At 58.2% G+C, this 115,343-nt stretch carries 100 protein-coding genes (2 of these 100 cut by a window edge); 43 read left to right on the forward strand and 57 right to left on the reverse strand.

Annotated features, from left to right (window positions below):
- The 20 genes from GFB49_RS03605 to GFB49_RS03700 all read left to right on the forward strand — a co-directional run.
- Window positions 1-737: the 3' portion of an ABC transporter substrate-binding protein gene (locus GFB49_RS03605; protein WP_153214400.1), read on the forward strand. It extends 622 nt beyond the left edge of the window; only the last 737 of its 1,359 coding nucleotides appear in the window; its start codon lies off the left edge, out of view; the stop codon is at window positions 735-737.
- A 60-nt stretch (window positions 738-797) separates the two neighbouring features.
- The gene (locus GFB49_RS03610) at window positions 798-1,739 is read left to right on the forward strand and encodes a carbohydrate ABC transporter permease (RefSeq protein WP_153214401.1); all 942 of its coding nucleotides are present in this window, start codon (window positions 798-800) and stop codon (window positions 1,737-1,739) included.
- On the forward strand, window positions 1,736-2,779 hold the full coding sequence (locus GFB49_RS03615; protein ID WP_153214402.1) for a carbohydrate ABC transporter permease: 1,044 nt from the start codon (window positions 1,736-1,738) through the stop codon (window positions 2,777-2,779). The genes GFB49_RS03610 and GFB49_RS03615 overlap by 4 nt, the downstream gene beginning before the upstream one ends.
- A gap of 2 nt (window positions 2,780-2,781) precedes the next feature.
- Complete coding sequence (locus GFB49_RS03620) at window positions 2,782-3,846, forward strand: ABC transporter ATP-binding protein (RefSeq protein ID WP_153214403.1); 1,065 nt, start codon at window positions 2,782-2,784, stop codon at window positions 3,844-3,846.
- A complete protein-coding gene (locus GFB49_RS03625) occupies window positions 3,839-4,870 on the forward strand; it encodes an endonuclease/exonuclease/phosphatase family protein (protein WP_153214404.1) in 1,032 nt (343 codons plus the stop codon). Before GFB49_RS03620 ends, GFB49_RS03625 begins: the two co-directional genes overlap by 8 nt.
- Window positions 4,867-5,727 carry an endonuclease/exonuclease/phosphatase family protein gene (locus GFB49_RS03630; RefSeq protein ID WP_153214405.1) on the forward strand — a complete coding sequence of 287 codons (861 nt, stop codon included), beginning with the start codon at window positions 4,867-4,869 and terminating at the stop codon, window positions 5,725-5,727. The genes GFB49_RS03625 and GFB49_RS03630 overlap by 4 nt, the downstream gene beginning before the upstream one ends.
- Before the next feature lie 253 nt (window positions 5,728-5,980).
- Window positions 5,981-7,012, forward strand: coding sequence for a LacI family DNA-binding transcriptional regulator (locus GFB49_RS03635; protein ID WP_153214406.1), 1,032 nt, complete (start codon window positions 5,981-5,983; stop codon window positions 7,010-7,012).
- A 150-nt stretch (window positions 7,013-7,162) separates the two neighbouring features.
- Complete coding sequence (locus tag GFB49_RS03640) at window positions 7,163-8,413, forward strand: ABC transporter substrate-binding protein (protein WP_246149604.1); 1,251 nt, start codon at window positions 7,163-7,165, stop codon at window positions 8,411-8,413.
- A 159-nt stretch (window positions 8,414-8,572) separates the two neighbouring features.
- On the forward strand, window positions 8,573-9,511 hold the full coding sequence (locus tag GFB49_RS03645) for a carbohydrate ABC transporter permease (RefSeq protein WP_153214408.1): 939 nt from the start codon (window positions 8,573-8,575) through the stop codon (window positions 9,509-9,511).
- Window positions 9,512-9,523: 12 nt separating this feature from the next.
- On the forward strand, window positions 9,524-10,357 hold the full coding sequence (locus tag GFB49_RS03650) for a carbohydrate ABC transporter permease (protein WP_153214409.1): 834 nt from the start codon (window positions 9,524-9,526) through the stop codon (window positions 10,355-10,357).
- A 9-nt stretch (window positions 10,358-10,366) separates the two neighbouring features.
- The gene (locus GFB49_RS03655) at window positions 10,367-11,368 is read left to right on the forward strand and encodes an ABC transporter ATP-binding protein (protein WP_153214410.1); all 1,002 of its coding nucleotides are present in this window, start codon (window positions 10,367-10,369) and stop codon (window positions 11,366-11,368) included.
- A complete protein-coding gene (locus GFB49_RS03660) occupies window positions 11,368-12,894 on the forward strand; it encodes a mannitol dehydrogenase family protein (protein ID WP_153214411.1) in 1,527 nt (508 codons plus the stop codon). The genes GFB49_RS03655 and GFB49_RS03660 overlap by 1 nt, the downstream gene beginning before the upstream one ends.
- Window positions 12,891-13,823, forward strand: coding sequence for a carbohydrate kinase family protein (locus GFB49_RS03665; protein WP_153214412.1), 933 nt, complete (start codon window positions 12,891-12,893; stop codon window positions 13,821-13,823). The genes GFB49_RS03660 and GFB49_RS03665 overlap by 4 nt, the downstream gene beginning before the upstream one ends.
- Window positions 13,824-14,209: 386 nt before the next feature.
- Window positions 14,210-15,583: an aspartate aminotransferase family protein gene (locus GFB49_RS03670; protein ID WP_153214413.1), complete on the forward strand. Its 1,374-nt coding sequence runs from the start codon at window positions 14,210-14,212 to the stop codon at window positions 15,581-15,583.
- An 11-nt stretch (window positions 15,584-15,594) separates the two neighbouring features.
- Window positions 15,595-16,779, forward strand: coding sequence for a M24 family metallopeptidase (locus GFB49_RS03675; RefSeq protein WP_153214414.1), 1,185 nt, complete (start codon window positions 15,595-15,597; stop codon window positions 16,777-16,779).
- A gap of 3 nt (window positions 16,780-16,782) precedes the next feature.
- Window positions 16,783-17,949, forward strand: a complete 1,167-nt coding sequence (gene argE / locus GFB49_RS03680; protein WP_153214415.1) for an acetylornithine deacetylase — start codon at window positions 16,783-16,785, stop codon at window positions 17,947-17,949.
- Between the two features lie 191 nt (window positions 17,950-18,140).
- On the forward strand, window positions 18,141-18,383 hold the full coding sequence (locus GFB49_RS20985) for a hypothetical protein (protein ID WP_194269249.1): 243 nt from the start codon (window positions 18,141-18,143) through the stop codon (window positions 18,381-18,383).
- Complete coding sequence (locus GFB49_RS03690; protein ID WP_153214417.1) at window positions 18,380-19,330, forward strand: glycosyltransferase family 2 protein; 951 nt, start codon at window positions 18,380-18,382, stop codon at window positions 19,328-19,330. The genes GFB49_RS20985 and GFB49_RS03690 overlap by 4 nt, the downstream gene beginning before the upstream one ends.
- Window positions 19,331-19,507: 177 nt before the next feature.
- A complete protein-coding gene (locus tag GFB49_RS03695; RefSeq protein WP_153214418.1) occupies window positions 19,508-20,896 on the forward strand; it encodes a DEAD/DEAH box helicase in 1,389 nt (462 codons plus the stop codon).
- Between the two features lie 224 nt (window positions 20,897-21,120).
- Window positions 21,121-21,300 carry an RSP_7527 family protein gene (locus GFB49_RS03700; protein ID WP_153214419.1) on the forward strand — a complete coding sequence of 60 codons (180 nt, stop codon included), beginning with the start codon at window positions 21,121-21,123 and terminating at the stop codon, window positions 21,298-21,300.
- A 205-nt stretch (window positions 21,301-21,505) separates the two neighbouring features.
- Here the strand turns inward: GFB49_RS03700 and GFB49_RS03705 are convergent, their stop codons facing one another.
- From GFB49_RS03705 to GFB49_RS03835, 27 genes are all read right to left on the reverse strand, one after another.
- Window positions 21,506-23,173 (reverse strand): ribonuclease J, encoded by a 1,668-nt coding sequence (locus GFB49_RS03705; protein WP_153214420.1) that lies wholly within the window; start codon window positions 23,171-23,173, stop codon window positions 21,506-21,508.
- A complete protein-coding gene (locus GFB49_RS03710; RefSeq protein WP_153214421.1) occupies window positions 23,170-23,952 on the reverse strand; it encodes a type III pantothenate kinase in 783 nt (260 codons plus the stop codon). The genes GFB49_RS03705 and GFB49_RS03710 overlap by 4 nt, the downstream gene beginning before the upstream one ends.
- Window positions 23,953-23,969: 17 nt before the next feature.
- Window positions 23,970-24,716 (reverse strand): biotin--[acetyl-CoA-carboxylase] ligase, encoded by a 747-nt coding sequence (locus GFB49_RS03715; protein WP_153214422.1) that lies wholly within the window; start codon window positions 24,714-24,716, stop codon window positions 23,970-23,972.
- A gap of 66 nt (window positions 24,717-24,782) precedes the next feature.
- Window positions 24,783-26,222: an NADH-quinone oxidoreductase subunit NuoN gene (gene nuoN, locus GFB49_RS03720; protein ID WP_153214423.1), complete on the reverse strand. Its 1,440-nt coding sequence runs from the start codon at window positions 26,220-26,222 to the stop codon at window positions 24,783-24,785.
- Between the two features lie 15 nt (window positions 26,223-26,237).
- Complete coding sequence (locus GFB49_RS03725; RefSeq protein WP_153214424.1) at window positions 26,238-27,788, reverse strand: NADH-quinone oxidoreductase subunit M; 1,551 nt, start codon at window positions 27,786-27,788, stop codon at window positions 26,238-26,240.
- A complete protein-coding gene (gene nuoL, locus GFB49_RS03730; RefSeq protein WP_153214425.1) occupies window positions 27,788-29,950 on the reverse strand; it encodes an NADH-quinone oxidoreductase subunit L in 2,163 nt (720 codons plus the stop codon). Before nuoL ends, GFB49_RS03725 begins: the two co-directional genes overlap by 1 nt.
- Before the next feature lie 6 nt (window positions 29,951-29,956).
- Window positions 29,957-30,262 (reverse strand): NADH-quinone oxidoreductase subunit NuoK, encoded by a 306-nt coding sequence (gene nuoK / locus GFB49_RS03735; RefSeq protein WP_005624625.1) that lies wholly within the window; start codon window positions 30,260-30,262, stop codon window positions 29,957-29,959.
- Window positions 30,259-30,861 carry an NADH-quinone oxidoreductase subunit J gene (locus GFB49_RS03740; protein ID WP_153214426.1) on the reverse strand — a complete coding sequence of 201 codons (603 nt, stop codon included), beginning with the start codon at window positions 30,859-30,861 and terminating at the stop codon, window positions 30,259-30,261. Before GFB49_RS03740 ends, nuoK begins: the two co-directional genes overlap by 4 nt.
- Entirely contained in the window at window positions 30,858-31,277 is a 420-nt protein-coding gene (locus tag GFB49_RS03745) for a carboxymuconolactone decarboxylase family protein (protein ID WP_153214427.1), read from the reverse strand. The genes GFB49_RS03740 and GFB49_RS03745 overlap by 4 nt, the downstream gene beginning before the upstream one ends.
- Window positions 31,274-31,768, reverse strand: a complete 495-nt coding sequence (gene nuoI, locus GFB49_RS03750) for an NADH-quinone oxidoreductase subunit NuoI (RefSeq protein WP_153214428.1) — start codon at window positions 31,766-31,768, stop codon at window positions 31,274-31,276. The genes GFB49_RS03745 and nuoI overlap by 4 nt, the downstream gene beginning before the upstream one ends.
- Before the next feature lies 1 nt (window position 31,769).
- Window positions 31,770-32,807: an NADH-quinone oxidoreductase subunit NuoH gene (nuoH, locus tag GFB49_RS03755; RefSeq protein ID WP_153214429.1), complete on the reverse strand. Its 1,038-nt coding sequence runs from the start codon at window positions 32,805-32,807 to the stop codon at window positions 31,770-31,772.
- Between the two features lie 6 nt (window positions 32,808-32,813).
- The gene (locus tag GFB49_RS03760; protein WP_343032458.1) at window positions 32,814-33,194 is read right to left on the reverse strand and encodes a hypothetical protein; all 381 of its coding nucleotides are present in this window, start codon (window positions 33,192-33,194) and stop codon (window positions 32,814-32,816) included.
- Window positions 33,191-35,221, reverse strand: coding sequence for an NADH-quinone oxidoreductase subunit NuoG (nuoG, locus tag GFB49_RS03765; protein ID WP_153214430.1), 2,031 nt, complete (start codon window positions 35,219-35,221; stop codon window positions 33,191-33,193). The genes GFB49_RS03760 and nuoG overlap by 4 nt, the downstream gene beginning before the upstream one ends.
- Before the next feature lie 3 nt (window positions 35,222-35,224).
- Complete coding sequence (locus GFB49_RS03770; RefSeq protein WP_153214431.1) at window positions 35,225-35,632, reverse strand: DUF5333 domain-containing protein; 408 nt, start codon at window positions 35,630-35,632, stop codon at window positions 35,225-35,227.
- Window positions 35,633-35,730: 98 nt separating this feature from the next.
- A complete protein-coding gene (locus GFB49_RS03775) occupies window positions 35,731-36,090 on the reverse strand; it encodes a hypothetical protein (RefSeq protein WP_153214432.1) in 360 nt (119 codons plus the stop codon).
- Between the two features lie 59 nt (window positions 36,091-36,149).
- Entirely contained in the window at window positions 36,150-37,448 is a 1,299-nt protein-coding gene (gene nuoF / locus GFB49_RS03780) for an NADH-quinone oxidoreductase subunit NuoF (protein ID WP_153214433.1), read from the reverse strand.
- Between the two features lie 25 nt (window positions 37,449-37,473).
- Entirely contained in the window at window positions 37,474-37,695 is a 222-nt protein-coding gene (locus GFB49_RS03785; RefSeq protein WP_153214434.1) for a DUF5337 domain-containing protein, read from the reverse strand.
- 55 nt (window positions 37,696-37,750) lie between these two features.
- Complete coding sequence (nuoE, locus tag GFB49_RS03790; protein ID WP_153214435.1) at window positions 37,751-38,887, reverse strand: NADH-quinone oxidoreductase subunit NuoE; 1,137 nt, start codon at window positions 38,885-38,887, stop codon at window positions 37,751-37,753.
- Window positions 38,887-40,110, reverse strand: a complete 1,224-nt coding sequence (locus GFB49_RS03795; protein WP_194269257.1) for an NADH-quinone oxidoreductase subunit D — start codon at window positions 40,108-40,110, stop codon at window positions 38,887-38,889. Before GFB49_RS03795 ends, nuoE begins: the two co-directional genes overlap by 1 nt.
- Window positions 40,110-40,718 carry an NADH-quinone oxidoreductase subunit C gene (locus tag GFB49_RS03800; protein WP_153214437.1) on the reverse strand — a complete coding sequence of 203 codons (609 nt, stop codon included), beginning with the start codon at window positions 40,716-40,718 and terminating at the stop codon, window positions 40,110-40,112. The genes GFB49_RS03795 and GFB49_RS03800 overlap by 1 nt, the downstream gene beginning before the upstream one ends.
- Window positions 40,719-40,742: 24 nt before the next feature.
- Complete coding sequence (locus tag GFB49_RS03805) at window positions 40,743-41,276, reverse strand: NuoB/complex I 20 kDa subunit family protein (protein ID WP_153214438.1); 534 nt, start codon at window positions 41,274-41,276, stop codon at window positions 40,743-40,745.
- Window positions 41,267-41,632: an NADH-quinone oxidoreductase subunit A gene (locus GFB49_RS03810; RefSeq protein WP_215267483.1), complete on the reverse strand. Its 366-nt coding sequence runs from the start codon at window positions 41,630-41,632 to the stop codon at window positions 41,267-41,269. The genes GFB49_RS03805 and GFB49_RS03810 overlap by 10 nt, the downstream gene beginning before the upstream one ends.
- 237 nt (window positions 41,633-41,869) lie before the next feature.
- Complete coding sequence (locus GFB49_RS03815; RefSeq protein ID WP_153214439.1) at window positions 41,870-42,652, reverse strand: crotonase/enoyl-CoA hydratase family protein; 783 nt, start codon at window positions 42,650-42,652, stop codon at window positions 41,870-41,872.
- 1 nt (window position 42,653) lies between these two features.
- Window positions 42,654-43,511 (reverse strand): hydroxymethylglutaryl-CoA lyase, encoded by an 858-nt coding sequence (locus tag GFB49_RS03820; protein ID WP_153214440.1) that lies wholly within the window; start codon window positions 43,509-43,511, stop codon window positions 42,654-42,656.
- Between the two features lie 9 nt (window positions 43,512-43,520).
- Window positions 43,521-45,464: an acetyl/propionyl/methylcrotonyl-CoA carboxylase subunit alpha gene (locus tag GFB49_RS03825; protein ID WP_153214441.1), complete on the reverse strand. Its 1,944-nt coding sequence runs from the start codon at window positions 45,462-45,464 to the stop codon at window positions 43,521-43,523.
- 87 nt (window positions 45,465-45,551) lie between these two features.
- A complete protein-coding gene (locus GFB49_RS03830; protein ID WP_153214442.1) occupies window positions 45,552-47,156 on the reverse strand; it encodes a carboxyl transferase domain-containing protein in 1,605 nt (534 codons plus the stop codon).
- Window positions 47,153-48,679, reverse strand: coding sequence for an AMP-binding protein (locus tag GFB49_RS03835; RefSeq protein WP_246149583.1), 1,527 nt, complete (start codon window positions 48,677-48,679; stop codon window positions 47,153-47,155). The genes GFB49_RS03830 and GFB49_RS03835 overlap by 4 nt, the downstream gene beginning before the upstream one ends.
- 175 nt (window positions 48,680-48,854) lie before the next feature.
- On the opposite strand from GFB49_RS03835, the gene GFB49_RS03840 reads away from it, so the two are divergent.
- Complete coding sequence (locus GFB49_RS03840) at window positions 48,855-49,460, forward strand: OmpW/AlkL family protein (protein WP_153214444.1); 606 nt, start codon at window positions 48,855-48,857, stop codon at window positions 49,458-49,460.
- A 62-nt stretch (window positions 49,461-49,522) separates the two neighbouring features.
- Here GFB49_RS03840 and GFB49_RS03845 read toward each other — a convergent pair whose 3' ends face one another.
- The 3 genes from GFB49_RS03845 to GFB49_RS03855 all read right to left on the reverse strand — a co-directional run bounded on the left by GFB49_RS03845 (window position 49,523) and on the right by GFB49_RS03855 (window position 52,886).
- Window positions 49,523-50,683: an isovaleryl-CoA dehydrogenase gene (locus GFB49_RS03845; RefSeq protein WP_153214570.1), complete on the reverse strand. Its 1,161-nt coding sequence runs from the start codon at window positions 50,681-50,683 to the stop codon at window positions 49,523-49,525.
- A 317-nt stretch (window positions 50,684-51,000) separates the two neighbouring features.
- Window positions 51,001-52,194, reverse strand: coding sequence for a DegT/DnrJ/EryC1/StrS family aminotransferase (locus GFB49_RS03850; protein WP_153214445.1), 1,194 nt, complete (start codon window positions 52,192-52,194; stop codon window positions 51,001-51,003).
- 14 nt (window positions 52,195-52,208) lie between these two features.
- A complete protein-coding gene (locus GFB49_RS03855; protein ID WP_153214446.1) occupies window positions 52,209-52,886 on the reverse strand; it encodes an HAD-IA family hydrolase in 678 nt (225 codons plus the stop codon).
- 130 nt (window positions 52,887-53,016) lie between these two features.
- On the opposite strand from GFB49_RS03855, the gene glmU reads away from it, so the two are divergent.
- The 4 genes from glmU to GFB49_RS03875 are packed head-to-tail and all read left to right on the forward strand — an operon-like array spanning window position 53,017 to window position 57,428.
- Window positions 53,017-54,369 carry a bifunctional UDP-N-acetylglucosamine diphosphorylase/glucosamine-1-phosphate N-acetyltransferase GlmU gene (glmU, locus tag GFB49_RS03860; RefSeq protein ID WP_153214447.1) on the forward strand — a complete coding sequence of 451 codons (1,353 nt, stop codon included), beginning with the start codon at window positions 53,017-53,019 and terminating at the stop codon, window positions 54,367-54,369.
- Between the two features lie 18 nt (window positions 54,370-54,387).
- On the forward strand, window positions 54,388-56,196 hold the full coding sequence (glmS, locus tag GFB49_RS03865; protein WP_153214448.1) for a glutamine--fructose-6-phosphate transaminase (isomerizing): 1,809 nt from the start codon (window positions 54,388-54,390) through the stop codon (window positions 56,194-56,196).
- 3 nt (window positions 56,197-56,199) lie between these two features.
- Window positions 56,200-56,745, forward strand: coding sequence for a pyridoxamine 5'-phosphate oxidase family protein (locus GFB49_RS03870; protein ID WP_153214449.1), 546 nt, complete (start codon window positions 56,200-56,202; stop codon window positions 56,743-56,745).
- A complete protein-coding gene (locus tag GFB49_RS03875) occupies window positions 56,742-57,428 on the forward strand; it encodes a DNA alkylation repair protein (protein WP_153214450.1) in 687 nt (228 codons plus the stop codon). The genes GFB49_RS03870 and GFB49_RS03875 overlap by 4 nt, the downstream gene beginning before the upstream one ends.
- Before the next feature lie 2 nt (window positions 57,429-57,430).
- On the opposite strand, the gene GFB49_RS03880 is transcribed toward GFB49_RS03875, so the two are convergent.
- The gene (locus GFB49_RS03880) at window positions 57,431-57,907 is read right to left on the reverse strand and encodes a hypothetical protein (RefSeq protein ID WP_153214451.1); all 477 of its coding nucleotides are present in this window, start codon (window positions 57,905-57,907) and stop codon (window positions 57,431-57,433) included.
- A 94-nt stretch (window positions 57,908-58,001) separates the two neighbouring features.
- Here GFB49_RS03880 and moaA point away from each other — a divergent pair, with 94 nt between their 5' ends.
- The 3 genes from moaA to GFB49_RS03895 are packed head-to-tail and all read left to right on the forward strand — an operon-like array spanning window position 58,002 to window position 61,420.
- A complete protein-coding gene (moaA, locus tag GFB49_RS03885; protein ID WP_153214452.1) occupies window positions 58,002-59,009 on the forward strand; it encodes a GTP 3',8-cyclase MoaA in 1,008 nt (335 codons plus the stop codon).
- 3 nt (window positions 59,010-59,012) lie between these two features.
- Window positions 59,013-60,317, forward strand: a complete 1,305-nt coding sequence (locus GFB49_RS03890; protein WP_153214453.1) for a 3-deoxy-D-manno-octulosonic acid transferase — start codon at window positions 59,013-59,015, stop codon at window positions 60,315-60,317.
- Between the two features lie 44 nt (window positions 60,318-60,361).
- Window positions 60,362-61,420, forward strand: coding sequence for a glycosyltransferase family 4 protein (locus GFB49_RS03895; protein ID WP_153214454.1), 1,059 nt, complete (start codon window positions 60,362-60,364; stop codon window positions 61,418-61,420).
- 114 nt (window positions 61,421-61,534) lie between these two features.
- On the opposite strand, the gene GFB49_RS03900 is transcribed toward GFB49_RS03895, so the two are convergent.
- From GFB49_RS03900 to GFB49_RS03910, 3 genes are all read right to left on the reverse strand, one after another.
- On the reverse strand, window positions 61,535-62,698 hold the full coding sequence (locus GFB49_RS03900; protein WP_153214455.1) for a M20 aminoacylase family protein: 1,164 nt from the start codon (window positions 62,696-62,698) through the stop codon (window positions 61,535-61,537).
- 27 nt (window positions 62,699-62,725) lie between these two features.
- Window positions 62,726-63,892 carry a M20 aminoacylase family protein gene (locus tag GFB49_RS03905; RefSeq protein WP_153214456.1) on the reverse strand — a complete coding sequence of 389 codons (1,167 nt, stop codon included), beginning with the start codon at window positions 63,890-63,892 and terminating at the stop codon, window positions 62,726-62,728.
- Window positions 63,893-64,136: 244 nt separating this feature from the next.
- Window positions 64,137-65,957: an ABC transporter ATP-binding protein gene (locus GFB49_RS03910; protein ID WP_343032459.1), complete on the reverse strand. Its 1,821-nt coding sequence runs from the start codon at window positions 65,955-65,957 to the stop codon at window positions 64,137-64,139.
- A gap of 332 nt (window positions 65,958-66,289) precedes the next feature.
- Between GFB49_RS03910 and GFB49_RS03915 the strand changes: the two genes are divergently transcribed.
- From GFB49_RS03915 to GFB49_RS03925, 3 genes are all read left to right on the forward strand, one after another.
- Window positions 66,290-67,987, forward strand: coding sequence for a peptide ABC transporter substrate-binding protein (locus tag GFB49_RS03915; RefSeq protein ID WP_153214458.1), 1,698 nt, complete (start codon window positions 66,290-66,292; stop codon window positions 67,985-67,987).
- Between the two features lie 146 nt (window positions 67,988-68,133).
- Window positions 68,134-69,141, forward strand: coding sequence for an ABC transporter permease (locus GFB49_RS03920; RefSeq protein ID WP_153214459.1), 1,008 nt, complete (start codon window positions 68,134-68,136; stop codon window positions 69,139-69,141).
- Window positions 69,134-70,096 carry an ABC transporter permease gene (locus GFB49_RS03925; RefSeq protein ID WP_153214460.1) on the forward strand — a complete coding sequence of 321 codons (963 nt, stop codon included), beginning with the start codon at window positions 69,134-69,136 and terminating at the stop codon, window positions 70,094-70,096. Before GFB49_RS03920 ends, GFB49_RS03925 begins: the two co-directional genes overlap by 8 nt.
- 32 nt (window positions 70,097-70,128) lie before the next feature.
- Here GFB49_RS03925 and GFB49_RS03930 read toward each other — a convergent pair whose 3' ends face one another.
- The 3 genes from GFB49_RS03930 to GFB49_RS03940 all read right to left on the reverse strand — a co-directional run bounded on the left by GFB49_RS03930 (window position 70,129) and on the right by GFB49_RS03940 (window position 72,595).
- The gene (locus GFB49_RS03930) at window positions 70,129-70,431 is read right to left on the reverse strand and encodes a helix-turn-helix transcriptional regulator (protein WP_153214461.1); all 303 of its coding nucleotides are present in this window, start codon (window positions 70,429-70,431) and stop codon (window positions 70,129-70,131) included.
- A gap of 94 nt (window positions 70,432-70,525) precedes the next feature.
- Window positions 70,526-71,806, reverse strand: coding sequence for a DUF3422 family protein (locus GFB49_RS03935; protein WP_153214462.1), 1,281 nt, complete (start codon window positions 71,804-71,806; stop codon window positions 70,526-70,528).
- 228 nt (window positions 71,807-72,034) lie between these two features.
- Window positions 72,035-72,595, reverse strand: coding sequence for a flavodoxin family protein (locus GFB49_RS03940; protein WP_153214463.1), 561 nt, complete (start codon window positions 72,593-72,595; stop codon window positions 72,035-72,037).
- 87 nt (window positions 72,596-72,682) lie between these two features.
- Here GFB49_RS03940 and GFB49_RS03945 point away from each other — a divergent pair, with 87 nt between their 5' ends.
- A complete protein-coding gene (locus GFB49_RS03945; protein WP_153214464.1) occupies window positions 72,683-73,063 on the forward strand; it encodes a winged helix-turn-helix transcriptional regulator in 381 nt (126 codons plus the stop codon).
- Window positions 73,064-73,123: 60 nt separating this feature from the next.
- Here GFB49_RS03945 and GFB49_RS03950 read toward each other — a convergent pair whose 3' ends face one another.
- From GFB49_RS03950 to GFB49_RS03975, 6 genes are all read right to left on the reverse strand, one after another.
- Window positions 73,124-74,557 carry an NAD(P)(+) transhydrogenase (Re/Si-specific) subunit beta gene (locus GFB49_RS03950; protein WP_153214465.1) on the reverse strand — a complete coding sequence of 478 codons (1,434 nt, stop codon included), beginning with the start codon at window positions 74,555-74,557 and terminating at the stop codon, window positions 73,124-73,126.
- Window positions 74,558-74,570: 13 nt separating this feature from the next.
- Window positions 74,571-76,142 (reverse strand): Re/Si-specific NAD(P)(+) transhydrogenase subunit alpha, encoded by a 1,572-nt coding sequence (locus GFB49_RS03955; RefSeq protein ID WP_343032460.1) that lies wholly within the window; start codon window positions 76,140-76,142, stop codon window positions 74,571-74,573.
- A 132-nt stretch (window positions 76,143-76,274) separates the two neighbouring features.
- Window positions 76,275-76,742 (reverse strand): methyltransferase, encoded by a 468-nt coding sequence (locus GFB49_RS21170; protein ID WP_194269251.1) that lies wholly within the window; start codon window positions 76,740-76,742, stop codon window positions 76,275-76,277.
- A gap of 403 nt (window positions 76,743-77,145) precedes the next feature.
- Complete coding sequence (locus GFB49_RS03965; RefSeq protein WP_153214467.1) at window positions 77,146-77,895, reverse strand: gamma-glutamyl-gamma-aminobutyrate hydrolase family protein; 750 nt, start codon at window positions 77,893-77,895, stop codon at window positions 77,146-77,148.
- Between the two features lie 223 nt (window positions 77,896-78,118).
- On the reverse strand, window positions 78,119-78,544 hold the full coding sequence (locus tag GFB49_RS03970; protein ID WP_153214468.1) for a GlcG/HbpS family heme-binding protein: 426 nt from the start codon (window positions 78,542-78,544) through the stop codon (window positions 78,119-78,121).
- 63 nt (window positions 78,545-78,607) lie between these two features.
- Window positions 78,608-80,710 (reverse strand): malate synthase G, encoded by a 2,103-nt coding sequence (locus GFB49_RS03975; protein ID WP_153214469.1) that lies wholly within the window; start codon window positions 80,708-80,710, stop codon window positions 78,608-78,610.
- Window positions 80,711-80,972: 262 nt separating this feature from the next.
- On the opposite strand from GFB49_RS03975, the gene pepN reads away from it, so the two are divergent.
- Together pepN and GFB49_RS03985 are read left to right on the forward strand one after the other, a co-directional pair.
- Entirely contained in the window at window positions 80,973-83,537 is a 2,565-nt protein-coding gene (gene pepN, locus GFB49_RS03980) for an aminopeptidase N (RefSeq protein ID WP_153214470.1), read from the forward strand.
- A 197-nt stretch (window positions 83,538-83,734) separates the two neighbouring features.
- On the forward strand, window positions 83,735-85,039 hold the full coding sequence (locus GFB49_RS03985) for a hypothetical protein (protein ID WP_153214471.1): 1,305 nt from the start codon (window positions 83,735-83,737) through the stop codon (window positions 85,037-85,039).
- A gap of 45 nt (window positions 85,040-85,084) precedes the next feature.
- Here the strand turns inward: GFB49_RS03985 and GFB49_RS03990 are convergent, their stop codons facing one another.
- Entirely contained in the window at window positions 85,085-87,424 is a 2,340-nt protein-coding gene (locus GFB49_RS03990; RefSeq protein WP_343032461.1) for a Tex family protein, read from the reverse strand.
- A gap of 309 nt (window positions 87,425-87,733) precedes the next feature.
- On the opposite strand from GFB49_RS03990, the gene GFB49_RS03995 reads away from it, so the two are divergent.
- Together GFB49_RS03995 and gatB are read left to right on the forward strand one after the other, a co-directional pair.
- Window positions 87,734-88,459 carry a substrate-binding periplasmic protein gene (locus GFB49_RS03995; RefSeq protein WP_153214472.1) on the forward strand — a complete coding sequence of 242 codons (726 nt, stop codon included), beginning with the start codon at window positions 87,734-87,736 and terminating at the stop codon, window positions 88,457-88,459.
- Between the two features lie 281 nt (window positions 88,460-88,740).
- Window positions 88,741-90,255, forward strand: coding sequence for an Asp-tRNA(Asn)/Glu-tRNA(Gln) amidotransferase subunit GatB (gene gatB / locus GFB49_RS04000; protein ID WP_153214473.1), 1,515 nt, complete (start codon window positions 88,741-88,743; stop codon window positions 90,253-90,255).
- Between the two features lie 98 nt (window positions 90,256-90,353).
- Here the strand turns inward: gatB and GFB49_RS04005 are convergent, their stop codons facing one another.
- The gene (locus tag GFB49_RS04005) at window positions 90,354-92,690 is read right to left on the reverse strand and encodes a methyl-accepting chemotaxis protein (protein ID WP_153214474.1); all 2,337 of its coding nucleotides are present in this window, start codon (window positions 92,688-92,690) and stop codon (window positions 90,354-90,356) included.
- Window positions 92,691-92,928: 238 nt separating this feature from the next.
- Between GFB49_RS04005 and GFB49_RS04010 the strand changes: the two genes are divergently transcribed.
- Complete coding sequence (locus GFB49_RS04010) at window positions 92,929-93,483, forward strand: DUF4177 domain-containing protein (protein ID WP_153214475.1); 555 nt, start codon at window positions 92,929-92,931, stop codon at window positions 93,481-93,483.
- Between the two features lie 12 nt (window positions 93,484-93,495).
- Here GFB49_RS04010 and GFB49_RS04015 read toward each other — a convergent pair whose 3' ends face one another.
- The gene (locus GFB49_RS04015) at window positions 93,496-93,750 is read right to left on the reverse strand and encodes a BolA family protein (RefSeq protein ID WP_153214476.1); all 255 of its coding nucleotides are present in this window, start codon (window positions 93,748-93,750) and stop codon (window positions 93,496-93,498) included.
- Between the two features lie 107 nt (window positions 93,751-93,857).
- On the opposite strand from GFB49_RS04015, the gene GFB49_RS04020 reads away from it, so the two are divergent.
- The 6 genes from GFB49_RS04020 (at window position 93,858) to GFB49_RS04045 (ending at window position 101,115) form a co-directional block, all read left to right on the forward strand.
- Window positions 93,858-94,484 carry a DnaJ domain-containing protein gene (locus GFB49_RS04020; RefSeq protein WP_153214477.1) on the forward strand — a complete coding sequence of 209 codons (627 nt, stop codon included), beginning with the start codon at window positions 93,858-93,860 and terminating at the stop codon, window positions 94,482-94,484.
- A gap of 229 nt (window positions 94,485-94,713) precedes the next feature.
- Window positions 94,714-95,325, forward strand: coding sequence for a methyltransferase family protein (locus tag GFB49_RS04025; protein ID WP_153214478.1), 612 nt, complete (start codon window positions 94,714-94,716; stop codon window positions 95,323-95,325).
- A 211-nt stretch (window positions 95,326-95,536) separates the two neighbouring features.
- Window positions 95,537-96,523: a cobaltochelatase subunit CobS gene (cobS, locus tag GFB49_RS04030; RefSeq protein ID WP_153214479.1), complete on the forward strand. Its 987-nt coding sequence runs from the start codon at window positions 95,537-95,539 to the stop codon at window positions 96,521-96,523.
- A gap of 162 nt (window positions 96,524-96,685) precedes the next feature.
- Window positions 96,686-98,566 carry a cobaltochelatase subunit CobT gene (cobT, locus tag GFB49_RS04035; protein ID WP_153214480.1) on the forward strand — a complete coding sequence of 627 codons (1,881 nt, stop codon included), beginning with the start codon at window positions 96,686-96,688 and terminating at the stop codon, window positions 98,564-98,566.
- Between the two features lie 352 nt (window positions 98,567-98,918).
- Window positions 98,919-100,709: an aminopeptidase P family protein gene (locus GFB49_RS04040; protein ID WP_153214481.1), complete on the forward strand. Its 1,791-nt coding sequence runs from the start codon at window positions 98,919-98,921 to the stop codon at window positions 100,707-100,709.
- 64 nt (window positions 100,710-100,773) lie between these two features.
- Complete coding sequence (locus GFB49_RS04045; RefSeq protein ID WP_153214482.1) at window positions 100,774-101,115, forward strand: DUF427 domain-containing protein; 342 nt, start codon at window positions 100,774-100,776, stop codon at window positions 101,113-101,115.
- 508 nt (window positions 101,116-101,623) lie between these two features.
- Here the strand turns inward: GFB49_RS04045 and GFB49_RS04050 are convergent.
- The 11 genes from GFB49_RS04050 to GFB49_RS04105 form a co-directional block, all read right to left on the reverse strand.
- Window positions 101,624-103,303 carry a chloride channel protein gene (locus GFB49_RS04050; protein WP_153214483.1) on the reverse strand — a complete coding sequence of 560 codons (1,680 nt, stop codon included), beginning with the start codon at window positions 103,301-103,303 and terminating at the stop codon, window positions 101,624-101,626.
- Window positions 103,304-103,412: 109 nt separating this feature from the next.
- Window positions 103,413-105,065: a DNA repair protein RecN gene (gene recN, locus GFB49_RS04055; RefSeq protein ID WP_153214484.1), complete on the reverse strand. Its 1,653-nt coding sequence runs from the start codon at window positions 105,063-105,065 to the stop codon at window positions 103,413-103,415.
- Window positions 105,066-105,092: 27 nt separating this feature from the next.
- Window positions 105,093-105,944: an outer membrane protein assembly factor BamD gene (locus GFB49_RS04060; RefSeq protein ID WP_153214485.1), complete on the reverse strand. Its 852-nt coding sequence runs from the start codon at window positions 105,942-105,944 to the stop codon at window positions 105,093-105,095.
- Window positions 105,945-106,182: 238 nt separating this feature from the next.
- Entirely contained in the window at window positions 106,183-107,118 is a 936-nt protein-coding gene (gene lpxC / locus GFB49_RS04065) for a UDP-3-O-acyl-N-acetylglucosamine deacetylase (RefSeq protein WP_343032462.1), read from the reverse strand.
- Window positions 107,119-107,326: 208 nt separating this feature from the next.
- Entirely contained in the window at window positions 107,327-108,991 is a 1,665-nt protein-coding gene (gene ftsZ / locus GFB49_RS04070; protein ID WP_153214487.1) for a cell division protein FtsZ, read from the reverse strand.
- 335 nt (window positions 108,992-109,326) lie between these two features.
- A complete protein-coding gene (gene ftsA / locus GFB49_RS04080; RefSeq protein ID WP_153214489.1) occupies window positions 109,327-110,661 on the reverse strand; it encodes a cell division protein FtsA in 1,335 nt (444 codons plus the stop codon).
- Window position 110,662: 1 nt separating this feature from the next.
- Window positions 110,663-111,556: a cell division protein FtsQ/DivIB gene (locus GFB49_RS04085; RefSeq protein WP_246149586.1), complete on the reverse strand. Its 894-nt coding sequence runs from the start codon at window positions 111,554-111,556 to the stop codon at window positions 110,663-110,665.
- Window positions 111,544-112,422 (reverse strand): D-alanine--D-alanine ligase, encoded by an 879-nt coding sequence (locus tag GFB49_RS04090; RefSeq protein ID WP_246149587.1) that lies wholly within the window; start codon window positions 112,420-112,422, stop codon window positions 111,544-111,546. The genes GFB49_RS04085 and GFB49_RS04090 overlap by 13 nt, the downstream gene beginning before the upstream one ends.
- Window positions 112,423-112,699: 277 nt before the next feature.
- A complete protein-coding gene (gene murB / locus GFB49_RS04095; protein ID WP_153214491.1) occupies window positions 112,700-113,620 on the reverse strand; it encodes a UDP-N-acetylmuramate dehydrogenase in 921 nt (306 codons plus the stop codon).
- Between the two features lie 265 nt (window positions 113,621-113,885).
- Window positions 113,886-115,058, reverse strand: coding sequence for a hypothetical protein (locus GFB49_RS04100; protein WP_153214492.1), 1,173 nt, complete (start codon window positions 115,056-115,058; stop codon window positions 113,886-113,888).
- A gap of 86 nt (window positions 115,059-115,144) precedes the next feature.
- Window positions 115,145-115,343 carry the 3' portion of a DUF2484 family protein gene (locus GFB49_RS04105; protein WP_153214573.1) on the reverse strand. The gene runs 41 nt beyond the window's last position, so 199 of the gene's 240 nt are visible here — the last part of the coding sequence; the start codon falls outside the window, past its right edge — the gene reads right to left on this strand; its stop codon occupies window positions 115,145-115,147.

Raw genomic sequence — 115,343 nt, forward strand, 5'->3', positions numbered from 1 at the left:
AGTATGGCTGGGTTCACCGTCCCAATGTTGGCCCTGATTTCCAGATGGCAATGGCAAGCTTTGGCATCGATATCTACAATGAAGACGAGGCCAAGCTGCAGATCACCAAGTCGGGTCTGGAGAACTACTATGACTGGCTCGGCTATTGCGTGAACAACGGCTCGCTGCCGGCAGACATGACCACCTGGACGTGGGATTCGACCCACGCGGCCTTCCGCGGCGGTGAATCGATGGGCAAGTTCCACGGCATCTGGAATGTGGGCAAACAGTTGGATGCCTTCGGCCTGGACGGCAAAGAGGCCTATTTTGACAAGCTGACCTGGATCCATGCCCCTGCGGGTGAAAAGGGTGGCCAGCCGAAGAACCTGAGCCACCCGATCGTCTACGTCGTTGGCGACACCGAGAATAAAGAGCTGGCCGCTTTGCTGGTCGCCATGGCCAGCCAGCACGTGCCGAACACGGCCCATGCGGTTGGCACCAATCACACTCCGATCAACTATGGCCAGATCGCGATGCCTGAGTTTCAGGAAAAAGGTTGGGCGCTGATCGCTGGTACACCGATGTTGAAATACGCTGAGTTCATGCCGAACCACGCCAAGATCGGTCAGTACAACGCCATCACCTATACCGGTGTTCAAGCGGTTGAAACTGGCGAAATGACCCCGGCTGAAGCCACTGAAATGGTGATCGAAGAGCTGGAAATCGAATTGGGCGATGACGTGATCATCCTTGACTAATCCCTGCGCGGCGGCGGGTCATTCGGCCCGCCGCTTTTCCTCTTGTTAGACAGGACCGAAATGTCGAGTTCAAAATTCCGCCAAGCCTCCAACGCTCTGCTTTTCCTTGGGCCAGCGTCACTGTTTCTGATCGGCCTTCTGCTGGTGCCGATCATTGTCGATCTGGTGGTGTCCTTCACCGATATGAACCAGACGATCAAGGTGGATGAATTCACCACCAAACAGTTCCGCAAGCTGGTCAAACCGTCGGAGGAAGCCTGGTTCGGGTTTGAATTGCGGTCTTCCTTCTACCGGGCGCTGATGTTGTCAGCGATTTATGTGTTTTTCACTCTGACCATTTTCAATATCGGCTTTGCACTGGTGCTGGCACTGACCACCACCGCGCTGCCTGGGCGTTTGGGTGGGCTGTTCCGGGCCATCTGGCTGTTGCCCCGCATGAGCCCTTCTGTGGTCTATGCCCTGCTCTGGCTGTGGGTGGTGGACCCGACCGACCGGGGCTTGCTGAACCAGATCCTGAGCATAACAGGCCTTGGGCCGATTAATCCCAAGCTGGATGCCCCGATCATGGTGATTGTCTGTGCCAACGGTTTTATCGGGGCTTCGATGGGAATGCTGATCCTGACATCGGCGATCCGGTCGATCCCGGAGCATCTGTTTCATGCGGCGCGCGCGGATGGGGCTGGCGGGTTGTCAGTGATCCGCCACATTGTGCTGCCTGCGCTGCGCTGGCCACTGTCCTATATCACCGTGTTCCAGTTCCTGGCGTTGCTGGTCAGCTTTGAATACATCTTTCTGATCATGGGACCGGCCCGCTCCACCATGACCATGTCGATGCTCTCCTACACCAAGACGCTGGCACCTGACACCGGATCTGGCCAATACGCCTATGGAGCCGCCATTACCTTGATCCTGATCGTGATCGGTATGGCTGTCGCCCTGTTGCTTTGGCGTCTGACCAATATGAAGCAACTGCTTACTCAGCCAAGGATTGAAGTACAATGACCGCGATTGATTGGACTGCGCTTGCCCGCCGGTCCCGCCGCCGCCGCAGCTGGTCGACCGGAGTGTTGGTTGGCTTTCTCAGCCTGGTTTCGATCCCCGTGCTGCTGCCGTTTTTCTGGATGCTGGTGATCTCGTTCTCTGCCCGCACCGGCGGGGTTGACAGCGCGGTTTTGTGGCGCGCCTGTGCGGTATTGGTGCCTGTAACCGCCGCCTATGTCGCGCTGCATGCGTTCCGGCCATGGCCTCGCAGCTATTCCGCGGTGGCTTGTCTGCTTGCCGCAGGGCTGGGGCTGTGGGGGATGGTGGGGGATGACCTACATCTCTATAACTATCGTTTCCTTGTCACCCCCAACCTGATCGAGGAGCTACACGGCGCAGCAACTGCTGGCGGGCAGTTTCCCTGGGTTTGGACTGCGCTTGGCAACTCGTTACTGGTGGCTTCGGCTTCCACCCTTCTGAAGGTCACTGTCGCGACTTTGGCCGGTTACTATATCAGCCGCTATCAGTTCCGCGGCCGGGCGGGTTTCCTGCAGGGACTGTTGATCCTGGAAGTGTTCCACCCTTGGATGCTGGCGATCCCGATTTTTCTGGTGATCTATTGGGTGGGGCTGCTCAACACCTTGTCGGGACCGATCCTGGTGCTGACTGCCATCGACCTGCCGTTTTTCATTTTCATCATGAAAGGGTTCTTTGACGGGGTGCCTTGGGACATCGAAATGTCCGCAATGACGGACGGAGCGACCCGGCGGCAAGCCTTTTATCGCGTGGTGCTACCGCAGGCCCGTGCTGGGATTATCGCGATCACGGTGCTTGGTTTTATCAAGGGCTGGGAAGAATACGTCTTTGTCACCGGGCTCAGAACTGGCAACTCCTATTGGGTGATGTCCACCTATCTTTACTATGTGGCCGAAGATGTGATGGGCGTCGATTACGGCGTCGTCGCCGCTGTGGCGGTGATCTATATTCTCCCGTCGCTCATCCTCTATCTCTTTACTCAAAAATACCTGACCCAAATGACGATGGGCGGGGTGAAAGGCTGATCATGGCACGCGTTGAACTTCGAAACCTCAGCAAAGTCTGGGACAGCTCAGTTGCTGTCAACGGCATTGATCTGTCGATTGCGGACCGTGAGTTTGTTGCCATTCTCGGCCCCTCAGGCTGCGGAAAATCCACCACGCTCTTTATGTTGGCGGGCGTCTACATGCCCACCGGCGGCGAAATCCGTTTTGATGATGCGGTGGTCAATGACGTTGAGGCCCGCGACCGCAATGTCGGCATCGTGTTTCAGAGCTATGCGTTGTACCCCAATATGAGCGTGCTGCAGAACATCATGTTCCCGCTGCGCTTTCAGAAGGTTGACAACCCCGAAGCAAAGGCCCGCGACATGGCGGATCTGGTGCAGGTGGGTGAATTGCTCGACCGCAGACCCAGCCAGCTGTCTGGTGGGCAGCAACAGCGGGTCGCCCTGGCACGGGCTTTGGTTAAACGCCCCAACCTTTTGTTGCTGGACGAACCGTTGTCGAACCTCGACGCCACTCTGCGCCTGACCATGCGGTCCGAGATCCGCCGGATTACCCGCGAATTGGGGGTGACCACCGTCCTGGTGACCCATGATCAGCTGGAAGCCACCACCATGGCAGATCGGGTGATTTGCATGCGGGCTGGTCAGATCGAACAAGTGGGCAGTGCAGAGGATCTGTATCTGCGGCCCGAAACTTTGTTTGTTGCCAGTTTTATTGGATCACCGCCGATCAATCTGATTGCGGGCGAAGGCCGCAATGGCCGGGTTGAGGCCGGAGATCAGCGGATCGAAACCGGCCAGGACGGGCAGCTGACCATCGGCATTCGCCCGGAGATGATCACGGTGGCCGAGACCGGCCTGCCCGGAACGATCCGGGTAGTCGAAGCCATGGGGCGCGAGATCCTTTATGCCGCAGAAACCAACTTTGGCCTGATCCGTTTCCTTGAAGCCACGTCACAGCCGCGCTGGCGGGATGGGGATCAGGTGGCATTGGCTTTTCAGCCGGAACAAACGCTGCTGTTTGGTGCAGAGGGCAAGCGGATTGCTGATCACTATGCCAAGCTGGGAGTGACAACCGATGCGTGACCCGATCCGAACCGTTACCGAAACCATGATCTGCCCCAGCATTGAGGCGCGGGCAGAAGCCGCAACGCAAGGTGGCGATCAAGCCGCACATAACCAGTTCCAAGCCACCTGGCCCTGCCTGACCAACATCGAAGCGCGGCGGCCGAAGGTCGATCTGCCAGTACCGAGCGACCTAACCATTGCGGCCTGGAACATCGAACGCTGCAAGCGGGTCGAGGACAGCGCCGCGCTGATCCGTGCCAGCGGTGCTGATATCGTGCTAGCGACTGAAATGGATCTGGGCATGGCCCGCTCTGGTCAAAGGCACACGACCCGTGACCTCGCCGATCTGCTGGGTTTTGGCTATGTCTTCGGCACAGAGTTTGTCGAATTGGGCACCGGGGATTCCTATGAAACCCCTCTGTTTGCGGATCTGGCAAATCAGGGCGGGCTGCATGGCAATGCGATCCTGTCGCGCTACCCGCTGCGGTCGCCTGCATTGATCCCCATCGCGGATGAGGGCATGTGGTTTGTCGGCCAGCCCAAGAATGATGGGCAGCTTCGCATTGGTGGTCGCATGGCTATGGCCGCGCAGATTGAAGCGCCAAATGGTCCCCTTACTCTGGCTTCGGTGCATTTCGAAAGCGAAAGCGACGCTGAGGGGCGTGCGGCGCAGAGCGAGCGGCTGATCGCCAGCCTAGACGCGCTTTATGGCCGCGCCCGTTGTGTTATTGGCGGCGACCTCAATACAAAGGCGCTGTCTGATCAGGAACTGACGGCGCAACAATGCCTCTTTGCGCCGGAAGATGCGGAGCCCAGTTTCGCCCGATTTGCGGCAGCAGGTTATGACTGGCGGTTAACCAATACCGGCGCTCCGACCACCCGCGCGGCACCGGGCAAACCGGTGAGCTATCCGCTGAGTGTGTTGGACTGGCTGTTCACCCGTAATGTGGCCGCGGCTCAACCAAAGGTCATCCCGGCCCTGTCTAGTCATGGGCATTACTTGTCCGACCACGAAATGATCACGACGAGGATCACGCTATGAAATGTGTAAGCTACAATATTCAATATGGGTTGGGGATTGACGGTGTGTATGATCTGGCGCGGATCGCAAGCGAGGTCGCAGAGGCGGACATCATCGCCTTGCAAGAGGTTGACCGGTTCTGGCAGCGCAGCGGTATGGTGGACAGCCCGTCGGTTCTCGCTGAACTGCTGCCCCAACATTATTATGTCTATGGTGCCAACCTGGATATTGCTGCGGACATCCAGACGCCGAACGGCATCGTGCACCGCCGCAAGCAATTCGGCACCATGATCCTCAGCCGATGGCCGATTTTATCGAGCCGAAATTTCCCGCTGCCGAAATGGGGCGACCGCAATAACCACTCGATCCAACAAGGGCTGCTTGAAGCTGTTATCGATACGCCTGTCGGCCTTGTGCGAGTCTATTCTGTGCATCTTAGCCATCTGGCGCCTTTCACCCGACTGCCACAGATTGAACGGATCAAGGACATCCTGAAAACCGCCCCGGAAGAAGGCGGCGCCTGGTGCGGTGGACACCCGAACCCAGACGCCGGTTGGTTGGAGGAAGCCGAACCCCCCATGCCCGATAGTGTCATTCTGATGGGTGATATGAATTTCGCCCCCGGGGGACCGGAATATGATGCAATGATCGGAGGCCGCTCAGCAGACTATGGCCGGTTGATCAATCGCAAGGGGCTCGTCGACGCCTGGGTCGAGGCCGGTCACCCCGAAAACGAAGGTGCAACACATCCCAATGCACCGACCCGCATCGACCATTGTTTCGTTTCTGTCGATATCGCAGCAAAGGTGAAGAAATGCTGGGTAGATTCTGATGCCAAAGGCTCAGATCATTGGCCTGTATGGGTGCAATTCGAATAGGTAATGCGCGCGTGCGCTATACCGGTCCAACAGAGTTTTTTTGAGCCACCGGTCGTGACGGGTTTCATCCTCTGCCCTGCCCTTTGGTGGGGGGTGAGGCGCTTGGCCGCCCGCAGTCCTATAAAAGGTCGGCAATACTGAACAAAACAAAGCCACCACTCCCAGGGCTATGTTTCCGCGCGTAAAGTACCTATGATGAGAAAGTCGCTGACATCCCAAGAGCGCGGTCCTGAAATTCCACCGAGAACTTCCCATGACAGGCACAAAAATTAAGAATATGGAAGAATTTGCCTCCGTGAGTGGGATTTCACGGCCAACTCTGTCCAAGTTTTTCAACGATCCTGACAGCGTGCGCGCGTCGACACGTAAGCGCATCGAGGCTGCATTGGAGCAATATGACTATCAGCCCAATCTTTACGCGGTGAACCAAAACCGGCGGCTGACCAAGAATATCGGCATTGTTGTGCCCTATTTGGCAGACCCGTTTTTTGCAAAGATCGCGCGCACGATTGAAGAGCATATCATTGAGACCGGGTTCCGGCCGGTTCTGCTTGGATCACATGGCAGCCCAGCCATGGAGATTGCCAACTTGGAAAACCTTCGCAGCATCAAACCTGCTGGTGTTCTTTTGGCTCCCTTGGGGCGGGCGTCAGAGCACGCAAAAATCAAAGCCTTCTGTCAGGATGTGCCCACAGTTTTGTTTGATGCCAATATTGATGAAGTTGGCGAAGCTTTTGTCGGCTCAAACAATGAGCAAAGCATTGGCTTGATAGTGGATTACCTGTGCCGCACAGGAGAGGTTCCCAGTTTTTTTGAAATGAAATCCCCCACCAACCCAAATGCGTTCAAACGCCGAAACGCCTATATTTCAGCGATGAAACGGCTTGGACATCACCCAAACCTGATCCAAGCTGAAGGCGAAGGCTGGGAATTTGAGGAAATTGGATTTCGTGCGGGTACGCGGGTTGTACGGGATCGCAATTTGCCGACCAACACCATTCTATGCAGCAATGACCGTTTGGCCATCGGATTACTCTCTGCGGCCTTTGAAGCCGGGCTGCGCGTAGGGATTGGACAGGACTGTGATCTGCGGGTTGCAGGTCACGATGACCATCCGTTTTCACGTTACACCTGCCCTACCTTAACCACTGTTTCGCAAGACTATGAAGCGATTGCCAAGAAAAGCGCGGCGGTTCTGCTGGACCGAATCGAAACAGATGAAGTCGGCGATTCGCGGCGTGAAACATTGTTTGACGGGCGATTGATCATGAGATCGTCCGCATAAAGTTTTGATCTTCCTCTTCAATTCTAATTTTTTACGCGCGTAAATTTTTAAATTGACGCAAGTTGCCATCAGACATTAGCTTGATGGCAAGCATCTATATTAGGGAGGATGAGGATGTTTAAGAAAGGCGCGCTTTGCACAGCCACGGCCATGTCAATCATGGCTGCGGGTGGTGTTTTTGCCGAAACACTCACAATTGCGATCGTAAACAACGGTCACATGATCAACATGCAGAAGGTTGCCCAAGCCTATACTGCGCAAACTGGTGTTGAGTTGAAATGGGTCTCATTGGAAGAAGGGGTTCTGCGCGAACAGGTCACGTCCGATACTGCGACGGGCGGTGGTCAGTACGACATAATCAACATCGGCATGCAGGAAGCGCCGATCTGGGGAGCCGCAGGCTGGATTGAACCACTGAATTTCTCGGCTGGCTATGATGTGAACGACATTCTGCCCGCGATGCGCAACGGCCTGTCCCATGATGGCCAGCTTTATGCTGCGCCTTTCTATGGTGAATCCTCGATGGTTATGTACCGCAAGGATTTGACCGATGCAGCAGGTGTGTCCATCGCAGACAACGACAGCTGGACCAATGTAAAGGCGGCGGCAGCGGCAATCCATGACCCGGACAACGGCGTTTACGGTGCTTGCCTGCGCGGCAAACCGGGCTGGGGTGACAATATGGCGTTCATCACCACAGTGGTGAATTCTTTTGGAGGCGCATGGTTTGATGCGGATTACCGCCCGGTTCTGGACAGCCCGGAATGGAACGCAGCGATCAACTTCTATGTGGATCTGCTGAGCAACTATGGCCCTCCCGGTTCTGAGGGCAACTCTTTCAATGAAATCCTCGCGCTCTATAACGAGGGCAAATGTGGGATGTGGATTGACGCAACCATCGCAGCCTCTTTCCTGGAGGTGGATGGCGTGGCCTATGCACAATCTCCAAATGCAGGCAACCCAGTGGGTGCAAACTGGCTTTGGGCTTGGGCAATGGCCATCCCTGCGGGGTCTCCAAATGCGGAAGCTGCGGGCAAATTCATCGAATGGGCGACATCCAAGGACTATGTCAAAGCTGTTGGCAATCACCCTGAATTTGGCTGGGGTTCGGTTCCAACCGGCCAACGCGCCTCGACCTATGCCATCCCTGAATTTCAGGCTGCGGCCGGATTTGCGGCAGCGGAATTGGCCGCGATCGACAGCGCCGCACCAGAGGCCACGGAGCTGAAACCCTATGTTGGTGTTCAGTTTGCAGCGATCCCTGAGTTTCCAGAGGTCGGCTCAGCAGTGGCACAGGAAATGGCCGCAGCTCTGTCCGGTGCAAAATCTGTCGAAGAGGCGCTGGCGGCTTCGCAAAAAGCCGCGGATTCGATCATGAAAGAAGCCGGATACTACGACTAAACACCAAGCGGCCCGGCCACTGTTATGAACGCGCCGGGCCCCATCCAGGACGTACCACAAGGTTTGCTTGATCGCCTTGGTACCACCTAACATCCAAGCACTTGCAACCCAAACATCAGATGCAAAACGAAAATACCGTTTTGCTGAGAGGATAGGACCATGTCTGATAGAAAGCTCCCGCGCCTTCTTCAAACACCTGCGGTACTCCTGCTACTTGTGTGGATGCTCATCCCACTTGGGATGACCCTCTATTTTTCCTTTATTCGCTATGTGTTGAACAGCCTGCGCCGCCCTGAGTGGACCACACCGAGCTTGAGCAATTGGCGCGGTTTCGGGAACTATGAGTTTGTTCTGAAGTCAAAAGACTTCCTCTTTGCGATCCAAAACAGCTTGTTGATCGTGTGCAGCATCCTGATTTTGACCGTCATTTTGGGTGTGTTGATTGCGGTGCTGATCAACAAGACCTTCCCGGGCCAGGGCATTGTGCGGGTGCTTTTGATTTCCCCCTTCTTTGTGATGCCCGCCGTAAACGCTGTTTTATGGATCAACATGATCCTGGATCCGGTTCTGGGACTGCAAGGTATCGCCGTTGGCAGCATCAACGAGCTGATTGAAACCCTGCGTAACGCGCCTTTGGTTGGGTGGTTCTTTTCTTTCTGGCCGGAGTTGAAGCCCATTTCCTTCCGCGCCACGCAAACCTCGGCCTATGCCGTGATCATTATGGTGACCTGGCAGTGGACGCCTTTTGCGGTGTTGATTTTCATGACGTCGCTGCAATCCGAGGATCAACAGCAAAAAGAAGCCGCGGTACTGGACGGCGCGAGCGCCTGGTCGCAGTTTCGCTTCCTGACCCTGCCACATCTGTCGCGCCCCATCGCAATTGTGGTCATGATCCAGGCCATTTTCCACCTGTCACTTTATGCGGAAATCGAAATCGTCAGCCGGGGCAACGGCAACAAAAACCTGCCTTATCTGATCGGTGAATTTGCCAACAACAACATCGGGGCTGCCAGTGCCACGGGTATCTTTGCAGTCATCCTCGCCAATATCGTCGCATTTTTCCTGCTGCGCATGATTGGCAAGACGCTGATGGAATAAGGAAAAAGACCAATGGCAATTGTTGCAAAACCCTCAAGATTTGCGAAATACGGTCGGCCAGCTCTGGCATGGATTGTGGGGCTCTTGTTCTTCTTCCCGATCTTCTGGATGGTGCTGACCAGCTTCAAAACAGACGCTGACGCGGTGAAACCTGAACATCTGATCTGGTTCACACCGACGTTTGAGAACTATCTGAATATGACCGAAAACTACGACTATTGGCGTTTTGCCAAGAACTCGGTCATCAGCGCCGTTTTCGCGACTGTATTCACCCTGTTTGTTGGCATTCCATGCGCCTATGCGATGGCCTTCAATCCAAGCCGCGCGACCAAAGATGTCCTGATGTGGATGCTTTCAACCAAGATGCTGCCAGCAGCGGCAGTGCTTTACCCAATGACCTTCCTCACCAAATCCGCCGGTCTGTTTGATACGCATTTCCTCATCATCCTGGTGCTCAGTTTGATCAATCTTCCGATCGTGGTCTGGATGCTGTTCACCTATTTCAAGGAAATCCCAAAAGACATCATTGAAGCGGGTCAGATGGACGGTGTGAACACCTGGGGGGAGATCAAGGAAATCCTTGTACCTCTGGCCTGGGGCGGTATCGCCTCAACCGCTTTGCTTTGCTTCATTTTCTGTTGGAACGAGGCCTATTGGACCGTGCGTCTGACCACGACGGATGCCGCCACGCTTTCCAAACTCATCGAAGGCAACCGAGCGCCAGAAGGTCTGTTTTTCGGACGCCTCTCCGCCGTTTCCGCAGCCGCCGTTGGGCCCATCATTGTGCTCGGATGGTTCTGCCAGAAACAACTCGTCAAAGGCCTGACCTTCGGCGCCGTGAAATAAGGAACAACTATGGGACGTATACAACTCAAAAACGTGACCAAAAGCTTTGGCGACGTTCAGGTCATCCCCCCCTTGGATCTGACCATCGAAGATGGGGAATTCACCGTATTTGTCGGCCCCTCCGGCTGTGGAAAATCCACCTTGTTGAGGATGATCGCCGGGCTTGAGGATCTGACCTCAGGCGAGGTGGAGATCGACGGCAAACTGGCCACCAACGTGCCGCCATCGCAACGTGGCCTTGCCATGGTGTTCCAATCCTATGCGCTTTATCCTCATATGACGGTGCGCAAAAACATCGGCTTTCCACTGCGCATGGCAAAAATGGCCCAATCAGAGATCGACCAACGGGTCGAAACCGCCGCCAAGTCGCTGAACCTCATGGATTATCTGGATCGCAAACCGGCCGATCTCTCTGGTGGTCAACGTCAACGGGTGGCCATTGGGCGCGCGATTGTGCGCGAGCCGGCGGCCTTTCTGTTTGATGAACCTCTCTCCAACCTCGACGCTGCGCTGCGCGTCGGGATGCGCCTGGAAATTGGCGAACTGCACGAACGCCTGAAAACCACCATGATCTATGTGACACATGATCAGGTCGAAGCCATGACCATGGCCAATAAAATCGTAGTGCTGCGCGCCGGTGTAATTGAACAAGTTGGAACGCCGCTTGAGCTTTACCACAAACCCCAAAACGCCTTTGTCGCGGGTTTCATTGGCTCTCCAAAGATGAACTTTGTGAGCGGCGCGGAAGCTCAGAAACACGGTGCATCAACCATTGGTATCCGACCAGAGCACACCAAGGTCAGCATGACAGATGGCCTGTGGAAAGGCCGCGTCGGGGTTGCGGAGCACCTGGGTTCGGACACCTTTCTCCATGTGCATGACACCGACGTGGCAGAGATGATCACTGTACGCGTCAATGGAGACATTTCTGTCCATCACGGCGACACAGTGTACCTGACACCACAGACCGACCAGCTCCATAAATTTGATGCTCAGGGTCTACGACTGTGATGGCTTCCACGAGTTCAAATACCAATGGGATACCGCTTTTGGACGCCAACCTGTCCAGCCTTCCGGAAACGGTGGTCTGCCCCGTCTATGACCGGACCAAGCTGCGTGCAGGCATTGTGCATATCGGCCTTGGTAATTTCCACCGTGGCCATCAGGCCTGGTACATCCATCAATTGATGCAGAAAGGACTGGCGCAGGATTGGGCCATCATTGGCGCTGGGGTTCGCCCGCAAGATCAGCTGATGCGGGAACGCCTGATCGCTCAGGATCACCTGACAACGCTGATTGAGCTTTCTCCCAAAGGGAAGTCTGCCGAAGTCATTGGTTCCATGATCGACTACCTGCCGATTGAGACCCGGAACACAGCGTTGATACGCCAAATGGCCGAACCCGGCATTCGGATCGTTTCACTTACAATTACCGAAGGCGGATACTTTATCTCCTCAGGTGACGGGGGGCTGGATGTCGATCACCCGGATATTCAGCACGACATTCACCACCCGCAATCCCCGCGCACGGTTTTTGGCGCGATAGTGGCGGCGCTCAGGCTCCGGCGTGAAGCTGGCACCGGACCCTTCAGTGTGCTCAGCTGCGATAATCTGCGAGGCAACGGGACCATTGCGCGCCAGGCTATTCTATCTTTGGCGCAGCACATTGACTCAGCGCTTGCGGCATGGATCGAAGACACGTGTAGCTTCCCAAACTCCATGGTGGATTGCATTGTTCCAGCAACTGGCCCAAACGAAATAGCCTTGGCAAAGAGCCTGGGTGTGGATGATGCCGCTCCGGTCACGCATGAAAACTATCGGCAGTGGGTCATCGAAGACGATTTCTGCGCAGGTCGGCCAGAGCTTGAACAGGTTGGGGTTATCATGACACCGCAGGTTCACGCCTATGAGGCCATGAAAATCCGCCTCTTGAATGCAGGCCATCAGGTTTTGGCAAATGTCGGCGAGCTGATGGCATTAGAGACAATTGCGGAATGTATGTCCCACCCGGTGATTTCCCGGTTCTTCCACAAGGTCGAACATGAGGAAATTGCACCTTTTGTTGCCGCGGTTCCTGGCATGACACCATCGCAATACATCGCTCAGATTGCTCAGCGATTTTCAAATCCAGAGATCCGGGACACAACCCGCCGCGTGGCTTTTGACGGTTCTTCACGCCATCCAGAGTTCCTCTTGCCGATCATTCGGGATGCATTGGACAGCGGAAGTTCCATTGAGGGCTTGGCGCTGGTGGAAGCGCTCTGGGCACGAATGTGTACGGGGGTTCGGGATGACGGGACAAGTATTGAAGACAATGACCCCAATTGGGAGCGTTTAAAAGCTGTTGCGCAAGAAAGCGCCCAAAGACCTGCAGCATGGCTGGAACAGCACCAAATCTATGGTGACTTGGCCAACGATCCCATTTTTGAACCTGCCTTTTGTCGCTGGTTGCAGATGATTTCATCCAAAGGCGGCCTTGCGACACTTCAATCGTATTTAGAAAATGTGCAAAACCCAGAGAGAGGGACACCAAGATGATCCTGTGTTGTGGCGACGCTCTGATCGACATGATCCCCGAACCAACCCTGGGTGGGGCAGATGGGTTTGTACCCCACTGTGGTGGCGCGGTTATGAATACGGCGGTTGCCTTGGGTCGTTTAGGCGTGACGACCGGGTTATTCACCGGCCTGTCCGATGACATGTTTGGTCAGCAATTGACCGCGCACCTGCGCGCCTCCAACGTCGATCTTTCATTTGTCGTGACAACAAGCCGTCCTTCGACACTTGCATTTGTGCAGCTTGTCAGCGGCCAGGCCAACTACAGCTTTGTGGATGAGAACTCAGCCAGCCGCATGTTGGAGCGAACTGATTTGCCCAACGTGCCTATGGAGGTTTCCACCCTTTTCTTTGGCGGTATCAGCATCGCCACGGAACCAGCGGCAGAGACTTATGCCACGCTTTTGGAGCGGGAGAAATCGGGGCGGGTTGTGATGCTGGATCCAAACATCCGCGAGACGCTTATTCCGGATCAAAAACGATACCGCGCGCGACTGGAGCGGATGCTGGCCAAAACCGATATCCTGAAAGTGTCAGATGAGGATCTTGAGTGGCTTGTCCCAGAGCCAATGCCTTTTGCAAGAAAGATCGCCACGCTGATGGAATTCGGTCCCAGGGTCGTCGTTATGACGCGTGGATCTGCCGGGGTTGTCGGCTTCTTGCCAGATGGTTCGGAAGTCATCGTTGCGGCCGAAAAAGTTGATGTCGTGGACACCGTGGGGGCGGGTGATACTTTCAATGCCGGCTTCTTGTGTAAACTCAACGCATTAGGGTGTTTGGATTTAAAAGCTTTTGAGGCGCTTGATGCGGAAAACTTAAGGCAGGCGTTGGTTTTTGCAGCAAAGGTCGCCGCAATCTCGGTCTCCCGAAAGGGCGCGAACCCTCCTTGGACCCAAGAAGTTGAGGTTTAAATTTAAGGGCTTTGAAGCAAAATTCGGGCCGCAAGTTTGATGCTGGGGCCTAGCGCCCGCAGGTCCTTTCAAAACGCAAGGCCTGGAACACGGGACGTCCCATCGGTCAGGGGAAACCGCTGAGAGCCAAGGCAAACCATTGCAACGCACAGTTCTTAGACGGCAATTCGAAACCGGTTCGGCAAATCGTCAAGCGGCTATATTTTTTGTTGCCGAGGCCGGTTCGTTCATGCTTCAGTTGGCGCACCCTGGCAATAAAGGCATTGCGCGCTGCTGTCCGGGAGAGCGGAGCCGATCTGCTCAGGTTGGGCCAAGACGGTCCAAAGCGTGCACTTGGCTCCTTTCATATAACCGGCGGCGCGCCGCCTTTGTTTGAAGGGCTTAAAATGCTTCACAACGACCAACTTGAACAATGGGACCGCGAGAATTTCTTTCATCCCTCGACGCATCTTTCCGATTTTGCGCGGGGTGACCTGCCCCATCGCGTCGTAACCGGTGGAGAGGACTGTCACATCAGCACCCGTGATGGGAAGCAGTTGTTGGACGCTTTTGCCGGGCTTTATTGTGTGAATGTGGGTTATGGCCGTCCTGAGATTGCAGAGGCGATAGCAGAACAGGCCCGCGAGCTCGCCTATTACCACGCCTATGTCGGGCATGGGACCGAGGCTTCGATCACCCTTTCCAAAATGATATTGGACCGCGCGCCGGATCACATGTCCAAGGTCTATTTTGGCCTCTCCGGCTCGGATGCAAATGAGACCAACATCAAGCTGATCTGGTACTACAACAATATACTGGGACGCCCTGAGAAGAAAAAGATCATCTCTCGGTGGCGTGGCTATCACGGCTCGGGCCTGATGACGGGATCGTTGACTGGGCTGGGCCTGTTTCACGCCAAATTTGATCTGCCCTTGGCCCAGGTGATCCACACCGAAGCGCCCTACTATTTCCGCCGCACAGATCTGGCACAAAGCGAAGGCGCGTTTGTGGACCATTGCGTCGCTGAGCTGGAAGCGTTGATCGATCGCGAAGGGGCTGACACAATCGCGGCCTTTATCGGCGAGCCGGTTCTGGGCACCGGAGGCATTGTGCCGCCTCCCCCAGGTTATTGGGCGGCCATCCAAGCCGTTTTGGATAAACACGATATTCTTCTTGTTGCGGATGAGGTTGTCACCGGATTTGGTCGGCTGGGCACCATGTTTGGCTCGGATCATTATGGGATGCGCCCGGACTTGATCACTATCGCCAAGGGGCTGACATCGGCCTATGCGCCATTGTCGGGATCCATCGTGTCCGACAGGATGTGGAAGGTTCTGGAACAAGGCACGGATGAAAACGGCCCGATTGGCCACGGTTGGACCTATTCCGCGCATCCAATTGGGGCGGCGGCGGGGGTTGCAAACCTGAAGCTGCTGGATGACCTCAAACTGGTTGAGAATGCCGGATCCGTTGGCGCTTATCTGAATTCAGCTATGCAGGACGCTTTGGGCGATCATGCCAATGTTGGCGAGGTGCGCGGGACAGGCATGCTCTGTGCCGTTGAATTTGTGGCTGACAAGGCTGACCGCAGATTCTTTGAGGCCAGCGACAAGATCGGCCCGCAGATTGCCGCCAAACTGCTGGAACAAGATGACGTCATAGCCCGCGCCATGCCGCAGGGCGACATTTTGGGATTTGCGCCGCCGTTCTGCCTGACCACAGTTGAGGCGGACCGGATCGTCGAGGCAACAACCCGTGCGGTTAAAGCCGTGCTGGGGTGAAGGAGATCGCTATGACATATGCAAATACACCCTTTGATCAGACGGAATACCAACGCCGTCTGGAAAAGACCCGTACCGCAATGATCCAATCCGGGCTGGACGCGATCTTTGTCACCGACCCGTCAAATCAGGCTTGGCTGACGGGCTATGACGGTTGGTCCTTTTATGTGCATCAGGGCGTGTTGCTGACCCTGCAAGGCGAACCTGTGTGGTGGGGGCGTCATATGGACATGATGGGCGGGCGGCGTACCTGCTGGATGAGCCATGTCAATATTATTGGCTATGGGGATCATTTCGTTCAGTCGACCGAAATACACCCGATGCAGGACCTTGCCAAACACATTCAGGCGCGCGGGCTCGGCAAGGCCCGCATCGGTGTCGAGATGGAGAACTATTATTACTCGGCCAAGGCCCATGCCGTTCTGACAGAGGCGCTGCCAGATGCCGAATTGGCGGATGCCACCGCGCTGGTCAATTGGCAAAGGCTGGTCAAATCCGCAGATGAGGTTGGGTTTATCCGCAAGGCGGCGGCAATCTCTGACAAAGTCATGCAAACCGCAATCGAGCGCGCGGCTCCAGGTGTGCGCAAGAACGACGTCGTGGCCGACATTATGCATGCAGGCATTACGGGCGTGGGCGATGACTGGGGTGACTATCCCGCAATTGTCCCCTTAACGCCCTCTGGGATTGACGCAACTGCGGCGCATCTGACCTGGAACGGTGCGCCGATGCGTGCAGGCGAAGCGACGTTCTTTGAACTTTCGGGCTGTTATCGGCGCTATCACGCGCCTTTGTGCCGCACTGTGTTTCTGGGTCGCCCTTCTGACGACATGTTGCGCGCCGAGGAGGCCCAGTTGGAAGGCATCGCCGCTGGGCTGGATGTGGCGCGCGCAGGCAATCGCACCTGTGACATCGCCAATGCCTTTATGGCCGTTCTCGCGAAACACGGGATCAAGCGTTCAGGGCGCATGGGCTATCCCGTTGGCCTCAGTTACCCGCCCGACTGGGGGGAGCGGACGGCCTCGATCCGAAGTGAGGATACAACGGTTTTGGAACCTGGCATGGTGTTTCACTTTATGCCCGCGCTCTGGATGGACAGCTGGGGGCTTGAGACCACGGAAACCATCCTGATCAGCGAGACCGGGGCAGCGGAGCCATTGAGCAAAATCGATCGCAAACTGTTTGTTAAAGACTGAAGCATGCTCGACCAGACCAAGCAAATTCTTCAGAAATTGATCGCCTTTCCGACGGTGTCTTCTGACAGCAACCTGGCGATCATCAACTTTATCGCCGAACATCTGGATGCCTGCGGCGCGCGCATTGAGATCGTCCCCGACCCCAGTGGCCAAAAGGCAAACCTCTTTGCCACGTTGGGGCCGGAACGCGACGGGGGGCTCGTCCTGTCTGGACATACGGATGTGGTGCCGGTGACAGATCAGGCCTGGTCATCTGATCCGTTTGAGATGGTTGAACAGGGCGGGCGGCTTTATGGGCGCGGCACCTGCGATATGAAGGGGTTTGTTGCCGCAACGCTGGCGATGGCACCGGTCTTCGCAAAAACGCCCCGGACCCGGCCCATCCATTTTGCCTTTACCTATGATGAAGAAACCGGGTGCATCGGAGCGGGGCATTTGGCCCAATCGCTTTCTGAGCGTGGCATTCGCCCATCGATGGCCATCATCGGCGAGCCAACCATGATGCGCATCATTGAAGGCCACAAAGGCTGTTATGAATATACGACGCGAGTCCAAGGTCTGGAGGGGCATGGCTCGGCCCCGGATCAGGGTGTGAATGCGGTGGAATATGCGACACGGTTTGTTGCGCGACTGCTGGAGTTGCGTGAAGAACTGAAGACACGCGCCCCCAAAGACAGCCGCTTTGACCCGCCCTGGACAACGTTGAACATCGGCGCGCTTCATGGCGGCAGCGTACACAATGTCATTGCCCCAAAAGCGCAGGTGGATTGGGAGATGCGACCAGTTCAGCCCTCGGATGCGCAATTCGTCAAAGCCGCCCTATCCGACTATTGCGGCGATGTCCTGCTGCCTGCCATGCGCACCGTGCATCCAGATGCGGCCATCGAAACAGAAGTCATTGGGGAGGTCGTCGGTCTGATCCCAACTGAGGATAATTCGGCAAAACGTTTCCTGAGCGCGCTGACAGGCGCCAATTCGGCCGACCTTGTGCCCTTTGGAACCGAGGCGGGGATCTTCCAACAGCTTGGGATGGACGTGGTTGTCTGCGGCCCAGGAAGTATCGATCAAGCCCATAAGGCGGATGAATTCCTTTCGATCGAACAATTGTCGCGCTGCCTGGACGTGTTGCAAAATATGAATTCAGCCTTCTACACCGACATCCCTGACTAATTGCAGTGCCCGAGTTCTCTGCCAGATAAGGCGCACGGTATTAGAGGTCAGGAGCTTTCGCGCAATCGGCGAATTGAGGTCCTTTTTTGCAAAAGCCTTTAGGTCGCGAGCCAAGCTGAATTGTCATCGGATTGATCCCACCTCTGGGCACGCTCACAGAGAACGATCTGCGCGCTTTAAAGCGCCTTTGGTTGGGAAAGAAAATCCTGCCTCTGTGTTTTAAACTCAACGGCGCAAAGGCAAAAGGCAACCTGTCCCGCCTTTCGTTTTGCATTCGGATGTCCGGTTTGGATTGGGCTGCTGGTATTGCGACCGGCAACGCACGTGGCTGTTTGGTCCTGACTGCGGAACACCAACGCCCCAAGCTTGCCTTCCTGCCTTCGGTTCTGCATGCTCTGCGCAACTTGATCCAGGCAAAAGACGGCGCTGAATGACTGATCCCCGACCTCTTCCCCGCTGGGGTGTTGTCTCAACCATCAAGGCGTCGGCGCAGGAGGTTTTGACCTTTGCGGCCTATCATCTGGCACAGGGTGCGCATCGGGTTTGTATTTATCTGGATGCCCCCTGCCCCGAGGCGCTGCCGCATCTGAAGGCGCATCCCAAAGTGCGGGTGATTGACTGTGATGACGGCTATTGGCGCAGGCAGCCTGTTAAACGGCCCAAGAAACATCAGGTGCGCCAGACCCATAACGCCAATCGCGCCTATCAAAAGCAGTGCAAGGATCTGGACTGGCTGGCCCATATCGATGTGGATGAGTTTATATGGTCCGCCGCGCCGCTGTCGCAGGCTTTGGCTGAGCTGCCGCCTGAGGCGCTCTGTGCCCGGCTGCGCCCGATTGAGGTGATGGCAGATCAAAGCGATGTCTTTCGCGCCGCCGCCCCGCGTGGATCAGAGCTGCCTGCGGTGTTGCGCGACCTTTACCCCACATATGGCGCCTATTCCCATCGGGGATTGCTGAGCAATGCTGCGGGCAAACTGTTCCTGCGCACCGGTTTGGATGAGGTCACGTTCCGGATCCACAATGCCTTTGTGATGGGGTTGAAAAACCCATGTCAGCTGGAACTGGATGCGGTCGACCTGTGCCATTTCCACGGTCGCAGCTGGGCGGATTGGTTTGCGCATTTCTCTTACCGTCACGCCAATGGCGCCTATCGCCAAGAGCTGGGCGCACGCAGCCAGGCCCCGACACCACTGAACATGCATGCGGTCCTGGCAGATGTGATGGAGCGCGAGGGTGAGGTCGGGTTGCGTGGCTTTTATGACGAGTTCTGTGCGGATTCGCCGGAAAAACGCGCAAAACTGGAACAGCATGGTCTTTTGCGGCTGCGGCCTCTGCATCTTGAGGACCACCTGAGGACCCATTTCCCGCAATTTGGCTAAATTGTTGCGCAAATATCCTAAATTCTGTCATGGACGCGATTTTTGAGCGTGAAGTTTGACGGTGAGCTTCGATTTTGCTATGCGCTGCGTCAACCGCGGGATCGAAGCTGCCAGCCGAAGCCCCGTTTTGATGACAGCACGCGCGGGCCAGGTTTTGTCCGCAAAAAACGGACACATATGACAAAATTTAGCGATCTGAACCTGAACCCCAAGGTTTTACAAGCCGTGGAAGAAGCCGGTTATGAGACCCCGACGCCCATCCAAGCCGGGGCTATTCCCTCGGCGCTGGAAGGTAAGGATGTCTTGGGCATTGCCCAGACCGGCACCGGCAAGACCGCGTCCTTCACGCTGCCGATGATCACGCTTTTGGCCCGTGGCCGCGCCCGCGCCCGCATGCCGCGCAGCCTGGTTCTGTGTCCGACACGGGAACTGGCGGCACAGGTGGCCGAAAACTTTGACACCTATACCAAACACATGAAGCTGACCAAAGCGCTGCTGATCGGCGGGGTCTCTTTCAAGGAACAAGAGGCGCTGATCGACCGCGGTGTGGATGTTCTGATCGCAACGCCCGGCCGTCTGCTGGACCATTTTGAACGCGGCAAGCTGCTGCTGACCGGCGTGCAGATCATGGTGGTGGATGAGGCCGACCGGATGCTGGATATGGGCTTCATCCCCGATATCGAACGTATCTTCAGCCTGACGCCCTTTACCCGCCAGACGCTGTTCTTCTCGGCCACGATGGCGCCCGAGATTGAGCGGATCACCAATACATTCCTGTCGGCGCCTGCCCGGATCGAGATTGCCCGCCAGGCCACCACATCGGAAAACATCGAACAATCCGTGGTGCAGTTCAAAGCCTCGCGCAAGGACCGCGAAGGCAGCGAAAAGCGCAAGGTGCTGCGCGCCCTGATCGAACAGGAAGGCGACAGCTGCACCAATGCGATTATCTTCTGCAACCGGAAAACGGATGTGGATATCGTTGCCAAAAGCCTCAAGAAATACGGCCATGACGCGGCACCAATCCACGGCGATCTGGATCAGGCCCAGCGGACGAAAACCCTGGATGGGTTCCGCGAAGGGACGTTGCGTATTCTTGTGGCTTCGGATGTGGCCGCGCGCGGTCTGGATGTGCCAAGCGTCAGCCATGTGTTCAACTATGATGTGCCAGGTCACGCCGAAGACTATGTGCATCGGATCGGACGGACCGGTCGTGCCGGTCGTCAGGGCGAGGCCATTACCATCTGTGCGCCCCGCGATGAAAAGGCGTTGGATGCGGTTGAAAGCCTGGTCAAGAAACAGATCGACCGGATGGAAAACCCGGTCAAGCCTACGCCGAAACCTGCCAAGGCCGAAAGCGACGAAAAACCCCGTCGCGAGAGCAAGTCGCGCTCAAAATCGGATGAGAGCAAATCACGCTCCAAATCCGAAGACAGCAAGCCGCGCGAGGAGCGCAAACCCTCCTCTAAACGGAGTGGCGGACGTCGCGATGACCGCACCGTGGTGGGCATGGGCGACCATCTGCCAAGCTTTATCGCGCTCAGCTTTGCCGAGCGCCGCGCCAGCTGATCCTCAGCTATCCGCCTGACGCATGTCTGATATGCAAGCCGCCTCCTGATTGGGGGCGGCTTTTTTAATATTTGCAGCAGGTTAACCAAAAGATCCCTTGCGGGTGAGCCTTGCGCTCAGGACATGGCGGGCTTTCCAACATGAGGCATGTGTTTCGCAAACCGCAGGCGTATAGAGAACCCAAGATCAAACCCGTGCCAGTGATGATAATGGACACCGCCGCTATGACCTATGTTGATGCAAAACCTCTGAACGCCGCTGAAATTCGCCGGATCGAACAGCGCGCCCATGAATTGCGCGCGCAAGCCGTGACCAAGGTTCTGACCCAGATCGTCCGCACGCTGTTCTCTGCCACACGCAAGGCAACGTCCTGCCCCAGCTGCGCGCGTCCGCTGCGCGGCTAAGGGATCCCGGCGCACCTGCTCTGCGCCACGCTGATTGCCAAAACGAAACAATGCCGCGACCCTTGCTTGGGGCGCGGCATTTGCGTTTCCGTGCGACCGCGCCGCGCGCCCGACAGGGCGCGCGGCGCTTGGCCCAACGGGGTCATGTGCATCCATGGATGCGCAATAGACCCGGGCGGGAGCACCCGGCCCCCGCGCTGGGTCTTTACCGCATGCGGCTGATGATCACCGTGACTTCCGGTTTTTTACCGATCTCGGACATCGACGTCTGGCGTGCGATACGGCGCAGGTTTTCTTCCAGCTTGTCATCATCGCGCCGGGTCTTGGCATCGGCGCGCATCAGGAACTGGTTCAGATCCTCTTCCATAACATCCACCAGCTCTGCCTGGCTTTCTCCCACCTCCGGCAGGCCACGAATGTCACACCAGGGTTCGCCCAGCGGCTCGTCATCCTCGTCCAGGATCACGGTCACCACCACCAAACCGTTCAGCGCCATGCGGATCCGGTCGCGGACAATACCGTCCAACGCGCCGTATTTGACGGATCCATCCAGGTATTTGCGGCCGGTGTCTATATATTCCACCACCCGCGGCGCATCCCCAGACAGATCCAGCATCATACCGTTCACCGCAACGGTCGAGGCCATGCCTTTTTCCTCTCCCAGCTGCGCATGGCGGCGCAGGTGGCGGTGTTCGCCGTGCATGGGCACCAGGATTTTGGGCTTGATCAAGTTATGAAACAGCTCGAGATCCGGACCATTGGCGTGGCCGGACACGTGATACAGCCCCGAGCTGTCATCCACCACTTCGACACCGCGTTCCGAGAACTGGTTGATGATGCGAATGACGTCTTTTTCATTGCCGGGAATGGTTTTGGAGGAAAACAGGAAGGTATCGCCTTCCTTCAGCTCGATCCCCCGGTATTTGCCACGGGCCAGCTGTGCGGTCGCGGCGCGCCGTTCACCCTGGCTGCCGGTGGTGATCAGCATCAGATTGTCGCGCGGCATTTTATTGGCATCTTCTGCCGACACAACCGACGGGAAATCGGTCAGCACACCCGTTTCAGTAGACGCTTCGATCATCCGCTGCATCGCGCGGCCCAACAGCACGATGGAGCGCCCGGCCCGCGCGCCTGCTTCGGCCAAAGTCCGCACCCGCGCCACGTTTGATGCGAAGGTGGTTGCCGCCACCATGCCGCTGGCCCCAGCCACCAGTTTGGTGATCGCGCCCGGCAGTTCTGATTCCGAGCGGCCGGGATTGGGTGAAAACACGTTTGTGGAATCACACACCAGCGCCTGAACGCCGTCTTTGGCGATCTCGGCCCACATGTCGGGATCAAATGGCTCCCCCACCATCGGGTTCGGGTCCAGTTTGAAATCGCCGGTGTGGACCACCCGGCCCGCGGGCGTATCAATCACCAGCGCGCCGCTTTCGGGGATCGAGTGCGACATGGGCGCAACCGAGACCTTGAACGGCCCGTGCTGCTGCACCTCCGGCCAGGCAGAGACGGTTTCAACCACATCCCCGTCCAGCCCCTGATCCACCAGCTTGCGCCGCGCCAGGTTGGCTGTAAAGGCGCGGGCGTAGATCGGCGTATCAAGGTCTGTGTACAGATGCCCCACTGCGCCGATGTGATCTTCGTGACCGTGGGTGATATAGATCGCATCCAACCGGTCCTTGCGCTCAACCAGCCAGGCCATATCGGCCATGATCAGATCCACCCCCGGCGTGGTGTCCATATCCGGGAAGGTCACGCCAAGGTCCACAAGGATCAGGCGTTCCTTGCCCGGTTCCCCATAGCCATACACATAGGCGTTCATGCCTATTTCCCCTGCCCCACCCAAGGGCAGGTAAATCAATCGTTCAGTGCTCATTCCTGTGCGCCAACTTCCTTGTTGTAATTATGGATGATCTGCAGCCCATGCATCGTGAGGTCTTCCTCAAACGCATCAAACAGATCAGCGGATTGCTGGAATAACGGCGCCAGCCCGCCTGTAGAGATAATCTTCATGGCTGTGCCACGTTCAGCTTTGATCCGGTCGCAGATCTCGCGCACCAGACCGACATAGCCCCAGAACACACCGGATTGCATACAGGCCACCGTATTGGTGCCGACAACCCGTTGGGGCTTGGAAATATCAACATGAGGTAAGGCCGCCGCCGCCTGATGCAAGGCTTCGAGGCTGAGGTTCACGCCCGGCGCAATCACGCCCCCCACATAGGCTCCGTCGACGTCTACCACATCAAAGGTGGTGGCGGTGCCAAAATCAACGATGATCAGGTCGCCGCCGTGTTTGTCAAACCCGGCCACTGTATTCACCAGCCGGTCAGGGCCAACGGTTGTACCCTCATCCACGCGCACGTCGACCGGCAAAAGACAATCGGATTTGCCCACCACAAAGGGACGCGTGTTGAAATAGCGGTCCGACAGGACGCGCAGGTTAAAGACAACGCGCGGCACTGTGGACGAGATGATCATATCCGAAATCTCGGCATCGATCCCCTGCAGCTTCATCAGCGTGTCGAGCCAGACGTAATACTGGTCAGCGGTGCGTTTCCAATCGGTTGCGGTGCGCCACATGCCCAGAAACGAGGTACCGTCCCACAAGGAAAACACCGTATTTGTATTGCCGCAGTCGACCGCCAGAAGCATTCGCTGTCCTTTTAGGTTCAGAAAAAGATGTCCGCCGCAGCGATGCTGACACGGCCTTTGGCGGTGTTTAGTACCAGATTGCCCTCGCCGTCCACCGTTTCCAGGGTGCCTTCCCACTCTTCTTTGGCGGTTCGGGCGGTTATGACCTCCCCCACGCGGGCCGCGCGGTCCAGCCAGGCGGTGCGGATCGGTTCAAAGCCAAAGGTCTGGAACTGTTGTTCATAGCGGGCATAGGCTGCGGCCAGCGCGTCCAGAAATTGTTCGGGACTGATCTGCACGCCTGTTTCACCATGAACGGACACGGGCCAGACCGCTTGGGGTTCCAACCATTCCTTCATCGGTGTTTCCAACAGATTAACGCCGATGCCGATAAACAGGTGATCAACGCCGCCTTGGCTGCCGCTGCTTTCCAACAGGATACCCGCCAGCTTGCCGCCATTCAGCAGCACGTCATTGGGCCATTTCAGCGACAGTTTTTCCGACCGGCCGGTGACCGCCTCAACCGCGTCATAGACCGCAAGCGCTGCCACAAAGCTGCGCAGCGCTGCCCGCACCGGGTCCCCTTGGGGGCGGAGCACCAATGTGGCGGCAAAATTGCCTTTGGGATCTTTCCAGTCGCGGCCCCGGCGGCCCCGACCTTTGGTCTGTTTCAGGGCCAGGATCCATTCGGGACCTGCCAGATCAGGCGCAATGCGCGCGGCTTCGTCCAGGGTGCTGTCAACCTCTGTCAGAATGCGTTTTCCGTAACCTTCGGGCCAGCTCATGAACACTTCCTTATGCAAAAGGCCCAGTCACATGACCGGGCCCTTTCAATCTGCCTGAGGCAAAGATCAATTGACAAGGGCTGTTGCCGCCGCCAGTGCCGCGCCTTCGATGCCAAATTGGTAGACCACGCCCAGAACCATCAGGATGGCCGATGCCGAGAGCGCCACGCCCAGGATCGGGGAGCCTTTGGCCTCAACCTCGGCACCATCAGAGCCGAAGTACATGAAGTAAACGATGCGCAGATAGTAGAAAGCACCAATCACCGAGGCAACAGCCGAGGCAATCACCAGACCGGTGAGGCCCGCATCCACACCGGCGCGCCAGACGCCGTATTTGGCAAAGAAGCCCAGCATCGGCGGCACACCGGCCAGCGAGAAGAACAACACCAGAAGCGCCAGCGCCTTACCCGGTTCTTTCTTGGAGAACAGGTTCAGGGCCTGAATATCCGTAACCGGTTTGCCGTCTTTCTCCATCATCAGGATGAAGGAGAATGTGCCGACGTTCATGGTGATATAGATCACCATATAGACGAGCATCGCGGCGACGCCTTCCTCGGTCCCAGAGGCCAGACCGATCAGGGCGTAACCCATGTGTGCGATCGAGGAATAGGCCATCAGACGTTTGATGTTGCGCTGACCGATGGCGGCCACGGCACCCAGGAACATCGACAGCACCGACAGTACCACAATCACCTGCTGCCAGTCGCCGATGGCTGCGCCAAAGGCGTCAAACATCAGACGGGCAAAGAGCGACATCGCCGCCACTTTGGGCGCTGTGGCAAAGAAGGCGGTGACCGGGGTGGGCGAGCCTTCGTAGACGTCCGGCGTCCACATGTGGAACGGCGCGGCAGAGACTTTGAACGCCAGGCCCGAGATCAGGAAGATCAGACCAAAGAGCAGACCAACGGTGACTTCACCCTGTTCTGCAACCTGGATGATGCCCGAGAACTTGGTTGTGCCGGCAAAGCCGTAGACCAGCGATGCACCATAGAGCAGCAGGCCCGAGGACAGCGCGCCCAGGACAAAGTACTTCAGACCGGCCTCAGTGGATTTGGCGCTGTCACGGCGCAGGGAGGCCACCACATAAAGCGCCAGCGACTGCAGTTCGAGCCCCATATAAAGCGACATCAGATCGCCAGCCGAGACCATCATCATCATGCCGACAACGGACAGGGCCACCAGAAGCGGGTATTCAAAGCGCAGCATGTCGCGGCGGCTCATATACTCTTGCCCGATGATCAGCACGATGGCTGCGACGATCAGGATCGCGGATTTGGAAAACCGCGCAAAGGCATCATCAACAAACATGCCGTTGAACGCCACATTGGTGCCTGCGGGGAGGCTGGCGATCACAATGGCCAGCACCACCATCAGGGCCGCCGTGGACCAGACCAGCACGCCGGCCAGCTTGTCCTTGACCGTGTAGACAGCGCCCAAAAGCGCGCCCATGGCATAGAGCGCCAGAACAATCTCTGGCAGGATTACGGAGAGATCAGCTTGGATCATCTGCCTTGCGCTCCTTTAATGCGAAGCAATCTGGGTCGCGACGGGCGAGGTGTCCGCAGCGGCCAGAGATTGGTTAACGTTGTCGACCAGCGCCGCGGTGGACGGGCCGATGATGTCAGTGACGAGCGCAGGATAGACGCCCAGGATCAAGGTCATGGCCACCAGCGGGGCAAAGATGAACTTTTCCCGTGGGGTCATGTCGGTGATGGTCTTGAGGCTGCCTTTGATCAGGTCGCCAAAGACCACCCGACGATAAAGCCACAGCGCGTAACCGGCCGAGAAGATCACGCCCGAGGTCGCGACAAAGGCCACCCAGGTGTTTTTCTGGAACGTGCCCATCAGGGTCAGGAATTCACCGATAAAGCCCGAGGTGCCCGGCAGGCCTACGTTGCCCATGGTGAAGAACATGAAGACCAGCGCATAGGCCGGCATGCGGATCACCAGACCGCCGTAGGCGTCGATGTCACGGGTGTGCATCCGGTCATAGATCACGCCCACACAGAGGAACAGCGCCGCCGAGATGAAGCCGTGGCTGAGCATCTGGAAGATCGCGCCGTCGATGCCCTGTTGGTTCATCGCAAAGATCCCCATGGTCACAAACCCCATGTGCGCCACGGACGAATAGGCGATCAGCTTTTTCATGTCTTCCTGCACCATCGCCACCAGCGAGGTGTAGACAATCGCGATGGCCGACATCCACAGGATCACATCGGTCATGACTTCTGCCCCCACCGGGAACATCGGCAGAGAGAACCGCAGGAAGCCATAGCCGCCCATTTTCAGCATGATCGCCGCCAGCACAACGGAACCCGCGGTTGGCGCTTGAACGTGTGCATCCGGCAGCCAGGTGTGGACCGGCCACATCGGCATCTTGACCGCAAAGGAGGCAAAGAACGCCAGGAACATCAGCGTCTGCATGCCACCCACGACATGGATGCCCAGCACATCAAAGGACCCAGCCGAGAAGCTGTGCGACAAGAGCGCCGTAATGTCGGTGGTGCCCGCATCAGTGTACATGGCGACCATCGCCACCAGCATCAGCACCGAGCCGAAGAAGGTATAAAGGAAGAATTTGAAAGACGCATAGATCCGGTCCTTGCCGCCCCAGATACCGACAATCAGGAACATCGGAATGAGGCTTGCTTCAAAGAACAGGTAGAACAGCACCAGATCCAGCGCCATGAACACGCCCAGCATCATCGTCTCCAACAGGAGGAAGGCGATCATGTATTCCTTGACCCGGGTCTTGACGTCCCAGCTGCATAGGATGGTCAGCGGCATCACAAAAGTGGTCAGAAGGACAAACAGAACCGAGATCCCGTCCACGCCCATCTTGTATTTCAGACCCATCAGCCAGTCCCGCTCTTCCAGGAACTGGAAACCGGTGTTGGACGGATCAAACTGGAAGTAGAGCCCGAGGCTCACCAAGAAGGTAATGGTTGTCGCAAAAAGCGCCACATATTTGGCGTTGCGTTGTGCCGCCTCATCCTCACCGCGCAGGAAGATGGCCAGGATGACCGCTGCTAGCGCAGGAATGAAGGTGACGATTGAGAGGAGATTGTCCATCAGTGCGATCCTCCGCCGATCGACATCCAGGTGACCAGAGCTGCGATGCCCAGCACCATCCAGAAAGCATAAGTGAAGATGTAACCCGACTGTGCGCGACCGGCGAGACGGGTGAAGAAGGGGATCACGCCCATGGCCAGACCGTTGAGGAAGCCGTCAATGGTGCCGCCGTCGCCGCGCTTCCACAGGAAGCGGCCGAGGGCCAGCGCCGGTTTGACAAAGATCCAGTCATAGAGCTCGTCAAAATACCACTTGTTCTTGAGGAACAGATACAGCGGCTGTTGCTGCTCGGCCAGACGTTTGGGTAGGTCCGGTTTGACGATGTAGAACAGGTAGGACAAGAGGAAGCCCAGAACCATCGCGATGAAGGGCGAGACCTTAACCAACCAATGTGTTGCATGCGCGTCCTCGAGAACGTGGTTGTCAGGAGCGATGTACAGCGCGCCCTCACCCGGTTTGCCTGCAAAGACATAGTGATGTTCGCCATGATCGTCCGCATGTGCGTCACCGTGGTCATCCGCGTGATCATCCTTGGCAGCATGTGCGTCACCATGATCATCCGAGTGGCCGTGGTCATCATGGGCCTCGGTTTTGGCGTGGTCATCATGGCCTTCACCATGGGCCGAAGCCTCGGCTACCGGGATGCCATAGAATTTGCCAACCTTATCCGCATGGCCAAAGAAGCTGCCATACCAGACCATACCAGCCAGCACCGCACCCACCGCCAGAACGCCCAGCGGGATCAGCATAACCATCGGGCTTTCATGAGCGTGGTCGTGGGTATGCTTGTTGCCGCGCGCCTCACCATAGAAGGTGAGGAAGATCAGACGCCAAGAGTAGAAGGACGTCATTGCCGCTGCGATCACCAGCATCCAGAAGCCATACATCGAACCGCCAGCATAGGCGCTCTCGATGATCGCATCTTTGGACAGGAAGCCCGCAAAGCCGATGTGGGTCAGCGGGATGCCAACACCGGTGATGGCCAGCGTGCCAATCATCATCGCCGCAAAGGTATAAGGGATTTTTTTGCGCAGATTGCCATAGTTCATCATGTCCTGCTCATGGTGCATCGCGTGGATGACCGAGCCCGCACCCAGGAACAGCATCGCCTTGAAGAAGGCGTGTGTGAACAGGTGGAACATGGCTGCCGAGTACATGCCAACGCCCGCGGCCACAAACATGTAGCCCAGCTGCGAACAGGTCGAATAAGCAATCACGCGTTTGATGTCGGTCTGAACCAGACCCACGGTCGCCGCAAAGAAGGCGGTGGTGGCGCCCAGAACGGTGATAAACGCAGTGGCCTGCGGCGCGACTTCCATCAGGGGCGACATGCGACATACCAGGAAGACGCCTGCGGTCACCATGGTTGCCGCGTGGATCAGCGCCGACACAGGGGTCGGACCTTCCATCGCGTCCGGCAGCCATGTGTGCAGGATCAGCTGTGCCGATTTACCCATCGCGCCGACAAACAGCAGGAAGGCCAAGAGGTTCGCCGCGTTCCACTCCGTCCACAGGAAGGACACCGTGGTTTCCGCCAGCATCGGCGTGGCGGCAAAGATGTCGCCAAAGTTGATGCTGTCGGTCAGGAAGAACAGGCCAAAGATACCCAGCGCAAAGCCAAAGTCACCCACACGGTTGACGATGAACGCTTTCATCGCCGCCGCACCGGCCGAGGGCTTGCGGTAGTAGAAGCCGATCAGAAGATATGAGGCAACGCCCACACCTTCCCAGCCAAAGAACATCTGAACCAGATTGTCCGAAGTCACCAGCATCAGCATCGCGAAGGTAAAGAACGACAGATAGGCAAAGAAGCGCGGCTTGTAGCTTTCGCCCTCTTTCCACTGGGGATCGTGATCCATGTAGCCAAAGGAATAGAGGTGAACCAGCGCAGATACGGTGGTGATGACGATCAGCATGATCGCGGTCAGCCGGTCCACGCGGAACTGCCACGCGGTTGACAGCGAGCCGCTTTCGATCCAGCGGAAGATCTCGATAATCCGGGTCTCACCATCAAAGGTCAGGAAGGTGATCCAGGACAACAGCGCCGTAAAGAACAGGAACGCGGTGGCGGTCACAATCGCTGCTTTTTCACCGATAAAACGATGTCCAAAGCCGCAGATCAGGGCCCCGACAAGCGGGGTAAAGAGAAGGATGGTTTCCATGACGCCTTAGCCCTTCATCACGTTGATGTCTTCGACAGCAATAGTGCCGCGGTTCCGGAAGAAGCAGACCAGGATCGCCAGACCAATCGCAGCCTCAGCAGCCGCCACAGTCAGAACGAACAGGGTAAAGACCTGCCCGACGAGATCGCCCAAGAAAGAGGAGAAGGCGACCAGGTTGATGTTTACCGCCAGAAGCATCAGTTCGATGCTCATCAACAGGATGATGACGTTCTTGCGGTTCAAAAACAGCCCGAAGATGCCAATGACGAACAAGGTCGCCGCGACGGTCAGATAATGTTCAAGTCCGATCATAGGCCCTGCCCCGGTTTGATGTCTCTCAGCTCCATTGCGGTGGCCGGGTCGCGGTACATCTGGGCCAGAACATTCTGGCGTTTGACGTCCTGACGATGGCGCAGGGTCAGAACGATGGCGCCGATCATGGCGACCAACAGGATCAGACCCGCCAGCTGGAACAGAAGGAAATATTGGTCATAGATAATAAGGCCCAAAGCCTCGGTGTTGTGGCGATCAACCGGTGCAGGCTGAGCCAGCAGGTCCGACGCACCCGGCGCGGTCTCCCAGGCGCCAAAGGCGATCACAAACTGCATCAGGATCACCAGGCCGATCAAAAGCGCCAATGGCATGTATTTTGCCATCTCGGCCTTCAGTTCGGCAAAGTCCACATCCAGCATCATCACCACGAAGAGGAACAGCACCGCCACCGCACCGACGTAGACGATGATCAGCAGCATTGCGACAAATTCCGCCCCAAGGAGCACAAACAGCCCGGCCGAGGAAATAAAGGCCAGGATCAGCCACAGCACCGAGTGGACCGGCTGGCGGCTGATCACAGTGAACAGCCCGCCGGTGATGGCGCTGATGGCGAAGAGGTAGAAGGCAAATACGCTCATGTCTCATCGTCCCTTTTGTCGTCCATGACCGATTGCGCCAACTCAAGCGCCCGGTTCATGGCCGGAATGCCGGCAAAGACCGACATCTGTCCGATCGTTTCCACGATCTCTTGTTTCTTTGCGCCCGCTTCGAGCGCGTGTTTTACAGTCTGGCGCAGGGCGGCATCCGCCTGTGCACCTTGGCAAATCAAACCGGCCAGCGTTAGCAGCAGCCGGGTTTTGGCATCCAGCCCGTCTTTGTTGACGGTGTTGCCGAACATCATTTCCATGACCTCTTTGGGCATGGTCGGCCACAGACCTTCGAACCCTTTGAACGCCTCGGAGGGAGAAAACTCCTCAAGCGCGGGGTTCAGCGCCTTGGCCATTTCCTGCGCCTGTTCCATCATGGCTTCAAACGGGTTCTTGGGATCTGTCATCGGTAGGGCGCATCCAGTTCAAGGTTGCGGGCGATCTCGGCCTCCCAGCGTTCGCCGTTCGACAGGAGTTTTTCCTTGTCGTAAAACAGCTCTTCGCGGGTTTCCGTTGCGAATTCAAAGTTCGGGCCTTCGACAACCGCGTCCACCGGGCAGGCTTCCTGGCAGAAACCGCAGTAGATGCATTTGGTCATGTCGATGTCATAGCGCGTGGTGCGGCGGCTGCCGTCTTCGCGGGGTTCCGCGTCGATGGTGATCGCCTGTGCTGGGCAGACCGCTTCACACAGTTTACAGGCAATGCAGCGTTCCTCGCCATTGGGATAGCGGCGCAGCGCGTGTTCGCCGCGGAACCGGGGCGACAATGGCCCCTTTTCATGCGGGTAGTTCAGGGTGGCTTTGGGGGCAAAGAAGTACTTCATCCCCAGTTTGAAGCCGACCCAGAAATCCTGCAGCAGGAAATATTTGGCGGCGCGGGTGTAATCGATTTGGGTCATATCAGCCTCCGGTCGTCCAGCGGGCGAATGCCCCCCAGAACCAATCGAAACGTGCAGCAAAGGCGACAAAAACCACCCAGAACAGCGAGAACGGCAGGAAGACTTTCCAACCCAGACGCATCAGCTGGTCATAGCGGTAGCGCGGTGTGATCGCTTTCACCATTGCAAAGAGGAAGAAGAAGAACGCCATCTTGGCCACCATCCACAACGCGCCATCCGGCAGGAAGGGGATCGGGGACAGCCAGCCGCCAAAGAACAGAAGCGACGTCAGCGCGCACATCAGGAAGATGGCGATATATTCGCCGGCCATGAACAACAGGAACGGCGTCGAGGAATATTCCACCTGATAGCCCGCAACCAGTTCGGATTCCGCTTCGGGCAGGTCAAACGGCGGGCGGTTGGTTTCCGCCAGGCAGGAGATAAAGAACAGGAAGACCATCGGGAAATGCGGCAGCCAGTACCAGTTGAACAGTCCAGCTGAGCCATCCTGTGCGCGGACGATGTCGCCAAAGTTCATCGAGCCGGTGGAGATAATCACACCGATAATGATCAGACCAATCGAGACCTCGTAAGAAATCATCTGCGCGGCAGAGCGCAGGCTGCCCAGGAAGGGGTATTTCGAGTTCGAGGCCCAGCCGCCCATGATCACGCCGTAAACCTCAAGCGAGGAGACCGCGAAGACATAAAGGATGGCCACGTTGATGTCCGAAAGAACCCAATTGTCCGAGAAGGGGATCACCGCCCAGGCGATCATCGCCAGAACAAAGGAGGCCATCGGTGCCAGCATAAACACGGTGCGGTCAGCACCGGCCGGGATCACGACTTCCTTGACCACATATTTGAGCGCATCCGCGATGGTCTGCAGCAAGCCATAGGCGCCCACAACATTGGGGCCCCGGCGCATCTGCACCGCCGCCCAGATCTTGCGGTCGCCATAAACCAGAAACAGAAGCGAGATCATGACAAAGGCAACCACCGCAAGGGTTTGCGCCACAATCAGAACAGCGATGCCGCCTGGGGTGTTAAAGAAATCAGCCATTGGTCCTCACACCGTGGGTATTCCGTTAGCCTCGCATTGTGCGACCACGACTTCGGCGTCGATGGTGCGCAACCCGCGCGGGAGAGAGGGGGAGATGGTATAGACCGCATCCGCGCTCCAGATACCACCCTGTTGTTTCAAATTTGTGCGCAGATGGCGGGCAAAGCCGTAGCCGCGGATCAGCGCGTATTGCGCTGCTGCACATTCCGCATACATGTCTACATCAGCGGCGTGGCGTGCGCCCGTCATCTGAACATTAAACTGCACCAGATCCCCGTTCAGCAGACGCGTCTCCACACCCCGGTAGCCGGGGGTGAACTCAGCCTGACGGCCTGCTTCTGCGCAGCCCGCCAAAGCGAGAAGGGATATGATGCTGGCGCGGATCACTCGGCTGCCATCGCCTGGGTGTTCAACGCTTTGGCCTGAGCCGAGAGCTCTGCCATCAGGGTCGAGGCCCGGGCAATCGGATTGGTCAGATAGAAATCGCGGATTGCAGGCAGGAAATCCGCCTTGCCCATTTTCTCAACCGGCAGCGCCTCGCCTTCGTTTTCAACCACTTCGTCGACTTTGGCGAGATGGGGAACTTCGGCAATCAGCGCGCTGCGCAGCTGGGCCAGACTGTCAAACGGCAGCTTTGCGTCCAGTTCCGCAGAGAGCGCCCGCAGGATGGCCCAGTTTTCCTTGGCCTCGCCCGGTGCGAAACCGGCCCGCATGGCCAGCTGGGGGCGACCTTCGGTGTTTACAAACAGGCCGTTTTCTTCGGTATAGGCAGCGCCCGGCAGGATCACATCGGCGCGCATGGCTCCGCGGTCCCCATGGGATCCCTGGTAGATGACAAACGCACCGCCTTGGTCGCGGGGGTCAATTTCGACCTCATCCGCGCCGAGATTATAGATGACCTCGACACCATCCACCGCAGCGGCCAAGCCGCCTTCGGTGACGGCGCCGATATCCATCGCACCGACGCGGCTGGCGGCGGTGTGCAGCACCATGAGTTTGGAGTTCGTGTCAGCCGCCAGTTTCTGAGCAGCTGCCAGAACCGCGAGACCGTCCGCCTCTTGCAGAGCGCCCTGCCCTACGATGACAACCGATGGGGCGTCTTTGACCGCACCATAGTCTTTGTCCAGGAGCCCTTCGAGCGCCGCACGGTCGGTGCCGACATGGGCGTATTCATAAGTCAGATCCGCCGCCGGGCCAACCAGCCCGACTTGTGCACCGTTGAGCCATGCTTTGCGGATGCGCGCGTTCAGCACCGGAGCCTCGTTACGGGGGTTGGTGCCGATCAGCTGGATGAACTTTGCGTCGTCGATATCTTCGACGGTCGCGTTGCCAACATAGCCCGCGCGGTTGCCGATGGGCAGACGCGCATTATCGGTGCGGCATTCAACCGTGCCACCCAGACCTTCGATCAGCTGTTTCAGGGCAAAGGCCGCCTCAACCGAGACCAGATCCCCCACTAGACCTGCAATTTTCTTGCCCTTGACGTTTTCAGCAACGGCCGCAAGCGCTTCGGGCCATGTGGCGGGTTTCAGCTTGCCGTCGACGCGCACATAGGGGCGGTCTAGACGCTGGCGGCGCAGGCCGTCCCAGACAAAGCGGGTCTTGTCCGAGATCCACTCTTCGTTCACGCCGTCGTGGTTGCGCGGCAGAATGCGCATGACTTCGCGCCCTTTGGTGTCCACGCGGATGTTTGACCCCAACGCGTCCATCACGTCGATGGTTTCCGTTTTGGTCAACTCCCACGGGCGGGCAGTAAAGGCGTAAGGTTTCGACGTCAGCGCACCAACCGGGCAGAGGTCAATGATGTTGCCCTGAAGGTTCGAGTTCAGCGTCTGGTTCAGATAGGATGTGATCTCGGCATCTTCGCCGCGACCGGTCTGGCCCATCTGGGTGATGCCAGCAACTTCGGTTGTGAAACGCACGCAGCGGGTGCAGCTGATGCAGCGGGTCATGGTTGTGGCCACCAGTGGCCCGAGATCCAGATCGTCGCTGGCGCGTTTGTGTTCCTTGAAACGCGAACCGGCCATGCCATAGGCCATCGCCTGGTCCTGCAGATCACATTCGCCGCCCTGGTCGCAGATCGGGCAATCCAGCGGGTGGTTGATCAGGAGGAACTCCATCACCCCTTCACGGGCCTTTTTGACCATGGGAGAGTTGGTTTTCACGCGAGGCGCCTGACCTTCGGGGCCGGGGCGCAGGTCTTTGACCTGCATCGCACAAGAAGCCGCGGGTTTGGGCGGGCCGCCGACAACCTCGACCAAGCACATCCGACAGTTGCCCGCAATCGACAGGCGTTCGTGGTAGCAGAAGCGCGGGATTTCGACACCCGCCTCTTCGCATGCCTGGATCAGGGTCAGCGCCCCATCCACCTCAATCTCGGTTCCGTCAATGTTGATCTTGCGGAGGTCAGACATGGTCTATTTCGCCCTCAGTAAAACGCCGATCGCGCTGTTGTTCTTGATCTCTGCGCGACCATACGCACAGAACGTTTCCGGTTTGTCATACGACACGCCATTTTGTGCCAAGAGCCGCTCACCCTTGGCGCGCATCCGCGCTTTTTCGGATTTGGAGTCCACATAGGCGCGGATTTCCTTGTCCGAGTAACCCAATTCATTGGCCCGCGCCTTAAGGCGACGCAACTCACCCAAACCCTTCATGTAGCGGGGGCCAATGCTGTCGCAGTGATCCGCGACCTCTTTGGCGACGGCGACCGCAAACAGCGGGTTTTCAATTTCAGCCACATCCCGCAGAGAAGGGCGTGCGGAGGCGATCTGGGGAGTCAGAACTGCAACGGCGGCGGCCAGCAGCACAGAAAAAATACGCATGGGAATCTCCTTGAATTTGGAAACTCCACAGGTTTGAAACTGTGAACCGTTATTCAATAACGGCTGGCCCAAAACGCCAGGATATGCCGCAAATCCGCTCACGCGTCGCACATCCCCTGGTAGACGGCATCGCCCCCATCCAGACGCAGGTCCTGTTCCTCGTCCATCGGGTCAATCGGCCACAGGATGTCAGAGCTGCCGTAATTTTCGATGCAATAGGTGGTGGCCTCATGGACGACGGCCAGACGCGCACCCTTGGGAGAGCGCAGCGCGTCTTTGACGACAATCTGGAAATCAGCCAGCGTGGCTTTTTTGTTGAGCGCCTTGGCGGAGGTTTTGAACGGAACACCGTCGTAGCGCACGCGTTTGTCGCGCGATGTGACGCTGCCGCAACTCGCCAGAACAAATGCCGCGCACAGCAGCCCTGCTCCGATCCGATATGTGCCAAGTCGTGCCATTCTGACTCTCGTCCCTTTTCGTCCCATTCGGGGGCCCCGGTGAACCCCGCCCTGTGTCGTTATTCTGCGGCCATCGCGCCCATGCGGCCGGTTTTCTGTGCCTTGATGCGGTCTTCGATCTCTTCGCGGAAGTTCTTGATCAGACCCTGGATCGGCCAAGCCGCCGCATCGCCAAGCGCGCAAATGGTGTGGCCCTCGACTTGTTTGGTGACATCCCACAGCATGTCGATCTCTTCCAGTTCCGCCTCGCCCTTCACCAGACGATCCATCACGCGGTACATCCAACCGGTGCCTTCGCGGCATGGGGTGCACTGGCCACAGCTTTCGTGTTTGTAGAAATAGCTGAGGCGCGCGATGGCTTTGATGATGTCGGTCTGCTTGTCCATGACGATGACCGCAGCAGTGCCCAGGCCCGAGCCCAGTTCGCCGCGCAGGTAGTCGAAATCCATGATCGCATCGCGCATGTTCTCGCCGCGCACACACGGCACCGACGAGCCGCCGGGGATCACAGCAAGCAGGTTGTCCCAGCCGCCGCGGATTCCGCCGCAGTGTTTTTCGATCAGCTCCTCAAAGGAGATCGACATGGCCTCTTCAACAACACAAGGGTTGTTCACATGACCCGAGATCGCAAAGAGTTTGGTGCCCGCGTTGTTGGGACGGCCAAAGCCTGAGAACCATTCCGCGCCACGGCGCAGGATGGTGGGCACAACAGCGATGGATTCCACGTTGTTCACTGTGGTCGGGCAACCATACAGACCCGCACCCGCCGGGAACGGCGGCTTCATGCGCGGCATGCCTTTTTTACCTTCAAGGCTTTCGATCAGCGCTGTCTCTTCGCCGCAGATATAAGCGCCCGCCCCGTGGTGCAGGAAGACGTCAAAATCCCAGCCAGAGCCAGCTGCGTTTTTGCCCAGAAGACCGGCGTCATAGGCCTCATCAATGGCAGCCTGCAGCGCTTCGCGTTCGCGGATGTATTCGCCACGCAGGTAGATATAGCAGGTATGCGCGTTCATCGCGAAGGAGGCGATCAGCGCGCCTTCGATCAGCGTGTGCGGATCATGGCGCATGATCTCACGGTCTTTACAGGTGCCAGGTTCGGATTCATCCGCATTGATCACCAGATAGGCCGGGCGACCATCGCTTTCCTTGGGCATAAAGGACCATTTCAGACCGGTGGGGAAACCCGCACCACCACGCCCACGCAGACCGGAGTCCTTCATGGTCTGGATGATCCAATCGCGGCCCTTTTCGATCAGGCCAGCGGTGCCGTCCCAATGGCCACGGGACTGCGCGCCGTTGAGCGTGCGTTCGTGCATACCGTACAGGTTGGTAAAGATCCGGTCCTGGTCCTTCAGCATGTCTGCCTACCTTTGGTTCTTTCGTTCACTGGCCCTGACGCATGCGCCAGAGTTGAAAAATATTGACCACTGCATAGATCAATCCCGCAAGCGCTGCGAAATCAAAAAGCAAAGCGTAATTCCCCGGCAGCCCCAGCGCGGGGCCCACAAAGAGCGACAGGATCAGCCAGAGGCAAATGGTGGCCGCGATCACAATCGCGATGTGCCGTCCCTTTGCTGCGATGGCCTGTTCTGTGTCTTTGTCCAAGCTTTGATCGTCCTATGTCGTGGTGCCCTGCCCCATCGAGATGGGACACAGCGGTTTAGTCGTCGTAAATGCCGTCTTTCTTGGCCTTTTTAGCAAACTCGGTCTCTTCCCCGGCTGCCAGTTTTTTGGCCTGTTCAATCCAGCCGTCGCGTTCGATGCGGCCTTTGAATTTCAGGCGGCTGTCCACCCATGCGACCTCAGCGTCGGTCCAGGCGGCGACCTGATCAAAGTGGAAAAAGCCCAGTTCATTCAGGGTCTCTTCCAGCTTGGGGCCAACGCCTTTCAACAGCTTGAGATCATCTGCCTTGCCATCGCGCGCAGCCTTCAGCGTTTCGGGTTCTTTTTCAGCAACGGACGCCTCGGCCTTGGGTTCTGGCTTAGCGGCGGCCTTCTTGGCCTCTGCCGCTTGTTTCACCGCAGGTTTCGGCGCCTCTGGCGCTTTGGGTGTCGGGGCTGCCGCCGCGCGGCCAGCCACAACGCCGTCCTTGCCAACCCATGGGGTCAACAGGGGCACTTCGTCGCCCTGAATGCGTTTGACGCCGTCTTTGACATCCATCTGCAACTGCACCGACGCGTTATACTGCGTCTTGCCGCTGTCATATTCTGTGAGCGAGGTCAGGCCGGATTTCGGCTCGGCCGCGTAACGGCCGTTTTGCGGACCCGGTGCCACCAGCTTGCCTGCGGCCAGATCGTCCAGCATCTGAGCAAAGCCCTCGGCGGTCAGATCCTCGTAGTAGTCCTTGCCGATCTGGGCCATCGGTGCGTTGGTGCACGCGCCCAGGCATTCGACCTCTTCCCAGGTGAATTTGCCATCTTCCGACAGGGTATAGGGCTTGGGCGCGATCTTTTCCTTGCACACTGCGATCAGATCTTCGGCGCCGCAGATCATGCAGGAGGTGGTGCCGCAGATCTGCACATGCGCAACAGACCCCGTGGGCTGCAGTTGGAACATGAAATAGAAAGAGGCCACTTCCAGCACGCGGATATAGGCCATCCCCAGCATATCGGCGATATATTCGATGGCGGGTTTAGACACCCAGCCCTCTTGTTCCTGTGCGCGCCACAACAGCGGGATCACAGCCGAGGCCTGGCGACCTTCGGGGTATTTGGTGACCTGAGCCTCGGCCCAGGTTTGGTTGTCCGGGGTAAACGCAAAGCTTGCGGGTTGTTCAGAGTGCAGACGGCGCAGCATTAGCGGTCGATCTCCCCAAATACGATATCCATGGTGCCGATGATAGCTGCAACGTCGGCCAGCTGGTGACCTTTGGCAACGTGGTCCATCGCCTGCAGATGCGGGAAGCCCGGTGCGCGCAGTTTGGCGCGGTAGGGTTTGTTGGTGCCATCCGCCACCAGATAGACGCCGAACTCGCCCTTGGGCGCTTCAACGGCGGCGTAGACTTCGCCAGCGGGGACGTGGAACCCTTCGGTATAGAGCTTGAAGTGGTGGATCAGGCTCTCCATCGACGTCTTCATATCGCCACGTTTCGGCGGGGTCAGCTTACCACGGGCCAGCACGTCGCCGGTGGCCTCGCGCAGCTTGTGGATCGCCTGACGGATGATCGACAGGGATTGGCGCATCTCTTCCATACGGCAGAGGTAGCGGTCAAAACAGTCGCCGTTCTTGCCAACCGGGATCTGGAAATCAAACTCGTCATAGCATTCATAAGGCTGCGCACGACGCAGGTCCCATGGCAGGCCAGAGCCGCGCACCATCACGCCGGAGAAACCGTATTTCTGGATCTCATCCTCAGTGATCACGCCGATGTCGCAGTTACGCTGTTTGAAGATCCGGTTTTCGGTCAAGAGCCCGTCGATGTCATCGAGCACTTTGGGAAATTCAATCGCCCATTCCTCGATATCGTCGAGCAGCTCGTCCGGCAGATCCTGGTGGACACCACCAGGGCGGAAGTAGGCGGCGTGCAGACGCGCGCCACAGGCACGTTCGTAAAACACCATCAGCTTCTCACGCTCTTCGAAGCCCCACAGCGGCGGGGTCAGCGCGCCCACGTCCATCGCCTGGGTGGTCACGTTCAGAAGGTGGTTCAGGATACGGCCAATTTCCGAGTACAGCACCCGGATCAGCGAGCCACGGCGGGGCACTTCCACGCCGCACAGTTTCTCAATCGCCAGACACCATGCATGTTCCTGGTTCATCGGCGCCACATAGTCGAGGCGGTCGAAATACGGCAGGTTCTGCAGGTAGGTGCGGCTTTCCATCAGCTTTTCGGTGCCGCGGTGCAAGAGGCCAACGTGCGGGTCGCAGCGTTCCACGATTTCACCGTCCAGTTCCAGAACCAGACGCAAAACACCGTGCGCCGCAGGGTGTTGCGGGCCGAAGTTGATGTTAAAGTTACGGATTTTCTGTTCGCCGCTCAGGGCGTCCACGCTGCCGTCGTCAAACTTGGAGCCGTCCATCATTTCGCCTCCCCCTCTTTCTCGTCACCCGGAAGGATATATTCAGCACCTTCCCATGGGCTCATGAAATCAAATTGACGGTATTCCTGCACCAATTTCACCGGTTCATAGACGACGCGTTTCTGCGCCTCGTCATAGCGGACCTCGGTGTAACCGGTGGTTGGGAAATCCTTGCGCAGCGGGTGGCCGCGGAAGCCATAGTCGGTCAACAGACGACGCAGGTCCGGGTGGCCGGTGAAGAGAATGCCGAACATGTCAAACACCTCACGCTCGAACCAATTGGCCGAGGGGTGGACGTTGACAATCGACGGGATCATCTCGTCTTCGCGCAAGGAAACACGCAGGCGGATGCGCTGGTTTTGGTACATCGACAGGAAGTGGTAGACCACGTCAAAGCGTTTGGCGCGTTCAGGGTAGTCCACAGCGGTGATGTCCACCAGGGTCGAGAATTTGCAGGCCGGATCGGACAGCAGAAACTCCACCAGGCCGACGATATTGGTCGGCTTGACGTTGATGTTCAGCTCATCATGGGTGACGTCCCAATCCAGCACACAGTCAGACCGTTTGGCTTCGATCTGGGCGCCAAGCTCATTCAGTGCTTCAGTCATTTTGCTTACTCCACCAAAATCCGATCAACGCACCAAAGTGCCGGTGCGGCGGATCTTCCGCTGCAGCTGCATCAGACCATAAAGCAGCGCCTCAGCTGTCGGAGGGCAGCCTGGCACATAGATATCAACGGGAACCACACGGTCGCAGCCACGTACAACCGAATAGGAATAGTGGTAATAGCCGCCGCCGTTTGCACAGGACCCCATCGAGATCACATAGCGCGGTTCGGGCATCTGGTCGTAAACCTTGCGCAGCGCTGGAGCCATTTTATTGGTCAGCGTGCCCGCAACGATCATCACATCAGACTGGCGCGGGGAGGCGCGGGGCGCGATGCCAAAGCGTTCACAGTCGTAACGCGGCATCGCCACATGCATCATCTCAACGGCGCAACAGGCCAGACCAAAGGTCATCCAGTGCAGGGACCCGGTGCGGGCCCAGTTGATGATGTCTTCGGAGGAGGTCAAAAGGAAGCCTTTGTCCTGCAACTCGCTGTTTAGGGCCTGGGTGACAACTTCTTTGTCGACGCCTGCGGTATTGGCTCCGGTCATCACTCCCATTCCAGGGCTCCCTTCTTCCACTCATAGGCAAAGCCGATGGTCAAAACGCCCAGGAACACCATCATGGACCAGAAACCGACATCGCTGATGTCCTTGAACCCCACGGCCCAGGGAAACAGAAACGCAATTTCGAGATCGAAGATAATAAACAGAATGGACACCAGATAAAATCGAACGTCGAATTTCATACGGGCGTCGTCGAATGCGTTGAAACCACATTCATATGCACTGACCTTTTCGGGATCTGGATTGCGAACAGCGAGCACAACCGCTGCTAGAATAAGAACAATTCCAAGCCCGACCGCAATGGCCAGAAACACGAGGATCGGGAGGTACTCCCGCAACATCTCTTCCACGAGTGGCTCCTTTCCGTGCACGCAGTTTCTTGCGCACCGTCAATTGGCGAGTTGACTTGGGCTGTGTCTACTCCCCTGCCACATGAGCGTCAACCAACGCATGGTTAATAGCTAACCGTTCCTTTAAAGGCGCGGCACAGATACACCGGTTTTGAAAATTCAGAGTGTTTCTATTGGGTTAAGAGCTGCGGGTCGTGAAATTTACCCACAAGGAAAAACAGGAAAATTTTCAATGCCTTAGGTCTGCCAGCTTGGGCGCTCCTTGGCAAAAAAAGCACGAATTCCTTCTGCTGCTTCGCCACCCTCCCAGCAGTCAATTAAAGCGTCAATTGTGCGCGACATCACCGTATCGTCATGCTTTACGCTCAGCTCACGGATCATTTTCTTGGCCGAAGCCACCGCTTGGGGCGCGCAATCCAGCAAAAGACTCACCTCTGCTTCGACTGCTGCGGACAAAGAGTCGCGTGAAACCGCATGGCTCAGCAAATTCATCCTAACCGCTTCGGGAGCCTCAAACTTTCGCGCAGACAAAATGACCCGGCGGGCCTGCGCCTCACCAAGTTTGGCAACGACATAGGGGCCAATGGTGGCCGGTATCAGCCCCAAACGCGTTTCTGTGAGCGCCATCAGCGCTGTCTCGGCCGCAATCGCGATGTCGCAGATGGCAACCAACCCGACACCTCCGCCAAACGCATTCCCAGGGATCGCGCCAATAACCGGCTTGGGTAAATCGTTCCACGCCCGCAACATTAATGCCAGGGCACGCGCCTCAGCGCGGCGGGTTTCGGCACTGCTTTCCACCTGAGATTGCATCCACCCCAAATCCGCACCTGCGCAAAAGCTTTTGCCCGCCCCGGTCAAGACCACGACGCGGACCTCTGCATCCGTGGCAAGATCCGCAGCCGCCTGGGACAGCTCGCGGATCATTTGCGCCGACATGGCGTTGTGTTTTTGCGGCCGGTTCAAGGTTACCGTGGCGACCCCGCGGGAGTCCCGTTCCATCAAGAGTGTTTCAAACATTCTAATCCCCTGCCCGCAGGCTTTTGGCCATGTCTGCAGCCTGCGCCAGCCGGTCTGGGTGAAGACCCGTTGCAAACCCCAAGCGATCCAGATGCGCATGCAACGCCTCGGTCGCCACATTGCCCGCAGCCCCCGGCGCATAGGGACAGCCGCCAAGGCCGCCCACCGCCGCGTCAAAGACCCGAACCCCCAAAGACAACGCGCAATCCACATTTTCCAGCGCGTGGCCGCCCGTGTCGTGGAAATGCCCGGCCAGACGGCTCACCGGCACATGTTCACGCACGGTCAGCAGCATCTTGGACACCGTGTCGGTGCGCCCCTTGCCGATGGTGTCCCCCAGAGAGATTTCATAACAACCCATGGCAAACAGCTGATCTGCCACCTTGGCCACCGCGCCCGGATCCACGGGGCCGTCATAGGGACAATCGGTAACACAAGAGACATAACCCCGCACCGGTAGATCGATGTGGCGGGCTTCTTCCAGGATCGGGCGGAAGCGATCCAAGCTCTCGGCAATTGTGGCGTTGACATTGGCCTTGGAAAACCCTTCCGAGGCGGAGGCAAAAACCGCGATCTCATCCGCGCGGGCAGCAAGGGCTGCGGCAAATCCCATCTGATTGGGTACCAAGGCACCATAGCGCACATCAGGCATCCGGGTGATCCCTGCCAGAACCTTATCGCTTTCGGCCATTTGCGGCACCCATTTCGGGGACACAAAGCTGCCCACCTCGATCCGCCGAAATCCCGCCTCGGACAGAAGGTTCACCAAGGCGATCTTGTCCATGGCTGAAATGGGCTTGGCCTCGTTCTGCAACCCATCCCGCGGTCCGACTTCAAAAATCTCCACCTGTTCCGACATCATCGCCTCCTATGCGCTTGGCTCTGTTGCGGCCAACTGGATCAGCCCCGCACCCACGGCGACCTGGTCGTTGACGTCAACCATCACATCTTCGACCACTCCGTCGCATCCTGCCAAGAGGGCATGTTCCATTTTCATCGCTTCGAGAATGGCCAAGCGCTCGCCGGACTGCACCTGTTGGCCGGGTTTTGCAAACAGCGCTTTGACAAGGCCGGGCATGGGAGCCGTGATCAAGCCATCGCCGGCGGGCCCATCCGATTGCCGGTCCAGCGGGTCACGCAAAAGAAAACTGGTGCCTGCTGGGCCAAAGACCTGAACCTGCCCAGCGCCCCGGTGGGTCCGCGGCAAGGGGGTGTTTTCTAACATCCAACGGCCAAACCGCTGGTGGACCTCTACCGTTTGATCCTTGCAACGCCAGCGTTGGTGGTCCGGTGCCAGCACTTCGACCCAAGTGTCGAGGACCGTGTCCTGGTGCATGATCTCGACGTGGCGTTCCAGCGGCGACCACAGGGTGAACCCCGCACGCTGGGACGGTTCGGTCAATCCCGCAGCGGATTGCACGGCGGCAATGATCTGCAGCAGAGAGGGTGCAGGCTCGTGCACCAGCTGCGCCCGGTCCCGGTCGATCAGGCCCGTATCCACCGCGCCCGCGGCGAATCCCGCGTGGCGACACAGGGCTGCGAGGAAATTCACATTGGTTGTCACTCCGGCAATCTCAGTCTCCTCCAGCGCGCGCTGCATCCGGCCAAGCGCCACCTCGCGGGTGGGGCCATGGACGGTGATCTTGGCAATCATCGGGTCATACCAGGGCGAGATCGCATCCCCTGCCCCGACGCCGCTGTCGATCCGCGCGCCTTTGGGAAAGCGCACATGCGTCAGATCCCCGGTGGCCGGCAAAAAGCCCGCAGCCGCATCTTCGGCATAAAGGCGCGCTTCAAACGCATGGCCGGTGAGGGTCAGATCTTCTTGTGTGGCAGGCAAAGGTTCCCCCGCCGCCACCCGCAGCTGCCAAGCCACCAGATCCACCCCTGTGATGGCTTCGGTTACTGGATGTTCCACTTGCAGACGTGTGTTCATTTCCATGAACCAGAACCGGTCCGGACGCAGCCCATCCGAGCCGTCGACGATAAACTCCACCGTTCCAGCCCCTTTGTAGCCGATGGCCTCGGCCGCGCGCACGGCGGCAGCGCCCATGGCGGCGCGCATCTCTGGGGTCATTCCCGGCGCTGGCGCCTCCTCGATCACCTTTTGATGGCGCCGCTGCAGCGAACAGTCGCGTTCAAAAAGATGCACCGCACGGGTGCCATCCCCAAAGACCTGAACCTCGATATGGCGGGGCTGCAGGATGAATTTCTCGATCAACACATCGCCATTGCCAAAGGCAGATTGCGCCTCTCGCTGGGCGCTGGCCAGGGCATCGGCAAAGCCCTCTGGCGCGTCCACCCGCCGCATGCCCTTGCCGCCACCGCCTGCAACGGCCTTGATCAGAACCGGGTAGCCGATTGAGGTGGCCTCAGCCGCCAGATGATCCGGATCCTGATTGGCCCCGTGATAGCCCGGCACGACAGCCACATCAGCGGCCTCCATCTCATGTTTGGCGGCGTCCTTCAGCCCCATTTTGCGGATCGCCGCGGCGGATGGCCCGATAAAGGCAAGCCCCGCCTGCTCCACCGCTTCGACAAACGCAGGGTTTTCAGACAGGAAGCCATAGCCCGGGTGGATGGCCTGCGCACCGCTGGCCCGCGCGGCCCCGATGAGACGCTCGCCCAGCAGATAACTGTCCGCTGGGGCCGCGCCACCGATGTGGATCGCCTCATCTGCCTTCTCCACATGACGCGCGTCCTTGTCCGCGTCTGAATAGACCGCCACGCAGGCAATACCCATGGATTGTGCCGTTTCCATGATGCGGCAGGCGATTTCGCCGCGATTGGCGATCAGGATTTTGTCAAACATGGACGACATTCCTTTTTGGTGACGACAGCACCGGGGGCCAGCCCCCGGGCCCCCGAAGTATTTTTAAAAAGATGAAAGCGGCGCGGGTCACATCCGAAAGACCCCAAAGCGCGTGTCTGGTATTGGCGCATTGAGCGCGGCGCGGAGAGATAGAGCGAGCACTTCCCGGCTTTTGCGCGGGTCGATGATGCCGTCATCCCAAAGCCGAGCTGAAGCGTAAAGCGGGTGGCTTTGATGTTCGAACATGTCGAGCGTGGGTTGTTTGAAAGCAGCTTCTTCCTCGGCGCTCCAGCTCTGTCCCGCTCGTTCGATCGCATCGCGTTTGACCGTAGCCAGAACCCCTGCAGCCTGGGCACCGCCCATGACAGAGATCCGTGAATTGGGCCAGCTCCACAGGAAACGCGGCGAATAGGCCCGCCCTGCCATGCCATAGTTGCCTGCCCCAAAGGAGCCGCCAATTAACAGCGTGATTTTGGGCACTGCAGTTGTCGCGACCGCTGTCACCAGCTTGGCTCCATGGCGGGCGATGCCTTCATTCTCATACTTTTGTCCCACCATAAAGCCGGTGATATTTTGCAAGAACACCAGCGGGATGCGGCGTTGCGCGCAGAGCTCGACAAAATGCGCGCCTTTTTGCGCAGCCTCCGAAAACAGCACGCCATTGTTGGCGAGGATGCCAACCGGGCAGCCATCGATATGGGCAAAGCCTGTGACCAGGGTTTCGCCAAAACGGGCTTTAAATTCATCAAAACGGGAGCCATCAACTAGCCGGGCAATGATCTCGCGCGCGTCATAGGGTGTACGCAGATCGGCTGGCAACACGCTCAGGATCTCCTGCGGGTCATAGGCGGGCAGCTCGGGCGTTTGCCACTCCACCGTTTGAGGTCGGGTCCGGTTCAAAGAGGCCACCGCCCGGCGGGCCAGAGCCAGCGCATGGGCGTCATCTTCAGCCAGGTAATCCGCGACACCCGACAAGCGTGTATGAACATCGCCGCCGCCCAGATCCTCGGCTGAGACGACCTCGCCTGTAGCGGCCTTGACCAGCGGCGGGCCCGCCAGGAAGATCGTGCCTTGCTCACGCACGATGATGGAGACATCCGCCATGGCCGGCACATAGGCGCCACCGGCGGTGCAGGACCCCATGACAACCGCGATCTGGGCGATGCCCTTGGCGCTCATCTGGGCCTGATTGTAGAAAATCCGCCCAAAGTGATCCCGGTCGGGAAAGACCTCATCCTGATTGGGCAGGTTAGCGCCGCCACTGTCGACCAGATAGATGCAAGGAAGGTGGTTTTCCTCTGCAATTTCCTGGGCGCGCAGGTGTTTTTTGACCGTCATTGGGAAATAGGTGCCACCTTTGACCGTGGCATCATTGCAGACCACCATCACGTCCTGACCATGGATCTGCCCGATGCCTGCGATCACCCCGGCACAGGGCGCGGCCCCCTCATACATGTCATGGGACGCAGTTGCGCCAATCTCCAGAAACGGCGCGCCGGGATCCAAAAGCTCCGCCACCCGGTGACGCGGCAGCATTTTGCCGCGCGCCACATGGCGGGCGCGGGATTTTTCACCACCGCCCATCTGCGCGGCTTGCGCAACCTGGCGCACCGCGTCCAGCATCGCGAGGTGCGTCTCCCGATTGTCGCGACAATCTTGCGACGCCATCTGGATTTGCGATTGAAGCTTCATGCTTTGCCCTCCAGCTCAGCCATAACCCGTTGTTTCAATTCAGCCCGCAAGACCTTTCCTGTGACCGTCAGCGGCAGGTGCGTTATGAATTCCACCTCACGCGGATAGGAGTATTGCGCCAGTCGCGCTTTGGCGTAGTCCTGCAACTCACTCGCCGAGCTTGTAAAACCGGGTTTCAAAACCACAAAAGCTTTGACAATTTCGGTGCGCAGCGGATCGGGTTTGCCAACCACGCCCACGGCCTCGACCGCGGGATGTGTCATCAGACTGTCTTCGATTTCCGAGGGGCCAATCCGGTAGCCCCCCGATGTGATGACATCATCCTGCCGTCCCAGGAATTGAACAAAGCCGTCCTTCATCACCGCGCGGTCGCCGGTCACCAGCCATGGACCTCGGAACTTTTCCGCCGTCTCCTGCGGCCTGCGCCAATAGTTCAGCATCATGGAGGGTGATCCGCGGTGGATCGCCACGTCACCTTCTGCCGCTGTGGGGTGCCCCTCCGGGTCAATCACTGCAACCTGATGCCCCGGAACCGCCCGACCAATACAGCCCGGACGCGGGGCGAAATCTGCCTGACAGGCGCTGACCACCATGTTGCATTCGGTCTGGCCATAGAACTCGTTGATTGTAAGCCCAATCTCCGACCGGCCCCAAGCGAGCATCTCTGCGCCCAAGGGCTCTCCGCCGCTGGCAATTGAACGCAACCGTCGAAACCCTTGCATGCTTTGGGGTGGGGCGGATTTGAGCATCCTCAGCGCGGTAGGTGGAAAAAACACATTGCGCACCTGACCACGTGTCAGCACATCCTGACAGGCCTCTGCCGTGAACTTCTCCAGACGTGCGGCCACAACGGGCACGCCCAAGGCCAGCCCCGGCATCAACACATCAAACAAGCCGCCGATCCAGGCCCAATCCGCCGGGGTCCATAGACAATCACCCTCCTGCCCCAGATGATCATGGCTGAGCCACACGCCCGGCAAATGCCCAGTCAACAAACAGTGCCCGTGCAGCGCCCCTTTGGGAGACCCGGTGGTGCCCGAGGTATAAATCAAAATGGCTGGTGTCTCCGGCGTTGTGGCCGCAAATTCCAAGGCCTCACCCGGCAATCCAACCTGGGCCACATCCACGGCCTCAGCCAGATCACCAACCTGAAGGATACCTGCTGCATCCGTCAGGACCAGGCCGAGATCGGCATCCCTCATCCGGCTTGCCAATGCGTCGTGACCAAACAGTTTGAACAGCGGCACCGAAATCAGCCCGATTTTCCAGGCGGCCAGATGTGCGGCCGCACACCAGGGGGTCTGGCTCAACAAAACACCGACGCGATCTCCTGGCGACAACCGGGTCAAGAGATAGCGTGCCACATCATCCACCATGGCGTTCAATTCGCCAAAACTCACAGTGCGCGCTGCAGCCTCGGCCTCTGTCACATCCACAATCGCTGTTTTGGATGCGGGATGGGACAATGCCTGTTCCGCCATGTTCAGAACATCCGGCAGATCCCAAGCCCCCGTATGGGTCATTCCAGGTATTTTATGCGGTTCACACATGGCCACACCTGAAATTCATACATCTTCGGATCATGTTTTTCTTTTTATTTTCAAACAGAAGGAGTGATTTTACTTGATCTAAATCAGAGCAGCGCCGCGCGGTTCGATCAATTTTACGCTCATCAAAAGAACAAGAGGGATTAGACCCATGACTCGTATGATGACCGCGCTTTGCCTTGGTGTTGCAAGCCTGGCCCTCGCTGCCCCCGCCTTTGCCCAATCCAAAGGGGACTGGACCCTTGGTGTCGGTGTCGTCAATGTGAACCCGAAATCCGATAACGGCACGCTGGCGGGCGCTGCGGCGGATATCGATGATGCCACTGCGCTTCAGTTCACTGCGGAATATTTTGTGGCTGACAATATCGGTATCGAATTGCTGGCCGCCTCGCCGTTTGAGCATGACGTGAACCTTGCGGGCATCGGCTTTGCGGGCTCTGTCAAACAGCTGCCGCCCACCCTGTCGGTGAAATACCACTTCCCGACTCAGTCGAACTTCAAACCCTTTGTGGGTCTTGGCATCAACTACACTACCTTCTTTGAAGAAGAATCCCCGCTGGGCACGCTGGAGCTGGACGATAGCTTTGGTCTGGCGGCAACCGTGGGTGCGGAATGGCTGGTTGGCGACAGCGCGGCGGTGCGTCTTGACGTGCGCTACATCAAGATCGACTCTGATGTCAGCCTGAACGGCGCCAACATCGGCAAAGCCGAGATCGACCCTGTCACTGTGGGTCTGGCCTACGTGCACCGGTTCTGATCCGGAATTGAATGTGATTTTATGCGGGCGCGCCGTTTGGCGGGCCCGCTTTGCGTTTCGGCTCATTGCTTGGCCATCAATTCGCGACCGATCAACATGCGGCGGATTTCACTGGTGCCCGCGCCAATCTCCATCAGCTTGGCGTCGCGGAACAATCGGCCCACGGGATTGTCGTTCAGATACCCCGCCCCGCCCAAGGCCTGCACCGCCTGATGGGCCTGTGTCATCGCCACCTCAGACGCATAAAGACAACAGGCGGCCGCATCCTGACGGGTAACAGTTCCCGCATCACAGGCTTTGGCCACCTCGTAAGTATAAGCCCGCGCGGTGTTCAGTGCAGTGTACATGTCGGCGATCTTGGCCTGCATCAGTTGGAAGTTACCAATAGGCTCGCCAAACTGTTTGCGTTCTTTTACATAGGGCATCACCTCATCCAAGCAGGCGGCCATAATGCCGGTGCCGATGCCCGCCAGCACCACCCGTTCATAATCCAAGCCAGACATCAAAACGGCGACGCCGCGCCCTTCTTCGCCCAGAACGTTTTCAAAAGGCACATCTACATTGTCAAAAATCAGCTCAGCTGTGTTGGATCCGCGCATCCCGAGCTTGTCGAAATGCGGAGACGTCGAGAAGCCCGCCATGGATTTTTCGACGATAAAGGCGGTGATACCCCGTTTCCCGGCCTCTGGATCGGTCTTGGCATATACCACCAGCGTGTCCGCATCAGGCCCGTTGGTGATCCAGTATTTATTCCCATTCAGCACGTATCGATCGTTTTGCTTTTCCGCACGCAAGCTCATGGAGACCACATCAGAGCCTGCGCCGGCCTCGGACATGGCCAGGGCGCCCACCTGCGTGCCTGCGCAAAGACCTGGCAGGTATTTCGCTTTCTGCGCCGGGCTGCCATTCAGTTTGATCTGATTGACGCAAAGGTTCGAATGCGCGCCATAAGAGAGCGAGACCGAGGCGCTGGCGCGGGCCAGTTCTTCGACCACCACCACATGCGCCAGATAGCTCATGGCCGCGCCGCCATACTCTTCCGGGACGGTGACCCCCAAAAGGCCAAGCTCTCCCATCTCTCCCCAAAGCGCATTGGGAAAGGCGTTTTCCCGGTCAATGTCTTGCGCGGCCGGTTTGACCCGCTCCTGCGCCCAGCGATGCACAACGTCGCGCAGCGCATTGACGTCTTCTCCCAGATCAAATCGCATGCTTGCGGTAAACAATGGCTTCTCCTCCAGATCCAGTGACACACCGCCGCCTTTAATGAACGACTGTTCATTTATTTCCGAGAAGCGGCCCAACGGTCAAGCCTCTTGGCCCTGCGGAACGTAGGGTCACTTTAACTGAGGTCAGAAGTTGCGAGATCAGAAAGCCGGGGGCTCCCGCGCGTCAGAGCTGCATGAAACATGCAACACCTCCCCTTGGGCCGGGCAGGCCGCGCCAAAGGCGCGGCCTGCCCCACCGCGATGCGCAACGCGCAGCGCAAAACCTGAGCGGGACACCGTCCCGCACCGTTTCACACCCGCCCGAATAAACGCTATCAGCCGGTTTGGTACACAGCACTGACCTCCGCCCGAAGGATCCGGGCAATCACCGCGCAGTCTTCCAGGTCAAAGGTCAAAGGCACCCGCATATCGATAATGCCACGCAGGATCCGGTCACTTTGCGGCAGGCTTGGTACATCCGCATATCGCCAACTGTCATAGCGAGAGGTAAAGGCCGTCGGCTCTGGCACACCAAACCATTTCAACTCGACCCCCCGCGCGCCGCAGCGAGACAACACGTCTTGAACCGCCTCTTCACTCCAGTCCAGCAACAGAAACTGAATGGAGGACCCCACATAGAGCTCCGCTTCGGGGCGCTCCACAACCGTGAGGCCTGGCACGTCCCGCAAACCTTCCTCGATCACCCGGTAGCGCGCGTTCCAGCGCTCGACCTGCTGGTCCAGCTGCCGCAGTTGCGGCCGCAAAACAGCTGCGCGTAGGTTGTCCATCCGTCCGGACACATTGGGGGTTTCATACTTCACCCGCTCAAACACCTCTGGGCTTGGAGCAGCCAGATGCCGTTCAAACAGCATATAGGATCCGGACAGCATCACCATACGGGCCGCAAGCTCTTCGTCATCGGTGACGATCAGCCCGCCTTCACCCGAATTTACATGTTTGTAGGTCTGGCAGCTGTAACAGCCAATCGCACCCTGCCGACCGGACAGAACACCATTCCAGCGCGCGCCCATGGTATGGGCGCAATCCTCAATCACGACCACCCCCGCCGCGTCACAAAGACACATCAGGCGATCCATGTCACACAGATGTCCCCGCATATGGGACAGCATCAACACCTTGGCCTGGGCAAGCTTTGCCTCCAGATCATCCAGATCAATGGTCAGCGCCTCATTCACCTCGACATAGACCGGCTCTGCCCCGATGGAGGCGATGGCCCCCGGCACCGGTGCCAGGGTAAAGGCATTGGTTAGAACCTTGTCGCCCGGTTTTACCCCAACGGCCCGCAAGGCTGTCGCCAGCGCATATCCACCTGACGCCACCGCCAACGCATATTTCGCGCCCATCTGGGCGGCAAATTCCTGCTCCAGCAGCGCGGCCTCGCCCAATTCACCCTCGGCCACGTTATAGCGGTGCAGCCGTCCGCTGCGCATGACGGCGACGGCGGCCTCAATCGCTTCCTCCGGGATCGGTTCCTGCTGGGTGAAATTGCCGGTAAAACGCTCGCTCATGTCACACCTTCCGCTTAAATTGCCAGATGCGCAGCCATGACCTGATCCACACGGTCCGGCAGCTCATCGAAATGGGAAATCAGGCCTTCGGGCTTCAGCGCCGCCATATCCGCACCTGACGGACCAAACCCAACCAGGATCGAGGGCACCCCTGCATTGGCCGAAGTATTGCGATCTGTGTCGCTGTCTCCGATCAGAACCGTCTGTGCGGGATCGCCGCCCAGACGACGGACCGCTTCGACCAGGGGCGCGGGATCCGGTTTGCGCACCGGCAACGTATCTGCGCCCACAAGCGCGCCAAACACTTCGCGTACGCCCAAAGACTGCATCAGCTGTTCCGCCAGCGCTTCTGGTTTGTTTGTGCAAATGCCAATGCCATAACCGCGTGTCTTCAGTTCCTCGATTGCGGATAAAACGCCGGGATACAGCACCGTGTGTGTGTCAATCGCGCTGCGATACGCGTCCAGAAGGACCGGGTAAAACTCATCCACCACAGCGTCGGAAAAAGCCCCAACCCGTTCAAGTCCAACAGTCAGCATCCGCCGTCCACCGCGCAGGGCGACCCCTGCGTCGCCTGGATGCACCAGCACATCGCCATGGCCCATCTGGCGAAAACACGCATTGGCCGCCGCCAAAAGATCACCGGATGTATCCGCCAGCGTGCCGTCCAGATCAAAAATCACTGTTCGCATTTCTGTCCCTTTCGGCGTATTTCCGCCATATGATGTTGCAGGACGCAACCTTGTTTGATGGCGCAAACGCTTGCGCCCTGTCCTCCAGCGGATAAAACGGTCGAAACCAAAACACAAAGAGAAATCGCGCATGAGCACCGCCCTTATCATCCTTGCCGCAGGCAAAGGCACCCGGATGAACTCTGATCTGCCAAAAGTGCTGCACCCGATTGCGCAGGCGTCGATGCTGGAACATGCCATGACCGCAGGTCAGGCGCTGGCGCCCGAACGGACCGTTGTGGTCGCCGGACATGGCGCCGATCTGGTCAAAGCCGCCGTTGCCGAGATTGACGAGGTGGCGCAGGTGGTCCTGCAGGAAGAACAGCTGGGCACCGGCCATGCGGTCCTGCAGGCGCGCGATGCGCTGGCGGGATTTGGCGGCGATGCGGTTGTGCTTTATGGCGACACGCCGTTTGTTTCTGCCGAGACCATTGAGCGTATGGTCGAGGCCCGCAACCGCGCCGATCTGGTGATCCTGGGGTTTGAGGCCGCCGACCCCGCCCGATATGGCCGGTTGGTGATGGCAGGCGACAGTCTGGAAAAGATCGTCGAATTCAAGGATGCATCAGACGAAGAACGCGCCATAACCTTTTGCAACTCGGGCCTTATGGCCTGCGACGCGCAGCAGATGTTTGCGCTGTTGGATCAGGTTGGCAACGACAATGCAGCTGGTGAGTTTTACCTGACCGACCTGGTTGAGATCGCCCGCAGTGCCGGCCTGACCGTGACCGCCGTGGCCTGCGATGAGGCCGAGACCTTGGGCATCAATTCGCGCGCCGATCTGGCCAAAGCCGACGCGGTGTTTCAGGCCCGCGCTCGGGCAGAGCTGTTGGATATGGGCGTCACCCTGATGGCCCCTGACACCGTCTATCTGTCACTGGATACCGTTATTGGTCGCGACACGGTGATTGAACCCAATGTTGTCTTTGGCCCCGGCGTGACCGTGGAAAGCGGCGCGTTGATCCGGGCGTTTTCCCATCTGGAAGGCTGCCACGTGAGCCGGGGTGCCAAAGTTGGCCCCTATGCCCGCCTGCGCCCTGGCGCGGAACTGGCCGAAGACACGCATATCGGTAACTTTGTCGAGATCAAGAATGCCGAGATCGCCGAAGGGGCCAAGGTCAATCACCTGAGCTATATCGGTGATGCCTCGGTTGGGAAGAAAACCAATATCGGTGCGGGCACGATCACCTGCAACTATGATGGGTTCATGAAGCATCGCACCGAGATTGGCGCGGGTGCCTTTATCGGGTCAAACACCATGCTGGTGGCACCGGTCAAAATTGGAAATGAGGCCATGACCGCAACAGGTGCGGTGGTGACCAAAGATGTGGATGACGGCGATTTGGCCATTGGCCGCGCCCCGCAGGAAAACAAGCCCGGCCGGGCGCGTAAGCTGATGGACATGCTGCGCGCGAAAAAGGCCCGGATCACCAACAAGAGCTAAGAACAAAGGAGCCGAACCATGTGTGGAATCATCGGTGTACTAGGCAACCACGAGGCTGCTCCGATTTTGGTCGAAGGGCTGAAGCGGCTGGAATATCGCGGCTATGACAGTGCCGGGATCGCAACCGTGAACAACGGCACCTTGGGGCGCCGTCGCGCTGTTGGCAAACTGGTGAACCTGTCGGATGCTCTGGTTCATGACCCGCTGGCAGGGAAATCCGGCATTGGTCACACCCGCTGGGCCACCCATGGTGCGCCCACCGTGACCAACGCTCACCCGCACCGCTCCGGCTGTGTGGCTGTTGTTCACAACGGGATTATCGAAAACTACAAGGAACTGCGTGAGGAGCTGGCCGCAAAAGGGCTTGCCTATGAATCCGAGACAGACTCCGAAACCGTCGCCCTGCTGGCCGAGAGTTTTGCCCGCGAGGGGTTCTCGCCTGTGGATGCCGCAGCAAAGACCGTTGAGCGGCTGCATGGGGCCTTTGCACTGGCCTTCCTGTTCGACGGCGAACAGGATCTGATGATTGCCGCGCGCAAAGGCTCTCCGCTGGCAATCGGCCACGGCGACGGAGAGATGTTCGTGGGATCAGACGCCATGGCGCTGGCGCCGTTTACGGACCAGATCACCTATTTGGAAGAGGGTGATTTCGCTGTCCTGACACGCACCTCTCTGGAGATCCGCAACAGCGAAGGCAAACTGGCAAACCGTGAAAAACGTCAGATCCAGCTGGATATGGCGCGGATAGAAAAGGACGGTCACAAACATTTTATGGCCAAGGAAATCGCCGAACAGCCCACAGCCATTGACCGGGCGCTGGCCAATTACCTGGCGCAGGACAATTCGATTGTGCTGCCCGAGGCATTGGATTTCTCACAAATCGAGCGGCTGACGTTGGTGGCCTGTGGCACCGGCTATTATTCCTGTCTGGTGGCCAAATACTGGTTCGAACAGATCGCACGCATGCCGGTTGAGGTCGATGTGGCCTCTGAGTTCCGCTATCGCGAACCGCCGATCAGCGCTGACACATTGGCCGTCTTTGTCAGCCAGTCCGGGGAAACTGCCGACACGCTGGCGGCACTGCGCTATACCGAGGGCAAGGCAAAACAGATCGCGGGTCTGGTCAATGTCCCCGAAAGCTCGATCGCGCGCGAAAGCGATATTGTGCTGCCCATCAAGGCGGGGCCGGAAATCAGCGTCGCCTCGACCAAGGCCTTTACCTGCCAGTTGACGGTTCTGTTGCTGATGGCGCTGAAGGCGGCTGAGGTGCGCGGGCATGCCCTGCCTGAAAATGTTCTGGAAGACATGCGCGCCCTGCCCGGTCTGGTACATCAGGCGATTGCGGCGGAAAACAGCATCCAGGCGATGGCGCGGGATCTGGCCGGTGCGCGCGATGTGATCTTCCTGGGGCGCGGCGCGCTTTATCCCATTGCGCTGGAAGGCGCGCTGAAACTGAAAGAGCTGAGCTATATCCACGCCGAAGGTTATGCCAGTGGCGAGCTGAAACACGGGCCCATTGCCTTGATCGACGAAACTGTGCCGGTAGTGGTCATGGCGCCGCGGGATGCCCTGTTTGAAAAGACGGTATCAAACATGCAAGAAGTCATGGCGCGGGGGGGCAAGGTCATTTTGGTCACCGACGCCGAAGGGGCAAAGATGGCGGGCGACGGGGTTCATGCCACCATCGTGCTGCCTGCGCTGCCGGATGTTCTGGCCCCGATCCTTTATGCAGTGCCCGCCCAGCAGATCGCTTATTACACCGCCATTGCCAAAGGCACCGACGTGGACCAACCTCGCAACCTCGCGAAATCCGTGACAGTGGAGTGAGGCATGGCCAAGCAGTTTGACGCCTTTGAAGACAGCCACCAGAAGATGGTGGCCGAGCAACATGTGTTCTTTGTGGCGACAGCTGCACCAGAGGGGCGCGTGAACCTGTCCCCCAAGGGGATGGATTCCTTGCGCATTCTGGGGCCAAACCGGCTGATCTGGTTGAACGTGACCGGGTCTGGCAATGAAACCGCGGGCCATCTGAAGCAATCCAACCGGATGACCGTGATGTGGTGTTCCTTCACCAAACGGCCGGTGATCCTGCGCGCCTATGGGACGGCGCGCACGGTACACACCCGCGATGCGGATTGGGCCGAGCTTGCGGCATTGCTGCCGGATTTACCGGGCGCACGCCAGATCTATGACATGCAGGTCGATATGGTCCAAAGCTCATGCGGCTATGCGGTGCCCTTTATGGAGTTCCAAGAGGAACGCACGGTCCTGCGCCAATGGGCCGAGGGGAAGGGCAATACGGGCATTGCCGAATACTGGGACACCCGCAACCGCAACACCATTGATGGGTTTGACACAGGTATTGTGGACGAATGACATTTGAGGAAGCGCTGGCGGCGCTGGAAGCCCATATCGAGCCTGGCCGTGCGGAACAGATGGCGACCTACCACAAGCAGAGCCGCGTGGTGCTGGGCATTTCCAACGGGGTGATCAACGATCTGACCAAGGCGTGGCGGCAACAGCTGACACTGGCTGAGCGTGTCACGCTGGCGGATAACCTGTGGCAAAGCGATATCTTTGAAGCGCGCATTGCCGCGGGCAAGCTGCTGACCCAATCCCGGATCAAGGATGATGGTCCGGTCTGGGATCTGTTGCAAAGCTGGGTGGCGGAGTTTGACAGTTGGGCGATTGCGGATCACGCCTGTTCGGCCATTGGAAAACGTCTGGTCGCCGCCCCGGATCGTTTGGATCAGGTGGAAGGCTGGACCCAATCAGATCACATGTGGACACGCCGCGCGGCCTTGGTCGCCACCCTTCCCTGGGCCAAGCTGCCAAACCCCAAGCCAGCCGATGATGCCACCCGCCTGCGCATTTTGGGCTGGGCTGCGGTCTATGTGCCGGATCGCAATTGGTTCATTCAAAAAGCCATCGCCTGGTGGCTGCGTGACCTCAGCAAACATGCGCCGCAGCTGTCACAAGAGTTTCTGGCGGAACATGGCGCGGCCATGAAACCCTTTGCCCGCAAAGAGGCGGCCAAATATTTGACCGCCGCTCGTTGACCTCAGCCCAAGGGGGTCACGGAGAGTTCGACCAATTCGGTCAGGGGCACCCCAAGGGCGCGCATCGCTTCGATCGACAGGTTGCTGCCGCCTGCGCCCTGCAAAGGTTTGAGGGTCAACACAACGGTGGATCCATTTGCCGCGCGCACGCGCCCTGCCCCGGCCTGGCTGACCAGGGAAGTTTCAAGCCACAGTCCTGGGATACCCGGGTCGCCAAGCCCTGCCACCGTTGTGCCACTGGTGCCAATTGCACCCTGTTGCGGAACCGCAGGCGCAGGTGTGTTTGCCACCACATCACCCCCCGTTGCATCCAAGGGCGCATCCGTTGGCGCGGTCTGTGAGGAGGCAGGCGCTGGATCTGCCGGGCGTTTAAAAATCCCGCCGCCAGTGTTGCCCTGCAAGATATCCGAGTTCCACGCCAGCTCATTGCAGCCCGCACACATCAAACCCGCCACCGCCGCAATCACCACAATTCTCATACCCGTTCCCTAACCTGCTTGTGTGACTATTTTTCCAAACTTAACCGCATCCTTCCCCTTGTCGGAAGGCCTATTGGGATTTACCTAATTCTTTATGACTGCACCATTGATCGATCCCTTCGCCCGCGCAATCACTTACCTGCGTGTCTCTGTCACCGACCGGTGCGACTTTCGCTGTGTCTATTGCATGGCAGAGAACATGACCTTTTTGCCGAAAAAGGATCTCTTGAGCCTGGAAGAGCTGGACCGCATGTGTACCACCTTCATCGGGATGGGCGTAGAGAAACTGCGGATCACCGGCGGAGAGCCGCTGGTGCGGCGCGGGATCATCAGCTTTTTCCAGAAGATGAGCCGCCATCTGGAGAGCGGCGCGCTGAAGGAGCTGACGCTGACAACCAATGGCTCGCAGCTTGGCAAATATGCTCAGGACCTTTTTGACGCGGGCGTGCGCAGGGTGAATGTGTCGCTGGATACTTTGGACGAAGAAAAGTTCAAACAGGTCACCCGCTGGGGCCGCCTGCAGCAGGTGCTGGAGGGCATCGATACCGCCCTGTCGGTGGGCCTGAAGGTCAAGATCAACGCGGTCGCCCTCAAAGGATTTAATGAGCCCGAGCTGGCGGCCATCACCAAATGGTGCGGCGAACGCGGCATGGATCTGACCTGGATCGAAGTAATGCCCATGGGGGATATGGGCGATTATGACCGGATCGGTCAGTACTGGTCCCTCAAAGAAGTGCGCGCCGCCTATGAAGACCATTACACCGTCACGGATCTGGCGGAACGCACCGGGGGGCCTGCGCGTTACGTGCGGCTGGAAGACACCGGTCAGAAAATCGGATTTATCACGCCGCTGTCCCATAATTTCTGCGAAAGCTGCAACCGGGTGCGTCTGACCTGTACGGGGCAGCTTTATATGTGCCTGGGCCAAGAAGACATGGCCGATCTGCGCGCGCCCCTGCGGGCCGATGAAACGGATACGACCCAGTTGGAAGAGGCCATTCGCGCGGCCATCAACCTAAAACCCAAAGGCCATGACTTTGACTATTCCCGCCAGAAAGTGGACGGGCAGATGTCCCGCCACATGAGCCACACCGGCGGCTGATCCATGTCCCCTGCAAAAGATGTCGCCGCCAAGGCAACCCCGCTTTTTGCGGCCTATCGCGTTGCGGCCCGTGCGCTTGCGCCGCTGGCCTGGCGCAAAGTGTCGGCCAAGCTGCGCGCCTATGGCCTGCCGGAAGCGCGGGTACGCGAACGGTTGGGCCATGCCTCCCTGCCGCGCCCCCAAGGTCGGCTGATGTGGTTTCACGCGGCTTCTGTCGGCGAAAGCCTGTCGATCCTGAAGCTGGTGCGACGTTTGGGCGAGCTGGATCCGGGGCTTGAGTTTCTGATCACCTCGGGCACGCCAACCTCGGCTGAGCTGATCGAAAAACGCATGCCGCCGCGGTGTCGGCATCAGTTCCCGCCGCTGGATCACCCGGCCTATGTGCGCCGGTTTCTGAGCCATTGGCGGCCTGATCTGGCGGTTCTGGTCGAAAGCGAGCTGTGGCCCAATCTGATTGTCGAAACCCGCAAAGCGGGCGCGCCGCTGATCCTCTTGAACGCGCGACTGTCGCCAAAATCCGTGGCCAGCTGGCAGAAACACCATCGCACTGCCACCTACCTCTTGGCACAGTTTGCCCAGTTCATCACCCAGAACCAGGAAACCGCCGACAATCTGCGTGCCATCGGAGCGCATGCGGATCGCATTCGCCCCGGCAGCAACCTCAAAGCGCTAGCAGCGCCGCCGCCTGTGGATGCGGATCTGTTGACCCAGACGCAGGCCGCCCTGTCCGGGCGCGCGGTCTGGACGGCGTCTTCCACCCACCGCGGCGAGGAAGAGCCGGTGATCGCCGCCCATCAGGAGTTGCTGAGGTCTCACCCCGACCTATGCCTGATCTTGATCCCGCGCCATCCTGAACGCGGGGATGAGGTCGAAGCTTTGATCACAGAGGCGGGCCTGACATGTGCGCGCAGATCCCGTGGGGAAATGCCATCGGCGCAGTCGCAGATTTATCTGGCAGACACGCTTGGCGAGACCGGCACCTGGTACGCGGCCTGCCCATTGGTGTTTCTGGGCGGTTCGCTGCTGGACATCGGCGGCCACAATCCGTTTGAGCCCTCCCACCATGGCTGCGCCGTCACCACAGGCCCCGGCTATTTCAACTTTGCCGAGACCTACGGCGATATGCTGGCCGAAGGCGCCGCCACCGAAATCGCGGATGCGCCTGGTCTTGCACAGCAAATCGGGTGCTGGCTGGACGACCCCAAAACGCTTGAGGTCACCCGCACCGCCGCGCGCACTTTCATTTCACGTCAGTCTGACCTATTGGATCAAACAGCGGATCTGCTTCTTGCGCAGCTTCCGAAATAGACCTGCCCGGTTGCCCTGACCCTGTTGCCCTGAGCGAGCCGCCTATGTCCTCTTCTGAATTTCGCGACATCGACGTGATCGCGCCCAGTTTCAAAAAACGCTACTCTGGCGTTACATCAACCGTGATCCGGCTGGTTCCCATTCAGGCACGCGATATTGCAATCACCGCCACATCGCCCCTGTTGCCGGATGAGGTGCCCAATGTGCCGCCCAAAGCGCTGGTGACCATGCCCCGGTCCGGCCCGTCCGGAGCACGGGTCTGGCACGCCCGGCGCAATGTGGAAATGGTGGCAGGACTGGCGCTGAAATACCTCTTGGGCAAACGCCTGCGCCTCTTGTTCACCTCGGCCGCGCAACGCCGCCACACCGGGTTCACCCGCTGGCTGATCCGGCGCATGGATCATGTGATCGCAACATCGGGCAAATCCGCCAGCTATTTGGAGCGTGACGCCACCGTCATTCGCCATGGGGTGGACTGCGATCTGTTCCAGCCCGTCGCGGATAAGGCAGCCTTGCGTGCCGCCTTGGACCTGCCCACAGACGGGTTGCTGGTGGGCTGTTTCGGACGCATCCGCCATCAAAAGGGCAATGACCTTTTTGTGCAGGCGATGATAAAGGTCTGCAAATCCCACCCCCATGTGCGCGCGTTGATTATGGGTCGCGCAACCGCGGATAACTCAGGTTTCCTGCAGGATCTCAAGGATCAGGTCGCCGCCGCCGGGCTTCAGGACCAGATCCTGTTCCGGGATGAGGTACCGGTTGAGGACGTGCCGCGCCATTTCCAGGCGCTGGATCTTTATGTGGCACCCCAACGTTGGGAGGGCTTTGGCCTCACCCCGCTTGAAGCCATGGCCTGCGGCGCGCCCGCTGTCGCCACCAAGGTCGGCGCGTTTGAAGAACTGGTGGTGCCCGGCGAGACCGGCACCCTGTGTGAGATTGAGGATCTGGAGAAGATCACATCAGACATCGCCCACTGTCTGGAAGATCCGGCCCGTCTGCACCACATGTCGCAAGCCAGCCGCACCCATGTGCTGGAAAACTTCCGGCTGGAAGGCGAAGCTGCGGCCATCATCGCCGTCTATCGCGATTTATTGACACGCTAGGGTGCGCGCGCGACCGCAGGGATCCGGCCCCGGATCCCTGCCACGCCCAACTGTGTCGCCCTGCCTTTGGCAGGGCGTAAACAGGCGGGAGCACCCCGCCTGCTGGCAAGCAGATCACGCGGCTGGCATGCGCTGTTCGACAATCTCCGCCCACCAGCTGCAGCCGGCCGGAATGGCATCGTCATTAAAGTTATATTCCGGGTGATGCACCGGCGCAGTGTCGCCATTGCCCACCAGGATATAGGCACCGGGACGTTCTTCCAGCATATAGGCAAAGTCTTCCCCGCCCATCACCAACGGCGCGTCCTCACAATGTCCCGCAACATCGCGCGCAACTTTGGCGGCAAATTCGGTCTGCTCTTCGGTGTTCACCATCACCGGATAGCCGCGCATATAGTTCACATCCACGGTGCCGCCATAGGTCGCCGCCACACCTGCACAGATCTCTTGAATACGCTTTTCCGCCAGATCACGCATGCCGGCATCCATCGTGCGCACGGTGCCTTTGATCTGCACGCTTTGCGGGATCACGTTGAACGCTTTGGAAGAGGTCTCAAACGAGGTGACCGAGACCACAATCTGCTCCACCGGATCGGCGTTGCGCGATGCCACCGTCTGCAAGGCAATCACCGCCTGCGCCGCCATCACGGTTGTATCGATGGTCTCATGCGGTTTGGCGGCATGTCCGCCCTTGCCTTCGAATGTAATATCAAACTGATCCGTGGCCGCAAAAAACGCGCCAGGACGAATGGCAAAGGACCCCAACGGACGGCCCGGCCAATTGTGCATGCCATAGACCTCCTGGATGTTCCAACGGGCCATCATACCGTCATCACACATCTCTTTGCCGCCACCGCCGCCTTCTTCGGCGGGTTGGAAGATGACCACAACGGTGCCATCAAAGTTGCGCGTTTCTGACAGGTATTTGGCGGCCCCCAACAACATCGCGGTATGGCCATCATGACCACATGCGTGCATCGCGCCGGGGTTTTTTGAGGCATACTCAAGCCCCGTGGCCTCCAAGATGGGCAGCGCGTCCATATCGGCGCGCAGCCCGATCACATTGCCCTTGGTGTCGCTTTTGCCTTTGATCACCCCTACAACGCCGGTACGACCGATGCCGGTGACAATCTCGTCGCAGCCAAACTCTTTCAGCTTCTCGGCAACCAGAGCGCTGGTTCGATGGGTGTCAAACAGGATCTCGGGGTTTTCATGGATATCCCGGCGCCAGGCGGTGATTTCGTCCTGAAGTTCTGCAAAACGATTTTTGACAGGCATCTTCTACTCCTTGTTGTGTTGCGCGGCTCAGGCCGCTGGCATTCGTCGTTCAGCCAATTCGGCAAACCAGCTGCATCCCAAGGGGATGGCATCGTCATCAAACACATAGGCCGGGTGGTGGCACATTTCGGTATCGCCATTGCCCAGGAAGATATACGCCCCAGGGCGCTCCTGCAGCATATAGGAAAAATCCTCGGACGGCATAATGGGCGGCGTATCTGCATCGACCTTTGCGGCCACGGCGCGGGCGGCCTCTGCGGCAAATGCGGTCTCGGCCTCTGAATTGATGGTCACCGGATAGCCCGGGCTCCAGATCACCTCGGCCGTGGCGCCAAAGGCGGCGGCGGTGCTTTCAGCAACCCGGCGCACCCAGCCCTCGGCCGCATCCCGATATTCACTGTCCAAGGTGCGTACGGTGCCTTCGAGCTTGGCCGTATGGGCAATCACATTGGAGGCGGTGCTGTCGGTCTCAAAGGTGCCAACGGTCAGTACCACGCGTTTCAGCGGATCCACATTGCGGGACACAATGGAATGGAGCGACACCACAATCTGCGACGCCACCAATGTCGTGTCGATGGTGTCATGCGGGGTGGCCGCATGGCCGCCGACGCCGGTCACATGGATGGTGAACTCATCCGAGGAGGCCATAAGCGCACCGGGGCGAATTGCAAATTCACCCATCGGGATCCCCGGCGAATTGTGAAGGCCATAGACCTCTTGGATGTTCCAGCGCGCCATCATGCCGTCATCACACATCGCCTTGCCACCCGCGCCGCCTTCTTCGGCAGGTTGGAAGATCAACACCACCGTGCCATCAAAATTGCGCGTCTCAGCCAAGTATTTGCCAGCCCCCAACAACATCGCCGTGTGACCATCATGGCCACAGGCATGCATCGCACCGGGAATGGTAGAGGCATATTCAAGTCCGGTTGCCTCGTGAATGGGCAAGGCGTCCATATCGGCGCGCAGGCCAATGACGCGGCCCTTGGTATCTGTCTTGCCTTTAATCACCCCAACCACGCCAGTACGGCCGATGCCGGTTGTGATCTCATCACAGCCAAAACCTTTGAGCTTTTCCGCCACAAATGCGCTGGTACGATGGGTGTCATACAAAAGCTCAGGGTATTGGTGAAGCTCATGCCGCCAGGCTGCGATTTCTGGCTGCAGCTCTGCAAATCTGTTTTTGACGGGCATCCCCTGCTCCTTTGTCTATCCCCGCGGCGCAGGACCGTTGCCGTGTCCGGATCGCGGCGCATGGGGCTTCAGACATGGTCTGCAGCCCCAAATGAAACTTATCCAAAACGTCTAAACGGATCTTCCTTCAACGCAACACGTCAGAAGGTAAATTACTTACCAGATTAAGTAACCCGTCTGATCCGGGATACAAGCCCTGCCCTGCCCCCGCGATTGCAAAGACGAGGCAGAGCGCAGTTTTTAATCAGTAGCCCGCATCTGTCGTCAGAACAAAATGGCCTGGTTCCAGTTCAAGATATTCGGATTTCTCGGGCTCATATCCCAGCTCGTGGATGGGCGACGGAATGGGTTTAAAGTTCAGATCGCGTTCGGATTTGCGCAACGTCGGATCGGCAATGGGAACCGCCCGCATCAAAGCCTGGGTATAGGCGTGCAGCGGATTGGCAAAGACACGCTCGCGCGGGCCAATCTCAACCAGGCGACCCAGATACATCACCCCAACCTGATGGCTGACCCGTTCGACCACGGCCATGTCGTGGCTGATGAACAGGAAGGACAGGCCCAGATCCGCCTGCAGCTCCATCATCAGGTTCAACACCTGCGCCTGTACCGACACATCCAGCGCCGAGACCGCCTCATCTGCCACGATCAGTTTGGGGTGCAGCGCCAAGGCGCGCGCGATCGCGATCCGTTGACGCTGGCCACCTGACATCTCATGCGGGTAGCGGCGCATGAAGCTGCGCGGCAGATGCACCCGGTCAAACAGTTCTGCCACCCGGTCGTGCAGCTCTGATCCGGATGCCAGACCATAATTGCGCAACGGTTCGGCCACCTGATCCAACAGCTGCATCTGCGGATTAAGGGACGCAAATGGATCCTGAAAGATCATCTGCAGCTGTTGCCGGGTTTTGCGCATCTCGCTCGGGGAATAGTTGAGGATGTTCTGACCCTGGAATTCCACCTTGCCGGACATCGGCTCAACCAAACGCAGCAGCGAACGGCCCACGGTGGATTTGCCACAGCCTGATTCTCCAACCAACGACAGGGTCTGACCTTCGAAGACTTTGAACGACACATCTTCGACCGCGTGTACATTGGACACGGTGCGCCGCAACAGGCCGCCTTTGACCGGAAAGCGGGTCACCAGGTTTTCCACGTTCAGGATCACCTTGTCGGTGCCTTTGATCGGTTTGGGCTCGGACTGTTCTACGCCCATCAACCGCATCGGCTCGGGGTATTCTTTGTCCGCCATCTCCCCCAGTTTGGGCACCGCCGCCAGCAGGGCTTTGGTGTAATCATGGGTGGGGTTTTCAAAGATCTGCTGGACCGGGCCTTCTTCGACCTTGTTGCCGCGGAACATGACAACCACGCGGTCCGCCATCTGAGCCACCACAGCCATGTCGTGGGTGATGAACAGAACCGCCGTGCCGGTTTCCCGCTTCAACCGATCCATCAGCGCAAGGATTTCGGCCTGGATGGTGACGTCCAGCGCTGTGGTAGGCTCATCCGCGATCAACAGGCGGGGTTCACAGGCCATGGCCATGGCGATCACCACACGTTGGCGCATGCCGCCTGACAGCTCGTGCGGATATTGGCGCAAGCGGCGCTTGGGCTCGGGGATACGTACCTCGGTCAACAGTTCCAAAGCACGGGCTTCGGCTTGCCTTTTTGTCATACCCTTGTGGACACGCAGGCCTTCGGTCAGCTGACGTCCAACTGTAAAAACAGGGTTCAGGGCCGTCATCGGCTCCTGGAAAATCATCCCAATTTCATTGCCGCGGATCTGCTTCATCATGGATTGTTCGGCGTGGGCCAAGTCGCTTACGCCTTGGTCTTTGCGATTAAATTCCAGGCTACCGCCTACAATTTCGCCACCGCCGAACTCCACCAAGCGCATCAACGACAGAGAGGACACCGACTTGCCGGAACCGGACTCACCGACCACGCAAACCGTCTCTCCGGGCTGGACATCAAAGGAGACATCCTTGACCCCAAGCACCGGGCCATCCTTTGTCTGAAACTGAACTTTCAGCCCGCTAATTCGAGCAATTGGTTGATCCAACACGTATTTTTCCCCTGACCTTCTCCCGGGTTTTGGCTCCCGTGGAATTATTTTAGCGACTATGCCAAATCGATTGGCAATTTCAAAGCATTTGATCATTTTCCGTGGCGTATGGCTTGCTTTTTCTCAAAACTCTGTTTCGATAGCCTCACGGTATCGCATGTGTTCGCCAATTAGGCAGAGCAAATACGGGTTACGGTAGTATTTGGTTTTGATCGCCAAAATTGAGAGCACACCCGATTTTTCGGGATTTACGCGAGTGCACCGTAAACAAACAGGGCGGAAAAATCGCTTGATAACAAGCGAGCCAGACAACGTCCGACAAGGAGAGTGTAATGAAAATCAAAAGCCTTTTGCTGGGTGCCATCACAACCGCAGCCCTGGCACCTGCTGCATTTGCAGAACGCGGAAGCGACGGCCAGGTAAACATCATCTACTGGCAAGCGCCGTCGATCCTGAACCCGTTTTTGTCAGGCGGCACCAAAGACACTGAGGCGTCTTCGCTGATTCTGGAGCCGCTGGCGCGTTACAATGCACAGGGCGAGCTGGTTCCATGGCTGGCCACCGAGATTCCAACCGTCGCGAATGGCGGCGTGAGCGAAGATCTGACCTCGATCACCTGGAAAATTGCGCCCGGCCTCAAATGGTCGGATGGCACCGCTGTGACCTCGGCCGATGTGAAATTCACCTATGAATACTGCACCCACCCCGAAGGCGGCTGTGCGCAGCTGACCAAATTCGGCGGCGTCGCGTCAGTTGAAACCCCTGATGATCTGACCGTGGTCGTCAATTTCGAAGGCCCCACACCGTCGCCTTATGGCCCGTTTGTTGGCGTCGAAAGCCCGATCCTGCAAATGGCTCAGTTCAAGGAATGTATCGGTGCCAAAGCACCCGAATGTACAGATGCAAACTTTGGCCCCATCGGCACTGGCCCCTTTGTGGTTGAGGAGTTCAAGCCGAACGATGTGATCACCTATGTGGCCAACGAAAACTATCGCGATCCTGCAAAACCGGCCTTTGGTCGCGTTCTGTTCAAAGGTGGCGGTGATGCAGCAGCAGCGGGCCGTGCGGTTATGGAAACCGGCGAGTTTGATTACGCCTGGAACCTGCAGCTGGCACCCGATGTGATTGCGCAGATGGAAGCCGGCGGCAAGGGCAAGGCGATTGCGGGCTTTGGTCCGCTGGTTGAGCGTATCATGCTGAACAACACCAACCCCGACCCGGCGCTTGGCCCTGATGATCGCGCGGTTGTGCGCCCGCACCCGTTCCTGAGTGATCCAGCTGTTTACAAAGCACTGTCCATGGCAATCGACCGTCCGCTGCTGGTGGAAATCGGTTATGGTAAAGCGGGCAAGGTCACCTGTTCCTGGGTTCCGGCACCGGAAGTCTATGCAATCAGCCCCGAAGGCTGTGACGTGCAAGACATCGCAGGCGCAAACAAGATGCTGGATGATGCCGGCATCGTGGACACCGATGGCGACGGCATCCGTGAAAAAGACGGTGTTCCGCTGAAGCTACTGTACCAGACCTCAACCAATGCTGTGCGTCAGGACTTCCAGGCGCTGATCAAACAGTGGTGGAGCGAGATTGGTGTTGAAAGCGAACTGCGCAACATCAACGCCTCTGTCTTCTTTGGCGGTGACGCAGGTTCGCCGGATACCTTCCAGAAGTTCTATGCGGATGTGGAAATGTATGCCAACACCTTTGCTGGCACCGACCCGCAGTCCTATTTCGGCAACGGTCTGTGTGACCAGGCGCCTTCTCCGGCATCGCAGTGGCAGGGTGAGAACATCTCGCGCTTCTGTGACGAAGAGTATGACGCGCTGCATCTGGAGCTGACCAAAACCGCCGACCTGGAAAAACGGATTGAGATCGGCCAACAGCTGAACACGCTGATCTTTGAAAAAGGCGGCATGATCCCGCTGGTCCACCGTGGTCGCCTGTCGGGCGCGGCGAACACTCTGGGTGGTGTTGACCTGAACGTATGGGACAGCGAACTGTGGAACGTTGCGGATTGGTACCGCATCAAGTAACCGTCTGACGGCGCAGACGGCCCCGGTAGTTTCTGCCGGGGCCGCTTGTCGTTTCAGTTTTGCATTTGTCGAATAACCAGCGCGTGTAATACGCTGGTCTTTCAACAAACCCTTCAATCAAAACAAAAATAAAGGCGTCCCTTCCGATGCTGACGTTTACAATCCGCCGGCTGATCCTTGCAGTGCCCACGCTGCTGTTCATCAGCTTGGCGATTTTCTTGCTGTTGGAGCTCGCACCGGGTGACCCGATGGCGCAAGTTCCGCTGACGGTTCCCTCAGAAGTCAAAGAAAAGATGCGCCTGGCCCTGGGATTGGGCGAGCCGCTGCACATCCGGTTCTGGAAATGGATTGTCCAGTTCTTCTGGATTGAACCGCAGGTCCTGATCGATTCCCTGTTTGGCACTAACCTGGCCGAGGGCAAGCTGCGCGTGATCTCGTGGCAGACCCGTTCGCCGGTGATGGATATTGTTGTGCAGCGTCTGCCCCAAACCCTGTGGGTTGTTGGCACGGCTTATGTGGTTGCGATCCTGATCGCCATTCCAATCGGCATTTATTCCGCCTATCGCCAATACAGCTGGTTCGACCAGATGGGCACCTTTGTGTCGATGATCGGCTTTTCGGTTCCACCCTTCTTCTCGGGCGTGTTGGTGATTGTGATTTTCTCGGTCCAGCTGGGCTGGTTCCCGTCAATCTATGACACCACGCACAAGGTCACTGATTGGGAAAGCTTTGTGTTCCAGATGAAGCAGATGGTGATGCCGGTGATGGTTCTGGCGCTGCAGATCACTGCGCAGCTCAGCCGGTTTATGCGGGCCTCCATGCTGGACAATCTGAACCAGGATTACGTGCGCACTGCACGGGCCAAAGGTCTGGGCGAATACGTCGTGGTCATGGTCCATGTGCTGCGCAATTCGATGATCCCAGTGGTCACCGTGATTGCCCTAGGGATCCCGTCGATCTTTGGCGGTGCGATCATCACTGAACAAGTGTTCAAAGTGAACGGTATCGGCCAATTGCTGATTGGTGCGATCCAGGCCAATGACCTGCCGATGGTGCAAACCCTGACCTTTATCTTTGCCGTACTCATCGTGCTGTTCAATCTGATCGCCGATGTTCTGTATGGCATTCTGGACCCGAGGATCCGTTATGACTGAGCTAAGCACCCCCGCCCCCGCCGCGCCGCCGCGCAGCCAATGGCTGGATGTCTGGGACCAGTTCAAATCCCACCGCGGCGCTTTGCTGGGTGGCATTCTGTTTACGACCATCCTGCTGGGCGTATTGGTCGGCCCGTTTGTCTATTGGAATGACGCCAAATTTGTGCCCACTGGTCGCGACTTTTTGCGCCTGCGGGACATGCGCCCGATCTATACGATCTTGTGGGACAGCGGCGCCAAAGTGGACTGGGCCTTTCCATTGGGCACAGACAATCTGGGGCGTGACACTCTGGCACGTCTGATGTTTGGCGGTCGCGTTTCCATCGCGGTTGGCATGGCAGCAATGCTGCTGGCCCTGGTGTTTGGCACCTTTGTCGGGGTCACCGCCGGGTATTTCAAACGCCTGGACGGCGTTTTGATGCGGATCACCGATCTGTTTCTGGCGCTGCCCTTGCTGCCGATGATCCTGGTGGCGGCGGTCCTGTTTCGCGAAGCGCTGGCGCAGGCCATTGGCCCCGAAGGCGGCGTCTTTGTCTTGATCGTGACGCTGATCGGGGTCACCAGCTGGATGCCCACCGCCCGGATCGTGCGCGGCGATGTTCTGGCCATCAAAGAACGTGAGTTTGTGCTGGCCGCCCGGTCTGTGGGAACCACCAGTTCCAAAATGGTCTTGCGGCACATTCTGCCAAACGTGCTGTCGCCCATCATGGTGTCCGCCACTTTGGGGATTGCCACCGCCATTATCGCCGAAAGCTCACTGTCGTTCCTGGGCTTTGGCTTTCCACCAGACTTCCCGACCTGGGGCCGTCTGCTAAATGACTCGGTGGACCGGATGATCCTGTACCCTGAACGAGTGATCTTTCCGGGGCTGATGATCTCGCTCACAGTGCTGAGCGTGAACTATTTGGGTGATGGTCTGCGGGATGCATTGGATCCCCGCATCCGCGGTCGCTGAGCCCAAAAGCGATACAGCAAACAGAAAGACCCTCAGCCCGCGTGGACGAGGGTCTTTTTCACATCCGCTTTCACATCCGTCAGCCGGAGCGCCAGACTGTAGGGCAGCGTGTCAATCCGCCCAAGATAGATGAAATCAAGCGTCACCCCAAAGCGCGCACAAATGGCCAACGCCCCGTCCAGTGAAATGCGGAAATCTCCGGACTCCCATTGGGAATAGGATTTCGCCGAGACCTGCGCTTGTTCGGCGAAATTCTTGCTTGGTAAATTGTAATGCTCACGCAGCAGACGTAGCCGGTTGGCGATCTCGGCATACCGTCCTTCAACGGTTTTCATACGCACAACTGATACCTTCAAATTGAATGTTCACTCAAAACATACTACGCCGCGTTGCAGCAATCAAAAGGAACTAGATCACATAACCGTGCGCTCAATGCAGACTTTTTTTGATCCGCTGGACCATCCACCACACCATCGCAATCACAGGAAGAGTAACGGCCGCTGTTAACGTTCCCTTGGAGATATCGAGCGCTTTGGTCAGCGGATACAGCGCATAGGATGCAAGCGACACCGCATAGTAGCTGATTGCCACAACCGACAGCCCTTCGACCGTATGTTGCAACCGCAGTGCCAGATCCGCGCGCCGGTCCATACTCTCAAGCAATGCCTGGTTCTGCGCGCTGCGTTCCACATCTACCCGTGTCCGCAACAATTCGCCCGCACGCCGCGCCCTGTCGGCCAAGGTCGCCAGCCGGCCTTCGGTGGATTTTACCGTGCGCATCGCAGGTTCATAGCGGCGCAGCATAAACTCTGCAAAGGTCTGATAGCCCTGAAACCGTTCTTCGCGAAGCAATTCGACCCGCTGTGAAACCAACGCCTGGTAGGCTCCGGTTGCGCCAAAGCGAAACGCAGATCGCGCGCCCATGGACTCCAGCTCAGCCGCGACCGTCAACAGCTGTTTCAATGTGGCTTCAGCGTCGACGGTCTGCCCGGTCATCTGCTGCATCATCTCGCTCAGATGAGTGTCGAGCGCCCCAATCGTCGGAGACAGACCACGCGACCGCGAAAAACCCAGCATAGACATGGCGCGATATGTTTCGATTTCGCATAGACGCTGCACGACGCGGCCAACCCGCTTGGGCCCTGTGCCATCGCTCACATAGACCCCAAACCGCATATGGCCGGCTGAATCAATGCGGAAATCTCCCGCCAGCACTGCACTGTCGCCCAGGACTTTCGACACGGCAAGGCTTTCGGGGACAAACCAATCATCCAGACTCTTGTAGATCTGATCATCCGCCGGTCGCGCCATCACACGGATCAGCGCAGATGAAATCACCTGCCCCGGTGCATCTGCAAGCCAATCCGCCGGAAAGGCGTTGAAATCCGCCGCATCAAAGGCACGATCTCCTACCCCGTCGCAATAGAGCATGTAACTGACAAACTCGGTATGTTGCTCCCATTTGAGATTGTAGCGACCGATTTTGGCAGAGTGATGCGTTGCTCCCAAGGCAGGGTGCGGCTCTCCGTGGCGATCCAACAAAGCGGTCAAATGGGCCAGGTCTTTGGAACGATCCCGCGCCACGGCTTCGGTTGGCTGTTTGACCGCAAAGTAAATCACAGTCGCAGGCGCGCTAATGTTTGGGAAAGGACGCGCGTGCAGCTCATTGGCCAGCTCATATCGCAGCGGATGGTCCTGAATAATCGTCATCTGGGGCTCCTTGGTCTTGGCCGGAGCCTAGCGAGACAATGAGGTAGTGTAAATAAATCTTTTGTTTCAATGAGTTGCAGGGATACAAAAGTATACATTTTGGTCCTCATTCACCGCCAACATGCCACAGAGCTGCGCCAAGTGCCCCGTTAAGCCCTTGCCGGAAAATAAAAAAGGAGCGCAAAAACGCTCCTTTTCTTTGGTTTTGTTCTGAAAACGTTGCCGGAATTAGACGGCCACGAAACCTGCAACCCGCGCGCCATAGTCAAAGGCCGACTGCAGGTCGCCTGCCCGCGGGGCCTGCTCCGGCGAAGAATCCGCCGGAGAGGTGGCCGCAGCGCCCGCGCTGGCCCCAACCCAGTTGCGATCGTCGGGCGTGCTGGTCAGCAGATTTGCAGGCTTCTGGTTCAGCGGCACCCACAGCATCCCGTGCTGCCCGGCCAGAACCCGCAAGTAGTTCAAGGTCTCGCCCTTGTCGCCCAGATGGCTGCCTGAATTGGTAAAGCCGCCTGCAAATTTATCGGCCCAAGCTCCTTCGTACCAGCGTTTGGACGTTTCATCAGCAAAGCGCTTAAACTGCCAGGGAACCCCACCCATATAAGTTGGCGCGCCAAAGATCAGCGCATCTGCTGTATCTGCGGCTTCCCAGAGCTCGGCTGAGACGACGCCGTCTTCGGGGATCGCCCACAGACGGGCCTCGCCTTTGGTTTTAGCGCCTTCCAGCACCGCTTCGGCCTGTTTTGCGGTGTGGCCGTAGCCCGAGAAATAAATGATTTCGATCCGTGCCATATGCACTCTCCTTCTTGGTTGAAAAGAAGAGATGGCAGCCCTACTTTCAGAAAGTAAGTAATTACCAAAGAGTAACCGGTTACCAAAATGAAAGTAAAAGGCGCATCCTGTATCTCTTGCCCGATGGATCCGGTCTTGAAGGCCGTCACCGGGCGATGGACCACCACCATTCTGTGGAACCTGTCCAGCGAAGGCCCGTTGCGGTTTGGCGCACTGATGGGGCTGATGCCGGAAATTTCCGCCAAGGTTCTGACCGACCGGCTGAAAATGCTAGAGAGGAACGGCATCGTCCTGCGCACGCAAAAACCGACGATCCCTCCGGAAGTCAGCTATGAGATGACGGAACACGGGCGCGATCTGCATCAGGCCCTGCGGTCTTTGCATGAGGTGGCGCTGAAATGGGATGCGGAAGGCTGGAAACCCGGCGAAGGCTTCCCCGAAGACCCTCTGCCCCGCGCGGCGGAATAGGCTGCAAAAACAAAAAACCCCGCCAGCCCGGCGGGGTTCTTTGTTTCGACTTTTGACCGCTTAGCTGATCAGCGTCAGCAGGCTGTCCAGCGAGGCCTTGGCATCGCCATAGAACATGCGGGTGTTCTCTTTGTAGAACAGCGGGTTCTCGATGCCGGAATAGCCTGTGCCCTGCCCCCGTTTGGAGACAAACACCTGTTTCGCTTTCCAGCATTCCAGAACCGGCATGCCGGCGATAGGCGAGTTCGGATCTTCCTGCGCCGCCGGGTTCACGATGTCATTGGAGCCAATCACAATCGCCACGTCGGTTTCTGGGAAGTCGTCGTTGATCTCTTCCATCTCCAACACGATGTCATAGGGCACCTTGGCCTCGGCCAAGAGAACATTCATATGGCCTGGCAGACGCCCCGCAACCGGGTGGATCGCAAAGCGCACGTTCTTGCCTTTGGCGCGCAGACGACGGGTCAATTCCGCCACATTCTGCTGGGCCTGCGCAACCGCCATACCGTAGCCCGGAATGATGACAACGCTGTCGGCCTCTTCCAGAGCTGCGGCAACACCGTCTGCGTCAATGGCAATCTGCTCCCCTTCGACTTCCATCGCCGGACCAGTCGTGCCGCCAAAGCCGCCCAGGATCACGGACACAAACGACCGGTTCATCGCCTTACACATGATGTAGGACAGGATCGCACCTGACGAACCCACCAGCGCGCCGACCACAATCAGCAGGTCGTTGCCCAGCGAGAAACCAATCGCTGCAGCCGCCCAGCCCGAATAGGAGTTCAGCATGGAGACAACAACCGGCATATCCGCACCACCGATGCCCATGATCAGGTGATACCCGATGAACAACGCCGCCAGGGTCATGATGAACAGCGGGAAGAAGCCGCCGGTGCTCATGTACCAGATCAGCGCAATGACCGAGATTGCAGCCGCCGCGATGTTCAGCAGATGCCCACCCGGCAGTTTGGTCGCAGCCGAGGTCACCTTGCCCGACAGTTTGCCATAGGCGATCACGGACCCGGTAAAGGTCACCGCACCGATAAAGACGCCCAGGAACAGTTCAACCCGCAGGATGCCGATTTCCACGCCGTCTTTCTTGGCCAGAAGGGCTGCAAAGCCTTCCAGTGCCTTCTTGGCGCTGTCGTCCATCGCCAGAACACGGCCCAGCTCGATATGGGCGTTAAAGCCCACGAACACCGCCGCAAGACCAACCAGCGCGTGCATGCCGGCCACCAGTTCCGGCATCTGGGTCATTTCGACCTTGGACGCCAGCATATAGCCGATCAGGCCGCCGCCTGCGATCAGCAGAACCGACAGAACCCACAGGCCCGATCCCGGACCGATGAGGGTTGCAAACACCGCCAGCGCCATGCCGACAATGCCATACCATACAGCGCGCTTTGCGCTTTCCTGACCAGAGAGACCACCCAAGGACAGGATGAAGAGAACAGCAGCCACAACATAGGCCGCAGTGGTAAATCCGAATTCCATCTACCCGTACTCCTTAGGATTTCTGGAACATGGCGAGCATGCGCCGTGTCACGAGGAAGCCGCCAAAGATATTGATCCCGGCCATAAAGACGGACAATGCGCCCAAGAGGATCACCAGGAAGGAGCCAGATCCGATCTGCATCAGCGCCCCCAGAATGATGATCGAAGAGATCGCATTGGTGACAGCCATCAGCGGCGTGTGCAACGAATGGCTGACGTTCCAGATCACCTGGAAGCCAATGAACACCGACAGAACAAACACAATGAAGTGCTGCATAAAGCTTGCCGGGGCAATCAGGCCCACACACAGCAGAAGCGCCGCACCAACCGCCAGCAGGGTCACCTGCTGTTTGGTCTGCGCTTTGAACGCGGCGACTTCCTGCTCGCGCTTCTCTTCCGGGGTCAGCTCTTTGGGCTTTTCCTGAGACTTCGCGGCAATCGCAGCCACTTTTGGCGGCGGCGGCGGGAAGGTGATCGCGCCTTCATGGGTGACAGTTGCACCCCGGATCACATCGTCTTCCATGTTATGATTGACCTGGCCGTCTTTTTCCGGCGTCAGGTCGGTCATCATGTGACGGATGTTTGTTGCGTAAAGGTTGGAGGACTGGGTCGCCATCCGGCTTGGGAAGTCGGTATAGCCGATGATGGTCACGCCATTGTCGGTCACGACCTTCTCATCCTTGATGGTGCCTTCGACGTTGCCGCCGCGCTCGGCTGCAAGGTCAACAATCACCGAACCCGGCTTCATCGCCTGAACCATATCTTCCAGCCACAGTTTCGGAGCTGGACGGTTCGGGATCAGCGCTGTGGTGATGACGATGTCGATGTCCGGCGCAATCTCGCGGAATTTGGCAAGCTGTGCATTGCGGAACTCTTCCGACTGAACAGAAGCATAACCGCCGGTGGCTGCGCCATCCTGCTGCTCTTCTTCGAAATCCAGATAGACGAATTCAGCGCCCATGCTTTCGACCTGCTCCGCCACTTCGGGACGCACGTCAAACGCATAGGTGATCGCACCCAGCGAGGTGGAGGTGCCGATCGCCGCAAGACCGGCCACACCGGCGCCAACGATCAGAACCTTGGCCGGGGGAACCTTACCCGCCGCGGTCACCTGACCGGTGAAGAAGCGACCAAAGTTGTTGCCCGCTTCGATCACCGCACGGTAGCCCGCGATATTGGCCATCGAGGACAGCGCGTCCATCTTCTGGGCGCGGGAAATACGCGGCACCATTTCCATGGCGATCACATTTGCGCCCGAGTCCTTGGCCGCTTCCATTCCAGCTTCGTTTCCAGCCGGGTTGAAGAAGGAGATCAGCGTCTTGCCCTTCTCCAGATAGGTCAGTTCGGTTGCATCGGGCTCACGCACTTTGGCGACAATATCGACGGCTTTCCACAGCGCTTCTGCGCCGTCGATCACCTCGACACCGGCCTCTTGATACAACGCGTCTGCAAAGCCGGCCGCAACACCCGCTCCGCTTTCGATCGCGCAGTCATACCCCAGTTTCTGCAACTGGCGCGCCGAGTCCGGGGTCATCGCAACCCGTGCCTCCCCGGCAAATGTTTCCTTTGGCGTACCTAATTTCACGTACGTTCCCCTTTATTTCTCACGTCCCCAGCCGGTTCGGCTTGGATCGTATTTTTGAAATCCAAACTCGGACGATCAACACATAAAGCGTGCTGCGACATCGGTCCAAGCCCAGCACCCCTCAAAAGTCCGCTACATCCAGCGCCGCGTCCTTTTACTATAGTCGGCCCATTCGTCAGGAAACTGGGACATTAGCCGCAGTTCTTCCCCCCGAATAAACCGGTGTTGCAACACCCAAATGAACAGCGCCACGATGGCAAACGAGCCCCACGACCCGACCCAAGCCACAACTCCCAAAAGGAGCAGAACATCTGAGACATAGATCGGATTTCTGGATAGCCCAAAAACACCTTTGGTCACAAGATGTGTTGCGTTTTCATGGGGATGGACGGTTGTTCGAAACTTTCGCATCTGCAGAACCGCAGCCAGGGTCAGCCCCCCGGCACAGCCCCAAAGGATCCAGATCAGCCCCGGCGGAACACGGCCACTGAACCCTGGGCCCAAAGGCAGAAACCGCCCCTGGATCCATACGCTGAACATTGCCAACAAGAGCCAGACCGGAGGGATATCCAGCCAGCGCTTTGCGAAATTTTTTATCACAATCGGACCAATCCTTTGCTGTCCACGCAACATAGTTTCGCGGACATTTCAGAAATGGTCTTGCGACAAGCTGTCACATATTAACGGAAAAGGAACATTTAGGGGCGATTTGCGACATCCGAAAGACAATTTCCGCAATGCAGCATGTATGGCGACCAATGTTCTGGTTCGCCGCCCGTTTAACGTAGTTTTTGTATTTTCAAATATCAGCATACCGTTGTACACCGCAAAAAACCACCCTCAAAAGACCCAACGCCTGGTTATTAGGCACGCACAGGGGCACAGACGCTTGGCAGCGTTTACAATCCTGTGTTCCAGAAGTTCTGTTTTCCACAAAATGCGACCGGCCACGCCGGGCCAAGCCCAAGCGGTGCGCAGTCCAGGTCTTACCGGCAGATGGAGATCAGCGGCCAGACCAGCTGTGGGCGGCTTCGCCAAAGGCTTCAAACAGCGGGCGTGAAACCGGGTCTGTGGGCGCGTGGTATTCCGGATGCCATTGCACAGACAGGGTGAAACCCGGCGCGTCCTTGATGTAAATCGCCTCGGGCGTGCCATCTTCGGCCTGACCATCCACAACCACACGGCTGCCAGGTTGCTTGATCCCTTGGCCATGCAGCGTATTGGTCATGACACGGGTGCTGCCAAAAAGGCGCGCAAAAGGGCCGCCTTCGGTGAAATCCACATGGTGGCGCAAGGCGAATTTCTCTTCCAGCGTGCCATTGGGCGGCATGCGGTGGTTCATTCGGCCCGGCAGATCGCGGATTTCAGGATAGAGCGTGCCGCCCATCGCCACGTTCACCTCTTGGAAACCGCGGCAGATGCCAAAAAACGGCTGTCCGCGCTCCACACAGGCGCGCACCAGCGGCAAGGTGATCGCATCGCGGGCCCGGTCAAAAGCGCCATGCGCCTCGGTCTCGGGCTCTCCATATTCATTGGGGTGCACATTGGGGCGGCCGCCAGTCAGAAGGAAGCCATCAAAGGCGTCCAGCAGTTCTTCGACCGAGACAAAACGCGGGTCAGATGGGATCATCAGCGGCAGACAGCCAGACACATCGGCAATCGCCTCAGAGTTCATGGTTCCACCCGCATGCACCGGATAGCTTTCATCCAGCAAATACGAATTCCCGATAATTCCGACGCGCGGGCGCGACATGGGTCACCTCTTCCTTTTGAACACTGCACTGTGCACGCACCATATGCACCCAGCATTGGTACCGTTTCGGTGCGTGTTTTGACAACTCCGCACATCAGCGCAAGGCGTTGTGGAACCACGCACAAAACATCCCAGGCGCTGCCGCTCAAAAAAACGGCACCACCTGGGATTAAGATATAGCGTTCTGCCCTTAAAACGAAGCTAAGGGCAAAACCTACTGGCCTTAGATTTCAGCCTGCAGGCCTGCGGCTTCCACGCCGGCTTTGCCTGCAATGGCATCATTGTCAGATGTATCGCCGGTGACGCCCAGCGCGCCAATCACGGCACCTGTTGCATCGCGCACCAGAACACCGCCGGGCACCGGCACAACCTGCCCCCCATAGACCCCGTTGACCGCGGCCATGAAAAAGGCCTGCTGTTCTGCACGCGCCATTTGGGCAGAGCCGGACATGCCCAGCATCACCGCGCCATAGGCTTTGCCCTGCGCAATGCCAAATCGGCCCGGTGCTGCGCCGTCTTCGCGTTCAAACGCCAGCACATGGCCGCCCGCGTCCAGAACCACCACCGACAAAGGCTTCAGCCCCATCTCGCGCCCTTTGGCACGCGTTACGTTGATCATCGTTTTGGCTTGATCCAATGAAATCGCCATTGGTTTCTCCCTTGTTTCTGTGACGCGCAGGATGGTCCCTGCCCCGCCTGATCCCTCAATCCCTTAGCCTTCGGCCTTCAACTGCAGACGACGGGCATGCAGGACCGGCTCGGTGTAGCCTGATGGCTGGATACGCCCCTTGAAAACCAGATCGCAAGCGGCCTGAAAGGCGATGCCATCAAACCCCGGCGCCATCGGGCGATAGGCCGGGTCACCTGCGTTTTGGCCATCCACAACAGCGGCCATTTTCTGCATCGCCGCCATCACCTGCGCTTCGCTCACCACACCGTGGTGCAGCCAGTTGGCCAGCGCCTGCGACGAGATGCGACAGGTCGCGCGGTCTTCCATCAGCCCCACATCGTTGATGTCCGGCACTTTGGAGCAGCCCACGCCCTGATCGACCCAGCGCACCACATAGCCCAGGATGCCTTGGGCATTGTTTTCGATCTCATTTGTAATGGCCTCATCGCTGAGGTTTTCGCCCTGCATAACCGGAATGGTCAGCAGATCCGCCAAGGAGCCCCGCGCGCCGCCGGATTTGATCTCATCCTGAACGGCAGAGACGTCAACACTGTGGTAGTGCATGGCGTGCAATGTCGCGGCGGTCGGAGACGGCACCCAGGCACAGGACGCGCCCGCCTTGGGGTGGCCAACCTTGGCCTCCAGCATATCTGCCATCCGGTCCGGCATCGCCCACATGCCCTTTCCGATCTGGGCGCGCCCTTTCAAGCCGCAGGCTAGGCCGATATCCACATTGCGATCCTCATACGAGGTGATCCAGGGCGTGGACTTCATCTCTCCTTTGGGCAGCATCGCGCCCGCTTCCATCGATGTGTGGATCTCATCCCCGGTGCGATCCAGAAATCCGGTATTGATAAAGGCCACGCGGGATTTTGCAGCACGGATACACTCCATAAGGTTCGCGCTGGTCCGGCGTTCCTCATCCATGATCCCCAGTTTGACGGTATTGCGCGGCAGACCCAGAACGTCTTCGACGTGATCAAAGATCCGCACCGCAAAGTCAACTTCTTCCGGGCCGTGCATCTTGGGCTTGACCACATAGACCGAGCCGGATCGCGAATTGCCACCGTCCGTTTTCAGATCGTGCATCGAAATCAAGACGGTAACCATGGCATCCAGCAGCCCTTCGCCCGCCTCGCGGCCCTCTGCGTTCAGCACCGCCGGAGTGGTCATCAAGTGGCCCACATTGCGCACCAGCAACAGCGAACGCCCTTTGACGTCAAACGCGGCGCCATCCGGCGCGGTGTAGCTGCGGTCGCCGTTCAGAATACGGGTGACAGTCTTGCCGCCTTTTTCAAACGACTCGCTCAGATCCTGTTTCATCAGGCCCAGCCAGTTGGAATAGGCTTGAACCTTGTCCGCCGCATCGACGCAGGCCACGGAATCTTCGCAATCCATGATGGTGGACAAGGCCGCCTCAAGGTTCACGGCCGCAATATGAGCCGGGTCGGTTGCGCCGATGGCGTTGTTGGCGTCAACCAGAACTTCGATACGCAGCCCGTTGTTTTGAAACAGGTAACGCGCGGCATCGCCGTCTTGCATCTGGCCGAGGTATTGCGTCGCATCCGCCAGAGGGGCCGCGGCAACATCGGTCACCTCGGCCCAGGTTGCGCCGGTCAACGGGAGCGCCTGATCCAGAAATGCCTTGGCGTAGGCAATCACTTTTGCGCCGCGATCCAGATCATAGCCTTTGCCTGTAGGTAGACCGCCCAGCGCGTCGGTGCCATACAGCGCGTCATACAAATTTCCCCACCGCGCATTGGCCGCGTTCAAGGCAAAACGCGCATTGGTGATCGGCACCACCAGCTGCGGGCCGGACATCAGCGCGATTTCAGCATCCACATCAGTGGTGTCGATTTCAAACGCTTCACCTTCGGGCAACAAGTAACCGATGTCACGCAGAAACGCTTGGTAAGCATCCGCATCATGGGGCTGGCCTTTGCGGGTCACATGCCAGGCATCAATCTGGCTTTGCAGATCTTTGCGCTTTGCCAAGAGATCGCGATTTTCTCCGCCTTTGCCGTTCACCAAATCGGAAAGCCCCGTCCAAAAGGCATCCGCGGTGATACCAGTGCCGGGCAAGGCTTTAGCTTCAATGAACTCAACCAGCTCTTCGGCCACTTTGATACTTTGGATCGCGCGCATTTTTCTTCCTCACCTTCTCATCGTTTCCCCAAGACATACCGGGCAACAGACCATGTCTACACCCCGACTGGTAAACTAATTTTACCAATTTTTAAATAGGCGTTTCAAAAAAACCAAGGGACTCGTTGGAAATAAGATCACCTGACGCCTTATCAAACGGCAAATTCCAGCCATCCTCTTGCTGCCCTTCCCGATCACTCCTACTGATAAAGAAATGGCCAAGCGCCACAATGGATACGTCCAAACAACAGGATCATATGCGATGAAAGACGCCGCTCCCGCCTCCGCGCCCGAGACGTTTTATCTGAAAGATTACACGCCCTTTGGGTTTGAGGTGGAAGCGGTTGCGCTGACCTTCAAACTGGCCGCCACCACCACCCGCGTGATCAGCAAAATCCGCTTTGCCCCCAAGCCCGACGCGGCGGATCCCCGTTTCTTTCTGCATGGGGAGGCGCTCAACCTGATCTGGGCCAAGATCGACGGCCAGGAGGTCACGCCGCAAATGGTCAATGGCGGGCTGGAATGCACAGTACCGGGCCAGCCGTTCACCTGGGAAGCGGAGGTAGAGATCGACCCCCAAGGCAATACCGCGCTGGAGGGGCTTTATATGTCAAACGGCATGTATTGCACCCAATGTGAGGCGGAAGGGTTTCGCAAGATCACATATTACCCCGACCGTCCCGATGTGATGTCGACCTTTACCGTGCGCATCGAAGGGTCGGAAAAGGTGATGTTGTCCAACGGCAATCCCGGCACCACGGGGGATGGCTTTGCGGAGTGGCATGACCCCTGGCCCAAACCCGCCTATCTGTTTGCGCTGGTGGCCGGGGATCTGATCAACCACCCGGACCGGTTCACCACCAAATCTGGCAAGGATGTGGAACTGAATATCTGGGTGCGCCCCGGAGATGAGGGCAAATGCGCCTTTGGCATGGAGGCGCTCAAGAAATCCATGACCTGGGATGAAGAGGTCTATGGGCGCGAATATGATCTGGACATCTTCAACATTGTGGCCGTGGATGACTTCAATATGGGCGCGATGGAGAACAAAGGATTGAACATTTTCAACTCATCCTGCGTTTTAGCCTCACCCGAGACATCAACGGATGCGAATTTCGAACGGATCGAGGCGATTATCGCCCATGAGTATTTTCACAATTGGACCGGTAACCGGATCACCTGTCGCGACTGGTTCCAGCTGTGTTTGAAAGAGGGGCTGACCGTGTTCCGCGATGCGCAGTTTACGTCCGACATGCGGTCCGCTCCGGTGAAGCGGATTGACGATGTGATCACCCTGCGCGCGCGACAATTTCCTGAAGATGGCGGCCCGCTGGCCCACCCACCGCGCCCGGAAGAGTTTCAGGAGATCAACAACTTTTACACGGCCACCGTTTATGAAAAAGGCGCCGAGGTCATCGGCATGTTGAAACGGCTGGTGGGCGATGACGCTTATTACAAAGCGCTCGACCTTTATTTTGACCGTCACGACGGGCAGGCCTGCACCATCGAAGATTGGTTGAAAGTGTTCGAGGATGCGACCGGCCGCGACATGACCCAGTTCAAGCTGTGGTACAGTCAAGCCGGCACACCACGGGTGAAGGTTTCTGAAAGCTTCGTGGGCGACACACTGACCTTGACCTTTGAACAAGAAACCGCACCGACGCCGGGGCAACCCACCAAAGACCCGCGTGTCATTCCCATTGCTGTCGGGCTCTTAGGGGCAAATGGTGACGAGATCCAGCCCACCACCGTGCTGGAGATGACAGAAGCCAAGCAGAGCTTTACCTTCACCGGGCTCGCCGCAAAACCTGTGGCATCAATCCTGCGCGAATTTTCCGCTCCTGTGGTCCTGGACCGCCAAATGGGCAACGCTGAGCGGGCGTTTTTGCTGGCCCATGACACCGATCCCTTCAACCGTTGGGAAGCAGGCAACGCTCTGGCCACCGACACCCGGTTGCGGATGGTTCTGAATGGCGCGGCGCCAGATGCCAACTATTTGGATGCGCTGACCAAACTGGTGCGTGATGACAGCCAGGACCCGGCGTTCCGGGCCTTGGTTCTGCAACCGCCAAGTCAGGCGCAGATCGCGCAGGTTCTGTTCGAACAGGGCCACACGCCAGACCCGGAAAAGATCCATGACGCGGCAGAGACCTTTGCCCAAAGCCTGGCGCAGGCCCTGTCGGACAGCCTGCCCCGCCTTTATGCGGCGACCACGGTGGATGGACCTTATGTCCCGGATGCAGAAGGCGCGGGCAAACGCGCGCTCAACGGGGCGGTTCTGTCGCTGCTGTCGCGATTGGATGGCGGCGCGGCTGCTGCGAAACAGTTTGAAGCGGCGGACAATATGACCCTGCAATATGCGGCTTTGGCCTGTTTGCTGCGGGCTGAAAAAGGCGCGGATCAATCGCAGGCCTTTTTCGATCAATGGAAAGAAGACCGTCTGGTCATGGACAAATGGTTTGCGCTGCAGGTGGCCACGGCCAAGCCTGAAAACGCAGCACAAACAGCCCGCGCCCTGACCAAGCACGCCCTGTTCACGATCAAAAACCCCAACCGGTTCCGCGCTGTAATGGGCGCGCTTGCAGGGCATCATGCAGGGTTCCACCACATCAGTGGGGCGGGCTACAGCTTGCTGGCTGAAAACTTAATGGCTTTGGATTCCCTTAATCCGCAGACCACAGCCCGCATGTGCGCAGGCTTCCAGACCTGGAAGCGTTATGATGAGACACGCCAGCGGTTGATCCAAACCGAGCTTGAGAAAATTGCAGGGCTAAACGGGCTCAGCCGCGACACTTCGGATATGGTCACCCGCATCCTGGAAGCGTAATACATTGAACCGGGGCGGTTTTTCCCGCCCCGGTTTCCACAGCGTGAACAATCCACCCAGATCCCCCATGATCAGTAGAAGCGCACGTTAACTTTTTTCTGCAGGCACATCTAAATCCCCACAAAGGCCATTTTTGCGCCCCAAAGTCACGGGATCTTGAGTTAACCCAAGATGCTGCCAATCTGCGGAAAAACTGAATGCTTACGTCTCATCGCCCTGCGGCCCGCGCGCTGCTGCGCTCCCTTGCCCCGCTGCACAAAGCAACGGCATCCCTGCGCGCACGCCTGCCGTTGCCCCCTGCTTTGACTGTGACCCGACAGGTCCATATGGTTGAGCCTGGCCGAAAGGTCTCTCCTTTATTGTCGATCCCGGTTCAACACGACAGCGAGGATGAGCAGCAATGCCAGGATGCGCGCGCCCGCGGTTTGTTTTTGGCACGCCAGGAACGGTGGGGCGATCTGATCCAACACTTGCAAGAGGCGGATACCGCACGGGCCGCCACAGGTGTGGGCCTGCCGATTGCCGACCTTATGGCCTTTGGCGCGCGATCTGATGTGGTGAACGGTGTGGAACAGGCGCTGGATCACTGCCCGACGCCGGATGACGCGCCGTTGTTGGCCGGGATCATGGCATTGGAAGAAGCACGCGCCAATATGGGCTGTCAGCCTTTTATGTCCGCACTCGTGGCCTCGGCCCATGTGGACATTGGTTGGGCCTGGCGCAGCGACGCCGCGCAAAACCTAGCCAGCCGCACATTTGAGGCCCGCGCCCAGGCCCATTTCAAACGAGCCTGGACCTTGATGGAACCGTTGGAACGTTCCGCGGCTGACAGCCCGTTTCTGCAAGAGGCCGTTTGCGCGGCCATGTCCACACAGGGGGTGGCAGCCGTGAAGCTGGCCGACGCCTATGCGCAGTTGATCGAACTGGATCCGCTGAACTATCGCAATATGCGTGCGCTGGGGGTCGCCATGTCGCCCAGCCGATACGGCGGTGGCGAAGCGTTGGAGCTGGAAGCCCGCCGCGTTGCATCCCAGACCCAAAACATCTGGGGCGCGGGCGGGTACACCTGGACCTATTTTGACGCGCTGACAAGTGAGGACGCGGCCTGCCAATCGCTGGACGTTCCGTTGTTTTTAGAAGGCCTGCGTGACATTGTTGAAAACCGCCCCTCGCAGGAAACCGTAAACCTGTTGATTGCGTTTTGTGCCATTGGCATCAATCTGCGCGAGACCGCCACCCCCGAGGTCACAGCCGTGCGCGCCAAAATTGCTGAGGCGTCAAATTGGCTGACACGCGATCATTTGCAGGAAATCCACCCTTTCCACTGGGCGCATGCAGCCACCGGTTTTGCCAATAACGCCAAGGTCCCCTCCCCCCGTCGTTTTGCCGCGCGCGGCCGCGACGACGCACATCGATTTCTGGAGAAATGCTTCCACGAAGAGCTGGCCCAAGGCTGCCAGGTGCAGTTCACCGAAGCCGGGCTGGAGGTTCAGCCCAGCTGATCAAATGAGGCGCGCCTGGTTTCGCGCGCCTCCAGCCCGACGGGGTTACTTTTTCTTGAACGCATCCATCAGGGCCGCCCCCAGCGCGCCGGTGTCCTGTGTCTTGCCTTTGGCACCCCCTTTGGGCGGGCGCGCCGACATCTGCCCCTTGCGCGCAGGCCCACCCGCTTTGCGCCCGCCGCGATCAGAGCGCCCATCGCGGTCCTGTTTGGCCGAAGCTCCCCCGTCCTTGCGCATGGTCAAACCAATGCGTTTGCGCGGCACGTCAACCTCGGTCACCGTGACCTTGACCACCTGCCCAGTTTTCACCACCTCATGCGGGTCTTTGACAAATTTGTCGGCCAATTGACTTACATGGACCAGCCCATCCTGATGGACGCCGATGTCCACAAAGGCCCCAAAGGCCGCCACATTGGTCACGGTCCCTTCCAGCACCATGCCCGGTTTCAGATCCGAGATCTCCTCGACCCCATCCGCAAAGTTTGCGGTTTTGAAGGACGGGCGCGGATCGCGGCCGGGCTTGTCCAATTCAGCCATGATATCGCGCACCGTAGGCAGGCCAAAACTGTCGTCCACAAAATCCTCAGCTCTGAGCCGGGTCAACGCAGCGCTATCCCCCATCAGATCGCGAATGTCGCGCCTACAGGCCGATACGATCTTGCGCGCCACCGCATAGGCCTCTGGGTGCACAGCAGAGGCATCCAAAGGTTCCTTGCCATCCCGGATGCGCAGGAAGCCTGCGCATTGTTCAAAGGCTTTGGGCCCCAGACGCGCCACTTTCAACAAGTCGCGCCGGGATTGAAACGCGCCGTTCATATCGCGATGCGCCACAACCGCCTCAGCCAATCCAGGCCCCAGACCGGAGACCCGTGCCAACAAGGGGGCTGAGGCCATGTTCAGATCGACTCCAACCGCGTTCACCACATCCTCAATAACCGCATCCAGTGACTTGGATAGTTTATGCTGGTCCACATCATGCTGGTACTGGCCGACGCCGATGGATTTGGGTTCGATCTTGACCAGTTCCGCCAGCGGGTCCTGAAGGCGGCGCGCAATCGATACCGCACCGCGCAAGGACACATCCAGATCCGGAAACTCGCGCGCCGCCAGTTCCGACGCAGAATAGACCGAGGCCCCGGCCTCTGACACCACAACTTTGGTTGGCGCTTTCACCTTGGCAGGCAGGTTTTGCAAAACTTCACCCACCATCCGCTCGGTTTCCCGGCTGGCGGTGCCATTGCCGATGGCGACCAGTTCGACCCCGTGATTGGCAATCAGCTTCAAAATCTCCACCTGCGCGCCCCGCAGGTCATTCTTGGGCTGAAACGGGTATAGGGTCGCGGTGGCCACCAGTTTCCCGGTTGCATCAACCACCGCCGCTTTGACGCCGGTGCGTATGCCCGGGTCCAACCCAAGGGTCGGTCGCGCACCGGCTGGCGCGGCAAACAGCAGGTCCTTGAGGTTGCGCGCAAAGACATCAATCGCCTCATCCTGTGCCCGCCCACGCAGATCGCCCATCAGTTCAAGCATCAAGGACAAGGACAGTTTCACCCGCCAGGTCCAGCCCGCGACTTTGCGCAACCACTGGTCTCCCTTGCCCTGCCCGCTCGCGCCCAGTTCGGCCGCAATCATCCCCACGGCCCGTGCAACACCCTCTTCATCCGCGGGGGCCACATCCACCGTCAACACGCCTTCATTGGCACCGCGCAACATCGCCAGCGCCCGATGGGAGGGCGCTTTGGCCCAAGCCTCGCGATGGTCAAAATAATCCGAGAATTTCGCGCCCTTCTGCTCCTGCCCTTCCACAACCCGCGCGCTCAAAACGGCGTCTCGCTGCATGAAGTCCCGCAAACGACCAATCAGGGTTGCATTCTCGGTCAACCGCTCCGTCAGGATATCGCGCGCTCCGTTCAGGGCGTCTTTGACGGTCTCCACCTTTTCCCCCAGATATCCCGCCGCCAGCGCTTCCGGATCCGCCGCGCGATCCGCAAGGATCGCCTCAGCCAAAGGCTCCAACCCGTTCTCGCGCGCGATCATCGCCTTGGTGCGGCGTTTGGGTTTATACGGCAGGTAAATATCTTCCAATTGCGCCTTGGTCTCAGCCCCTGCAATGGCCTTGGCCAGATCCGGCGTCAGCTTGTCCTGGCCCTTGATCGAGTCCAAAATCGTGCTGCGCCGCGCTTCCAACTCGCGCAAGTACCCCAAACGCTCATCCAGCTTGCGCAGCTGACTGTCATCCAGCCCACCCGTCACCTCTTTGCGATACCGCGCCACAAAGGGCACGGTAGCGCCCCCATCCAACAAGGCCACGGCGGCTGTGACCTGCTTGGCGGCCGCGCCGATTTCTGTTGCGATCATCTGGGCGATACGAGGTTGGGTATCCACGGTGAGCCTCTCCTCTTCTGGGGCTGTGGGCGATCAGTAGTAGCCTCAGCCGTGATCCGGGCCAAGGGAGAATATTCCACAGATCTTGACCAACCCCGACATCAGCGAACGCCCGCCGCGCAAGACATACGCGGACGCCCAACAACAGATGCGGGCGCATTGAGCCCGGTGCGGCAAGCGCTACCCGGGCATTAAGTCAATCTAAATTAAGGACAGCTAACGAGGAGTAGCCCGGTCAGGGCCTCCGTCGCGTGCCTTCTCCCAAAACATGGTACGCGCACATAGAAATCGTAGCCAAGGTATGAGTTCATGAAAACCAAACTGCTTCAAATCATGGCCGCCGCCGCCATCACCCTGTCTGGTGCCGTCGCCCAAGCTGAAACATATATCGCATATACCGCCAGCCTGCCGCCTTACACAATTGCCGCGGACGCGGATATGCCCGGCATTTCGCATGAGCTGCTGACGGAAATGGCAAACCGCGCCGGAGTTGAAATCGACATCCAATACCTTCCCTGGAAGCGAGCTCAAGCCACGGTCCAAAAAACTCCCAATAGCCTCCTGTTCACCGCCAGCCGATCGGCCGCGCGCGAGGATATCTATGGCTGGGTGGTCGAGATGGTCAGCCCGCGCGAAGCATTTGTGACGACTAGTGCCCCGGTCAACTCCCTTGAAGAAGGAGCAGCACTGTCACGTATCGCAATCCTCGCCGGGACACCGCGCGAACGGCGCCTGAACGAAGCAGGTTTCACCAATTTACAGGCCTCCAAAGATACACAAACGGCTGCGCGTCTTCTCGAAGGTGGGCGGGTAGAAGCATGGTACACATTGGACCAGCGCGCTGCGTTCGTTTTCAAGTCCGAAGGCTTTGATCCCAGCCAGCTGACATTTGGCGAACCGACCAGAGTGAACAGCAACTGGCTCGCCTCCAACAAGGAATTCCCAGCAGACGTTTCGGCGGCCCTCGCTGCCGCCTTGGACGAGATGCGTGCCGACGGCACCTATGACGCGATCCTCGCAAAATATCTGAACTGATCGCCCTCACCAGGCCGGACAGTTGAAAGCGGCGGGCCTCTGTGCTCGCCGCTTTTAGGTTTTCGAGATATGCACAGCCGACAAAATCAGGATGATGAACCGCACAGGCCTGCGCGCATTCCAAGTGCGGGATTTGGGCAAACAAGTCTCTGCCTCGGGCCCAAAAGCATTGCGCAATTTGGGCAAGTCCAGCCCCAAGATCTGAATGCCCCCTTGCTCCTTGCTTCACTCGGGCCTAGAACCGCAGAGATACCGATGGACCACAGCAAAAAGGGCCAAAGATGCTCGACCTGACATATGAACTCCCCAAGCCCAAGGTTATCGCGGGTGCCAAGCATGACTGGGAATTGGTCATCGGCATGGAAGTGCACGCGCAGGTGAGTTCGAACGCCAAACTTTTCTCTGGCGCATCCACCAAATTCGGAGCTGAACCGAACTCCAACGTGGCTTTTGTTGATGCGGCCATGCCGGGCATGTTGCCGGTGATCAATGAATTCTGTGTGGAACAAACCGTGCGCACAGGTCTGGGCCTCAAGGCGGATATCAACCTCTGGTCCGCGTTTGATCGCAAGAACTACTTCTACCCGGATCTGCCGCAGGGCTATCAGATCTCCCAGCTTTATCATCCGATTGTGGGCGAAGGCGAAGTGCTGGTGGAACTGGGGGATGGAACCGCGCGCAATGTACGCGTGGAGCGCATCCATATGGAACAGGACGCGGGCAAGTCGGTCCATGACATGGATCCGAACATGTCCTTTGTTGACCTGAACCGGACCGGCGTCTGCCTGATGGAGATCGTCTCCCGCCCTGACATTCGCGGCCCCGAAGAGGCCGCCGCCTATATCGCCAAGCTGCGCCAGATCATGCAGTATCTGGGCACCTGCGACGGCAATATGCAAAACGGCAACCTGCGCGCAGACGTCAACGTCTCGATCTGTCTGCCAGGCCAGTATGAGAAATTCCAGGAAACCGGCGACTTCTCCCACCTCGGCACCCGCTGTGAGATCAAGAACATGAACTCCATGCGCTTTATCCAGCAAGCGATCGAGGTTGAAGCCCGCCGCCAGATCCAGATCGTGGAAGCGGGTGGCGAGATCGAGCAGGAAACGCGCCTTTATGATCCGGACAAGGGCGAAACCCGCTCCATGCGCTCCAAGGAAGAGGCGCATGACTACCGCTATTTCCCTGATCCCGACCTTCTGCCGCTGGAGATCGAACAGGCCTGGGTTGACGATATCGCCGCCAAACTGCCGGAACTGCCGGATGATAAGAAGGCGCGTTTTATCGCGGATTTTGGTCTGACAGATTATGACGCCTCGGTTCTGACCGCCGAAGTGGAAGCGGCACAGTATTTTGAAGCTGTGGCCAAGGGACGTTCCGGCAAGCTGGCTGCCAACTGGGTGATCAATGAACTCTTTGGTCGCCTGAAAAAGGACGAAGACAAGTCCATCACCGAAAGCCCCGTCTCACCCGAACAGCTTGGCAGCATCATCGACCTGATCGCGTCCGACGCGATTTCCGGCAAGATCGCCAAAGACCTGTTTGAAATCGTCTATACCGAAGGTGGCGACCCGGCGCAGATTGTCGAAGAACGCGGCATGAAGCAGGTGACAGATACGGGCGCGATTGAAGCCGCTCTGGACGAAATCATTGCCGCCAACCCGGCACAGGTGGAAAAAGCCAAAGAGAACCCAAAGCTGGCAGGCTGGTTTGTCGGCCAGGTGATGAAGGCCACCGGCGGCAAGGCCAATCCCAAGGCCGTGAACCAGCTGGTGGCGCAAAAACTGGGCAGCTGACCCGAACGACATAAAAGTAAAAAAGGTGCCCAGCGAGGCACCTTTTTTACTTATTCACTTATGGTTGCGCGCAACACTTGGCCTTTTTCATATGCGCGTTAGAAGGACGTCCATTTGTCGTCATTTGCTGCGACAGCGACAGTCTCGTCTTGGTGCTCCACGAGTGTATCCAGCTCGGCTTCCATGCTCGATTTGGGCGCAGCTTGTTCCAGTGTGTTGCTTGCAGCTGCTGAAGGTTCGGCGGTTTTAAACTTGTCGACAAAGCTGTTCAGCTTGTTCACATCAGCGCGCAGTAGATGTGAGGCCGCGGTGCTCTCTTCGACCATGGCAGCGTTTTGCTGTGTGACTTGGTCCAGTTGGGACATACCCACATTTATTTCCGAAAGCGCTGTGGTTTGTTCGCGTGCGGATTCTGCAATTTGTCCAACAAGCGTTGAGATGTTTTTGACCTGATCAACAATCACAGTGAGCGCCTCACCGGTGAGTGCTACCATTTTGACCCCTTTGCCAACCTGTTGCCCACTTGTTTCGATCAAGGTTTTGATCTCACGCGCCGCATCTGCGGACCGCTGGGCCAGGCCGCGCACTTCGGAGGCAACAACCGCAAATCCGCGCCCTGCTTCGCCTGCGCGTGCAGCTTCCACACCGGCATTCAGCGCAAGCAGGTTGGTTTGGAAGGCGATATCGTCGATAACACCAATGATCTGTTCGATCTGATTGGAGGATGCCTCAATCTCGGTCATCGCCCGAATTGTGTCACGCACAACCTCACCGCTTTCCTCGGCCTTGCGGCGCGCGTCTTCTACGGTAACTTCCACATTCTCCACATGTTCAGTGGCAGAGCGCACGCTTGTTGTGACTTCCTCCAGCGCCGCAACGGTCTGCTCCAAAGTCGCCGCTTGTGATTCCGTGCGCTGTGACAGGTCATCCGCCGAGCTGGCCACCTCTCGTGCGCCTTTTTCGATATTGCCTGCCGTGTCACGTACCATCACAATCACATCGTTGAGCCCAGACAAGGCGTCATTGATGCTGTATCTGAGCTTTTTGTGTTCTTCAGGGAAGTACTCGAGGACCTTGTTGCGGAAGTCGCCTTCAGACAGCTTCATCAACGCGGTGCTCAGCAGCTGCACAACCTTGGCGTTATTCTTTTGAACGTCCGCTTCGCGCGCCTGGGCATCCGCACCTTTTTTCAAGCTAATTTGCAGATCTGCGATAGTTTTCGAGATAAAGCCAATTTCATCTGTCCGATCCTGACCCACAATCTCTTGATCGTAAACGTCCTGTCCGATGAGCTCCAATTCACGCGTCAACTGTGTGATGCGCTTGATGACCTGGCGCACCACGAACCAGACCAGAACGCAGAGCAATACGCCGGTAACCGCCAGTTCGATAGCCCCAAACAGAGTTGCGCGATTGATGAACTTGTTCGCTTCGGCCCGATCGATTTCAAACACCAGCCCCCAACTTTGACCGTTTGGAGATTTCACATGGTAGCTTTCGGACACAACCGTCGTGCCGCGTAAACCTGTGGTTTTGGGATTGTATACATCCTGACCAGCAAGCGCGACGTCAATCTGCTCAAGCTCGGGCAGGACCTCTAGCGCGGCATGCCCGTCGGAATGGCGTGAAGGCGAAAGCGCACGACGGGATTTGTCGACAAGATAGACCTCTCCGGTTTCGCCCAGCACCTCAGAATCGGACAGGATATGCGCCATCGCATCCATCGAGAGCTGGACCGCGACAACGCCCAGACGACGGCCATCCTGGAAAACAGGCGTTGACACGAACATCGCAGGCGCGTCAGCGCTGGGGGCATAGCTGTTGATTTCGGTCATATGAAATTCGCCAGCTTGAAGCGTATTTCCCGATTGGAAGGCTTCTCCAAGGTCGCTGCCCGCATATTGGCCGCTCACGAAATTGAGGGCAAAGTCGTCTTCTTTGAAGACGGAGTAGACAAGGTTGCCTGCGGTATCAAACAAGAACAGATCGTAATACCCTTGTGCCCGGGTATAGGACCGCAGCCCGATGTGATGCCGTTCATGGGCAACGGACCACAGGGAGCCATCCCCGGCCTGCTCCAATTCGTCCTTTTTCCCAACGGGATGGGTGTTTTCCGAAATGTAAAGGCGGCGCAGTTCGTCATCGACCCCGGTGCCAAAGGCCCGCCAACCGGCTGTAAAATCAATGAGTGATGATGTGACGGCATAACTGTCCGCAAGCGCGACAACCTCGTCGCGGGACTGGGTCAGCCAGTCTTCCACCGCGGCCCCTTTTTCATGGACATAGCTCGTATAGGCTGCCCTGTGGTCCGCCTCGATCGCGTCAGAGGATTGTTTCAGCTGCGTTATCCCCAAAGCCGAAACCATCATCAATGACGGGATGGCGATTGTAAGGGGCAGCTTCCAGGCAAGCTTCCAATCCGGCACTTTAAACACGTCACAATCCTCCAGGGAAATAACAACAACGACTCCTCCTTAGGTTGCTTTGCTTAAATTCTTGAGTATTGAGCTCGCCAGACCGTAAATATTTCAAAAATAATACACCATTCTTCTCCTGCAACCGGCTCTTTATCGGCTCTCTGTCCGCGTCAGGTTGGGCTTCAAACCATGCACTCGGGAGTTGACGACCCCAACGCAATCGCTAAACCTCAATGGGCAAGTCCAGGAGATTTCGATGCCCGCATTTGAATACAAGGTCGTCCCCGCCCCCGCCAAAGGCACCAAGGCCAAAGGCGTGAAGACACCAGAGGCGCGGTTTGCCAATTCTGTAGAGATCACCCTGAATGAAATGGCAGCCGAGGGTTGGGAATACCTGCGAGCTGAGCTGTTGCCGTCCGAAGAACGCTCGGGCCTGACCTCATCGACCACCAATTGGCGCAACGTTTTGATCTTCCGCCGTGCGCTTGCGGAAGAAGACGCGCAGGTGGAAGAACCGCAGGTGCAAGCCCCCATGGTTGAACCCGTCTCCGAAGGGATGGAGCCGCCAGTAGATCCAGAACCAGAACGTCTGCCAGAGCGCCCCGCGCTTCGGGCCGAACCTCTGTTGACCGTGGAAGAGGATGAGATCGCCTTTGCGGGTGATCCGTCGGCCGAGCCTTCTGTGTCGCCAGTTCCAGGGCCAGGTGCGGTCCGGATGCTCAAAGACGACGGTGTGGAAGAGGTGAGCCCGGTTGCCGGCCTCACCGCTGCGTTGCGCAATCGGGCGAACCAAAAATCAGACGACAGCTGACCCGGAGGCGTGTCAAACGCCGACGTCCAATGCCAGCGCGTGGATTTTCTGCATCACATCGCCCAGGGCTGCATGAATGGCGCGGTGCTGGGCCACCCGGGATTTCCCCGCAAAGGATGCGGACCGGATCCGCACGTTAAAGTGACTTTCGCCGCGACCGTCGTGGCCTGCATGTCCGCGATGACTGTCGCTGTCGTCGATAACCTCAATCTCAGTTGGTTCAAAGGCTGCGCGCAGCCGGGATTCGATTGTAGCTTTCATGCTCATTTTCCGCTCATCTCCATATATTTTTCTTCTCCCCCCTTCTATCTCCTGACCCTTGGATTAAACTGCTGTTCCCGAGTCGAATAGATGCGTCGAGAAGGTGACACCCCATGAGCAAGTCAGATCCTTTCGGTTTTGATATGTCCGTAAGCTCTGCCAAGAAGAAGAATCCGCGGGGGCGGCGTAGCACGTCTGGTGCCTCGGAGACCTCGCAGCGCAAATGTGACCATCCAGGCTGCAACAAGCCCGGCCAGTTCCGCGCGCCCAAAGCGCCGGATGTGCTGGATGATTTCTACTGGTTCTGCCAGGAACACATTCGCGAGTACAATCAGAAATGGAACTTCTTTGAAGGCACCACAGAGGCGGAGTTGAATGCGCAGCGTTCCAAAGACAAAGTCTGGGAGCGCGAGACCAAGCCGTTGGGCGATCCAGAGGCCCGCGCCTGGGCACGTCTGGGCATCGAAGACCCCCATCAGGTGCTGGGCGGCAATGCCACCCGCAATCCGGGCCGCAGCGGTGGGTCGGTGGGTCGTCGCCTGCCCCCAACCGAGCGCAAGGCGCTGGAGATCCTGGAGGCCAAAGACGATTGGTCCAAGGCGGAGATCCGCAAAGCCTATAAGAAGCTGATCAAAGTGCTGCACCCCGACATGAACGGCGGCGACCGCAGTCAGGAAGAACAGCTGCAAGAAGTCATGTGGGCCTGGGATCAGGTCAAAGACAGCCGATCCTTCAAATAGGCGCGTTGAAGCTTCCGAAACACCTTTGAACTGGCCCATATGGGCCAGTTTTTGCGCAGAGAGGCAATTCCAGCGGATGTGAGCCGTTGTGAAAGCCTCCAGTCTCGAATCCTCAGAATTTTTGTTACAATGGGTTGGTACCAGCAAGGGATCAGCGCCCGGTGGGCGCCGTTGCCGTGTGGCGTAGCGTTACAGTTGAACAGCTCCAAAAGGACTGAAGACCAAACCGATGACCGATCTATTTTACAGCCTTCACCAAATCTTTCTTTGGGCCGCCATTATCTCTGCGGTTGCGCTTGGTGCGCATCTGACTTTGAGCCTTCGACGCCCCGATCTGGGCCTGTGGCCTGCGTCAGACGGTTGGCGACACCATCTGGCCTTTGGCATTTTTCGCGTCTTCTGTGGTACAACCGTTGTGTTTGCGCTCTGCGAGATCCTCGTCCACGGGTTTGGCCACTGGGCCCGGTATCTGGTGGGTGTGCCGATCATGGTTGTGGCCTTCGGCATCACCCTGTGGGGCTATAAATTCCTGGGCCTCGACAATACATATTGCGAGAGCGAAGGGCTGGTCACCGGCGGCATGTATGCCTATTCCCGCAACCCGCAATATGTCACATCGGTACTGGCGACCGTGGGATTGGGGATCACTGCCGGGTCCTGGATCACCATCGGCTTTGCCGCAGCACTCTTTGCGCTTTATTTTCTGTTTGTCCTGAACGAAGAGCGCTGGCTGCTCAAAGGCTATGGCCGTGCTTTTGTCGAATATATGAAATCCACCCCGCGCTTTGTTGATGAGCGCAGCCTGGCTCTGGCGACCCGCAATATCAAATCGGCCCTCTGATCGCCCCGACCCCTCAATTCGACCTGACGCCCGGCCCGCACGCGCCGGGCGTTTTTGCTTAGAACGCAGTCTTGGCGGGATCCAAGGGCACAGAAATCAAAAATGGATTGTACCAGCCCCTATGTCCCCCTTGCCCTTGCCTGCCAGATCGGGCACCAATCGGCGGGAACAAAACCGCCCAGCGGGTGGCACGAGGACAAGGACGACGGGAATGAGCGAAGGCTTTCTGGACAGCACTGCAAAACCGACCGAAGTGATTTCGGTCCGTGACACCTTTGGCATCGATACGGATATGACCGTCAAGGGCTTTGCCGAAAGCTCAAGCCGCGTGCCCGAACTGGACCCGACGTATAAATTTGACCCGGACACCACGCTGGCGATTTTGGCAGGCTTCAGCCACAACCGCCGTGTGATGATCCAAGGCTATCACGGAACCGGTAAATCCACCCATATCGAACAGGTCGCTGCACGCCTGAACTGGCCCTCTGTTCGCGTGAACCTCGACAGCCATATCTCTCGGATCGACCTGATTGGTAAGGACGCGATCAAGCTGCGTGACGGCAAGCAGGTCACTGAGTTCCACGAAGGTATTCTGCCCTGGGCGCTGCGCAACCCGGTTGCAATTGTCTTTGATGAATATGACGCGGGCCGCGCGGACGTGATGTTTGTGATCCAGCGGGTTCTGGAACATGACGGCAAGCTGACGCTTCTGGACCAGAACGAGATCATCACCCCGAACCCGAACTTCCGCCTGTTTGCCACGGCAAACACCGTCGGTCTGGGCGATACCACGGGTCTTTATCACGGGACCCAGCAGATCAACCAAGCCCAGATGGACCGCTGGTCGCTGGTTGCTACGCTCAACTATCTGAGCCATGACGCCGAAGCCGCGATCATCCTGTCCAAGGCGCCCCATTACAACACCGCCGAAGGCCGTAAGAAGATCAGCCAGATGGTGACCGTTGCGGATCTGACCCGGACCGCATTTATGAACGGCGACCTGTCGACCGTGATGTCGCCCCGGACGGTTATCAACTGGGCCCAGAACTCAGAGATCTTCCGCGACGTGGGCTATGCCTTCCGCCTGTCGTTCCTCAACAAATGTGACGAACTGGAACGCCAGACCGTGGCCGAATTCTACCAGCGCTGCTTTGACGAGGAACTGCCCGAAAGCGCGGCAAGCGTCTCTCTCGGCTAATGGCCGCCCTGGTCTGGCGGCACCGCCAGACCGCGCCCAATTGGCCCTCGATGGGCCATGCGGGCGCCCTCTCCCCCGTGGAAACTGGCCCGATCTTTGGCAAAAGACTGGACAGCCAAACGCAAAGGACCAATGCTCCTTTATGAAGGATCAGGTGCAGACATGAGCAAACCAAACGACAACCCGGCGGATCCGTTTAAAAAGGCCCTGGCAGAGGCCACCAAAGTCATGGCCGATGATGCAGAGCTGTCGGTCAACTATACCGTTGATCCTTCCGGCATGTCCGGGGACACCATGCGCCTGCCGCAGGTCTCGCGCCGCATGACCCGGGATGAGGTTCTGCTGGCGCGCGGCACGGCGGATGCGCTCGCAATGAAACGTCGCTTTCACAATGCGGAACTTCACGCCAAATACGCCCCGCCCGGCGATATGGCGCTGGAGCTCTATGAGGCGATGGAGACCGCCCGCTGTGAGGCCATGGGCGCGCGTTATATGCCCGGCACCGCCTCCAATATTGACGTCAAAATCACCCACGAAGCGCTACGCCGGGGCTATGATCAGGTTAAAACCTCAGCCGAAGCGCCGCTGGCGGTTTCGGCAGGATACCTGATCCGCCATTTGGCCACCGGCCGCCCCCTGCCTGCGGCCGCCGGCAACATCATGGAGCTGTGGCGCGGGTTTATTGAATCCCAGGCTGGTGAGACGCTGGAGAACCTCGACGAAACGCTGGCGGATCAAACCGCTTTTGCTAAATTTGCCCGGCAGATGATCAATGACCTTGGCTACGGTGATCAGTTGGGCGATGACCCGGACGACCTGGCTGACGAAGATGAAGCAGAGGCCGACGAAGACAGCACCGAGGATCAGGAAGACCAGGACTCTGCCGGTCAGGACGACGACGAACAAGACGACGTCGACGCCTCGCCTGAGCAAGCGCAGGAACAGCAGCAGGACGAAAGTCAGGCTCAGGTCTCGATGGATGAGATGGCCGATGAAGAGCTGGCCGATGAGACCGAAATGCCCGAAGGGGAAGCGCCGCTGGAGCCCCCCGCCCCGCCGCCCGTCTCGGAAGCCGATCCCGATTACAAGGTCTTTCTGGACGCCCATGACGAAGAGATCGCCGCCGAGGATCTGGCGGAGCCACAGGAATTGGAGCGCCTGCGCGCCTATCTCGACCAGCAGCTGGAACCGCTGAAAGGGGCCGTAAGCCGTCTGGCCAACAAGCTGCAACGCCGCCTACAAGCCCAGCAAAACCGCTCCTGGGAGTTTGACCTGGAGGAAGGCATTCTGGATGCAGGCCGTCTGGCGCGGGTTGTGGCCAACCCGACAACGCCGCTGTCATTCAAGATGGAGCGCGACACGGAATTCCGGGACACAGTGGTTACGCTGCTCTTGGATAACTCCGGCTCCATGCGCGGGCGTCCCATTTCGATCGCTGCGATCTGCGCAGATGTTCTGGCCCGCACCCTGGAACGCTGCAATGTGAAGGTGGAGATCCTCGGCTTTACCACCCGCGCCTGGAAAGGTGGGCTGGCACGGGAAGCCTGGCTGAACGACGGACGCCCCCAGCAACCCGGGCGTCTGAATGACCTGCGTCACATCATCTATAAATCCGCCGATGCACCCATGCGCCGGACCCGGACCAATTTGGGCCTGATGATGAAAGAAGGCCTGTTGAAAGAGAACATCGACGGCGAAGCCCTGGAATGGGCACATCGCCGCATGGTGGGACGCCCAGAAGCGCGCAAAATCCTGATGGTGATCTCGGATGGCGCTCCGGTGGATGATTCCACGCTTTCCGTGAACCCGGCCAACTATCTGGAAAAGCACCTGCGCGATGTGATTGCCATGGTTGAAAAACGCCGTCAGGTGGAGCTCTTGGCGATTGGCATTGGCCATGACGTGACCCGGTATTATGATCGTGCCGTCACGATCACAGATGTGGAGCAGCTGGCCGGCGCGATGACGGAACAACTGGCCGCCCTGTTTGACAGCGATCCGCGCGCCCGCGCCCGGGTGATGGGCATTCGCAAGGCGAGCTAGCTGCCAAAGGACCGGGCGCACCAAACGAAGCACTCCCGCCCCTTGGACCCGCATCAAAGATGCCGTCCCAAGCGTTGGGCGTAGCCGTGCACCAAACGGTGCACGGCGGCATCGATTACACGGACAGGTCTTGTAATCCGTCCCACGCCGCGCGGCTGCGCGGCGCCTGGCCCAACTGTTTTTGAACATTCTCTGAATGTTGGATAACAGGCGGGAGCCTCTGGTTTTTCGTAGCTCCCTCACAGCGCGACTTGCTCTGGCAATTGCAGCGTGGGAGAAGGTTGGAACACGTTTCTTTGGGCGCCTTACCCACCCAAAGAAACATCCGCCAACCGTTTTGCAGGAGCTTCACATGTACCAAAGCTTTGACGTTACCGCGCGTCCCGAACAAGGTCCGCCCCGCTTGGCGCTGTTGCGGCAGGCAATGGTACAGGCCCAGCTGGATGGCTTCCTTGTTCCACGTGCAGATGCGCATCAAGGTGAATATGTGGCACCGCGGGACGAACGTTTGGCCTGGTTGACGGGCTTCACGGGCTCGGCAGGCTTTTGTGCCATTCTCCACCAATCGGCAGGCGTGTTCATCGACGGGCGCTATCGCACGCAGGTGAAACAGCAGGTTGCTGAGGCGTTCACCCCCGTCCCCTGGCCTGAAGTCTCTCTGACCGATTGGCTCAAAGAGCAGCTACCCCAGGGCGGCAAAGTCGGGTTTGATCCCTGGCTTCACGCCGCAGGTGAAATTGCCCGGGCCGAAACCGCATTAAAAGGCAGCGGGATCGAGCTGGTGCAATGTGACAATCTGGTGGACCAGATCTGGACAGACCAACCCGCCGCCCCGGTGCAGCCGCTGACCTCTCACCCCGAAAGCCTGGCCGGTGAAAGCGCAGGTGCAAAAATCGAGCGGCTTGCTCAGACACTCAGCACATCAGGCCAGTCTGCCGCCGTGATCACCCTACCCGACAGCATTATGTGGCTTTTGAACCTTCGCGGTTCCGATGTGGCCCATAACCCGGTTGGCCTGTGTTTTGCGATTCTACATGCCAGCGCACGGGTGGACCTGTTCGTCGCGCCGGAAAAGCTGTTGCACCTTGACACTCCGCTGGACCCGGCCGTCTCCCCCCATGCGCCTGACCGCTTCCTTGAAGCCATTGGCCAGCTGAACGGCACAGTCCTGGTGGATCAGGCAACGGTTCCGCAGATCGTCGTGGATCGCCTTGGCGACAGAGTGCAAAGCGGCAGCGATCCCTGTCTGCTGCCCAAGGCAAAGAAAAACCAGGCCGAGATTGCCGGCAGCGCCGCCGCCCATATTCGCGATGGTGCCGCAGTGGTTGAGGTTCTGGCCTGGCTGGACAATCAGCCCGCTGGCAGCCTGACCGAGATTGATGTGGTCAAAAAACTCGAAGCCTTTCGCCGCCAAGATGACCAGCTGCGCGAAATCAGTTTTGACACCATCGCAGGCACCGGTCCTAATGGCGCGATCATGCATTACCGGGTGACCGAAGAAACAAACGCCACGCTCCAAGATGGGCATCTTCTGGTGTTGGACAGTGGTGGGCAATATCTGGACGGAACCACCGATATCACCCGCACGGTTGCGATCGGCACGCCGGGGGATGAAGAACGCGCAGCCTTTACCCGCGTGTTGCAAGGCATGATCGCCATGTCTCGCCTGCGCTGGCCGCGCGGTCTGGCGGGGCGCGATATTGAATGCGTAGGCCGCATGCCGCTGTGGCTGGCGGAACAGGATTTCAACCACGGTCTGGGCCACGGGGTCGGTGCCTATCTTAGCGTTCACGAAGGCCCACAACGGTTGAGCCGCACCAGCGCCATCCCGCTGGAGGAAGGGATGATCCTGTCCAACGAGCCCGGCTATTACCGCGAAGGGGCTTTTGGCATCCGGATCGAGAATTTGGTTGTTGTGGACAAGGCCCCTGCCTTGCCCAGTGGGGATGCAGACAGGGACTTCTTGTCCTGGCGGACCCTGACCCTAGCCCCAATCGACCAGCGGTTGATTGTCGCGGATATGCTCAGTAAGGATGAAAAAGATTGGTTAAACCTATACCATTCCACGGTCGCTGAACTGCTGACCCCGCTGTTGACCCCCAGTGCCAAAGCCTGGCTGGTCAAAGCGACACAGGAGATTTGAAATCCTCCTGTTACAAATGACAGGCACAAGCCTGTGACACTCTGAACGATTGAGGGAACACAACATGAGCGATATCCGCATTCGCAAAATCGAGGGCACCTGGGTGGTGCGTTCCGGTGGCGCTGTTCTGGGCGAAAGCACAAAAGTCCTGGAACTGTCTGAAGGCGATTCAGCCCCTGTGCAGTTCTTCCCCCGTGAAGACATTGCCATGGCGATGCTCGACGAAAGCGGCAAGTCCGTCGAAGAAGTAGGCAAAGGCACCGCGACCTTCTTCAATATCGTCAACCTTTCGTCGACAACAGAAAACGCAGCCTGGTCTTATGAAGCTCCCAGCGATGCGCTAAGTGAGATCAAGGATTACCTTGCGTTTGAGAAGCTTGAGAGCCTGAAAGTCGAGCAAGTCTGACGCAAAACGTTACAAAGCTGCAAAACGGAAGCGCAAGCGAGCAGCTCGCGCTTTTGTTATTTTGAAAGTCACCTTTTAACATTCTCCGGAAATTCAGGTCGCGGCGGACCATTAATTTCGGGGTAAATGTTACAATTTTGGTGTCAGACTTTACCGCACAGATCTCGTTTTGCTGAAGAATTGCGACCATGGGCACCGGGCTCATGGAATTCCATCACACATTCAATCGCAAAATCTATCAATGAATCCAATGCTATACGGGCATGGTCACTGTCTGTATTTGCGTTGTTTTTCTCCACCCTTGATGGGCTTCTTTCATAAGGACACATTTCGCTGTTTCCGCAAAATTGTGAATGACTGCTCGTTCACGTTTACTTTTGTTGGTTAACGCCTGCAGATCAAATGAAAGAAATAATTAACCAAATCACGATGCAAAAAGATCACAGTTTGTGATCCATCGTGATCTGAGAGTTTTTCCGCCGAACGGGTTTAGCAAAACGAGCGCAATTCAGCTGTGTTCTTCTGCGGCTGCGGCTGAAAGGGCGGCATTATAGGCTTTGAGCACATCAATTTGATAGAGAGCCCCCAAAAGATGCGGCTCGCCCTCTCCGGTTGCCTCGACAATTGGAATGAACTCCAAATCAGGCGTGCGCTCATAGATTAACATGGCGCGATCCAGCGTAGCGGACACGGGCAGCACAACGCCATCTGCGATCAATGTGCGGCACAGCACTTCGGACGGGCCTTTTTCCCCACCCAAAAGCCGCATCACTCCACCACATCGCTGCAAGGTCAGAACATAATCCTGTGGTCCTGCAGCCAGATGGATATCCCGGTTTTCCAATTGGGTCAGGAAGAAGGAGCGATCCACAACCTGCGAGGCAAACGCGGTAGAGACCGAAATTGCCACCATCACCGCCAGGCCGATCTGCCAATCACCTGTCAGTTCAAAGACAATCAGCGTTGTTGAGATCGGCGCGCCCAAGACCGCAGCAGCAACCGCCCCCATGCCTGCAAACGCATACAGTGTGTGGACACCAGACACTTCGGGCAACACGCTGGTGGCGATCCAGCCAAAGGCCAGCCCGGTCAATGCACCAATCATCAACGAGGGCGAAAACACACCGCCCCCCATCCGGCCGCCCATGGTGATGGAGACAGCCGCCGTCTTGATGATGACAAACAGGATGCACTGCTGGACCGTCAGTTGCCCCATCAGGGCCAGCGCCGTCGTCTCATACCCCACACCAATGATGTGCGGATACCAGATCGCGATGAACCCCAGCAGCGCACCAGACACAGCCGGGCGCAGCCAGCGCGGCAGACCTGTTACGTCTTGCACGGAATTCATGATCTTTTCCGTGAAGAACACCGAGCGCATCAAGATCACTGCAACCACGCCGCAAACGGCGCCCAGCAACAGAAAGGCCGGCAATTCCACATAAAATTGCAGCTCGCCGGGGGTCACTAGATCAAACTCCGCCACATTGCCGAATTCCAACCGGTTGATCACCGTACCGGCCACAGAGGCGATGACAATGGGTGCAAAAGCGTGAACCGCGAAGTGGCGCAACACCACCTCAAGCGCGAACAAAGCTCCGGCGATCGGCGCGTTAAAGCTGGCAGACACAGCGCCGGCTACAGCACAGCCCAACAGATCGCGCCCGGTGATTCCATCCGCGCGGATCCAATTGCTGACCCAGGTCGAAATGACGCCTGCCAGATGCACCACTGGCCCTTCTCGCCCCGAAGAGCCCCCAGTGCTGAGCGTGATCAGCGACGCCGCCGCCGAGGCCAGGCCCGCGCGCCGTTCGACCCGGCCATTGTTCAGCGCCGCGCCCTCAATGACATCCGCCACCGAACGCACCCGCGCATCCGGCGTAAACCGGTGCAGGATCACCCCCACAACCAGCCCACCCACCGTTGGAATCAACAGCAGCATGTACCACGGCAGGCCTTGGGCAAAGGAATGGATAAAATCGACGTTTTCGGCGCCATAGGCCCAGGATTGCAGAGCATTGATTGCTTTGCGAAAAAACAACGCTGCAAACCCCGCCGAGATGCCGATGACCAGGGCGATCAGCCAGAATTGAAACTGGCTTGGCCCCTGCTGTCGCAAGGCGCGCCAGGATCGCACCATAGAGGCACGCCAGTCCAAATAGAGGGTATGAAGAGTTGAGTTTGTCATAAGGGGCCAAATTTCGTCCGCTGCCGCTCTGTTTCAACCAGAGCAGTTCTAACACATCGTAAAAAACACATTAGACGCGCGGAACTTACGTTGTGTTCCGCGCCAAGGATCAATTTTCCAGAACCAACAGCGCTTTGGCCGCGCCGCGGGCCTCTTCGGTGATGACATCGCCAGACACCATCCGGGCGATTTCATCAACACGTTCGTCGGGCGGCAAAGGCACCACCTGCGACAGGGTCACACCGTCCTGGACCTGCTTCTGTACACGCCAATGATGGGCACCTTGAGCCGCGACCTGCGGCGAATGGGTGACAACCAGAACCTGGCTGCCATCGGCCAGCGCCCGCAGGCGACGCCCCACCGCATCCGCAGTTGCGCCCCCCACACCGCGATCAATCTCGTCAAAGATCAGCGTCTTGCTGGCGTCTTCACCGCGCAAGCAGACCTTCAACGCCAACAAAAACCGGCTGAGCTCACCGCCGGATGCAATTTTGTTTAGGGCACCAGCAGGCGCGCCCGGATTGGTTGCCACAGTAAAGGAGACCGCATCGATGCCTTCGGGTCCAGGGTCCGTTGGGCTGATGTCGGTTTTAAACACCGCCCGCTCCATCTTGAGCGGGGCAAGCTCGGCCATGACGGCCGTGTCCAGTTCAGCCGCGTGGCTTTGACGCGCGGCGCTGAGCGCTGCTGCCGCCGCATCATAGGCCGACTGCGCCTGCGTCAGCGCCGCTTCCTGGGCTGCGAGATCCTGATCGCCCGCATCCAATGCCGCCAGCTTTTGCCGCAGATCTTCGCCATAGGTGGCAAGTTCGTCCGGCAGCACATCATGTTTGCGCGCAAGGGCCCGGATCGCGAACAACCGCTCTTCACAGTTTTCCAGCTCGCTTGGATCAAAATCCAGACCGCTAAGGATCCGGCCAATCGCGCTTTCGGCGTCGCCCAATTCGGCCATCGCACGATCCAAGGCCGCAAGCGGCTCATCCAGCCCTTCCGTCCCCTCTCCGTTGACGCTTTCGAGCCAGCGATACGCCTCGGCCGCAGTCAGCTCGGCGCCTTCGGTCAGCAACGTATGGGCACGCGCAATGTCGCCCCGCACACGTTCAGCGTTTTGCATCTGGCGGCGACGGGTGTCCAATGTGGCTTCTTCGCCCACTTCCGGCGACAGTTTGTCGAGTTCTGCCACCGCGTGGCGCAGGAATTCCTCTTCGGCGCGGGCAGATTCGAGCGCGCTGCGCGTCGCCTCCACCGCTTTGCGGGCCGTTGCCACTGCGGACCAGGTTTGGCGCGTCGTGGCCAAATGTCCGTCAACCTTGGCAAAATGGTCAAGCATGGCGCGATGGCCGCGCGGGTTCAACAGGCCCCGGTCATCATGTTGCCCATGCAGCTCCAGCAACGTGGCCGACAAGGCACGCAGCACCTCTCCCGAACAGCGCCGGTCATTCACCCAGGCCGTCTTGCGCCCGTCGGCGGTGTTGATCCGCCGCAACAAGAGGCTGTCGCCCTGCGGCAGACCCGCCTCTTCGAGGATTGCGTGGGCCGGGTGATCATCGGTCAGATCGAACTCAGCCGTGACCTCGCCCTGCTTGGCCCCCTGGCGCACCAGTTCTGACCGGCCCCGCCAGCCCAGCACAAACCCAAGCGAGTCCAGCAAGATCGATTTGCCCGCGCCAGTTTCACCCGTCAACACGTTCAGACCCGACTGGAATTGCAGCTCCAGATGGTCAATGATCAATAAGTCACGAATTTCAAGCGCGCGCAGCATGGTCCCGCTCGGCCCCCCGTAAAGCGGTTACAACCATTCCCCTTTGACCGACTGGCGATAGATCTGGCTGAGCCAGTTGCCGCCACGATCCTTGAGCTTGAGCCCATTGGATGTGAGGAGCTTAAAGCTGTCCTCATACCACTCGGTGGATTGGTAGTTGTGTCCCAGAATCGCACCTGCGGTCTGTGCCTCATCCACCAGACCAAGCGACAGATAGGCTTCGACCAGCCGATGCAGCGCCTCAGCCGTATGCGACGTCGTCTGGAAGTCTTCGACCACCACACGGAACCGGTTGATGGCCGAGGTGAAATGTCCCTGACGCAAGTAATAGCGTCCGATTTCCATTTCCTTGCCCGCCAGATGGTCAAAGGCCAGATCGAATTTCAAGATGGCTGAGCTTGCGTATTCGCTGTCGGGATAGACCTCGATCACGGTGCGCAGGGCCTGCAAGGCCTGGAAGGTCAACCCCTGGTCCCGACCGATCTCATCAATCTGGTCATAATAGCTGAGCGCCAGAAGATACTGCGCATAGGCCGCGTCTTCGTCGGTTGGATAGAAATCGATATAGCGCTGCGCCGCGCCGCGGCTGCTTTCGTAATCCTTACCGCTGTGGAAGGTAAACGCCTGCATGATCAGCGCCTGTTTGGCGAGTTCAGAATACGGGTAAAGCCGTTCAACTTCAGAAAAGAAGTAGGCCGCGTCCTTGTTGCGCTTGCGCGCCAGTTCAAACTCACCCCGTTCAAAGATCTGTTGTGGCGTAAAGATCTCAAGGTTTTCCTGTCGTGCCGCCGCATCGCCATCCGCGCCACCGCAGTTTGCGAGCATAGCCATCAGAAGAACTGAACCCGCGAATTTTGTGGCCGTTCTGATGCCGAACATATGTCTAACCTCGTCGTCATTCCAACCGGGACAAGCCCGCTGTGCAGCCCTGCCTCGCCGGGTCTAGCACATTCGTTTATGGGACAAAATCACTTTTGCCCCCATCCGGTTCACTTGGCCCGGAATATGCCGCTCGGTCAAGGGTATGACGGTCAACAGAACGCGAACCCGATGCTCTTTGGACAACAAAAAAGGTCCGCTCGGGCGGACCTTTGATACTTACACCAACATTCGCGACTTAGGCGACGCGACGCTGTTGTGGGATCTCCCCCCAAACAAGCCCCTGCCCCGGCAGGCGAGAGATCATGATCGGGTCACACAAGACACGTTCCACTGCACCCGGCGTGCCAAACAGGGCCCGCAAAAGTGTGTTGGTCAGTGAGTGGCCTGCGCGTTCACCGATGTAGTGACCAAACAACGGACCACCGGCAAGCGCCAGATCCCCCAACGCGTCCAACATCTTGTGGCGCACAGGCTCATCCGAGTGACGCAGCCCTTCGCCGCTTTGGACCACATGGCCATCAAACACAACCGCGTTTTCACCGGGGATGCCGCCCAAGGCCAGACCGGCCGCCTGCATCGCATCCACATCCGCGCGACGGCAGAACGTGCGGCAATCACACAGCTCACGGGCAAAGGCACCGTTGCGCATGTCCAGCGACCGGGTTTGGCGACCAATGGCGGCCTCTGCAAAATCGATATGAAATTCGATCTTCAGACGATCCGAAGGTTTCAGCGTTGCACGCGCGCCTTCGTCATTGGTAACGGTGACTTCTTTCTTCACGCGATAGGCCACAATCGGCTGCGACTGACGCGCGACGCCGTGTTTCATGATGCCGCGTACAAAATGCGCTGAGGAACCATCCATGATCGGCACCTCGGGTCCGTCCAGTTCGATCAGCGCATTATGAACGCCGCAGCCTGCCAGCGCGGCCATGATATGTTCAACGGTTGAAACAGAGACTTTGGCGTCATTGACAAGACGGGTGCACAAGGGCGAGCGTTCGACTAGGCTCCAGTTCGCAGGAACCAGAGTGTCGCCCAATGCGATATCCGTGCGGCGAAATACGATCCCATGCCCCGCTGGTGCGGGAAAAAGCTTCATGCGGACGGGTTTGCCGGAATGGAGACCGACGCCATCAAACGTCACAGATGCTTTGAGCGTATTTTGCACAATGTGCCTCTTTCGTTGCCACAATCTTAACGATTGCCTTGCAAACAGAGGTAAGGCCTTCGCAGAAAAGTCACAATTCAATCTTTGTAACGGAATGAAACACGCCCGAAACAAATAGGCAAAACCCCGCTCACGAACCATTAATGCGTTGTTTTGAAACGAAAAAGCCGCCTCTCGGCGGCTTCTCTAACTGTAAAAAACGAGCTATTTAATTCGCCTGGCGTCGCAGGAAGGCTGGAATTTCGATCCGTTCCTGATCGGGATCCGCCTGACGCTGCGTTTGCGGCGTGCCTGCAGGCTGCTGCACCATCGGCTGTTGGCGCATCGGCGCGTTCTGCCCGTGATCCGGTTGATTGTTGTTGGTCATCCGGTGGATCAGAGAGTTCAACCCAAAACGGCGCTGCTCTGCGGCGTCAGGTTGCGGAGCTGGTTCCGGCTGCGGCGCAGGAGCGGATTGTTGCACCGGAGGTGCCATCCGCTGCTGCGGTTGCGCTGCTGCAGCCGCGGCCTGCAGGCGTTGCAGCGCTTCTTGTGACGGGGTGCCTGGTGCCGGCGCTTTGGGTGCGACAAAGCCAGGGGTGCCTTCGGTCATTGCATCCGCTTGCGGCTGGAATTCGGCCACAGCCGGGCGATAGGCTGGCGGCGGCAAGCCGTCGTCACCCATTTCCTCGGCGGTTTCGATCACTTCGGGCTCGGGCTCAGCACCGGCGGCTGGCTCCATTCCTTCAAACAGCGACGGCTCTTGGGGCTGTGCGACTTGTGCAACCGGCTCTGGCGCGGCGGCTTGCGCAACAGTGTCCAGTGTCAGCGGCGCAGGGGCCGCCTCTGCTTTGACTTCGGCTGTTACGGTCTTGGTCAGGGGCGCAGACATCGGACGACGCGGCACCGGCATTTCAGTGTTCACATCGGTTGCGTCGATACCGGTTGCCACGACAGAGACGCGCATCTTGCCGTCCATTTCGGTGTCCAAGGTCGAACCAACGATGATGTTCGCTTCTGGGTCCACTTCCTCGCGGATGCGGTTGGCGGCTTCGTCCAGTTCAAACAGGGTCAAGTCATGGCTGCCGGTGATGTTGATCAGAACACCTTTGGCACCGCGCAGCGAAATCTCGTCCAACAGCGGGTTAGCAATGGCCTTCTCGGCGGCCTGAACCGCGCGATCTTCGCCTTCGCCCTCACCGGTGCCCATCATCGCCTTGCCCATCTCGTCCATCACGGCGCGCACGTCCGCAAAGTCGAGGTTGATCAGGCCGGGGCGCACCATCAGGTCGGTAACGCCTTTGACACCTTGGTACAGAACGTCATCCGCCATCGAGAAGGCTTCGGTGAACGTGGTCTTCTCATTGGCAAGGCGGAACAGGTTCTGGTTTGGAATAATGATCAGCGTATCGACAACGCGCTGCAGGGCTTCCACACCGTCTTCGGCCTGGCGCATCCGTTTGGCGCCTTCGAATTGGAACGGCTTGGTGACAACACCCACCGTTAGAACACCCAATTCCCGCGCCGCCTGCGCGATGATCGGCGCCGCACCGGTGCCGGTGCCGCCCCCCATACCAGCGGTGATAAAGCACATATGCGCCCCCGCCAGATGGTCCACAATTTGTTCAATGCTTTCTTCGGCTGCGGCCGAGCCAACCGAGGGGCGCGCACCCGCGCCCAGACCTTCGGTGACTTTGACGCCCAGCTGAACACGGCTTTTGGCCGAGCTCTGTTGCAGCGCCTGCGCGTCTGTGTTGGCGACGACAAACTCGACACCGTCCAGCTCTTTGGCAATCATATTGTTGACAGCGTTTCCGCCGGCCCCGCCGACACCAAACACCGTGATCCGCGGCCGCAGTTCTTCTTGTCCGGGCATCGAAAGGTTCAAAGCCATGATCTATCCGCCTGTGTTTTTTCGCCCTCCCGCAAAGGGCATTTTCCTGTCCTAATATTGAAACAAGTCTACCCAAGGCAAAGAGTCGCGTCATCCCCAAAAGCTAAGGCCACCACAAAATATGGCAGTTTTATGGTGAAAAAACGCGGCATTTCGCCGATCCAAGCAGATCTTGCGTTAACGATCAGAGCAAACACAACAAGCAGCAACACCGCAGAGAATCCCTGCGTTGCAGCATCTATCAATGTTGGTGGCCTGCTCGACCGTTTGGATGCCGACATTCTGCGGCAATTAATGAAGTCTTAGCGGTTTCAAAAGGCGCTGTCACGCCCGGATTACCAATTCTCTTTGAACCACCGCACTGCGCGACGAAAGCCACCACGGGTGTGTTTGTCTACCGGCACCTCGAAATCCCACCATTCATCTTGGGGGTGGGCGGCCAAGAGGCACAGCCCTACGGCCGAGGCAAAACTGGGCCCGGTTGCCGATTGCGGCAGGCCATGGACCCGCAGGGGTCGTCCCAGGCGGACCTGATGGCCCAGGATCCGCGCTGCCAATCCATCCAGCCCCATGATCTGGCTTGACCCGCCCGTCAGAACGATCTGCTGGCTGGGCAGATGTTCAAACCCGGCGGCATCCAGACGGGCGCGCACCTCTTCCAGGATCTCTTCGACACGGGGGCGCATGACCCCAATGAGCTCGGCTCGGCTGACGGTGCGGCGGTCATGTTCCCAATCGCCGGTGTCACCGCCGATGTCGATCATGTCCCGGTCATCTGCACCCGTCGCCTGCACCCCGCCGCAAAACGTCTTGATCCGTTCGGCATTGGCCGTGGGCACGCTGAGCCCCATAGAAATGTCGCTGGTGATATGATCCCCCCCCATGCGCACCGCATCGGCATAGATCATGTGTTTCTTCATAAAGACCGAGATCGAGGTCGACCCGCCGCCCATATCGATACAGGCCGAACCCAGCTCTTGTTCGTCTTCCACCAGGGCCGAGAAACCCGATGCATAGGCCGAGGACGCAATCCCCGCCAGTTCCAGATCACAGCGTTTGATACATTGCACCAGATTCTGCACGATCGGCGCGTCCACCGTCAGCATGTGCATATCAACCTCAAGGGAATGCCCCATCTGCCCGCGCGGGTCGCTGAGGCCCGAGCGATGGTCCAGCGCGAAATTGATCGGCTGCGCATGTAGCACTTCGCGGCCGCCGCCATATTCCGGGATCTCACAAGCGGCCAGCACGCGGGCCACTTCATTTTCTGTGACCTCTTGGCCTTCCAGTTCCACCTGCGCGTTGAGCCCATAAGAACGGGGATGCGCGCCCGAAAAACAGGCGATCACGTGGTCGACCCGGACAGCGGCCATTTTCTGCGCCCCTTGCACGGCGGTGCGAATGGCGCGTTCGGTCTCTTGCATGGCGAAGATTTCGCCAAATTGCACCCCGCGCGACCGGGTTGTATTGGCTCCGATCACCCGGAACCCGGATTGCCCCGCCAGCGAGCCCACAGATCCATCTTGGTCAAGCCGACCCGGACCATCAAACCGCAGGATCAAACAGGCGATTTTGGAGCTTCCCACGTCCAAAATGGCCACCACGCCGCGCTGCATCGCCTGGCGGCGCATCTGCCGCATTGCCCGTTGTGTTTGATAAAGATCTGTCATGTCACCGGTTGCCCGCATTCAGTTCTTTGATTTGCCACCAATTCTCGACAGCGTTCTCAGTCATCCGCACGGTGGGGCGCTGCGACAAGCGCATGTCTACAATGGCCACGTCGCGCTCCAAAAGCTCTTGCACCTCGCTGACGGCGATAACGCGTTCAAAGGCAGTCACCGGTTCAAGCGTCGGCAACAAAATGCGTTGATCGCGATCCAAAACCACATCCCAGCGGCGCTCGCCAATGCGGACCAGACCACGCACCCGCCCATCAAGCGGACGTGATGCGGCCAACAGCTGCAAGGCTTCGGGCACATGGGCATCCGCGCCAGTCCCAACAATCAGCGGCAACAACGGATGCAGATCGCGACTGCCAAGCTCGGCGACAAAGGCGCCCGTTTCATCCAACAGCGCCAAACCGTCACGTGTGCGCCAGACAACCGCAGGGGTCCGCTCCACCACATCAACTTGCAAAATACCGCCGGGGCGAATGCGAACCTTGGCTGATTTCACAGGGTCCAACCCTTCGATCAGATCCCGCAGCATCGGCAGTTCCAGATCAAACGAGCTGACAGGGAAGTCGATCGACATCACCTCGCGGATGTCGTCAGATAATTCCGCTCCTGCACCATCGATTGCCATGACCTCAACCAGAAACTCGGGCCGGTTCTCAAACTCGGTCCGCAGCTCGTTAAAGCTCGTCACAATCACATCGCGGCGCTCTTCGCTGGCCAGAAAAATCGCAAGCGCCGCGCCCAGACAGCAGATCGGCAAGCCGACGCGCAGACCAAGGCGGATGCCAGGCGTCAGCATCCAGCGCTGGATGCGGTACTTTAACCGTGACGGTGCCGGGTCGCTTTTGGGCAGCTTGTGGCGGCGGAGGGATTGGATCAGCGATCGCAACTTGCGTCCTCCACCAATGCGGCACACAGCTGACCAAAGGTCAGCCCTGCGTGTTCGCCTTGTTCGGGTGCCAGCGAGGTCGGCGTCATACCGGGTTGGGTATTGACCTCAAGGATGATCAACCCGTCCTTGCCTTTGCTCTCATCCCAGCGGAAGTCCGCACGGCTCAGGCCCCGGCATCCCAAAACCCGATGCGCCTTGAGCGCGTAATCAAGACATAAGCCATAGATCTCATCCGGCAGATCCGCCGGGATTACATGAGACGAGCCGCCGGGCTTGTATTTGGCATCGTAATCATACCAGCCATCGGTGTGGATCTCGGTTACCGTCAGGGCCTGATCCTTGAGCACCGCAACCGTCAGCTCGCGTCCGGGTACAAACGCCTCAACCAGAACCTCATCCGGCATCGCATCATCCAGCGCAGGCGGGCCATTGCTATCCTCATGCACCAGATAGATCCCGACGCTCGATCCTTCGTTGTTGGGTTTCACCACATAAGGCGGCTGCATCACATGGCGACGGCGCACCGCTTCCTTGGCAAACAAGCCGCTGGTCGCGACGGGAATACCCAGGCTGTGAAACGCTGCTTTGGACCGCTCCTTGTCCATTGCCACGGCCGAGGCCCGCACACCGGAATGTGTATAAGGAATACGCAACCACTCCAGCAGGCCCTGCACGCAGCCGTCTTCGCCCCAGCGACCGTGCAGCGCGTTAAAGACCACATCTGGTTTCACCTTGGCCAATTGGTCAACCAGATCCGCGCCTGCGTCAATCTCTGTGACCTCAAACCCTTCCCCACGCAGAGCGGCCGCGCATTCACGACCCGATGACAGGGACACTTCGCGTTCCGCAGAAGGTCCACCCATCAATACTGCGACTGTCGGGAGTGCTGTGCTCGTCCCACTCACCATACCGCGCCTCAAAAGCTCATGGGGCGTTTGTGCCCCTTATTGTTTAATGCCCAAATTCGGGCGAATCCTTCGGGGTCTCCCCCGCCAAGTCACTGTGGCCGCGCCGCCCCTCACCCGGGGACGTCAAAGGACCATAATGACTCGTTAACCATTAAGCCACGAAAGTTAGCAAATGCCTAACGAGTAAATCACCCAGACACCGCCATCGGCAAGTTCCGGTCACCCTATCCGGTCACTTCGGCTCACCAACCCTCATGATCTCCCATTCTAGCGCGATGCCAGAATCCGCGTAAACCGTTTTTCGAACGTGTTCCCCCAAAGCTTCCAGATCTGCGGCAGTTGCGCCACCGGTGTTGATCATGAAATTCGAGTGTTTCTCGCTCATCTGAGCACCACCGATGCTGGCGCCCCGAAGACCTGCGTTGTCGATCACCTTCCAGGCCTTCAGATCATGCACATCATCAGCCTGCCCCGTCGACGAAAAGCCAGCCGGATTGCGAAAGGTCGATCCCGCGCTGCGGTCCTTGGTGGGCTGGGTCTCATCGCGCTTTTGCAGCTGCGCCTCCATGCGTGCGTGCAGCTCTGCCGCGTCGCCAGCCGGGCCTTGGAAGGTGGCCGAAACCAGCACCGCGCCCTCGGGCACATCGGACTGGCGGTATTGGAAATTCAGCTCTGCGGCGTTGACCTCGCGGATCTCGCCCCGGCGGGTGACGAGGGTGGCCGACTGGAACACATCCGCCACGTAAGAACCATAACAGCCCGCGTTCATCCGCACCGCACCGCCGATGGATCCCGGAATGGTGCGCAGGAAGGTCAGATCCACGCCCGCATCCGCCGCTTTTTTGGCCACATGGGCGTCCAGAGCGGCGGCCCCGGCGGTAACGGTCTGGCCATCCACGTCGATCTGGTTAAACCCGCGCCCCAACCGGATCACCACGGCGCGCAAGCCCCCGTCGCGCACGATGAGGTTCGACCCCACCCCCATGGGAAAGACCGTCACGCCGGGGTCCAGATCCCGCAGGAACTGCGCCAGATCGTCCACATCCGCCGGCTGAAACACCACATCCGCAGGGCCGCCCACACGCAACCACGTGAGGGTCGAGAGGTCGCGCCCCTCTGTCAACTTACCGCGCACTGTTGGAAGATCAGCCATACCCGCTCCATGCCCCAAAGGGGTCTTCAAAAACTGCGGATGGGTTTAGGGCATGTGGGAAAGGGAGGAAAGAGCATAGTCACAGCAAACCGCCTGTCGCGTCAGCGACAGGCACGCGTCCGCCCGACAAAAACCTATTGCCAGGCTGCAAGGCCGGGCAGCGCCCGCCCCGCCCCCATTTTGCCGGAGGCAAACCTTTGGTTTGATGGCGGGCGCTTCGCACCCACCCCGGGACGGGCTCTGCCCTTAACTCACATGCGAAACGTCAACCTCCGACGACACCGTTGATGAGCTTGGTTGCATATTCGACCAAGCGACCATCATTGAAAGCACTATCCAGAACAAGCCCCGCGCCACCGGTTCCTAACGTTTTAGCGCCTGCGCGGATCACATCATTCGCAATTGAGCCGCAGTATTTAATGATGGCAAGCGCGGCATCTCTGATTACTTCGCCGCATCGACGCAAGAGGTGCTTTTCAGGTTCGGGCTTTTCTAACTCTTCCGCAACAACGGCGAGGTTTTGTGTTAGATCTAAAACCGGCGCTTCTAGCGCCTCGATATCCTCCACCAATTCCGGCGGCTGGTTGTGCGAGCGCATTTTAAGCGCTGCTATTTCCGCCTCAAGCGCTTCGGCGCGCTGCTGCCATGCTTTGGTTTCTCCCAGCAATGCAAAGCGGTTCTCAATCTCGGCAATCGCCTCGCTCACGTCCTTTGGCCCCGCATCCCAAACCTCAGGCTCGAGCAAGGCGACCTGCTTCAGCAGCTCCCAGTTTGGCGGGTTGGTGATGGGGTCGAGCATCTGTTCGTACCACTCCACCCAGAATCGCCAATCACCGGGCTGCCAGTTTTCTGCGCTCAGGATTTTAGGGCGCAGATCTGCCCACAGGTCGGCAAGCGGATTTTCATCACGCCAAAGCGGTGAAGACAACAAATCAATTCCGCGCTTTAGGTCTGAGCAATCGGAGCGAACGTTGCCCCAAATGGATGCGTCTGCCATACTTCGTGCCTCAGCAAAACCTGAGCCTGGTTCTCCGGTAAAGAACTTTTGTACGAAAACATCCGTAACAGCGTCATAGGCCGCGTTTGCAGCATGACCGGCTTGCAACCTAACCGCAGAATCCACTGCATAGCCGGCGTCCCATGCAGCCGAACTTATTCCCTTTGCACGAGCATTCAATATTTCTGACACATCGACACCGATTTGTTTCATCGATACCTTCGGGTAGCGGCTGGAAACCGCAGCAGTAAAGCTGCACTTCAAGAGCGGCAACGCCATAAAACCAGATTTGCGTGCGCGTTCTGACAGACTCCAGTCCCAGAACAGTGGCAAGGTTCGCAACGCGCTGCGGGCTGCCATGACGGTCGCATATTCCCGAAAACGACCTCCCAACCAAGCTTCAAGACTGCTTGTGTCTTTAATCTCTGAAATCTCAACCACTGGCCGTTTTAATCCGTTGTGCTTAAATCACCTTGCAGCATACACAACCGTGGCCTGTGGGCAATGAAAGGCGGTCTTGCGCTTGGTCAGCGCCGGGTGATCCAACGCCACAGGTAGATCACCGGCCAGCGCAGGATGGACATGCCCGCCAAGAGCAGCGCCAGCCCCCACCAGGGGCCGTTTTCATAGGTGACATAGCCCAAAAGCGGGATGCCGATGGCGATCAGCACATAGGCGCGGCGCCAGTGGTCGTCGCGGCTGGGGATCATCGCCAGCACATTGGCC

Source organism: Tritonibacter litoralis, from assembly GCF_009496005.1.
Lineage (GTDB): Bacteria > Pseudomonadota > Alphaproteobacteria > Rhodobacterales > Rhodobacteraceae > Epibacterium > Epibacterium litoralis.

What these genes read in the sequence shown, in the direction of transcription:
- GFB49_RS03610 (WP_153214401.1), top strand. Translation starts at nt 798, where the DNA reads ATGTCGAGTTCAAAATTCCGCCAAGCCTCCAACGCTCTGCTTTTCCTT.
- GFB49_RS03615 (WP_153214402.1), top strand. Translation starts at nt 1,736, where the DNA reads ATGACCGCGATTGATTGGACTGCGCTTGCCCGCCGGTCCCGCCGCCGC.
- GFB49_RS03620 (WP_153214403.1), top strand. Translation starts at nt 2,782, where the DNA reads ATGGCACGCGTTGAACTTCGAAACCTCAGCAAAGTCTGGGACAGCTCA.
- GFB49_RS03625 (WP_153214404.1), top strand. Translation starts at nt 3,839, where the DNA reads ATGCGTGACCCGATCCGAACCGTTACCGAAACCATGATCTGCCCCAGC.
- GFB49_RS03630 (WP_153214405.1), top strand. Translation starts at nt 4,867, where the DNA reads ATGAAATGTGTAAGCTACAATATTCAATATGGGTTGGGGATTGACGGT.
- GFB49_RS03635 (WP_153214406.1), top strand. Translation starts at nt 5,981, where the DNA reads ATGACAGGCACAAAAATTAAGAATATGGAAGAATTTGCCTCCGTGAGT.
- GFB49_RS03640 (WP_246149604.1), top strand. Translation starts at nt 7,163, where the DNA reads ATGTCAATCATGGCTGCGGGTGGTGTTTTTGCCGAAACACTCACAATT.
- GFB49_RS03645 (WP_153214408.1), top strand. Translation starts at nt 8,573, where the DNA reads ATGTCTGATAGAAAGCTCCCGCGCCTTCTTCAAACACCTGCGGTACTC.
- GFB49_RS03650 (WP_153214409.1), top strand. Translation starts at nt 9,524, where the DNA reads ATGGCAATTGTTGCAAAACCCTCAAGATTTGCGAAATACGGTCGGCCA.
- GFB49_RS03655 (WP_153214410.1), top strand. Translation starts at nt 10,367, where the DNA reads ATGGGACGTATACAACTCAAAAACGTGACCAAAAGCTTTGGCGACGTT.
- GFB49_RS03660 (WP_153214411.1), top strand. Translation starts at nt 11,368, where the DNA reads ATGGCTTCCACGAGTTCAAATACCAATGGGATACCGCTTTTGGACGCC.
- GFB49_RS03665 (WP_153214412.1), top strand. Translation starts at nt 12,891, where the DNA reads ATGATCCTGTGTTGTGGCGACGCTCTGATCGACATGATCCCCGAACCA.
- GFB49_RS03670 (WP_153214413.1), top strand. Translation starts at nt 14,210, where the DNA reads ATGCTTCACAACGACCAACTTGAACAATGGGACCGCGAGAATTTCTTT.
- GFB49_RS03675 (WP_153214414.1), top strand. Translation starts at nt 15,595, where the DNA reads ATGACATATGCAAATACACCCTTTGATCAGACGGAATACCAACGCCGT.
- argE (WP_153214415.1), top strand. Translation starts at nt 16,783, where the DNA reads ATGCTCGACCAGACCAAGCAAATTCTTCAGAAATTGATCGCCTTTCCG.
- GFB49_RS03690 (WP_153214417.1), top strand. Translation starts at nt 18,380, where the DNA reads ATGACTGATCCCCGACCTCTTCCCCGCTGGGGTGTTGTCTCAACCATC.
- GFB49_RS03695 (WP_153214418.1), top strand. Translation starts at nt 19,508, where the DNA reads ATGACAAAATTTAGCGATCTGAACCTGAACCCCAAGGTTTTACAAGCC.
- GFB49_RS03700 (WP_153214419.1), top strand. Translation starts at nt 21,121, where the DNA reads ATGACCTATGTTGATGCAAAACCTCTGAACGCCGCTGAAATTCGCCGG.
- GFB49_RS03705 (WP_153214420.1), bottom strand. Translation starts at nt 23,173, where the DNA reads ATGAGCACTGAACGATTGATTTACCTGCCCTTGGGTGGGGCAGGGGAA.
- GFB49_RS03710 (WP_153214421.1), bottom strand. Translation starts at nt 23,952, where the DNA reads ATGCTTCTGGCGGTCGACTGCGGCAATACAAATACGGTGTTTTCCTTG.
- GFB49_RS03715 (WP_153214422.1), bottom strand. Translation starts at nt 24,716, where the DNA reads ATGAGCTGGCCCGAAGGTTACGGAAAACGCATTCTGACAGAGGTTGAC.
- nuoN (WP_153214423.1), bottom strand. Translation starts at nt 26,222, where the DNA reads ATGATCCAAGCTGATCTCTCCGTAATCCTGCCAGAGATTGTTCTGGCG.
- GFB49_RS03725 (WP_153214424.1), bottom strand. Translation starts at nt 27,788, where the DNA reads ATGGACAATCTCCTCTCAATCGTCACCTTCATTCCTGCGCTAGCAGCG.
- nuoL (WP_153214425.1), bottom strand. Translation starts at nt 29,950, where the DNA reads ATGGAAACCATCCTTCTCTTTACCCCGCTTGTCGGGGCCCTGATCTGC.
- nuoK (WP_005624625.1), bottom strand. Translation starts at nt 30,262, where the DNA reads ATGATCGGACTTGAACATTATCTGACCGTCGCGGCGACCTTGTTCGTC.
- GFB49_RS03740 (WP_153214426.1), bottom strand. Translation starts at nt 30,861, where the DNA reads ATGAGCGTATTTGCCTTCTACCTCTTCGCCATCAGCGCCATCACCGGC.
- GFB49_RS03745 (WP_153214427.1), bottom strand. Translation starts at nt 31,277, where the DNA reads ATGACAGATCCCAAGAACCCGTTTGAAGCCATGATGGAACAGGCGCAG.
- nuoI (WP_153214428.1), bottom strand. Translation starts at nt 31,768, where the DNA reads ATGACCCAAATCGATTACACCCGCGCCGCCAAATATTTCCTGCTGCAG.
- nuoH (WP_153214429.1), bottom strand. Translation starts at nt 32,807, where the DNA reads ATGGCTGATTTCTTTAACACCCCAGGCGGCATCGCTGTTCTGATTGTG.
- nuoG (WP_153214430.1), bottom strand. Translation starts at nt 35,221, where the DNA reads ATGTCTGACCTCCGCAAGATCAACATTGACGGAACCGAGATTGAGGTG.
- GFB49_RS03770 (WP_153214431.1), bottom strand. Translation starts at nt 35,632, where the DNA reads ATGCGTATTTTTTCTGTGCTGCTGGCCGCCGCCGTTGCAGTTCTGACT.
- GFB49_RS03775 (WP_153214432.1), bottom strand. Translation starts at nt 36,090, where the DNA reads ATGGCACGACTTGGCACATATCGGATCGGAGCAGGGCTGCTGTGCGCG.
- nuoF (WP_153214433.1), bottom strand. Translation starts at nt 37,448, where the DNA reads ATGCTGAAGGACCAGGACCGGATCTTTACCAACCTGTACGGTATGCAC.
- nuoE (WP_153214435.1), bottom strand. Translation starts at nt 38,887, where the DNA reads ATGCTGCGCCGTCTGCACTCTGAACAACCCGCAAGCTTTGCGTTTACC.
- GFB49_RS03795 (WP_194269257.1), bottom strand. Translation starts at nt 40,110, where the DNA reads ATGGACGGCTCCAAGTTTGACGACGGCAGCGTGGACGCCCTGAGCGGC.
- GFB49_RS03800 (WP_153214437.1), bottom strand. Translation starts at nt 40,718, where the DNA reads ATGACTGAAGCACTGAATGAGCTTGGCGCCCAGATCGAAGCCAAACGG.
- GFB49_RS03805 (WP_153214438.1), bottom strand. Translation starts at nt 41,276, where the DNA reads ATGGGAGTGATGACCGGAGCCAATACCGCAGGCGTCGACAAAGAAGTT.
- GFB49_RS03815 (WP_153214439.1), bottom strand. Translation starts at nt 42,652, where the DNA reads ATGTTTGAAACACTCTTGATGGAACGGGACTCCCGCGGGGTCGCCACG.
- GFB49_RS03820 (WP_153214440.1), bottom strand. Translation starts at nt 43,511, where the DNA reads ATGTCGGAACAGGTGGAGATTTTTGAAGTCGGACCGCGGGATGGGTTG.
- GFB49_RS03825 (WP_153214441.1), bottom strand. Translation starts at nt 45,464, where the DNA reads ATGTTTGACAAAATCCTGATCGCCAATCGCGGCGAAATCGCCTGCCGC.
- GFB49_RS03830 (WP_153214442.1), bottom strand. Translation starts at nt 47,156, where the DNA reads ATGAAGCTTCAATCGCAAATCCAGATGGCGTCGCAAGATTGTCGCGAC.
- GFB49_RS03835 (WP_246149583.1), bottom strand. Translation starts at nt 48,679, where the DNA reads ATGACCCATACGGGGGCTTGGGATCTGCCGGATGTTCTGAACATGGCG.
- GFB49_RS03840 (WP_153214444.1), top strand. Translation starts at nt 48,855, where the DNA reads ATGACTCGTATGATGACCGCGCTTTGCCTTGGTGTTGCAAGCCTGGCC.
- GFB49_RS03850 (WP_153214445.1), bottom strand. Translation starts at nt 52,194, where the DNA reads ATGAGCGAGCGTTTTACCGGCAATTTCACCCAGCAGGAACCGATCCCG.
- GFB49_RS03855 (WP_153214446.1), bottom strand. Translation starts at nt 52,886, where the DNA reads ATGCGAACAGTGATTTTTGATCTGGACGGCACGCTGGCGGATACATCC.
- glmU (WP_153214447.1), top strand. Translation starts at nt 53,017, where the DNA reads ATGAGCACCGCCCTTATCATCCTTGCCGCAGGCAAAGGCACCCGGATG.
- glmS (WP_153214448.1), top strand. Translation starts at nt 54,388, where the DNA reads ATGTGTGGAATCATCGGTGTACTAGGCAACCACGAGGCTGCTCCGATT.
- GFB49_RS03870 (WP_153214449.1), top strand. Translation starts at nt 56,200, where the DNA reads ATGGCCAAGCAGTTTGACGCCTTTGAAGACAGCCACCAGAAGATGGTG.
- GFB49_RS03875 (WP_153214450.1), top strand. Translation starts at nt 56,742, where the DNA reads ATGACATTTGAGGAAGCGCTGGCGGCGCTGGAAGCCCATATCGAGCCT.
- GFB49_RS03880 (WP_153214451.1), bottom strand. Translation starts at nt 57,907, where the DNA reads ATGAGAATTGTGGTGATTGCGGCGGTGGCGGGTTTGATGTGTGCGGGC.
- moaA (WP_153214452.1), top strand. Translation starts at nt 58,002, where the DNA reads ATGACTGCACCATTGATCGATCCCTTCGCCCGCGCAATCACTTACCTG.
- GFB49_RS03890 (WP_153214453.1), top strand. Translation starts at nt 59,013, where the DNA reads ATGTCCCCTGCAAAAGATGTCGCCGCCAAGGCAACCCCGCTTTTTGCG.
- GFB49_RS03895 (WP_153214454.1), top strand. Translation starts at nt 60,362, where the DNA reads ATGTCCTCTTCTGAATTTCGCGACATCGACGTGATCGCGCCCAGTTTC.
- GFB49_RS03900 (WP_153214455.1), bottom strand. Translation starts at nt 62,698, where the DNA reads ATGCCTGTCAAAAATCGTTTTGCAGAACTTCAGGACGAAATCACCGCC.
- GFB49_RS03905 (WP_153214456.1), bottom strand. Translation starts at nt 63,892, where the DNA reads ATGCCCGTCAAAAACAGATTTGCAGAGCTGCAGCCAGAAATCGCAGCC.
- GFB49_RS03915 (WP_153214458.1), top strand. Translation starts at nt 66,290, where the DNA reads ATGAAAATCAAAAGCCTTTTGCTGGGTGCCATCACAACCGCAGCCCTG.
- GFB49_RS03920 (WP_153214459.1), top strand. Translation starts at nt 68,134, where the DNA reads ATGCTGACGTTTACAATCCGCCGGCTGATCCTTGCAGTGCCCACGCTG.
- GFB49_RS03925 (WP_153214460.1), top strand. Translation starts at nt 69,134, where the DNA reads ATGACTGAGCTAAGCACCCCCGCCCCCGCCGCGCCGCCGCGCAGCCAA.
- GFB49_RS03930 (WP_153214461.1), bottom strand. Translation starts at nt 70,431, where the DNA reads ATGAAAACCGTTGAAGGACGGTATGCCGAGATCGCCAACCGGCTACGT.
- GFB49_RS03935 (WP_153214462.1), bottom strand. Translation starts at nt 71,806, where the DNA reads ATGACGATTATTCAGGACCATCCGCTGCGATATGAGCTGGCCAATGAG.
- GFB49_RS03940 (WP_153214463.1), bottom strand. Translation starts at nt 72,595, where the DNA reads ATGGCACGGATCGAAATCATTTATTTCTCGGGCTACGGCCACACCGCA.
- GFB49_RS03945 (WP_153214464.1), top strand. Translation starts at nt 72,683, where the DNA reads ATGAAAGTAAAAGGCGCATCCTGTATCTCTTGCCCGATGGATCCGGTC.
- GFB49_RS03950 (WP_153214465.1), bottom strand. Translation starts at nt 74,557, where the DNA reads ATGGAATTCGGATTTACCACTGCGGCCTATGTTGTGGCTGCTGTTCTC.
- GFB49_RS03965 (WP_153214467.1), bottom strand. Translation starts at nt 77,895, where the DNA reads ATGTCGCGCCCGCGCGTCGGAATTATCGGGAATTCGTATTTGCTGGAT.
- GFB49_RS03970 (WP_153214468.1), bottom strand. Translation starts at nt 78,544, where the DNA reads ATGGCGATTTCATTGGATCAAGCCAAAACGATGATCAACGTAACGCGT.
- GFB49_RS03975 (WP_153214469.1), bottom strand. Translation starts at nt 80,710, where the DNA reads ATGCGCGCGATCCAAAGTATCAAAGTGGCCGAAGAGCTGGTTGAGTTC.
- pepN (WP_153214470.1), top strand. Translation starts at nt 80,973, where the DNA reads ATGAAAGACGCCGCTCCCGCCTCCGCGCCCGAGACGTTTTATCTGAAA.
- GFB49_RS03985 (WP_153214471.1), top strand. Translation starts at nt 83,735, where the DNA reads ATGCTTACGTCTCATCGCCCTGCGGCCCGCGCGCTGCTGCGCTCCCTT.
- GFB49_RS03995 (WP_153214472.1), top strand. Translation starts at nt 87,734, where the DNA reads ATGAAAACCAAACTGCTTCAAATCATGGCCGCCGCCGCCATCACCCTG.
- gatB (WP_153214473.1), top strand. Translation starts at nt 88,741, where the DNA reads ATGCTCGACCTGACATATGAACTCCCCAAGCCCAAGGTTATCGCGGGT.
- GFB49_RS04010 (WP_153214475.1), top strand. Translation starts at nt 92,929, where the DNA reads ATGCCCGCATTTGAATACAAGGTCGTCCCCGCCCCCGCCAAAGGCACC.
- GFB49_RS04015 (WP_153214476.1), bottom strand. Translation starts at nt 93,750, where the DNA reads ATGAGCATGAAAGCTACAATCGAATCCCGGCTGCGCGCAGCCTTTGAA.
- GFB49_RS04020 (WP_153214477.1), top strand. Translation starts at nt 93,858, where the DNA reads ATGAGCAAGTCAGATCCTTTCGGTTTTGATATGTCCGTAAGCTCTGCC.
- GFB49_RS04025 (WP_153214478.1), top strand. Translation starts at nt 94,714, where the DNA reads ATGACCGATCTATTTTACAGCCTTCACCAAATCTTTCTTTGGGCCGCC.
- cobS (WP_153214479.1), top strand. Translation starts at nt 95,537, where the DNA reads ATGAGCGAAGGCTTTCTGGACAGCACTGCAAAACCGACCGAAGTGATT.
- cobT (WP_153214480.1), top strand. Translation starts at nt 96,686, where the DNA reads ATGAGCAAACCAAACGACAACCCGGCGGATCCGTTTAAAAAGGCCCTG.
- GFB49_RS04040 (WP_153214481.1), top strand. Translation starts at nt 98,919, where the DNA reads ATGTACCAAAGCTTTGACGTTACCGCGCGTCCCGAACAAGGTCCGCCC.
- GFB49_RS04045 (WP_153214482.1), top strand. Translation starts at nt 100,774, where the DNA reads ATGAGCGATATCCGCATTCGCAAAATCGAGGGCACCTGGGTGGTGCGT.
- GFB49_RS04050 (WP_153214483.1), bottom strand. Translation starts at nt 103,303, where the DNA reads ATGACAAACTCAACTCTTCATACCCTCTATTTGGACTGGCGTGCCTCT.
- recN (WP_153214484.1), bottom strand. Translation starts at nt 105,065, where the DNA reads ATGCTGCGCGCGCTTGAAATTCGTGACTTATTGATCATTGACCATCTG.
- GFB49_RS04060 (WP_153214485.1), bottom strand. Translation starts at nt 105,944, where the DNA reads ATGTTCGGCATCAGAACGGCCACAAAATTCGCGGGTTCAGTTCTTCTG.
- ftsZ (WP_153214487.1), bottom strand. Translation starts at nt 108,991, where the DNA reads ATGGCTTTGAACCTTTCGATGCCCGGACAAGAAGAACTGCGGCCGCGG.
- ftsA (WP_153214489.1), bottom strand. Translation starts at nt 110,661, where the DNA reads ATGACAGATCTTTATCAAACACAACGGGCAATGCGGCAGATGCGCCGC.
- GFB49_RS04090 (WP_246149587.1), bottom strand. Translation starts at nt 112,422, where the DNA reads ATGGGTGGACCTTCTGCGGAACGCGAAGTGTCCCTGTCATCGGGTCGT.
- murB (WP_153214491.1), bottom strand. Translation starts at nt 113,620, where the DNA reads ATGGCTGATCTTCCAACAGTGCGCGGTAAGTTGACAGAGGGGCGCGAC.